Annotated in this window: 78 protein-coding genes and 2 tRNA genes (2 of these 80 running past the window's edge); 47 read left to right on the top strand and 33 right to left on the bottom strand. The window is 37.3% G+C overall.

What is annotated here, in order from left to right; genetic code table 11:
- Window positions 1-1,176 carry the 3' portion of an NACHT domain-containing protein gene (locus AADJ06_RS17580; protein WP_341227797.1) on the top strand. Its footprint begins 2,958 nt before the window's first position, so the window shows 1,176 of its 4,134 coding nt (coding positions 2,959-4,134); its start codon lies off the left edge, out of view; the stop codon is at window positions 1,174-1,176.
- Window positions 1,177-1,198: 22 nt separating this feature from the next.
- Here AADJ06_RS17580 and AADJ06_RS17575 read toward each other — a convergent pair whose 3' ends face one another.
- From AADJ06_RS17575 to AADJ06_RS17540, 8 genes are all read right to left on the bottom strand, one after another.
- A complete protein-coding gene (locus tag AADJ06_RS17575; protein WP_341227796.1) occupies window positions 1,199-3,574 on the bottom strand; it encodes an ABC transporter permease in 2,376 nt (791 codons plus the stop codon).
- Between the two features lie 84 nt (window positions 3,575-3,658).
- Window positions 3,659-6,052 carry an ABC transporter permease gene (locus tag AADJ06_RS17570; RefSeq protein ID WP_341227795.1) on the bottom strand — a complete coding sequence of 798 codons (2,394 nt, stop codon included), beginning with the start codon at window positions 6,050-6,052 and terminating at the stop codon, window positions 3,659-3,661.
- Window positions 6,053-6,054: 2 nt separating this feature from the next.
- Window positions 6,055-8,472 (bottom strand): FtsX-like permease family protein, encoded by a 2,418-nt coding sequence (locus tag AADJ06_RS17565; RefSeq protein WP_341227794.1) that lies wholly within the window; start codon window positions 8,470-8,472, stop codon window positions 6,055-6,057.
- A gap of 2 nt (window positions 8,473-8,474) precedes the next feature.
- Window positions 8,475-10,910 (bottom strand): ABC transporter permease, encoded by a 2,436-nt coding sequence (locus AADJ06_RS17560; RefSeq protein WP_341227793.1) that lies wholly within the window; start codon window positions 10,908-10,910, stop codon window positions 8,475-8,477.
- Window positions 10,911-11,112: 202 nt separating this feature from the next.
- Window positions 11,113-13,491: an ABC transporter permease gene (locus AADJ06_RS17555; RefSeq protein WP_341227792.1), complete on the bottom strand. Its 2,379-nt coding sequence runs from the start codon at window positions 13,489-13,491 to the stop codon at window positions 11,113-11,115.
- A gap of 6 nt (window positions 13,492-13,497) precedes the next feature.
- On the bottom strand, window positions 13,498-15,855 hold the full coding sequence (locus tag AADJ06_RS17550; RefSeq protein ID WP_341227791.1) for an ABC transporter permease: 2,358 nt from the start codon (window positions 15,853-15,855) through the stop codon (window positions 13,498-13,500).
- 41 nt (window positions 15,856-15,896) lie between these two features.
- Window positions 15,897-16,604: a DUF2807 domain-containing protein gene (locus AADJ06_RS17545; protein ID WP_341227790.1), complete on the bottom strand. Its 708-nt coding sequence runs from the start codon at window positions 16,602-16,604 to the stop codon at window positions 15,897-15,899.
- A gap of 84 nt (window positions 16,605-16,688) precedes the next feature.
- Entirely contained in the window at window positions 16,689-19,067 is a 2,379-nt protein-coding gene (locus AADJ06_RS17540; RefSeq protein WP_341227789.1) for an ABC transporter permease, read from the bottom strand.
- Between the two features lie 309 nt (window positions 19,068-19,376).
- Here AADJ06_RS17540 and AADJ06_RS17535 point away from each other — a divergent pair, with 309 nt between their 5' ends.
- The 3 genes from AADJ06_RS17535 to AADJ06_RS17525 all read left to right on the top strand — a co-directional run bounded on the left by AADJ06_RS17535 (window position 19,377) and on the right by AADJ06_RS17525 (window position 21,834).
- Complete coding sequence (locus AADJ06_RS17535; RefSeq protein WP_341227788.1) at window positions 19,377-20,114, top strand: nuclear transport factor 2 family protein; 738 nt, start codon at window positions 19,377-19,379, stop codon at window positions 20,112-20,114.
- 265 nt (window positions 20,115-20,379) lie between these two features.
- The gene (locus tag AADJ06_RS17530) at window positions 20,380-20,985 is read left to right on the top strand and encodes a Crp/Fnr family transcriptional regulator (protein ID WP_341227787.1); all 606 of its coding nucleotides are present in this window, start codon (window positions 20,380-20,382) and stop codon (window positions 20,983-20,985) included.
- Between the two features lie 54 nt (window positions 20,986-21,039).
- Window positions 21,040-21,834 carry a DUF2306 domain-containing protein gene (locus AADJ06_RS17525; RefSeq protein WP_341227786.1) on the top strand — a complete coding sequence of 265 codons (795 nt, stop codon included), beginning with the start codon at window positions 21,040-21,042 and terminating at the stop codon, window positions 21,832-21,834.
- Window positions 21,835-21,845: 11 nt separating this feature from the next.
- Here the strand turns inward: AADJ06_RS17525 and AADJ06_RS17520 are convergent, their stop codons facing one another.
- The 6 genes from AADJ06_RS17520 to AADJ06_RS17495 all read right to left on the bottom strand — a co-directional run bounded on the left by AADJ06_RS17520 (window position 21,846) and on the right by AADJ06_RS17495 (window position 29,889).
- Entirely contained in the window at window positions 21,846-22,688 is an 843-nt protein-coding gene (locus AADJ06_RS17520; RefSeq protein WP_341227785.1) for a glycoside hydrolase family 16 protein, read from the bottom strand.
- A gap of 44 nt (window positions 22,689-22,732) precedes the next feature.
- On the bottom strand, window positions 22,733-25,135 hold the full coding sequence (locus AADJ06_RS17515; RefSeq protein WP_341227784.1) for an ABC transporter permease: 2,403 nt from the start codon (window positions 25,133-25,135) through the stop codon (window positions 22,733-22,735).
- A 155-nt stretch (window positions 25,136-25,290) separates the two neighbouring features.
- Entirely contained in the window at window positions 25,291-26,949 is a 1,659-nt protein-coding gene (locus AADJ06_RS17510; protein ID WP_341227783.1) for an ankyrin repeat domain-containing protein, read from the bottom strand.
- A gap of 3 nt (window positions 26,950-26,952) precedes the next feature.
- On the bottom strand, window positions 26,953-27,324 hold the full coding sequence (locus AADJ06_RS17505; RefSeq protein WP_341227782.1) for a BlaI/MecI/CopY family transcriptional regulator: 372 nt from the start codon (window positions 27,322-27,324) through the stop codon (window positions 26,953-26,955).
- A 259-nt stretch (window positions 27,325-27,583) separates the two neighbouring features.
- On the bottom strand, window positions 27,584-28,324 hold the full coding sequence (locus AADJ06_RS17500) for a response regulator transcription factor (protein ID WP_341227781.1): 741 nt from the start codon (window positions 28,322-28,324) through the stop codon (window positions 27,584-27,586).
- Window positions 28,321-29,889 (bottom strand): sensor histidine kinase, encoded by a 1,569-nt coding sequence (locus AADJ06_RS17495; RefSeq protein ID WP_341227780.1) that lies wholly within the window; start codon window positions 29,887-29,889, stop codon window positions 28,321-28,323. The genes AADJ06_RS17500 and AADJ06_RS17495 overlap by 4 nt, the downstream gene beginning before the upstream one ends.
- 339 nt (window positions 29,890-30,228) lie before the next feature.
- On the opposite strand from AADJ06_RS17495, the gene AADJ06_RS17490 reads away from it, so the two are divergent.
- From AADJ06_RS17490 to AADJ06_RS17480, 3 genes are read left to right on the top strand one after another with little or no spacing between them, the layout of a single operon-like run.
- Window positions 30,229-32,124: a 3-coathanger stack domain-containing protein gene (locus AADJ06_RS17490; RefSeq protein ID WP_341227779.1), complete on the top strand. Its 1,896-nt coding sequence runs from the start codon at window positions 30,229-30,231 to the stop codon at window positions 32,122-32,124.
- Window positions 32,125-32,157: 33 nt separating this feature from the next.
- Window positions 32,158-34,929 carry a hypothetical protein gene (locus AADJ06_RS17485; protein WP_341227778.1) on the top strand — a complete coding sequence of 924 codons (2,772 nt, stop codon included), beginning with the start codon at window positions 32,158-32,160 and terminating at the stop codon, window positions 34,927-34,929.
- A 2-nt stretch (window positions 34,930-34,931) separates the two neighbouring features.
- The gene (locus tag AADJ06_RS17480) at window positions 34,932-35,390 is read left to right on the top strand and encodes a hypothetical protein (protein WP_341227777.1); all 459 of its coding nucleotides are present in this window, start codon (window positions 34,932-34,934) and stop codon (window positions 35,388-35,390) included.
- 13 nt (window positions 35,391-35,403) lie between these two features.
- On the opposite strand, the gene AADJ06_RS17475 is transcribed toward AADJ06_RS17480, so the two are convergent.
- Window positions 35,404-38,721 (bottom strand): transglutaminase family protein, encoded by a 3,318-nt coding sequence (locus tag AADJ06_RS17475; protein WP_341227776.1) that lies wholly within the window; start codon window positions 38,719-38,721, stop codon window positions 35,404-35,406.
- Between the two features lie 391 nt (window positions 38,722-39,112).
- Here AADJ06_RS17475 and AADJ06_RS17470 point away from each other — a divergent pair, with 391 nt between their 5' ends.
- The 5 genes from AADJ06_RS17470 (at window position 39,113) to AADJ06_RS17450 (ending at window position 43,640) form a co-directional block, all read left to right on the top strand.
- Window positions 39,113-40,558, top strand: coding sequence for a circularly permuted type 2 ATP-grasp protein (locus AADJ06_RS17470; protein WP_341227775.1), 1,446 nt, complete (start codon window positions 39,113-39,115; stop codon window positions 40,556-40,558).
- A 9-nt stretch (window positions 40,559-40,567) separates the two neighbouring features.
- Complete coding sequence (locus tag AADJ06_RS17465; RefSeq protein WP_341227774.1) at window positions 40,568-41,500, top strand: alpha-E domain-containing protein; 933 nt, start codon at window positions 40,568-40,570, stop codon at window positions 41,498-41,500.
- A 129-nt stretch (window positions 41,501-41,629) separates the two neighbouring features.
- Entirely contained in the window at window positions 41,630-42,184 is a 555-nt protein-coding gene (locus AADJ06_RS17460) for a fasciclin domain-containing protein (RefSeq protein ID WP_341227773.1), read from the top strand.
- A 101-nt stretch (window positions 42,185-42,285) separates the two neighbouring features.
- Entirely contained in the window at window positions 42,286-42,828 is a 543-nt protein-coding gene (locus tag AADJ06_RS17455; protein ID WP_341227772.1) for a sigma-70 family RNA polymerase sigma factor, read from the top strand.
- Window positions 42,825-43,640 (top strand): anti-sigma factor, encoded by an 816-nt coding sequence (locus tag AADJ06_RS17450; protein ID WP_341227771.1) that lies wholly within the window; start codon window positions 42,825-42,827, stop codon window positions 43,638-43,640. The genes AADJ06_RS17455 and AADJ06_RS17450 overlap by 4 nt, the downstream gene beginning before the upstream one ends.
- Before the next feature lie 500 nt (window positions 43,641-44,140).
- On the opposite strand, the gene AADJ06_RS17445 is transcribed toward AADJ06_RS17450, so the two are convergent.
- Window positions 44,141-44,848, bottom strand: a complete 708-nt coding sequence (locus AADJ06_RS17445; protein ID WP_341227770.1) for an intradiol ring-cleavage dioxygenase — start codon at window positions 44,846-44,848, stop codon at window positions 44,141-44,143.
- Between the two features lie 296 nt (window positions 44,849-45,144).
- Here AADJ06_RS17445 and AADJ06_RS17440 point away from each other — a divergent pair, with 296 nt between their 5' ends.
- The 7 genes from AADJ06_RS17440 (at window position 45,145) to AADJ06_RS17410 (ending at window position 52,931) form a co-directional block, all read left to right on the top strand.
- On the top strand, window positions 45,145-45,870 hold the full coding sequence (locus tag AADJ06_RS17440) for a ferritin-like domain-containing protein (protein ID WP_341227769.1): 726 nt from the start codon (window positions 45,145-45,147) through the stop codon (window positions 45,868-45,870).
- A gap of 20 nt (window positions 45,871-45,890) precedes the next feature.
- Entirely contained in the window at window positions 45,891-46,727 is an 837-nt protein-coding gene (locus AADJ06_RS17435) for a ferritin-like domain-containing protein (RefSeq protein WP_341227768.1), read from the top strand.
- Between the two features lie 248 nt (window positions 46,728-46,975).
- Window positions 46,976-47,623, top strand: a complete 648-nt coding sequence (locus AADJ06_RS17430; RefSeq protein ID WP_341227767.1) for a DUF4331 family protein — start codon at window positions 46,976-46,978, stop codon at window positions 47,621-47,623.
- 30 nt (window positions 47,624-47,653) lie between these two features.
- Window positions 47,654-48,226 carry a DUF4331 family protein gene (locus AADJ06_RS17425; RefSeq protein WP_341227766.1) on the top strand — a complete coding sequence of 191 codons (573 nt, stop codon included), beginning with the start codon at window positions 47,654-47,656 and terminating at the stop codon, window positions 48,224-48,226.
- 69 nt (window positions 48,227-48,295) lie between these two features.
- The gene (locus tag AADJ06_RS17420; protein ID WP_341227765.1) at window positions 48,296-49,582 is read left to right on the top strand and encodes a hypothetical protein; all 1,287 of its coding nucleotides are present in this window, start codon (window positions 48,296-48,298) and stop codon (window positions 49,580-49,582) included.
- A 2-nt stretch (window positions 49,583-49,584) separates the two neighbouring features.
- Window positions 49,585-51,792: a TonB-dependent receptor plug domain-containing protein gene (locus AADJ06_RS17415; RefSeq protein ID WP_341227764.1), complete on the top strand. Its 2,208-nt coding sequence runs from the start codon at window positions 49,585-49,587 to the stop codon at window positions 51,790-51,792.
- A 155-nt stretch (window positions 51,793-51,947) separates the two neighbouring features.
- On the top strand, window positions 51,948-52,931 hold the full coding sequence (locus AADJ06_RS17410; RefSeq protein ID WP_341227763.1) for a DUF4382 domain-containing protein: 984 nt from the start codon (window positions 51,948-51,950) through the stop codon (window positions 52,929-52,931).
- Window positions 52,932-53,036: 105 nt separating this feature from the next.
- Here AADJ06_RS17410 and AADJ06_RS17405 read toward each other — a convergent pair whose 3' ends face one another.
- The 9 genes from AADJ06_RS17405 to AADJ06_RS17365 all read right to left on the bottom strand — a co-directional run bounded on the left by AADJ06_RS17405 (window position 53,037) and on the right by AADJ06_RS17365 (window position 63,088).
- Complete coding sequence (locus tag AADJ06_RS17405; protein ID WP_341227762.1) at window positions 53,037-53,207, bottom strand: hypothetical protein; 171 nt, start codon at window positions 53,205-53,207, stop codon at window positions 53,037-53,039.
- A gap of 90 nt (window positions 53,208-53,297) precedes the next feature.
- Window positions 53,298-54,287, bottom strand: a complete 990-nt coding sequence (locus AADJ06_RS17400; protein ID WP_341227761.1) for a hypothetical protein — start codon at window positions 54,285-54,287, stop codon at window positions 53,298-53,300.
- 1 nt (window position 54,288) lies between these two features.
- Entirely contained in the window at window positions 54,289-55,290 is a 1,002-nt protein-coding gene (locus tag AADJ06_RS17395; protein ID WP_341227760.1) for a hypothetical protein, read from the bottom strand.
- A gap of 364 nt (window positions 55,291-55,654) precedes the next feature.
- The gene (locus tag AADJ06_RS17390; protein ID WP_341227759.1) at window positions 55,655-56,392 is read right to left on the bottom strand and encodes a peptidase; all 738 of its coding nucleotides are present in this window, start codon (window positions 56,390-56,392) and stop codon (window positions 55,655-55,657) included.
- A 157-nt stretch (window positions 56,393-56,549) separates the two neighbouring features.
- Entirely contained in the window at window positions 56,550-57,866 is a 1,317-nt protein-coding gene (locus AADJ06_RS17385) for a hypothetical protein (RefSeq protein ID WP_341227758.1), read from the bottom strand.
- Window positions 57,867-57,869: 3 nt separating this feature from the next.
- Window positions 57,870-58,781, bottom strand: coding sequence for a MoxR family ATPase (locus tag AADJ06_RS17380; protein WP_341227757.1), 912 nt, complete (start codon window positions 58,779-58,781; stop codon window positions 57,870-57,872).
- 47 nt (window positions 58,782-58,828) lie between these two features.
- Complete coding sequence (locus tag AADJ06_RS17375; RefSeq protein WP_341227756.1) at window positions 58,829-59,257, bottom strand: SRPBCC domain-containing protein; 429 nt, start codon at window positions 59,255-59,257, stop codon at window positions 58,829-58,831.
- Between the two features lie 53 nt (window positions 59,258-59,310).
- On the bottom strand, window positions 59,311-60,252 hold the full coding sequence (locus AADJ06_RS17370) for a tartrate-resistant acid phosphatase type 5 family protein (protein ID WP_341227755.1): 942 nt from the start codon (window positions 60,250-60,252) through the stop codon (window positions 59,311-59,313).
- A gap of 82 nt (window positions 60,253-60,334) precedes the next feature.
- Window positions 60,335-63,088: a TonB-dependent receptor gene (locus tag AADJ06_RS17365; protein ID WP_341227754.1), complete on the bottom strand. Its 2,754-nt coding sequence runs from the start codon at window positions 63,086-63,088 to the stop codon at window positions 60,335-60,337.
- Window positions 63,089-63,287: 199 nt separating this feature from the next.
- On the opposite strand from AADJ06_RS17365, the gene AADJ06_RS17360 reads away from it, so the two are divergent.
- Window positions 63,288-63,986, top strand: a complete 699-nt coding sequence (locus AADJ06_RS17360; protein ID WP_341227753.1) for a glycosyltransferase — start codon at window positions 63,288-63,290, stop codon at window positions 63,984-63,986.
- A gap of 251 nt (window positions 63,987-64,237) precedes the next feature.
- The gene (locus tag AADJ06_RS17355; RefSeq protein ID WP_341227752.1) at window positions 64,238-64,696 is read left to right on the top strand and encodes a DinB family protein; all 459 of its coding nucleotides are present in this window, start codon (window positions 64,238-64,240) and stop codon (window positions 64,694-64,696) included.
- A 1-nt stretch (window position 64,697) separates the two neighbouring features.
- Here AADJ06_RS17355 and AADJ06_RS17350 read toward each other — a convergent pair whose 3' ends face one another.
- On the bottom strand, window positions 64,698-65,708 hold the full coding sequence (locus AADJ06_RS17350; protein WP_341227751.1) for a bestrophin family ion channel: 1,011 nt from the start codon (window positions 65,706-65,708) through the stop codon (window positions 64,698-64,700).
- A 131-nt stretch (window positions 65,709-65,839) separates the two neighbouring features.
- Between AADJ06_RS17350 and AADJ06_RS17345 the strand changes: the two genes are divergently transcribed.
- On the top strand, window positions 65,840-66,511 hold the full coding sequence (locus tag AADJ06_RS17345) for a hemolysin III family protein (RefSeq protein WP_341227750.1): 672 nt from the start codon (window positions 65,840-65,842) through the stop codon (window positions 66,509-66,511).
- Here AADJ06_RS17345 and AADJ06_RS17340 read toward each other — a convergent pair.
- On the bottom strand, window positions 66,508-67,833 hold the full coding sequence (locus AADJ06_RS17340; protein WP_341227749.1) for an ATP-binding protein: 1,326 nt from the start codon (window positions 67,831-67,833) through the stop codon (window positions 66,508-66,510). The genes AADJ06_RS17345 and AADJ06_RS17340 overlap by 4 nt on opposite strands.
- Window positions 67,834-67,836: 3 nt before the next feature.
- On the bottom strand, window positions 67,837-69,156 hold the full coding sequence (locus AADJ06_RS17335; protein WP_341227748.1) for a sigma-54 dependent transcriptional regulator: 1,320 nt from the start codon (window positions 69,154-69,156) through the stop codon (window positions 67,837-67,839).
- 298 nt (window positions 69,157-69,454) lie between these two features.
- Between AADJ06_RS17335 and AADJ06_RS17330 the strand changes: the two genes are divergently transcribed.
- The gene (locus AADJ06_RS17330; RefSeq protein WP_341227747.1) at window positions 69,455-70,705 is read left to right on the top strand and encodes an efflux RND transporter periplasmic adaptor subunit; all 1,251 of its coding nucleotides are present in this window, start codon (window positions 69,455-69,457) and stop codon (window positions 70,703-70,705) included.
- 49 nt (window positions 70,706-70,754) lie between these two features.
- Here AADJ06_RS17330 and AADJ06_RS17325 read toward each other — a convergent pair whose 3' ends face one another.
- Entirely contained in the window at window positions 70,755-71,120 is a 366-nt protein-coding gene (locus AADJ06_RS17325; protein ID WP_341227746.1) for a four helix bundle protein, read from the bottom strand.
- A gap of 76 nt (window positions 71,121-71,196) precedes the next feature.
- Here AADJ06_RS17325 and AADJ06_RS17320 point away from each other — a divergent pair, with 76 nt between their 5' ends.
- The 7 genes from AADJ06_RS17320 to AADJ06_RS17290 all read left to right on the top strand — a co-directional run bounded on the left by AADJ06_RS17320 (window position 71,197) and on the right by AADJ06_RS17290 (window position 84,759).
- The gene (locus AADJ06_RS17320) at window positions 71,197-71,874 is read left to right on the top strand and encodes an ABC transporter ATP-binding protein (RefSeq protein ID WP_341227745.1); all 678 of its coding nucleotides are present in this window, start codon (window positions 71,197-71,199) and stop codon (window positions 71,872-71,874) included.
- Between the two features lie 167 nt (window positions 71,875-72,041).
- A complete protein-coding gene (locus AADJ06_RS17315; protein WP_341227744.1) occupies window positions 72,042-74,426 on the top strand; it encodes an ABC transporter permease in 2,385 nt (794 codons plus the stop codon).
- A 3-nt stretch (window positions 74,427-74,429) separates the two neighbouring features.
- A complete protein-coding gene (locus AADJ06_RS17310) occupies window positions 74,430-76,829 on the top strand; it encodes an ABC transporter permease (RefSeq protein ID WP_341227743.1) in 2,400 nt (799 codons plus the stop codon).
- Window positions 76,830-76,832: 3 nt separating this feature from the next.
- Window positions 76,833-79,250: an ABC transporter permease gene (locus AADJ06_RS17305; protein WP_341227742.1), complete on the top strand. Its 2,418-nt coding sequence runs from the start codon at window positions 76,833-76,835 to the stop codon at window positions 79,248-79,250.
- Between the two features lie 17 nt (window positions 79,251-79,267).
- The gene (locus tag AADJ06_RS17300; protein WP_341227741.1) at window positions 79,268-81,631 is read left to right on the top strand and encodes an ABC transporter permease; all 2,364 of its coding nucleotides are present in this window, start codon (window positions 79,268-79,270) and stop codon (window positions 81,629-81,631) included.
- Between the two features lie 17 nt (window positions 81,632-81,648).
- Window positions 81,649-84,039, top strand: coding sequence for an ABC transporter permease (locus AADJ06_RS17295; protein WP_341227740.1), 2,391 nt, complete (start codon window positions 81,649-81,651; stop codon window positions 84,037-84,039).
- A 201-nt stretch (window positions 84,040-84,240) separates the two neighbouring features.
- Window positions 84,241-84,759 carry a hypothetical protein gene (locus AADJ06_RS17290; protein ID WP_341227739.1) on the top strand — a complete coding sequence of 173 codons (519 nt, stop codon included), beginning with the start codon at window positions 84,241-84,243 and terminating at the stop codon, window positions 84,757-84,759.
- A gap of 200 nt (window positions 84,760-84,959) precedes the next feature.
- Here the strand turns inward: AADJ06_RS17290 and AADJ06_RS17285 are convergent, their stop codons facing one another.
- Both AADJ06_RS17285 and AADJ06_RS17280 read right to left on the bottom strand, forming a co-directional pair.
- Window positions 84,960-86,516 (bottom strand): DUF1501 domain-containing protein, encoded by a 1,557-nt coding sequence (locus AADJ06_RS17285; protein WP_341227738.1) that lies wholly within the window; start codon window positions 86,514-86,516, stop codon window positions 84,960-84,962.
- Window positions 86,517-86,522: 6 nt separating this feature from the next.
- Window positions 86,523-88,118, bottom strand: coding sequence for a DUF1800 domain-containing protein (locus tag AADJ06_RS17280; RefSeq protein ID WP_341227737.1), 1,596 nt, complete (start codon window positions 88,116-88,118; stop codon window positions 86,523-86,525).
- A gap of 297 nt (window positions 88,119-88,415) precedes the next feature.
- Here AADJ06_RS17280 and AADJ06_RS17275 point away from each other — a divergent pair, with 297 nt between their 5' ends.
- From AADJ06_RS17275 to AADJ06_RS17260, 4 genes are all read left to right on the top strand, one after another.
- Entirely contained in the window at window positions 88,416-90,821 is a 2,406-nt protein-coding gene (locus AADJ06_RS17275; RefSeq protein WP_341227736.1) for an FtsX-like permease family protein, read from the top strand.
- A 12-nt stretch (window positions 90,822-90,833) separates the two neighbouring features.
- On the top strand, window positions 90,834-93,236 hold the full coding sequence (locus tag AADJ06_RS17270; RefSeq protein WP_341227735.1) for an FtsX-like permease family protein: 2,403 nt from the start codon (window positions 90,834-90,836) through the stop codon (window positions 93,234-93,236).
- Window positions 93,237-93,302: 66 nt separating this feature from the next.
- The gene (locus AADJ06_RS17265; RefSeq protein ID WP_341227734.1) at window positions 93,303-95,714 is read left to right on the top strand and encodes an ABC transporter permease; all 2,412 of its coding nucleotides are present in this window, start codon (window positions 93,303-93,305) and stop codon (window positions 95,712-95,714) included.
- A 159-nt stretch (window positions 95,715-95,873) separates the two neighbouring features.
- Window positions 95,874-98,276: an FtsX-like permease family protein gene (locus AADJ06_RS17260; RefSeq protein ID WP_341227733.1), complete on the top strand. Its 2,403-nt coding sequence runs from the start codon at window positions 95,874-95,876 to the stop codon at window positions 98,274-98,276.
- A 456-nt stretch (window positions 98,277-98,732) separates the two neighbouring features.
- On the opposite strand, the gene AADJ06_RS17255 is transcribed toward AADJ06_RS17260, so the two are convergent.
- Window positions 98,733-98,804, bottom strand: a tRNA-Arg gene (locus AADJ06_RS17255).
- Window positions 98,805-99,064: 260 nt separating this feature from the next.
- Between AADJ06_RS17255 and egtB the strand changes: the two genes are divergently transcribed.
- Together egtB and egtD are read left to right on the top strand one after the other, a co-directional pair.
- Window positions 99,065-100,213: an ergothioneine biosynthesis protein EgtB gene (gene egtB, locus AADJ06_RS17250; RefSeq protein WP_341227732.1), complete on the top strand. Its 1,149-nt coding sequence runs from the start codon at window positions 99,065-99,067 to the stop codon at window positions 100,211-100,213.
- A gap of 4 nt (window positions 100,214-100,217) precedes the next feature.
- A complete protein-coding gene (gene egtD / locus AADJ06_RS17245; protein WP_341227731.1) occupies window positions 100,218-101,159 on the top strand; it encodes an L-histidine N(alpha)-methyltransferase in 942 nt (313 codons plus the stop codon).
- A gap of 4 nt (window positions 101,160-101,163) precedes the next feature.
- Here egtD and hflX read toward each other — a convergent pair whose 3' ends face one another.
- Complete coding sequence (hflX, locus tag AADJ06_RS17240) at window positions 101,164-102,414, bottom strand: GTPase HflX (protein WP_341227730.1); 1,251 nt, start codon at window positions 102,412-102,414, stop codon at window positions 101,164-101,166.
- A gap of 477 nt (window positions 102,415-102,891) precedes the next feature.
- On the opposite strand from hflX, the gene smpB reads away from it, so the two are divergent.
- From smpB to AADJ06_RS17185, 11 genes are all read left to right on the top strand, one after another.
- Window positions 102,892-103,347 (top strand): SsrA-binding protein SmpB, encoded by a 456-nt coding sequence (smpB, locus tag AADJ06_RS17235; RefSeq protein ID WP_341227729.1) that lies wholly within the window; start codon window positions 102,892-102,894, stop codon window positions 103,345-103,347.
- A gap of 99 nt (window positions 103,348-103,446) precedes the next feature.
- On the top strand, window positions 103,447-103,956 hold the full coding sequence (locus AADJ06_RS17230; RefSeq protein ID WP_341227728.1) for an HNH endonuclease: 510 nt from the start codon (window positions 103,447-103,449) through the stop codon (window positions 103,954-103,956).
- A 141-nt stretch (window positions 103,957-104,097) separates the two neighbouring features.
- Window positions 104,098-105,915, top strand: coding sequence for a 30S ribosomal protein S1 (gene rpsA, locus AADJ06_RS17225; RefSeq protein ID WP_341227727.1), 1,818 nt, complete (start codon window positions 104,098-104,100; stop codon window positions 105,913-105,915).
- A 112-nt stretch (window positions 105,916-106,027) separates the two neighbouring features.
- Window positions 106,028-106,098, top strand: a tRNA-Cys gene (locus tag AADJ06_RS17220).
- A gap of 251 nt (window positions 106,099-106,349) precedes the next feature.
- On the top strand, window positions 106,350-107,555 hold the full coding sequence (locus AADJ06_RS17215; RefSeq protein WP_341227726.1) for a c-type cytochrome: 1,206 nt from the start codon (window positions 106,350-106,352) through the stop codon (window positions 107,553-107,555).
- 57 nt (window positions 107,556-107,612) lie between these two features.
- Entirely contained in the window at window positions 107,613-110,666 is a 3,054-nt protein-coding gene (locus tag AADJ06_RS17210; RefSeq protein ID WP_341227725.1) for a TAT-variant-translocated molybdopterin oxidoreductase, read from the top strand.
- A 55-nt stretch (window positions 110,667-110,721) separates the two neighbouring features.
- Window positions 110,722-112,086: an NrfD/PsrC family molybdoenzyme membrane anchor subunit gene (nrfD, locus tag AADJ06_RS17205; RefSeq protein ID WP_341227724.1), complete on the top strand. Its 1,365-nt coding sequence runs from the start codon at window positions 110,722-110,724 to the stop codon at window positions 112,084-112,086.
- 24 nt (window positions 112,087-112,110) lie between these two features.
- On the top strand, window positions 112,111-112,632 hold the full coding sequence (locus tag AADJ06_RS17200; protein WP_341227723.1) for a DUF3341 domain-containing protein: 522 nt from the start codon (window positions 112,111-112,113) through the stop codon (window positions 112,630-112,632).
- Window positions 112,633-112,649: 17 nt separating this feature from the next.
- Window positions 112,650-113,255 carry a cytochrome c gene (locus tag AADJ06_RS17195; protein WP_341227722.1) on the top strand — a complete coding sequence of 202 codons (606 nt, stop codon included), beginning with the start codon at window positions 112,650-112,652 and terminating at the stop codon, window positions 113,253-113,255.
- A 52-nt stretch (window positions 113,256-113,307) separates the two neighbouring features.
- Window positions 113,308-114,672, top strand: a complete 1,365-nt coding sequence (locus AADJ06_RS17190; protein WP_341227721.1) for a quinol:cytochrome C oxidoreductase — start codon at window positions 113,308-113,310, stop codon at window positions 114,670-114,672.
- A 55-nt stretch (window positions 114,673-114,727) separates the two neighbouring features.
- A protein-coding gene (locus AADJ06_RS17185; protein WP_341227720.1) for a cytochrome c oxidase subunit II crosses the window boundary here: on the top strand, window positions 114,728-115,343 show its 5' portion. Its footprint extends 494 nt past the window's final position; the window shows 616 of its 1,110 coding nt (coding positions 1-616); the start codon lies at window positions 114,728-114,730; the stop codon falls past the right edge of the window.

Genomic DNA, 115,343 nt, shown 5'->3' with positions numbered 1-115,343 from the left:
GTAGAAAATGAAGTTTTAACCCAAGAGGAAGTACATAATTGGTTTGCTTCTAAATCAGAAGGCTGGAATTGGTATGTTATTGGAGAATTGAGCGATATGGTTGATAATGAGATTCCATTAAAATGCTTCAATTATGTTCAAGAATGGTGTAATAAGGCGAAAAGTATGGTTGACTTTAGAACCGCGATTACTGAAAAGGAAAAGGGTCATTTTTCTGTCAGAAAGAGGGAATTATATTATTCCATATTTTTTAAAAAATTGAATATTAATGTTCCAAAAGTTAAACAATTGGAGATGCTTAGCTTTGACCTAGAATCAAACATCAAAAGTGTAAATGAGGAGCCAGAAGAAACGATTACTGAAAAAGTCATTCGTCTCCAAGGAAAGGAAGCTGTCTTGATTCAATTTTTAGATAATCTTAAATTTTTGGATCTTCCATATGATGTTTTACAGAACCATGTTTCGTGGTGTGAAGAATTGAAAATAACTGAGTCAACAGAATCGATTGCTCAATGCATTAAAAAGTATCGTTCAAGTGAAAATTTTGGCCTTGCCAACATGCTTAGCATCTATCTTAAGTTAGGGGGTGATGTTAGAGTTTTCACTTTTATTTTTAACGAATTTGACATGAATTTTGATTTGCATTGGGATATTCTTAAGGAAATGGTCGCACATCAGTTTTTTAAACGTAAAATAGTGAAACTTTTAAAGGGGCATATTGATGCAACGATGCCAAATGCTTTTCTATTAAAGTCGTCAATTTTTTTGGTCAGTTTGGGAGACATAGAGGGATTAAAGCGGTTTTCACTTTGGTTTAAAGGGCAACAAAGAATCCCAGATACCATTGAGTTTGTGGAAAATATTGATAGACTCGATTTTGACGAGGCATTTGTAATACTTGAAGACTTAATGCGACATATTATTAGCAAGAATTTTAGCGACTTTAGATTTACTAATCCTATCGGACAGATACTTCATTTGCTCGCAAAACCAGTATATATCAATGAAACAAGGTTTAATAAATGTGTCTATCAGCTAAATGAAATTAACAAGAGCATACAAATAGAAAATAATATTTACCGCTATAAATCTGAGGTTAACCATTTTATTGATGAGTATTATTTGCAGAAAGTTGATTTCGAAAACTATTCTGAAACGAAGGCTTATCTAGCCTAAATGAGTTAAGATTGAACAAATACTACTCCCCCTTCAAACTCTCCACAGGATTCACCATGGCCGCTTTAGCAGTTCTGAGGGTTACGGTTAGCATGGTCATGGCGAAAATGGCTAAGCCTACTCCTAGAAATACCCAAAGAGATAAGTCTGCTCTTAGTTCATATTTTGAAAGCCAATTATTCATGAAATAGTAGGCCACTGGAAAAGCTAGCAAACAGCTTAAGCCAATCAAAATCACGAAGTCTTTTGACATCAGCTGTATCACATTATTAACAGACGCTCCTAAAAGTTTTCTGATACCTATTTCTTTGCTTCGTTGCTCTGCCATGAAAGAGGATAGGCCAAAAATGCCTAAGAAACTAATAAAAACAGCCATGATTGAAAGGGCGGAGGATAGTTTAGCCACTTGCTCTTCCCTCATGAATTTTAAGCCCGTATCCTCACTGGCAAATTTGATATTTAAATCGCCATTCGGGCTAAATTCTCGTAATACAGTTTCTACTCTTTTTACAGATTCTGAAACACTTAATTCTGGGTTCATTCGCATAGAAACGAAAGGCATATTTCGTGGCCGAGATGTGAAAATAGTGGGCTTCACTTTTTCAAAAGGTGATTCCATAACTAGGTTCTTGCTCACTCCTATAACTTTAAAATTTGTCTCACGCCAGTTGATTATTTGACCCACTGGGTTTTCAAAACCTATTTGAGCCACAGCCGCTTCATTTAAAATCATGGCTTCTGTGTCCGTACTAAATTCTCTAGAGAAGTCTCTTCCTTCCAGAATATTCCATTGACTTACTTCCCCAAATTCAGGCGTTACATCTAGCGTAATAAACTCTAGTTTCAGTTCAGGGTTTTTGCCTTGCCATTGAAAGCCTTTATTAATATTCCACATGTCGGTAATGGGGCCAGAAGATTCACACATCTCTAAAACACCACCAGACTTGATGAGGTTTTCTCGCATGGCATCAAAATGTCCTCTTAGGTCATCTGAGCGTTTTTGAAAGTAAATAAGGTTGTTTTGGTCATAGCCCATGGGCCTATTTTTACCAAATTCTATCTGCTGATAAACCAATACAGTACCTATGATAAGTGTAATGGAAATACCAAATTGTAGTACTACCAGTCCTTTTCTAAAGTATGATTCTCGTTTTTTGCCTAACACTTTTCCTTTTAAAGTTTTTACAGGGTCAAAAGATGAAAGATATAGGGCTGGATAACTTCCAGAAAGAAGGCCTGTAAGTATGAAAAAGCTTAAAATTGTTCCCCAAAACAGTGGATTGGTCCATGGAATTACCAAAGCATTATTTGACAGGTTATTGAAGGTAGGCAGGAGTAAAACACTAATTAAAAGAGACGTTAAAAGTGCAATAAAAACGACTAAAAAGGTTTCTGTGAAAAACTGTAAAACCAACTGACTTTTAAAAGAACCTATGGCTTTTCGTAGCCCTATTTCTTTTGAGCGTTTGGCAGAGCGAGCGGTGCTCAAATTCATAAAGTTGATACTAGCCAGTAGCAATATCAAAACGCCAATTATGCCAAACATCCATACATTTTTTAAACCTGAACCTACGGGCACACCATCTTTATACTGAGGGTAAAGGTGCCATTTAGACATAGGATGAAGGAAAAGTTCTGGTTTTGATTCGTTAGGGTAAGCATCATTCAGCGTCGTTTTTATTTTTGCCGATACGGCATCAAAGTCTGCATTTTCAGCAATTTTTACATAGATAGGGAAGGCATTTGTCCACCAGTCGTCACGTGAGTTTTTAACCCATGCCGCCATGTTTTCTAACATCTCAAAAGAGCCATAATAGGAAATGTTTTTGTAGGTGGCATTTTTGGGAAGGTCTTTAAAAACACCGATGATTTCGGCATCTACATTTTCATCTATTTTCACCAATTGACCTACGGCAGATTGCTCACCAAATAAGGCTTCACTGGCAGACTTTGACATGTAAATGGCATTGGGAGCAAGTTTTCTTTGGGCGGAGCCTTCAATTAACTCTAAACCCATTACTTCAAAACCACCCTCTTCCATGAAAAGGCCTCTTCGGGTTATGGTTTTGTCGTTTACCCGCAAAGAGCGTTCGCCTCCGTAGGAAGAAACCACCACTTCATCAAAATCATCTGGGAAGAGTTCTCTGAGTTTAGCACCTAGTGGAACCGGGTTAGACGTCTCCGTAAATATTTGATTATTATAAAACCTGTTTTTCTGAAGTAAGGCTACTTTGTCATAAGAGGCGTTATACTTATCATAACTCAGTTCGTCCTGCAGCCAGAGACCTATCAGAATAGCCATGGCCATTCCGCTTCCTAAACCCAGTACATTAAGTACGGTGTATAGTTTATTTTTTGTAAGATTTCTCCAGGCGAGTTTAAGGTTGTTTTTTAGCATTAATTATTTGGGTTAAACGTTACGGGTTAAAAGGATAAGGGTTTTGTTAATTTCAAACCTCTACTCTTTGACCTCAAACATTTTTTATTCTCTTCTTAAAGTTTCCACTGGATTTATAAGGGCCGTTTTTACGGCCTGATAGGAGACGGTTAGCAGAGCAACTGAAATAGCGATAATGGCCGAAACTACAAATATCCAAGGTTTCATTTCTTCATGATAAGGGTAGTTTTGAAGAAATTCTTTTCCAGCCAAATATGCCAAGGGCAATGAAATGACAAGCGAGATAAGGGTAAGCTTTAAAAAGTCTTTTGTTAAGAGTTTAACAATACTCGCTACCGAAGCACCAATCGCCTTTCTGATTCCTACTTCTTTGCTTCTCTTTTCGGCAGATAAAAGTGCTAAGCCAAACAGGCCAATACAGGAGATGAAAATGGTTAATAGGGTACTTATGAAAGTGATTTGCTTCCATTTAGCTTCTTTTTCATAGGCTTTTATATTTTCTAAGTTTTTAAAACTATACGAGTAAGAATTCCTTGGGAATAGGCTTTTAAAAGTAGTCTCTATATGTACTAAACTTTCCGACGCTGACTTTGGTGCAATTTTAATATTTGCCATGCCAAAGCCTGTTGGTTTCATGGAGAAAAGCTGTGGCCTTATTTCTTGACTAAGGTTTGAAAAATGATAATCCTTAACCACACCCACCACGGAGTACTTTTCATTATCGTTATGCCAAAAGTCCACTATTTGGCCTATTGGCTCACTCCATCCAGCTTCTTTGGCGAAGGTTTCATTAATTAAAACGCTGGTGGAAGCATCAGATGGAAAGTCTTTTGAGAAATTCCTTCCTGCTACCAGCTTTAACTTTAACATAGGAATATAGGCTTCATCTACAGTTTCGTAACTGAAGTTCAGGGTCTTTTTTCCATTATTTACTTTGGCAGACTTAAACCAGCCGCCACTGTTTTTAGGAGCCACTGCCGTAATGCTGGCGTTTTGAAGTAATTCGTCCTTGAAAATGGCTGTTTTTTCTTCGTTTAAATTTTGCCCAAAATTGACCTGAACCAAATCTTTATCATCATAGCCAAGGTCTTTGTTTATCAAAAAATTGAACTGATTATAAACCGTTAAAGAAAGAACAATTAGAAAACCTGCCAAGCTAAACTGTACCACTACCAAAGACTTCTGAAGGTAGTTTTTGCCCGATAATTTGGTTCTGTTATATAGCGATGAAACAGGACTAAGACCACTCAAAACCAAGGCAGGGTAAAAACCAGCCAAAGTGGAGGTAAGGATGAACGTCAACACATAAATTGCAACCAGTTTGCTATCTAGAAGATAATTAAAAGCAAGAGCTTTGTTTGATAAATCATTGAAGGTTGGCAAGAAAATATTAACCAGAAGAATGGCCAAAACGAAAGCTAGGAAACCTATTAAATAAGATTCTCCTAGAAACTGATAAATCAATTGTTTTTTGTCGCCACCTACTACTTTTCTAAGTCCAATTTCTTTGGCTCTTTTGAGCGATTGAGAAATGGTGAGATTCACGAAATTGATACAGGCTATTACCAAAAGAAAAATAGCGATACCTGAAAGTAAATATGACAAAACGGGGTTACTATTGTCTTTAAGGCCATTTTGAGCTAAGTAATCTGTACTTAAATGCATCTCTCTTAATGGCTGGAGGAGGTATTCTGTCTTGCCTTCTTCCCCATACATTTCCTGCATTTCTTTGAACGCTAGAGCAGTTTCTTTTTCATAGTATGTACCCATGGAAGCTTCCACTTCAGCTTTATTTGAGTTTTCATCTAAAAGCACAAAGGTGTTTAAAAAGTAGTTAAACCATTGCTCACTTTGGTCTTTCGAATTAACGATGTAGGGCATCAGCATGTCAAACTTAATGCTGGAGTTTTGAGGTGATTTCTTCGTGATTCCCGTTACCGTGTAAACTTGAAAATCATCCCCATCTTTTATTTCTATGGTTTCATTGATAGCATTCTTTTTGCCAAAAAACTGAAGGGCTTTTTCTTCAGATAAAACTATAGATTTGGGCTCTTTTAAGGCAGTATTGGCATCACCATACACTAGCGGGAAACTAAAAACGGAGAAAAAGGAAGCGTCGGCACTGAGCATTTCGTAGCCATTTACCTCATTTTTTTGCTTTACATCTCTGTATTCGCCTTTAACTCTTACATAATCTTTAATACCTGGCACGTTCGCCTGAAACATAGGGCCTTGCGGATTTCCTGAGTTCGAATCTGTGCCACCTTTGCTGCCGTCAGGATTGTACCAATCGTTAACTACTCTATAAATTCTTGGCCCTTGCACATGAAAACGGTCATAGCTGAGTTCATCTTTCACATAAAGAGTAATGAGCATGACCACAGTTAGGCCTAATGATAGCCCCAAAATATTAATGGAGCTAAAGACCTTATTTCTAATTATGTTTCGCCAAGCTATTTTAAAGTAGTTTTTTATCATGGCTATTCAGATTTAAGTGATTTTACAGGATTCATTTGGGCGGCTTTTATGGCATGATAGGCTACCGTGAAAAATGCAATGAATATAGCTAGAATTCCGGATGCTGTTAATACTTTCCAGTCTACATCTACACGGTATGGAAATTTCTCAAGCCACGAATTCATTCCAAAATAAACCAGAGGCGAAGCTATCAAAATGGAGGCTAACACTAAGAGCAGAAAGTCCTTGCTCATTAGCCCTACTAAGGTATGTACTTCAGCTCCTAATACTTTTCTGACGCCTATTTCTTTTGTTCTGTTTTTGATAACCATAAGTGCTACCGCAAAAAGCCCAATACAAGAAAGAAGGATGGCTATACCAGCAGCGGTGACAAATATCTTGGCGAATTTCTGTTCTTTTTTATATTGATTATTGGTGTTTTCATCTAGAAAAGAGCCTTGGAACTCCGCTTGAGGGGCATAGGCCAAATATTTGTCCTCTAAAAGCTTCATTGTTTTGACAGGGTTTTGAGCATTGATTTTTACCAAAACATAATAGATACCGAAAGGCTTATTGAACATTAAAGTCAATGGTTCTACGGTTTTGTGAAGTGACTCAAAGTGGTAGTCTTTTACAATTCCGATGATGGTTTTTCCCTCGTCCAAATTGATTCTCGTACCTACCAAATCTTCCATCCCGCCTAGTTCTTTGGCCATGGCTTCATTTATAATACAGGCCTCTGTACTATCTGTGGAGAATTTCCTATCGAAACTTCTACCAGCAATAAGGTCTAAACCCATGGTTTCTACATAGTCAAAATCAACATTGAGCCCATTGGTTTGAATATTCCTGTCTTCTTGATTAAATCCAAAAACGGAAGACATGCTGCTATTATCTTTTCCTATTCCAAGGTTACCGTCAGAGCCTGAAATGCTTTGAATTTGACTTTCGTCTGCCAGTTCGTTTCTATAATAATTTAGAAGGTCATACCCTTCAATGCTGTTACCTACCGGAATGCTTATGACGTGTTCTTTGTCAAAGCCTAAAGGTTTGTTTTGAAGTAAATTTATTTGATTCCAAATCACAAAAGTAGCAGCTATAAGCCCGATGGAAATAGTAAACTGAACCACGATAAGGGAGTTTCTGATTCCTCCTTTTATCAAGCTCGTTTTTACTTTACCTTTTAAAACTGCTACAGTCTGAAATTTAGAAACCATTAAGGCTGGATAGCCTCCGGCCAATGCGGTAATTATGACAAAGGTAAACAGGATACTTAGTAAGACATTTACCTGAAATAGCTGGTTAAAGTTTAAGTGACCATCTAGCAAGGAATTGACCTCAGGAATTAGAACAATGGCAGCTGCTACGGCCAAAATAAAAGCTAGGCAATAGGTAATAAAAGCTTCACTCCAAAACTGCCAAATGACTTGCTGTCTGGTAGCACCCAATGCCTTTCGCATACCTACCTCTTTAGAGCGTTTGAAGGCTTTGGCAATAGAAAGATTAATAAAGTTGATGGAGGAAATAAGTAAAACGAGAAGGCCGATCGCTAATAAAATATAAGGATAATAAGGGTCTGTGGCTCTGTTTCCTACGGTTTGGTCAAAATGAACCTCCGTAAATGGTAAAAGTCTGGTACTAATAACTTCACCTCGTTCATCGCCATAGTAACCCTGCTCATTCGCAAACTTTATGGATTCTTGGTAGTATTTTTCCGTGAAGGGTTTTAGGTTTTTCTCAAAGTCGAGGTAGTTGACACCATCGGCTAGCTGAATGTATAAATCATGGTTTTTAGAGTTCCAGGTATCTTTGTTTTCTTGGTATTCAGGAAAGGCTTCTATGCGTACTAAATTCTCATTTTCTAAGGAGGAGTTTTCGGGAGAGTTTTGCGTAACACCATTCACTGTAAATGGTGTGGAACCTGCTCCAAAATTCACCATTACGGTTTCACCCATCGGGTCAGCTTCGCCAAAAATGCTTTTGGCTGTTTTTTGGGTCAAAACAATATTATTTAGCTGACTTAAAGCAGATTTTTTGGTGCCTTTGATAAGGTCAAAAGAAAACATTTCAAAGTAATCTTCATCCACAAAATTGACATCAAGTTCAAAAGACTTATCTCCGCTTTGGAGGTACATGCCGCCATCAAGAAGCCTTGTGGCATGTTTTATTTCCTCTTGGAATTCAGCTTTTAAGGCTGGTTGTTTTGGAAAGGGCATAGCCGTGCCAAATTCCGTTTTCTCTGGTCTGTTTACCTTGTAATAGACTTTATAAAGTTCGTTTTTGTTAGCTTGAAAATTATCAAAAGAAAACTCAAAGTTTGCCGACAAAAAAAGAACAATGGCCACTAAGAATGCAACGGATAAGCCAAGCAGGTTAATACCAAAAAACAGTTTGTCGTTTTTGATGTTTCTGAATGCTATTTTGAAGTAATTTTTTATCATAACTATTCAGATTTTAAAGATTTTACAGGGTTAACTACAGCTGCTTTAATGCTTTGGTAGCTTACGGTCAAAATAGAAATTAGAATCGCGGAAACTGCTGCCAAAATGTAAATCCAAACAGGGATGTCTATTCTGTATGAAAAATCTTCCAGCCATTTATTCATGATAAACCAGCCTAATGGTAATGCTATGATAATGGCTATGCCTACCAGTTTTAAGAAATCCATCGTCAAACGGTAGCTTATTTGACCCACGCTGGCTCCCATTACTTTTCTTACACCTATTTCTTTGGTGCGTTTTTCGGCATTAAAAGCTGCTAAACCAAATAATCCCAGACAAGCAATCAACAAAGACAAAATGGTGAAAGTGAAGAAAATACCTCCAAGCCTTTGCTCCGACTCATAAGTGTTATTGAAAGAGTCGTCCATGAAATAATGGTTGAATGGCTGCCCGGGAGCTACGGCTTGCCATTTTTCTTCTATTTCGGCTATCGTTTTCTTAAAGTCACCAGGCTTTAGTTTGACTACTAATTTATTTGCATATCCTGGAGATATATTCATGCTGAGAGGGCCAATATTATCTTTGAAGGATTCATAATGGAAGTTTTTCACTACGCCAATGATAGTAGAATATTCAGGTGTTTCTTTGCCTATTCCATCAGATAGCCTTTTCCCGATGGCGTCCTCAGGGCTAAGTCCTAAAATAGCTAGAGCCGATTCATTTATGACTATTCCGCTGCTGTCTGTACTAAAAGATTTATCAAAGAACCTTCCGGCTACCATTTCTAGGTCTAATGTTTTGGCGTAATCATGGTCTACTCGCCAGCTTTGCATTTGCACCGAATTATTTTCTTCGCCGTTGCCTTCTAGTTCATATCCATTATCGCTTCTGTTAGATGGGGTAGGGAGAAAACTACTCAAAGTGGCAGCATCTACTAAGCTTAGATTTGTCACCTGTTCTTTGAAAGATTCTCTTGAATTACCGGCAGCATAAACATCATCAATGATGAGCATTTGCTCTTTTTGAAAACCAACGTCTTTGTTTTGGATGAATTTTAGTTGCTGAAAAACCACCAAAGTGCTGATAATTAGAAAAACTGAAATGGCAAACTGAAATACCACAAGGGAATTTCTAATATTTCCGCCGCCGAGGCTTTGCTGTCCACCACCTTTTAAGACTTTTACGGGTAAAAATCTTGATAGAAAAAAAGCAGGGTAACTACCAGAAAATAAGGCAAGGATTATAGTGGAACTTATAATGACAGCCCAGAATATAGGATTCACAAAAGGAATGCTCATGTCTTTGCCAGCCAAATCATTAAAGTAAGGCAAGGCTATAATAGCTACAACTACAGCCAATGCTAATGAGAGAAAGGAAATAAGCCCAGACTCGGTAAGAAACTGTACTACTAAGCTTATTTTGTTTGAGCCCAATGTCTTTCTAACGCCTACCTCTTTAGCTCTTTTTAAAGACTGAGCCGTGGATAAATTCATGAAATTTACACAAGCTAGTGTCAAAAGAAACAAGGCAATGAATGAAAGAATATAGATATTCTGTTTGTCAGAATTGGTGCTCATTTCTGCCACTCTGTTTGAGGCTAAATGCAAATCTGTAAGGGCTACGGTGCTGTATCTAATGTAATTTCCTTCGGCTTCAAACTGCTCACGATTTAGATTAGGCATAAATGTGGCAGCCCAAGGAATCATATATTTTTCAAATATGATTTGAAGAGGTTTCTGTAAATCAGCGGCGTTTACAGAAGGAATTAGTTTGATGAACGTATTGAAATTATTACTGCCCCATTCCTGACTTTTTGACTCCTCATAACCTTCCATGGCCATGAAAACACTGTAATTTCTTATAAAGGAGTTTTTAGGAAGGTCGGCTATTACGCCAGTTACTTTAAAGGTTTCTTCGTTATTGATAAGAATACTTTTACCTAAGGCGGAGCTACTTCCAAAGTGTTTTTTTGCGGCGGTTTCGCTTATGACTACTGTGTTTGGTTCTAAAAGTGCTGTTGCTTTATTTCCCTCTAAAAGGTCAAGACCAAAGAAGTCTAAGAAGTTAGCATCTGCATAGGTGCTTTGGTCTTCTTTTTGGTTTTCTATGGTTTCAGGTCTTCTTACCAGCATGCTTCCCCAAGTCCTGAAACGAGTGGATTCTTCTATCTGAGAAAAGTCCTTTTTAAGGGTGGCCGCCATAGGTGGTACGGCTACAGCAAATTCTTGAGCTTGTCCGCCAAATTTTATGTCAACATTTAGTCGGTGAATTCTGTCTGCGTCGGCAAACATATTATCAAAACTTAGTTCATCATAAATGTATAAACCAATGAGTAGCCCACCGGCCATTCCTATGGCTAGACCAAAGGTGTTTAAGAAAGTAAAGAAGGGTTGTTTCTTTAAGGTTCTCCAGGCGATTTTAAGGTTATTTTTTATCATGATTTGTCAGAGCTTTAATTTATGCCGATTACAATCATATTAAATTCATACACCATGCCAGTACATCAATGTGCCTTATAATGAATGGCTTATGGTATTGGCTTAAATGAAAAATGTCCGAAAGCGAACATTTGAGTTTGCTTTCGGACAAGTTATGAAGTAAAGAGTTTATAATGCTTTTCGTCTTTGGAATAAATAGAATTTATTCACTCTTTAAACTCTCTACAGGGTTGACTAAGGCAGCTTTAATGGCCTGATAGCTTACAGTAATTACGGTTATCAAAATTATTCCGATAAACGAGTATATGAAAATCGAGTATGCAAGGTCAGCTTTGTAGGCATAGCCGTCCAGCCATTTATTGATACCATACCAGCTTAGTGGAAATGCTATTATTGCTGCTACTAGTGTTAATTTGATAAAATCACTGGAAAGCATCAAAACTACTTTGATTACCGAGGCTCCTAGTACTTTTCTGATGCCAATTTCTTTCGCTCTTTGTTTGGCGTTAAACATGGCAAGACCAAATAATCCTAAGCATGAAATAAGAATGGCTAATCCTGCGAAATAGCGTGAAAGTTTGGCTACTCGTTGTTCTGAGGCATAGAGCTTTTGATAATTATCATCCATAAAGGAGTAATTGAACGGGTAGCCTCTGTTAAACTCATTGTAAAGGTCTTCTAGGTTTGCTATTGCCACCGCTTCTTTTCCTTTAACAATTTTAAAGACAAACTGTGAGGTACGTTCGGGTGAAAATCGAAAGAGCATGGGTCGGATAGTCTCATGAATGGAGTTTGCAAAAAAGTCTTTTGTGACTCCTACAATGGTTTTCTCTTCCCCCCACATGTTAATTTTCTTTCCTATCGGGTTCTCTATTCCCATGGCTTTAATGGCGGTCTCATTAAATATGAGATTTTCGTTTTCCGCTCCAAATTCACGAGAGAAGCTTCGCCCTTCTACCATTTCTATGTTTAGCGTTTCTATTAAGTCATAGTCTACGGTTTTAATTGCGTAAACCAGATTTACTTCAGGGTCGCGTCCCTGCCAGTCGAGTCCTGAGGTATTGGAGTTGTCGCCAGACTGAGCAATGGCTCCTTGGATTGATGAGGCATTTAAAATTTCAGGAAACTCTTTAGCTCTGTTTAAAAACGCTTCAGACTTTTCCATTAAAGGCCCATCTCGCTCTATGTAAAGTACGTTTTCTCTGTCATAACCTAAGTTCATGTTTTGAATAAACTGTACCTGATTATACACCGCCAGTACGGCTACAATTAAAAAAAGCGATATGGAGAATTGAAAAATAACCAACCCTTTTCTAGCCAAAACCTCACTAAAAGAGGATTTTACTTTACCTTTTAAAATGCCAATGGTCGTGATTCCTGAAAGATAAAAAGCAGGATAGTAACCTGAGATTATACCTGTAATGACAGCTCCAAGGATAAGATAAACAAAGGTGAGGAGGTCTATGTCAAGAGCAATAGATTTATCGGTAATTTCATTGAATTGTGGTAACAGAATCAAAACCAAAAACACAGCCACCACCAGAGCAAAGAGAACTGTCATGACAGATTCTGACAAAAACTGAAGTATTAAACCACTTCTGGATGAACCCACAGCTTTTTTTATGCCAATTTCTTTTTCTCTTTTTGAGGCGGTAGCTGTACTTAAATTCATAAAGTTGATACAGGCTATAGCCAGAATGAACAGACCAATGACGGAGAAGAGTTTAACATAGTTTATTCTTCCACCAGATTGTACACCGTTTTCATAGGTGCCATATAAATAAGCCTCGGAATAAGGTCTTACAAAAGCAGTAAAGCGGGTATCGTTACTATAAGTATGAACAAAATTTTTGATTTTGGCATTGAAAGCGTCAATATCAGTCCCTTCTTTTAACGTTAAAAAGGTGTTTGTGCCTTCGTTGTTCCATTCCTTGAAGTTTGGTACCATGTCAAAGAGAGTTCCTTTGGTTAGCACAAAATCAAACTGCATAGTGCTATTTTCCGGTACATCTTTCATGACACCAGTAACTTTTGCCAAAACACCCATGCCAAAAAATGTGCAATCGATAGTTTCGCCTAAAACATCAGAAGAACCAAAAATCTTTTGAGCAAGGCTTTCAGAGATTACCACGGATTCTTTTTGATTAAAAACTTGCGAAGCATTACCTTGAATAAGTGGATATGTGAATATTTCAAAGAAAGGTTTATCGGCAAAAATGGCTCCTGCCTTCACAATCTTATTTTGAGGCGTTTTTAGATTGAAATCATAGCCCTCATTTACTAATGAAAAGAAAGTAGTTGCCTTTTCTACTTCTGGGAGGTCTTTTGCCATGGTTTCTGCTAGCAAGCCCTGTGTGTCTGGATTTACAGAAATATCGCCATTGGCTTCCTGAACTTCCATTACTTGATAAAGCTGCGTATTGTTTTCATGAAACTTATCTACACTGAGTTCATCCTTGACCCATAAACCAATTAGAATAAAACAGGCCAAACCCGTGGAAAGCCCAATGATATTTATCGCAAAAGACCCTTTGCTTTTGAGGATATTCCTCCAACCAATTTTGATGTAATTTTTAAGCATGTTTTTTTATTCGTTTCGTAAACTATCAACAGGGTTTCTTAGGGAGGTTTTAAGAACCTGAAAACTAATTGTAAACAATGTAAGAGCTAAAGCTCCAATGGCCGTCAAGAAGAATACCCAGCCGCTGATTTCAATTCTGTAGGTATATTTTTGAAGCCATTCGTTCATGAAGTACCATGATATGGGAGCGGCAATCAAGCATGCAACTAGTACTAAAGCAAAGAATTCTTTAGACATAAGGTGTAAGAGACTGCTGACTGAGGCACCCAAAACTTTACGGATTCCTATTTCTTTGGTGCGTTGCTCTGCAACGAAACTAGACAAACTAAAAAGTCCGATAGCCGAAATAAATATACCAATGAAAGTGAAGAATAGGGAGAGCTTACTTAGCATAGCTTCGGTTTTATATTCATGTTTGAAAGCATCTTCTAAGAGGGTGTATTCAAAGGGATATTCAGCATTGTTTTTATTAAAAACTGCTTTTAACTGGGCAATTTGACTGCTGAGGTCATTGCTCTCGCTAATTTTTATGTAGTAATGCTCCCCAAGGTTTTGCGAGTACATTAATACCATTGGTTGAATCTTTGACTGTAGATTATCATTATGGAAGTCGTCCAGAACACCAATGATTCTACCCTCTCCATTCCACATTTTTAGTTTCTGCCCAATGGCATTTTCTAGGGTATAGCTCATGGCTTTCATTGCCTTGGAATTAATAATATAATTAGAAGAATCTGTGCTGCTACTAAAGTTTCTCCCAGCTAACATTTCCATTTCCATGGTCGGAATAAATGCGTCGTCGCATCTTAATATTTTAAAAATTAAAGAAGAGCCATTAGGTTTTCCATTCCATTCTGGGTCTGTGGAGGTTATGGGAACAGTAAATACACTACTTCCAGCAAAAGCCATGTTTTTTACGAAGGGCAATTGCTTTATTTCATTTTGTAAACTCGCGTAATTATTAAGAATTCCATCGTTTTGGTCAACTACCAGAATGTTACTCTTATTAAAACCAAGGTTCTTCTTATTGATAAAGTCCATTTGCTTGTAAACCAATATACTACCAATCACCAGTAGAATTGCTGTGGCAAATTGACCTATGACTAAAAATTTACGTAGTCCGGCACCTTTAAAGTTATTTGAAATATCATCCTTAAAGGCCTTTATAGGTTTCATGTTTGAAAGTAAAAATGCAGGATATCCACCAGCTAAAACTCCTGTTAAAATGGTCAATAGCACTAAGGCTGCTAACATAAATGGATTGGTGGGCCAAAGTGAAATTGATTTCTCGGTAACTTCTTGAAATAGAGGCATGGATAGATAGAGTAGAAATAAGGCAGCTCCCATAGCTATGAATGAAGTTAATAATGCCTCCGTCATAAACTGAAATACTAAGTTTGACTTCGGTGCACCAATAGACTTTCGGACACCAACTTCCTTCATTCTAATAGTAGATTTTGCAATCGATATATTTATGAAATTTATACAAGCCATGGCTAGAATAAAGAAAGCGATAACTCCAAAAAGAATGATTTGCCATATCTTTCCGCCTGCATTTTTACCGTTTTCAAAATCACTATATAGTCTTAATTTAGAATATTGAAAAATGAATGGTGTGGTGGTGCAGTTGCTACAGTTCTTTTTGATAAGACCTGCTAGCTTTAAGTTTACCTGCTCAGGTGACATTTTAGGCTTTAAAAGTACTAGGGTAGTGATAGCCCCACTCTGCCAATTTTGAGTCCATGGATTTTCCTTTAGAAAAAGTTCTATTGGCAATATATAATCAAATCGTAAAGAGGAATTTTTGGGGGTATCTTCAAAAACACTACTTACCTGTAGCGTGTATTTTTGAGCTATTTGGAGTGTTTTACCTATTGGGTCGTCATTTTTAAATAGCTTTTTTGAAAGACTCTTTGATATTGAAATGGAATTCAACCCATGTAGCGGCTTTGCTTTACTTCCATCAGTAATACTGAAGTCCAAGATTTTAAAAAGGTAAGAATCAGCATAAAGTCCGTTTTCAACATAGCTGTTATTGCCATGCTTGATTAGCATGTCAGACCCAAAACTATGATGAGATACCTGTTCTACTTCAGGTATTTCGTTTTTTATTACATCTTTTAATTTAGACGGTGTAACTGGATAAGTTTCGATTTTTCCGTTTTCGTAGGTATTATTTGTAAGAACTTTAAAAATTCTATCAGAGTGCTGGTGGTATTTGTCAAAAGATATTTCATCCCAAATCCACAAACTGATTAGCATGGTAACGGTCATGCCGACAGCTAGGCCACTAATATTAATAATGGAATAGACTCTATTTCTAACTAAGGTTCTCCAAGCTATTTTGATGTGATTTTTGAGCATGATTTTTTGTAGAATTTGCTGTAAAAAGAGATTTAATCTACTTATCTGGCTCTACGAATACTCGTATCACCTAATGAAAGCCCTTTGCTTATTTTTGGGTTTCCTGAATAGGTAACATCGGCATCGCCCAGCGTTTTTATTTTTAAGAGCTCATTTACATGGATATCGAAACTAGCATCACCAAATATTACCAGTTTAGTGACATCATTATCTACATTCATCGTGTTCACATCGCAATCACCAAAAACGGTATAATCGTGATTGTTAATGTTTCCTGATTTTATTCGGAGGGTATGGTCACCGTATATGTTTGTTTCCATAAAATCTATATCCACCTCATTCATAGTGACTTCTGAGTCGCCATAGATATTTATTTCAAAGTCCCGAGCCACAAGTTTATTTTCAAAAAGAACATCTTGGTCTCCTTTTAAAACTACCTCTTCCAAATCTCTATAGGTTACCACTAGATAAGCTTTGGTGCCATTATGCTTATAATTCTTATCAAGGTTCCGGCCTTCAATGGAGAGCTTTAGGCTATTGTTTTCTACTTTTATCTGAATTTTATCCTCATCTATAAAGCTTCTTTTTATGTTGACAGATTCTTCTGAACCATGAACAAAGACAACCTCAATGTCAGGGTTGACCACTACCTTGTCAAAATGATTGACATGTACTTTTTGAGCGTTTGAGGCGGTAGCCGCAAATAGAACGACTAGACCTAAGGCGAATATTTTTAATATGTTTTTCATAAATGTTATTTGTTTAAGGCTTTTAAATTTCAATTTATTAGTTCAAGTAATTCCTCTTCCTGTCAATGACAGCGAAACTTAGAGCTACTCACTCTTTAAACTTTTTACAGGATTTACCACTGCGGCTTTTATACTTTGATAACTCACTGTGCTTATTGTTATAATTAAGGCTCCCAAACCAGTGACCGCGAATGTCCACCAGGCTATGCTGGTTTTATAATCAAAACCTTCAAGCCAAGAATTCATGAAATAGGCAGCTACTGGAGCCGCAATCAACATTGATATTATAACTAAGATAATGAAGTCTTTGGAGAGCATAGCCCAGAGGTTGGTCACAGTGGCTCCTAGTACTTTTCTCACACCAATTTCCTTGGAACGCTGCATGGCCATGAAACTGGCAAGACCAAACAAACCTAAAAAGCTTATAAGAATGGCGAGTGTAGCAAAAATATTGATGAGTTTGCTTAACCTTTCCAAACCGCTAAATTTGGTTGCGTAAGCTTCATCCACAAATTCATAGCTAAACGCGTTTTCTGGGTCAAATTTGGCAAAGACACTTTCAATTCCTGCAATAGATTCTGTGATACTTTTTGTGCCAGATAGTTTAAGGTTGACAAAGCGGTTTTGACGATTGTCAAGAAAGTAAAACATAGGCTGTGCTTGGTCATACGGAGAGCCAATTATCATGTTATCTACCACACCAATTACCTTGAAAGGGTCTACATCCCACCTGGTCATGGTGCCTACAGCTCCTTTTTCAAAAAGCTCTGCGGCAGCTTGATTTACGATGAAAGATTTACCTACATCGTCAAACTCATCTGAAAAGTCACGCCCATCTATCACATTCCAGTTTATAGTGGCACCATAATCTTTTGAAACACCAAAAAATGGAACTTCAAGGCTCTGAGATTTATCTCTGCCGTCCCAGTCTATCCCCGTGGTGGTACTTCCCATGCCAATAGGCGGGTCAGAAGATTGAGACATCTCCTCTACTAATCCTTTAGACTTTAGCTCGTTTTTAATAGCCTCAAAACTTTGATGAGCTTCATCGGAAATTCTTGAAAAAATAAGGTTGTTTTGGTTATAACCTAAAGGCCTTTCTTTAGCAAAGTTTATTTGCTGGAAAACTACCAAAGTACCAATTATCAAAGCGATACTTACCGTAAACTGTACTACTACAAGTGCTTTCCTTGGTAAACTTGCCATCTTTCCTGCTTTAAAAGTACCCTTAAGAACCTTGACAGGCTTAAAAGAAGATAAATATAGTGCAGGGTAGCTTCCAGAAAGTAAGCCAACAAAAAGTGTGAAACCAATCAGAATAGACCAGAAAATTGGATTTAACCAGTCAATTTGAATTTTCTTACCAGCAATTTCATTAAAACTTGGAAGCAGTAAGAAAACCAGAGCTATGGATATTATCAGTGCCAAAGTGGTGGTTAGAACAGACTCGCTCAAGTATTGAAAAATGAGCTGATTCTTCTTAGAACCTATGGCTTTTCTGATGCCCACTTCTTTCGCTTTTCGTTCTGACTGAGCGGTGCTCAAATTCATGAAGTTTATGCAGGCTAAAAACAAAACGAACAAACCTACAATACCAAATAACCAAACATATTCAATCCTTCCTCCAGCATTTATTCCATTTTCGAATTTTTCGTATAAATGCCACTTGCTCATTGGGAATAGAAATACTTCAGGTTTTTGAAGTGCGAGCCTTGCGTTTAAATTGCGTAGTCTGGTGTCTTTTATTTTGGCTGAAACGGTTTCTAAATCTGCGTTTTTTGCTAAAAGACCATAAGTAAATGCGAAGTTTGGTCGCCATGGGTCTTCCATGTTATTTAGCCATTCAGCTTCTCTAATTTCGAAGAGTTTCCAAGGCATTACATAAGCTACGCTTTTGAAAGTGGAGTTTTCAGGAAAGTCTTTGTATACGGCCGTGACTTTGACGTTATACTTATCGTCAATACTTATGACCTTGTCGATTGGGCTAGCTTCGCCAAAAAATGATTTAGCCACACGCTCAGAAAGCATGATGGAGTAGGGCTCGATTAATGCGGATTTTGTTCCTTCTATAAAATCAAAAGTTAGGATGTCGGTTATTTCTTCTTCAAAGAACTTTCCTTCGTGAAAAGCTTTTTTATCTCCTAGTTTTAAGACTTCATAACTACCATTTGACTGAGAAAGGTGCTCAAAATCGGAACCGTATAATTTTCTTATTTCTGTGGCCATTGGGTATGGATTCCAGGCCTGCGTTTTTTTGTCTCCGTTGCGTTGCATGTGCTGCATCACCTGTACTATCCTATCTTTCTTTTGATGCGTGTTATCAAAGGAAAGCTCGTCATAAACCCACAAACCAATCAGGATAGCCACGGTCATTCCCATGGCAAGTCCGCCAATATTTATGGCAGAGAATCCTTTGTTTTTGAGGAGGTTTCTCCAAGCGATTTTGAGGTAGTTCTTTAGCATAGTCTGATTCGAATTTATGAGACTTGATTTCTTAGTCATTTGAATCCATAGACCATGCCATTACTTTTAGTGTGCTTATAGTTAGTCGTTTATGTTCTATAGCAGAATGTTAAAATGTCCGAAAGCGAACATTTAGCGTTACTTTCGGACATGGTTGAAACATGTTACTTGGTATTTTATGAGCTTCGCTTACCGCCGTATCTTATCTATTTAAACAAAGCTCAGAAAAAACAAGGTACTATGTATTGCAATGTAATATGTAAAGTAGTATGTTTGTGCGAAGATTATAAAAAGCTAATTCAAAAAATTATGAAAAAAGTACTTGTACTATTATTACTATCTATTACTTCCTTCGCTCAAAATACGCCAGATTTAAAAGGGTTAATCCTAGAAAAGGACAGCCTTTTTTGGAAGGGTTATAACACCTGTGATTACAGTTTGATGGAACAGTTTTTAGCTACTGATGTGGAGTTTTATCATGACAAGGGCGGCCTAATGTTGGGCTCAGAGCCCGTTATAGAAGCAACTCGCAAAAATATTTGTGGTGATGTCAATAATAAGATAACACGTCAAGCTATAATCGAAAGTATTGAAGTTTACCCACTGGAAAATAATGGGGAGCTATATGGGGCTGTAATGCGGGGAGAGCATTATTTTTATCAAAATGGTCGTCGAACTGGTTCAGCAAAATTTAATCATTTATGGCTTTTAGAAGAAAATGCCTGGCTCATGCACCGCATACTTAGTTTTGACCATCAGGCTTCATATGAAAATTCCGACCAAGAAAAAATTAGGCTAACGGAGAATGAATTAAGCCAATTTGTAGGAAGTTATAAGTCGCAAAACTTTGGGGTTGTAAATGTTGAGCAAAGCGGAGCGAACCTCCTAATAAAATCGGTTTCCATGGTTCTTGAAGTAAGTCCAAAAACGGAAAATATTTTTTTCGTAAAAGACCGTGATTTAGAGTTTCAATTTGTGAAAGGAGTCCGTATTGATGTTATTGAAAAAGGAGCCAAGGTAGATGAAGTAATTTTTATCAAACCCTAATTATTTTCTAAATGAATTTTAAACTGTTCGTATTTATATCGAATGATTCGGTGCATTAGGTTTACTGATAAAGCCTTATATAATCTACCTCATATTTTATGGTCTTGGCTATTAACCATTGTTGATACCATTGACAAAGATAAAACGGTCCCGGTTTGTCCGTATGGTAATGCATTGCTCATGAAATTGGATTTCGCTGTTTTCCATTTCTACCGTTTATCAAAAGTTTATTGAGACTCATAATTTTTAGACCTAATTTACTTTAATGAAGGTGAAAAAGGATAGTTATTTCAAAACGATGTTTGCTTATATTGATTCAATCAACACTTTGCCCGAAAGTGACAAACAGATTATAAGAGAGTCTTTTGAGCCCTGTTTCATGAAAAAAGATAGTTTTATTTCCAGTGCTGGTAAGGTGCCTTTATACCATAATTTTATAGTTAGCGGCTATGTTAGAAATTATCATATCAATGATAAAGGAGAGGAAGTCACTACTGATTTAAATGATAGTGCTAGGTATTTTACCTCTTATAATCATTTTATGAACCGAACTGTTAGCCATGAAAATATTTGTTGTATAACAGATTGTGAAATCTTGCGGATTGAAAGAAATATGGTGGACGTTACGGCGGAAATAGGCCATACCCAAAAAGATTTCACGATGAAAATTCTCCAAAAAATATTAGCGGAAGAAAAAGAAAGAATGACAGATATGGCTACGCTTACTGCCGATGAGCGTTACTTAAAACTCATGAAAGAGAAACCCAATATTGTTCAAAATGTACCTTTGAAATACATTGCTTCTTATCTCGGAATCAAAGCAGAAAGCCTTAGCCGAATTCGCCGCGACGTATTACTTAACAAATGTTAAGTAGTTTGTAGATACATGAAAATAGCTTTGTTCTAAATTAGAAAAGCTATTTAAATGAAACAATCAAAGAGTTTAACTTATTACAATATCTCCAGGCAGTTCTGGTTTTTAATTATTTTCATAGGCCAGGCCATTTTTACCTACTATATACTTTTTCTTTATGGGAAGAACGGAATAGAAGGAAACTTTGAAAAGTGGAATACCGCAACTCCCCACGGATATGTTTCAAATGATATCTTGGGAAATATATTTTTTGGAATTCATGTAGCATTGGCCGCCATTATTACCATAGGTGGGCCACTTCAATTGATTCCTGCGATTAGAAAAAATCTAAAGAAATTTCATAGAATCAATGGCCGAGTCTATCTTTTATCGGCTGTAATCATCAGTTTGTCTGGCCTCTATCTTACATGGGTTCGTGGTTCCGTTGGAGGGCTTGTCGGCTCTATAGCCATTAGTTGCAATGCCGTGGCAATCTTAGTTTCAGCCTTCTGTACTGTTAAATATGCTTTAGCAAAGAACTTTTTACTTCACCAAAAATGGGCAGTTCATTTATTTTTAGCTGTAAGCGGTGTGTTTTTCTTTAGAATCTGTCTGATGTTTTGGTTGGGAGTAAATCAAGCTCCTGTCGGTTTTAACCCTAAAACTTTTCAAGGCCCTACCTTGAATGTGCTTTATGTTTTGGTTTACATTTTACCTGTTTTCATTTCTGAGCTTTTTCATCGGGCACTGAAACTTAAAAAACCGAAATCACTGATAGGAATGAGCCTCTTTCTTGTCATTACCGGATTGGCGTTGGCTTTTGGAGTATTTGTGGCAACTAAGGGCATGTGGTTGCCGAGGCTTTAGTTAATACCAGCTCACTGGTAAACTCGCACATAATCTACCTCATATTTTATGGTCTTGGTTTCTTGTCTTGGTGCTCCGCCATTATTGCCACCAATGGCCAGGTTTAAAAGAAGATAGTGAGGTTGTTTGAAGGGGTTAAAACCATCTGGGTTTAAAGTTTCCGAGAGTTTAACTTCATTTATTAATTCATCGTCTAAGAAAATCTTGATGTGGTTTTCTGTCCAGTCCATTCTCCAAATGTGGAATTTGTTTATCCAGTCGGGGTCTTGTTCTAAAAAGTGTGTCAATGGGATTTTTCGTTCATCCCATTTAGCTCTATAGGCCTGATTTGTACCCCAAGCTATATTGCCTAAAATAGTGGCTTGATTATTTACTCGGTATAACTCCATGATGTCAATTTCGCCATTTGATGGCCATGGTTTTTTAATACCTAAAGTCCAGATGGCTGGCCAAGATCCCAGTGTGCTATCTAATTTGGCTCTAATGAGGAAGGTTCCGTATTGAAACTCACGTTTGCCTTTGCTATGTATACTGGAGGATGTAAAGTTGATTTCTGGTCTGCTTGTTTTCCAGTCATTACTGCTTTTTCGGTAAGTTGGATTTACTTTTTTGACCCTTTTTGCAGTAATATTTAATACGCCCTTATCCATTTTGGCATTGTCCTCTTGATACCATTGCAATTCATTATTCCTTTTAAAACCATTTTCATGACTCCAGTTTTCAGGATCTGGTTTTCCTTGCTTGTTGAATTCGTCATGCCAGACGAGTTTCTTGCCGTTATAAGAATCTGGAACATTCTCTTGAGCTACAGACACATAGGAAAGAAGTAAGAATAAAAACAATTTGATTTTCATGATTGAGGGTTTTTCACCTCCAATTTAGATACAATTTTAATGGATTACTCGCTTTTCAAAGATTTCACGGGGTTTGCCAAAGCACCTTTTATGGCTTGAAAACTTACGGTGCCTAGTGTCAATACCAAACAGCCCAAGGTGGCCACTGCTGCCATCCACCATTTGATTTGAATTTGATAAGCGAAATCCGTGAGCCATTGATTTAGTAAATACCAGGTTATTGGCGTAGCTATTAATAAGCCAACAAAAACAAGTTTGACGAAGTCGGCCGATAATAGGGTAACTATTTGAGAAATACTGGAGCCTAAAACTTTTCTAATACCGATTTCTTTTGTGCGACTTTTAGCCACATATGCACTCATGGCAAACAGCCCCATAAATGCTAAAAGGACTATGATGCCAGAAAAGAAATTTAGGAGTTTAAATCTTGATAAATCGGTAGCCAAGAATCTGTCAAACTTAGCATCTAAAACATTAAACTCTACTGGGCTTTCGGGAGCAAAAAGGTCATTTACCTCTTCAATCGCAGTTCGTGTTTTTTGCCAATCTGTAGCGTTGATTTTTAGCGTGTAATAGTCTATGCTGTGAATGGGGTTATTCCAATTGCTTATAATTAAAGGTTTTACAGTAGTCCTGAAATCTTCCATTTGAAAATCTTTTACCACTCCCGCTATACTGACTTTGAAGGTTTGGTCAAGTTCGTTTAAGCTTCCACCATAATTTACGGCAGGGATGTCAATGTTTTGACCTACCGGTTCTGAAAGTCCAAGTGCTTTAGCTGCGGCTTCATTGATTAGTACTTTTGAGCTATCAGCGGGAAGCCCTCTAAAGTTTTCACCTTTAAGAAGTTTTATTTGGAATGTCTTTAAAAAGTCTTCGTCGGCCCCTATGAAAAGAGCATCTTTGGCGGCTTCTCTGTTTTGACCAGCATTAGAAGCCTTTACTATAGGAATATTTTTCCACTCACCGGGCACTCGTGAACTTACACTTAAAGATTCTACTTCAGGAATTCTTAAAAACTCAGTTTTAAGGGCCTGAAATCGCTGTCTGTAGACCCGGCTGTTGACATCTATCATGGCTAGGCCTTCTTTTTGAAAGCCTATTTCACGGTTTTTTAGAAAATCTAGCTGTTTATTAAAAACGATAGAAGCCATCAAAAAAGAAATAACTGCCACAAACTGAAAGACCAGCATGACACGCCTAAAAGGTAGCTTGGAAGCGGAGAGTTGATTTCGATAAGAATCATTTTTTACAATGAGATAGAAAGGATAAGCCACCGCCAAAAAGCTAATAAAAAGACCAGTAATTAGCATGAAAACTAGACCCTTTAGGGGAATCTCTGTAAGGTTTAAGGTAGTATTGAAAAGGTTCTGAACGGAGCTTTTGCTAAGTAGTAAAATCAGAAAAGCAAGTAATATGGAAATGGAGGTGAGCAACATGGACTCAGCTAGGAATTGACGTAATAATTGAAGCTTCCCTGAGCCCATCATTTGTCTGAGGTTAATTTCTTTGGCTCTGTCCATAAAAGCAATATTTAATAAGCCGGCATAATTAAAACAAGCCACTATGAGGATTATTAGGCCTATCCAAAAGAAGAGTTTTACATAAAGACCATTGCCTTTAGCGTTGTTTATTTCGCCTTCCACTTCGTTTTGATATAAGTGAATGTCTTGCACAGCTTGTAGTTTAAAGCTGCTGTTAAATGTTTTGGCGGCTGGGTAATTATCTATGGTTAAGTTTTCAATTTTAGTATTCAATGCACTTAAATCTGTCTGGGGATTTAACTTGAAATAAGAGATGAAATTTCTGTTCTCAAAATCACCAGAAATAGCTTGTTCCCATTCGTCAAAAATGCCCTTTGCAACAGTCTCGGTGAAGAATATTTGGTTTATCAAATGCGAGTTTTCAGGGAAATCTTTATAAACGGCCACAATTGGGTGCTCTCCATAACCTGTTTTCAAAACCTTTCCGAGAGCGGGTTCTTTTCCAAAATACTTTTCCTTGATGCTTTGTGTGAGTACTATGCCATTGGACTCATTTGTAAGCGTTCCTTCTATAAATGGAAAGTTAAAAACGGCAGGAAAATTATGACAAAGAATGACAATTGGCTCATGAGAAACGGTTTCAGGGTCATTTCCTACATCTGTTCTGCCTATTGGTAATATTTGCGTTTGAGTTTCAATCTCATCAAAATCCCTTGCCGCTTTTCTAGCAATGGCAGGTGCTAACTGAGCAGATTCTCTGATATTTCCGTTTTCTTCTGTTGCTATTTCTAGTAAGCGATACACATTTTCATGATCTGTATCAAAAGAGCTTTCACGAAGCACATAGGCGTTCAATAAAAAGAAGCAGTAAAAGCCAAAAGTAAGGCCAATGACATTTATCAGAGCAAACTGTTTATGGTTCTTGAGGTATCTGTAGGCTGTTTTTAGGTTGTTTTGGAACATGGGTTTTTGTGTTAGATGTCTGGTTTTTTTGTCAATTTGCTCTAACTGATAATGTCTGCGAATATAGTGTTTGTTCGATTTTACAGTTTAGCCAAAGCAGTGGCTAGAAGCCCTGCTTTGGCTTTTGACTTATAATTGATCGTTCTTTTTGGATTCTACTCGTATTCTTTGAGTAGCTTAATCATCTTTTTGTTTCCAGAATTTCGTGCATGAAACATAGCATATTCATCACCCGGAACATTTTGATATGGATCGGCACCTGCTTCCAGTAGTAATTCTGCTATTTCGTATCGGTTATTTCTTACGGCATAAATCAGTGCAGTGCCGTCTCCTCGGCTTTCTTTGTCTACCTCAGCACCATATTCTAAGAGCAAATGAGCAAGTTCTAGATTTCCGCTTCTGGAAACAGCCATTAGTGGGCTTTCGTCTCTAGAGAAATGGTATTCTGTATCTCCTCCAGCTTCTAGAATCATTTTACCTATTTCATAATTGCCATTTCTAGCAGCGGCTACTAGGGGAGAGCGTGGCTCACCATCGCCTGTATACGTACAGTCGGGGTTTTGGCTTTTTAAGAAGTCTTTAACCTTAGCAGGGTTTTCATTTTTGACAGCTCTTAACAGATTTCTGCATCCTTCTGTAGAGAATAGAAAGTCCCGGATAGACTCAGAAGAGCTTTCGTTTTCAAAGGTGTCATCTTTGGATCCAAATACTTCATCTCCTCCAGACCATTCGCCATCCGTTTCGTTACCAAATACAGCTTCATCGCTTCCCCATTCTTCGTTCTTATTTGAATCGGGATTAGCCGTTTTTTGAATGTCATCGATTGAACTTTGAGACGGTTTTAAGCTCTCCGTGATATCACTCAGGGGCTTAATGCTTGTTTGAGCAAAAACGGATAATGGTTTGTTTATTAGTAATAGTGTGCCAAAAAGTAGTGGCAGCATAAAAGCATATTTCCAATAGCTCTGATTGTTCGATTTTTTTGTATTCATTTTCATAATTCTTTGTTTTAGTAATGACTGATTATAGTTGGTAGTAATGCTAAGTGGGCCGGTGTAAGTAGCAACCTTGAGGAGGTTCATCTGATAGGAATCTCGTTTTACAGCTTTTCTTTCCAATAGTAAATCATCTGTTTGATATTCTATGTTTTTCTCTACTTCCTTTCGCCAAAGCCAAACTAGTGGGTTAAACCAAAGGATAATTACAGCGAGTTCAGCAAAAAGCAAGTCAAAAGAATGACGCTTGCTAACATGTATTTTTTCATGTTTTAGAATCTGCTCATACGTTTCAAAATCATAACTTTCAGGGTTGATAAAAATATAATTAAGGAACGAATAAGGCTCTTGAACTTTAGCTGAATTGACTATGACGGCATGTTCATCCTTTATTTTATCATGGCTTTTCCAAACCTTCAAGAGAATGCTGATAAGCTGAGAAACAAAGTTTAGAAAGAAAATAGCTACCCCGAAATAATAAACCAGCACTAGCCAGTCTACCAGCGTTCTTTCGTTTGAGGCTGACTGAGCACTGCTTTCTATTTTAGAGAAATCCTCAACCTTTTGCGAAACTTCTACTCCTGAAATTGATGTAGAAATCGCTGGTTTTGAGTCAACTTTCTCTATGAATTCCGACACCAAACCTTGTTTATTTACCATTTTTGGCAAAACGATGTATGGTAGTGTGAAGGCTAAAGCCAAACTAGCAAGTAGGTAAACTCTATTAGTGGAAAAGAAGCTTTCTTTCTCCAGAAAAAGTGTATAAAACACCAGCAAAATAGCTAGGATAAAGGAGGCTTTTAAAAGTAATACTAGCATAGCTTAGGCGTCTTTGTTTTTATTGATAACTGAAACCAATTCTGCAATTTCTTCTTCCGAAAGGTTTTCGCCTTTGGCAAAATGTGCTACCATGCTAGAGAAAGAACCACCAAAGAATTTCTTCTTGATATTCATTTCTCCTAGGTGCTCTCTTCTGTAATCCTCAAAAGCAACGGCCGCAGAATATTGATGCGTGTTGCCTATTTTTTCAGAATTTAAAAAGCCTTTTTTAACAAGAATTTTAACAATGGTGGCCACAGAATTATAATGCGGCTTGGGCTCCGGAAGCTCCTCTATTATATCTCTGATAAAAACGTTTCCTTGTTGCCAAACTATCTCCATTATTTGGTCTTCTCTCTTAGCTAATTGTACCATAATTTGAATTATTGATGCACAATGTTACTAACTGATTAGTAGAACTCCTAATTAATTAGTATTTATCTACTAATTGGTTAGTAGCTTAAGGGTGGGTAGGTTTTTGGCTAAGATTTAATTTATGACTTTCAGGGTTTTACCTTTTATACTGAAAGAGACCTTTTACTTGGATGCAGGAAGGTTTGACTATGTTATGGAATAAATTTTGTCAACCAGATTACTGAACTGATTGACAAAATTAGCTAAATAAATCTGACGTCTATCTTGGAGTTTTTAAAACGGTTACTTTGTTCAGAAAATCACTCTTTTTTGATTTTGGGATAGATATTGATAGTTCAGGGTGTTCTTCCATGGAAACAGAAATGGCGTCAAATTTTTTTAGGAAATTCATATTAAGAATGTGAAATCTAGAAAGTCGATAGAAATTGGGTTGCTGTAAAAAACCTTCTATATAGCTCAAATTCATAGTGGCCTGAAAGGGCTTTTTAATGCCCTTCATATAAAAATTTATATAACTTCCACTGGCTTGGATACAAATGATCTCTGATTTTTTTATTCGAATATACTCATGTCTATCTGGCAAATAAATAGAATCTGAGTCCAGAGGGGCAATATCTTTTTGACTCATCTTTGCATTCAAATATGCCAATTCAATCTGGTAGTTAAGCTCTATTTCTTTAAATGGTTTTATAATATATGCGGCGGGCTTTACTTCTTTGGCCTGTCTAAAGGTGAATTGCTCACTGTGTGCTGTTAAAAATATTACAGGAACACCATTTATTGCTCTAAATTCTCTTGCTAGATCAATTCCATTTTTATCTGATTTTTTCAAATGAATATCACAGAGGACAAGGTCAAATAGCTCTTTATTAAACAAGCCAAGAGCCTCACTTGAGTTTTTTGCTAAGAAGGCTGCATGACCAGAAAAGTGCAGGATTTCTTGAAGATCTGTCGCTGTAATTAGTTCGTCTTCAACTATTAGGATTTTTAAAGAGTTCATATTGGGAATTTCATTTCAAAGTGTGTTCCACTATTATAGGAATATGTGTATCTGCCATCTAATTGCTCTGTTTGCATAGAAATAAGTTTTGTTCCAAATCCTTCTATCCTGTTTTCAGCGACCCCTCCTCCATTGTCCCATAGACTAACATGAATCATATCTTCTATTTTTTTTAGTTGAAACCCGAGCATGGGCTTTTTTGTGGAGACCCATGCGTATTTGCAAGCATTGGTCACCAGTTCGTTGACTATCAAACTCAAGTACAAGTTTTGTTCACTGTTAAGTGCGACAAACTCAATAGTAATAGTTTTTTCAACTTGACCCAATAAATTAAAACTAATGAAAATAGAATCTATCAATTCATGAAAAAAATCTGTTAACACTACGCCATTCTCAAATTCATTTTGATGAAGTTTTTGATGAATCAGTGCCATGGTTTCAATCCGTAGTTGGCTTTCATCCAATTGCTTTTTTGCTGTTACATCTATAATTCGCCTTCCTTGTAGTTTGAGTAAGCTTGATAAGATTTGTAAATTGTTTTTAACCCTATGGTTTTGTTCTTTTAGAAGAGATTTATTCTGATCGGCTAATCTCTTATTTTTCTGGTAAAGTTGATAGAAAATAAAGCTGATGATACAAACTGCAACAATGCTTAACATTGACAGAATAAGCCAAGTACGTTGTTCTTTTATGTCCGAAGCTTGTTTTTCTATTTGATTCGTTTTCTTTTCATCTTCATAAGCCAATGTTAGTTCCGCAATAGAACCATTTCTATCATCTTCTAACCTTGAAAGTTCTAGCCGTTTTAACTCTGTCAAATGGTAATGAGATAATTTCCATTGGGATAGTTTTCTATAGAGTTCCTCTGCTACGGTGTGGTAAGAAAGTGCAATTTCGCCAACGTCAAAGTTATTTTTATTCAAGACGGCCGCCGCCTCTTTTAGTTTTTGTTCTGAAAGAGCTAATTGATTATTTCTCATATAGCAGAAAGCTAATTCCATTTTTAGAGGCAGATACTTGCCAGGGTCTTTGTCATCAACGATATAATCAAAAGGTAATAGTACCTTAAGAGCATCTCTATATTGTTCCACTTTTATTAATTCCTGAACCTTAAATAGTGCTAGGGATAGAATTGGCTGGTCTTTATGTTTGATAAACTCATTGGGAATAATGTCTGGAAGAGTTGATTTGTTTTTTTCGTAGTAGTCGGGAAATCGAAGCTTGAGTACAAAATAGGAGTTGGGCATTCCTTCAATTCCTTTTTTGGAATTAGCCTCCTTATAAATCTTTTCAGCAGCCATAAAGTGATGCCAGGCCAACTCTGGATTATTCAAAAAGATATACGTATTGCCAATAAAGGTGAGGCACCTTCCATGATAATAAGATGGTGGATATTTTTCATGAATTCTTAGTGCCTTAAAAAAGTAGTTTAAACAGGTTTTATAATCTCTTTTTGCATTGTAATATTTACCATAGAGGTAGTAAGCCTCTGCTAGTAATAAGTTGTCTCCGGTGGCAACAGCCTCATTATAGACCGAATCATAATAAAGTTTTTTCTCCTCCATAAAAGTTATCTCTTGAGCCCAGCAAGGATTTATAGCTTGGGAGCAAAAGAAAACAATTAGTAAAGTGGAAATATGTCTTTTCAGAAATTTCAAAGCTTCTATTTATCTCACCAAAGATAGAAACTAGATTTTCGATTTTAATGGCTTTTTGTTTCCTAAAGCATTTTGGTGGTTTGGGAAAGCGAAAACTTTGTTTGACAGAAATAGTGAGTAAGACTATTTTAAAAAATCTAAATATGTATTCTCAGAATAGGACAAACAATTTTCTCTAGCCCAGTAATGAAGAAAATAAGTATAAATATTTGCCATTTTTTCATATTTTTTCTTTTTAGTTTTGAAATGCTTGCACAGTGGTCGGGTGAATTGCCAACTGTAATTTGTAATGCTTCTGGTTGGCAGGAAAATGCTACTATCATTAGTGATGGTGAGGGAGGCTACATTATGGCATGGATGGATCAGCGAGGTAGTTTAAACGATCCTGAATTTGCTGATATTTATGTTCAGAGACTTAGCCCTGAAGGAATTCCTCAGTGGGGAACAAATGGATTATTAATCTGTGGAGCTGCTCATGAACAGGACTTTCCACAATTGACACTCTGTAAGAATTCTTTAAATGAAAGTAGGATAGTAGTTGTCTGGAAAGATAATAGGGATGAATTTAATAATTATACTAAAACAAAAATTTATGCTCAATCATTAGACTTAAATGGTAATATATTATGGCAGCCAAATGGAGTAGAGGTGGCAGATTGTAATGGCTTTACGTCATTTGTTCCCAAAGCACTAAGTACAAACTCTAGTTATAATTTATTAATAGCTTACAGGAGAAGAGATAGTAATTTTCAAAATGAATCCCTAAGAGTTCAGTCTATTTCCATAGATACTGGGTCTAAGTTATTTGATCCAAACGGAGTTATAGTAACCCAAGGGTTTAATCAGGGAGCTCAGGCTGAGATGAGTTACTCTGAATCCAGTCCACTAGATATAAATATTGCATGGGTTAACTATGTTAGCCCTTTTGGATATAATATTTATGCCCAAAAAATTAATTCTAATGATGGTTCATTATTATGGAATGTCAGTAAGCCTATATGTACTACTTCAAAAGATCAAACTGGCATACAGCTTCAAGGAAACTACATAGTTTGGCAAGATTGGCGAAATGATACTGGCTATCCGGATAATGTAGATATTTATGCTCAGCGATTTGATGAAAATGGAAATCCACTTTGGGGAATTGATGGGATTAACCTTAATATGGAAGAAGGTACACAGCGGTATCCGAGAATAGCGGTTGATAACACAAATAATCTCTGGACTACTTGGTCAGATTTTACAATGAATAGTTCTGACACCGCTTACTTATCCGTTCAAAAAATTACTCCTATGGGCCTACTTCCTTTTGGGTTAAAAGGTAAAAGACTAAACTCTGGTGATACTAATAGTGCGGAAGGTACGCTAGTTGAACAAGATGACGGAACTGTATTGCTACTTTATCAAGTCTTTGGTTTTCATAGTTATAGGTACCGAGTTCATAAACTTAATGCCAACGGAGAAAAGATGTGGGGGCCATTGGGGCAGCCTGTTGGCGGTGTAAATCTACAAAGCATTGAAAATGTTCGTGAGATTGAGGGAATCCCATTACCAAATGGGCAAGGGGCCGTTTTTGCGGTAGCAGAGTATTCAGATATTTGGGCAATGCGGGCGAAAATATGTGAAACGCCACCGTCGGTATTAACAGTTACTTCGCCCATAAAGAGGTGTACGCCCTTGGTGGGAAATGCTTCTTATAACCTTACTATGGAATCCACAGGTTGCAGCACGGGGCAAACCAGATATTACGAACGCCCCGATGGTTACGATTATATAGCAGCTACTTCACAAACGAGCACTAACCCCAACCGAACTACTTTTTTTGGTGTTAAATCTAGCCAATATATCTACGCAGAGTGTATTGTTGATGGGTGTGCTAATGTATCCCCGCTTACACCTTTGTCTATAATTATTGCTACCGAGAGCGTGTCAGAAAATCAACTGTCTGACTACCCTCTGCAATTCACAGACCCTACTTATGAGATACTTTCAAAGACCCAAATTTCGGCTATAAATAAAATTGAACCCGTATCAATTGTAAACTTTGAGGCAACTAATTCTATTGAACTGCAGCCGGGCTTCATGGCAAATACTGGGTCTGTTTTTAATGGGGAGGTGAAGGCATGTGTGAATCTAAATTAACCCAAACCGAAGAGTTGAATTTAAATTTTATTGATGATGAGAAGATTTTTATCCTTAGTTATAGGGCTATGTTGGCTCTTAAATAGTCAGGCACAAGTAATTGAGTTTCTACCAATTGAAAGTCAAAGAGATGCTGGTGCAACGTTAAACAAATCAAAGGTAGTAGAGCCATTTGGTGTTAAGTTGAAAGACAAGATTCTTTACGTAGTTGAGGATAGGAATTATCGCTATTTATTATCAACTGACGGAACAGAGGACGGAGCAATACAGCTAACCGACTTTCAAGACCAAATAAAACTTGCCGAAATAGAATTTGAAGATAAGTACCAGACTATTGACATAGAAACTAACGGTGAGATTGCCTTTTTTTATAAACAATCTTCGTCTTCTGGAAAATACACTTATAATTTGTGGAGAACCGATGGTACAAAGGAAGGGACTTTTGCCCTGCCAATTCAACAAGAATTAGGATCAAGGACAAATGTTTATCTAGGTACAATGTATGGCGGGAAATTATTTGAAAGTGTACGAACAGGTGAAACTGAAACGCAAACGTTTATTATAAATGGAGAAAAAGATAATACACAATTACTTGACAAGAACGTTTCAATATTTACACAAATATTTCAGGATCACAGTAAGGATAACAAATTATTGTACTATCGGTTTGAATTCATAGACAATGAATTTAAAATAAACCCTGTACTTTACCTTTATGATATTGAAAAAGAATCAAAAACTACAATTCCTTTTGAGTTTGGTTCCTTTAATAATATTTTGAGCTATTTTGATGACTCTGTGGCTCTAATACATGTAATGGATTCTACCAAAATTGAATTATGGAAAATAGATTTAAATTCTCTTACATCTACTAAAATTTTCACTTCTGATGCAGTTGACGTAAACTCTGAAAACGGCAGAGATGAGTTTAGAAGGGCGTACAAACTTAAACAAGACTTGTATATTGAAGCCACAAATTATAAGGATGATTTTCTTACAAAAACAAGTCAAACTTTAGTTTTGCAAAATGGCTCTACCACTCTTGAAAAAGCTTATAATTTTACCTTCGTTCCAATGGTTTTTAAAGATAAGTTTTTCTTTTTTAAGCGGGATAGTGAGAATGACAGATTGACTAATCTCTTTATGAGTGATGGATTAGAAACAGATGCTATCAAGATCTCGAGTTATTTAAACTATGCAAGTTGGTGGGATGAGAATTTGGGCAATAGGCGAGTACCGCAACCTACCCCTCGAATTATTGATGATAAAATGTTTTTCTTTGTTAGGCAAGGTGGTTCATCTCAAGAAAGAAGAAATTACTACTCAGTTCATTACATTGATGGTAGCGACTTGAAGCCAAAAGTTTTTTTAGATAGCTTGAGTGGGTACTCTGACTTCTTTAAAATTTCTGACAAATACTATTTTACAGATTACGAATATTTTTATGAAATTAATTCTGATTTTACAGAAGTCAAAAAAGTAATAAACTTGCCAGACAACTATGATAGAAGATTTCAAAGAGAAGGCATAAATTATAATCTCGAACATGTAAACATTAGTGATGTTGAAGCTGTAAATGATAGACTTCTAGTGGTTAATAACAGAAACTTTGAAGCTGGAGCATTTAGCAATAGAGGAAAAGGAGTTCTTCTGAATAGTGGCGAAAAAAGACCGTATGGGCTATTCGTTGGAGATAATAGCCAAAATCTGTATTATTTTGACCCCAACAAGGAAACTGAGATATGTGATAATGTTATTGGGTCACTCAGCTCTCAGTCACCTGAGGTTTGCACAGGGCTTCCTATTTATTCCCTTTGGAGTCAATACCCAGAAGTAAATTTAGAATGGTATCGCAATGATACGCTTATTAACACAGGCTCTATAGACTCCTTAATTGTTGATAAGAGCGGTACGTTTTACAGTAAAGTATATTACAAAGAGTGCGAGTCTAAATCCAATGAGGTTACTTTTGAAGTCGATGCACCCAATATCAAACTCTCTTTGAAAGAATTTACGGCTAATAATGGAGATAAATATTATGATTTAATTAGTGCATCATCAGGAGGATATTTGTCTGATATAGGCGATTATAAAAGCCACTCTTTATTCAGAGATGAGGCAAATATTGAACTTTTTCAGGGAGTTTTTGGGCCAACGCCGCAAGGGAGGGAAATATCTCGAGTTATAAATAATCAGTTTGGTCTTTACAGATATGAAATAACGGATAATTTGGGGTGTGTTGGCTCAGACACAATCACAGTTGGTTCAAGTGGCAATAATGGAGGCCTTACCGCCACAGTGTCCTCTCCAGCCACCATCACCTACACCCCTCAAACCATCACTTTAACAGCATCTACAGGCACAGGCTACACCTACCAATGGCAAAAAGACGGCATGAACATTCTAGGTGCTACTTCTTCCACTTATGAAGCGAATGAGACGGGTAATTATTCTGTAATAATAACCTCAGGTGGTGAAACCGCCACATCAAACACCATAACCGTAACCATTCTAACCCCCGTCGGGATTGAGCCAGTTTTAGTGTCGGATAAGTTGGAAATGAATGTTTTCCCAAACCCTACTTCGGAAAGGCTTACGGCTGAAATAAAACTAAAAGAGCGGAAAGGTCTGGAATTGGTTCTAAGAACAGTGGACGGTCGCATTCTAGAAAGCTGGAAATCTGATGATGAAAACACATTTCATAATCATAGTTTTTATATCAATAAATCATTTTCGAGTCAAATATTGTACTTAGAAGCCAACACTGGAAATGAACAATTAACTAAAAAAGTAATGTTAAAATAGGCATGAAAAAGATATTCATATACTTCGTTTTTGCGGTACTACTTTCTTGTAAAAAAGATAATGTGGATGATGGTGGAGGGAACAATCAAACAACTCTATCTGATAAAATAGCCAAGACATGGGTGGCAAATTCAGTGAAAGAAGATGGAGCCAGTGTATACTCAAAAGGAGACAATAGCAATCTTAAACCTGGTTATTCAGCCTTTAAATTGGACTTGCAGAAAAATGGAACTCTTTCTTTAGAAGAAATAGAAGGCACCAAAATAAGTGGCAAATGGAGATTAGCCTCAAATGATTCCAAACTGGTGTTAGAAAACCTTCAACCCGTTCCTTCAGAATCTGGAGGCACACTGGAGTTTACTATCTCGTTGGCAAATGAAACCAATCTCAACATTTCCGCTACTAAATCCAATTTTAAAACTGGTGGTACTATGAATACTTATATTCTCATTCCAGGGTAAAAGGCAAAGCCTGTTATTTCCTCCTTTTCCTCAAGTCTAATGTTGTAGAAAGGTTTGAGGTGGTTTCCTCCATTGGAATGATAACTGTTCTTGTTTCTTTGTTTTCTTCAAAGAATCTTCCTACTGCCGTATACTCTTGAACTGTTTTTACGCTGCCTTGTGTATGTCCTTCGCTGTAGAATCTTGTATGTCTCCTTGATTCGGCTTCCATGCTATTCACAGGTAAAGTATCATAATTACGACCTCCCGGATGAGCCACATGGTATGTGAAACCTCCAATAGATTTATTATTCCAAGTGTCAACAATATCAAAAAGTAGCGGGGTGTCTACACCTATGGTTGGGTGAAGGGCTGATGGCGGAGCCCATGCTTTATAACGTACACCAGCCACAAATTGACCTTTCTGACCAGTAGCTCTCAGTGGTATTTTGGTTTCATTACATGCCAATATGTATCGGTCCGAATGCCAGCCGTTAACTTTCACTTGGACACGCTCTACAGACGAATCTACATACCTTGCGGTACCTTGAGAAGTAACTTCTTCGCCCAAAACATTCCATGGCTCAATAGCCCACCTAAGTTCTAGAGAGATGTCACCAAACTGTGCTCTACCTAAAACAGGGAATCTAAACTCAATGAAGGCATCAAACCAAGAAGGTTCTATTTTATAGCCAGACTCTTGAATCTCTGATAAGATATGATTGAGGTCTTGCCTTACGTAATGCTCCAGCATAAACTGGTCATGTAGTTCTGTACCCCACCTTACTAATTTTTTCTCGTAAGGACTTTTCCAGAAGCGTGCTATTAGTGTTCTGATAAGTAAGTTTTGAGCAAGGCTCATATGAGCATGAGGCGGCATATCAAAACCGCGAAACTCTAAAATCCCCTGTCTGCCTGCCGTTCCATAAGGAGAGTAGAGTTTGTCTATACAAAGCTCTGCCCTATGGGTATTACCCGTAACATCGATAAGCAAATTCCTAAAAAGTCTATCCGAAATCCACAATGGAGGATTCTCTTCTTTTGGTACTTGACTAAAAGCTATTTCTAGTTCATAAAGTACATCATCTCTGCCTTCATCTACCCTTGGAGCTTGAGAGGTTGGCCCTATAAAAGGTCCACTAAAAAGATAGGAAAGAGATGGGTGGTGCTGCCAGTAGGTAATGATGCTTTGTAGCAATTTTGGTTTTCTAAGCAACGGGCTGTCCATTGGTGTAACTCCGCCAATGGTTATATGGTTTCCTCCGCCCGTTCCAGTATGCCTACCATCAATCATAAACTTCTCTGTGCCAAGTCTCGATAGTTTTGCCTGCTCATAAAGTTTAAGTGTGGTGTTCACTAACTCTTTCCAAGAGGCAGATGGATGTGTGTTTACCTCTATCACACCAGGGTCTGGCGTAACCATCAGCTTGTGAAGTTTTCCTTCGCTTGATGGTTCGTAACCCTCTAAAATGACAGGCGTGTTCATCTCATTTGCTACCAAATGGATGGCCGCTACCATTTCTAAATAATGCTCTAAGAGATCTTGCGGAGGTAAGAATATTTGAATTCTCCCATCTTTTACCTCCAAACACATAGCTGTTTTAAAACAGATATCTTCTCTTGTAGCTAAGGCTTTACTTTTTCCAGCTTTTAATTTGGCTTCATAATCTTGAAGGTTTGGAAGCGGTGCAAAGGGGTCTCTTGGGTAAGTCTCTTCTTCCATGTTTTTCTCAGGAAGGGAGTTTAAAGGCAATCGGTATCCTATAGCAGAATTACCTGGCACTAAGAAAAGATTTTTCTTTCTGAAAGGCCATTTGCAGCTTTCCCAGTGTTTATCTTTTCGGTTAAACCTTATAGGTAAAACATATCCAGAAGGCTCATTTAAGCCTTTGTTTAAGTTTTCTGTAAGCGTTCTTCTTTCTACACTATCTTTTAAATTAAGCTTTAATGGGTCTTTGTCTAAAGGTAATTTATCTTCTTCCCAAGCAAAATAGAAGGCATCTTCATAAGCTGGGAGGATGGCCTTTTGGTCAATGTTTAATAGTTCTGCGAGTTTTTCAAAAAACAGTTTTCCGTCTTCCTTAGTATTAGTACCTTTTTTTGCTGGTGAAGCTATTAATGCAGAGTTTTCCCAAATAGGGAAGCCATCTTTTCTCCAAAAACAGCCATATTGCCACCTTGGCAAAGATTCGCCCGGGTAAAGTTTTCCTTGACCAAAATGAAGCATCCCCTTAGGAGCAAAACTATCTCTAATTCTTAGTGTAAGTTCTTGAGCTAATTTTCTTTTGTGAGAGCCGTCAGCAGAAATATTCCATTCGGCACCTTCCATGTCATCAATAGAGACAAATGTTGGTTCACCACCCATGGTGAGTCTAACATCCATGGCTTCTAAATCCTCATCGACATTGTCGCCAAGGGCTAAAATATCTTGCCATTGCTGCTCAGAATAAGGCTTGGTCACTCTAGGCTCCTCGTGTATTCTTATGACTTCATTTTTGAAAGTAAAGGTTGTTTCGCAGGCATCTAGTAAGCCTGTGATTGGAGCAGCACTTCCAGGAGACGGTGTACATGATAGAGGAATATGACCTTCTCCTGCAAAAAGACCTGAAGTGGCGTCTAAGCCTACCCAGCCAGCACCAGGAATAAAAACTTCTGCCCAAGCGTGCAAATCTGTAAAGTCTGCTTCAGGACCGGAAGGGCCGTCTAATGATTTTTCGTCAGCAGTAAGCTGAACCAAGTAACCAGAAACAAACCTTGCGGCAAGTCCTAAATGGCGGAAAATCTGAACCAAAACCCATGCACTATCACGACAAGAGCCTAAAGCTTTGCCTAAGGTGTCTTCACAGGTTTGAACACCTGCTTCTAGTCTGATGGTATAATTTACTTGATTATATAGAGCTTGATTTATCGCTACTAGAAAGTCGACTATCTGCATGGGTTCTTTTGGAGCCTTGGTGTCAAGAAAGTCTTTAAGCAGTGGCCCATCTTCTATAATTTCAAAGTAAGGACTAAGCTCTTTTTGAAGTTGGTCTTCATATTTGAATGGAAACTTTTCTGCATATTCATCCACAAAAAAGTCAAATGGATTGATGACAATTAAATCAGCAATCACTTCTACATCCACATATAAGTTCTTGATTTTTTCAGGAAATACTACTCGAGCCTGGAAATTTCCAAAAGGATCTTGTTGCCAATTGATGAAATGATTTTCTGGCGAAATCTTTAAAGAGTAGGAGTGAATTGGCGTTCTGGAATGAACGGCAGGCTTTAACCTTATGACCTGAGGAGACACATTGATAAACTTATCATAATCATAATGCATCTGATGACGAATGGCTACTCTTATGGACATATATTGTACTTTATTGATTTATGAATATGAGTATTTGTTTCTTATAATTACTGTAATTAGCTTAAAATATACTTTCAAAGCAATTTAGTGCTTAAACTGTGATGAAGGTCATATTTGTCAAAAGCTTATTTGTGGTAAATTTCCAAGAATTTATTTCGTATCAAAAATGGTTCTTTTTGAGTTAAACTTCGTTTATTCAGGTGATACATTTTTTTTAACTGTATTACTTTCTGATTTATTTGCATTTTCACTCGTTTTATACCTAAGTTGTCGAAATAATCATTTGCTTTTTTGTTAAATAGCAAATACTGGAATTGATTTATGTACGCAATTGACAAATAAATTTCCGAAGGAGAACAATTTTACGGAATATTTTCGAATATTATAGATTATGATAAATTCTTATATCCCAGAAGGTGAAGTATATGATGAAATGTTTGAGTCGGACGGAACGGTTAGAAAACATTATGAATTATTATCAAATCATTTTGATAATTATGACATCACCACTTTTGCTAAATTAGCGAAAGAAGCGAAAGAAGTTTTTTTTAATAAAGGAATCACCTTTGCAGTCTACTCTGAAAACATGCAGGCTACGGAAAGGATATTTCCGTTTGACCTAGTACCAAGATTAATTACCACCTCAAAGTGGGAGCGATTGGAAGCAGGTATTTTGCAGCGAAACAAAGCGATAAACCTTTTTCTTAAGGACATTTATAACGAGCAGCGAATTTTCAAAGAGAATATAGTTCCTAGAGAATTGATAGAAAGCTCTGTCAATTTTCTTAAAGAAATGAAAGGCTTTGTACCTCCTGGTGGTATATATAACCATATTAATGGAAGTGATATTATAAGACATAATGATGGAGAATATTATGTTTTAGAAGATAATGTTAGATGTCCTTCTGGAGTGAGTTATGTTTATGCAAATAGGACCACTCTAAAGGAAACTTTCCCTCAGTTATTCTCTTCAAATAAAACAAGACAGGTAAATGATTATCCTTCTCACTTATTAGAGATGCTGCAGTCGGTGGCTCCTGAAAACCTAGATAGCGAACCTAGGTGTGTAGTTTTGACTCCCGGCGTTTTTAATTCAGCATATTACGAACATGCATGGCTGGCTCAATCTATGGGAATAGAACTGGTAGAAGGTAGAGATTTATACATTGAAAATGACAAGGTTTTTACACGTACGATAAATGGTCCTGCACAGGTTCATGTAATTTATAGAAGGGTTGATGATGCTTTTATAGACCCTGAAGTTTTTAATAAGGACTCTGTTCTTGGTGTAAAAGGTTTAATGCGGGCCTATAGAGCAGGTAATGTTAATATTGTGAACGCACCAGGTACTGGTGTGGCAGACGATAAGGCGGTTTATATTTACATGCCAGAAATTATAAAGTTCTATTTGGGAGAAGAGGCTAAGCTCAAGAATGTGCCTACATATAGGTGTGAGCTAGAAGACGATTACAAATATGTAATAGAAAACATTTCTAAACTAGTTGTCAAACCAGTGGATGAATCAGGTGGATATGGCATATCTATAGGGAATACATTAAATGAGCAGGAGATTGAAGAAGTCAAAAAAGCAATTTCTGCAAATAGAAGAAAGTATATTGCTCAGCCCATCATGAGCCTTTCCATGGCTCCTACATTTATTGAAGAAACGAAGACTATTGAACCGAGATATTTGGATTTGAGAACGTTCTGCCTTTTAGGAAAAAATAGTTCTTATGTTTTACCTGGTGGTCTAACAAGGGTCGCATTAAAAAAAGGAAACCTTATTGTAAACTCTTCTCAAGGTGGTGGTTCGAAAGACACTTGGGTGATTAAATAAAAGATTTATATGCTTTCAAGAATAGCTAACAATTTATATTGGGCAGGAAGAAATTTAGAACGGATGGAGCATATCGCTCGTTTTGTCCCCGTTAATTATTTTACTAGTCTGGATGGGCCTGCGGAGGTTAGTTTACAGTTTGTGCTTCGCAATATTAACTCTATGGCGGGTACGCTGTCAACAGATGATGAACTAGACCAGCAAAAGGTATTAAAAAATGTTGCCTTTGATAGGTCAAACCCTTCTTCTATTATTTCATGTGCCAATTTACTTAGAGAAAATTTTAGAGGAACACAGGATTTCATAAGTACTGAGCTATGGGAGGCTGTGAATAGCTTATACCATTATGTAGGAAGTTTTGATGAAGACGAGTATTTGAAATCTAGCATGAGTGAGTTCATGCTGAAAGTGCAAGACCAAGTAGTGCTGTGCAAGGCAAGAATAGACAGTACACTAATTCATGACCAAGGTTGGTCAGTGCTTAAAATAGGTTTGCTTTTAGAAAGAAGCTTTCAAATAACCCGAATTACGCAGCTTAAACTATACGATGAAGAAGCTCTAGAAGGTATAGACCCACTTCTTATTGACAATGAGTTTGGTAATCTTTTGAAAAGTTTAGAAGCTTTTGACATGAATAGGAAATTTTACAAAAAGCCTGTGAAGAAAAGAAGAGCATTAGAGTTTCTGATCTTTAATCAAAAGTTTCCGAGGTCACTGGCATTTTGTCTTTATGAATTTAAAGAAAGAATAAGCGATTTATCTCTAGATAAAAAAGGGAAAGATAATTCTATAAAACTTATAGCTAGAAATTTAAGAAACGAACTTTTTTATTATCAAATGGATGATATCGAAGGTAAAGAGATGGAATACCTTCAGGAGGTTCAGAAAAAGGTAATAGAAATGAATCAAATATTGGTAACGAATTACTTTGCTTATAGTTAGCGAATTATAGTTTTCTGTTGATTTTAAAAGAAAGAGCTCCATGCCAGGAGTTCTTTTTTTTATGGGCTTTTAATCCAAAAGAATCTCAGTGGCGTACATGCTGCATACAAAAAATGAAAAACACGAATTATGAAAAAGCAAATTAAAACGTTAGCACTTATTTTAGCAGGAATGGCTGCAAGTACAATGGTAAACGCTCAGACTGTGATGGTTGGAGGTGAAGCTATGTATGCTCAGAAGAACATAGTTGAAAATGCAGTAAACTCTAAAGACCACACCACTTTGGTGGCTGCGGTAAAAGCAGCAGGCCTAGTAGACGCTTTAATGGGAGACGGCCCTTTAACAGTTTTTGCTCCTGTAAACTCAGCATTTGATGCATTGCCAAAAGGAACAGTGGCTACGCTTCTTAAGCCAGAAAATAAGGATATGTTAAGTTCTATTTTAACTTATCATGTAGTAGCTGGGAAAATTGATGCCAACGAGCTAATGAAAATGATTAAGAAAGGTAAAGGAATGGCAACTATGAAAACTTTATCTGGAGCTACTCTTACTTTTAAAATGAATGGCGAGCATAACGTGATGGTCATTGATGAAAAAGGTGGAGCGGCAAACATTAGTGTGTATGACGTTTATCAAAGCAATGGCGTGATTCATTCTATTGACAAGGTTTTATTACCAAGCTAAATTTGAAAGGTAAACTCCCGGTGATACGATAAGCCGGGAGTTTCAAAAGACAATTAATTACTTTAGTTTTATATATTACAATTTTCTAAACTGAATACATTTTGGCTACAAAAACAAACAGATATTCAGAAGACGAATTAGTAGGTGCGTTGAAAAAAAATCAACGGCATGCATTTGAGTACTTGTATGATAATTATTCTTCTGCCCTATTTGGGGTCATTTCAAGAATAATTCCGGACGAGGAAAAAGCTGCAGACTTATTACAGGAAGTTTTTCTGAAAATATGGAAAAAAATTGGTGACTATGAGCCTAGCAAAGCAAAGCTCTACACCTGGATGATGAACATTGCTCGCAACGCGTCCATTGATCTTTACAGAAAAGAAAAGAACAAGTATCATGTTGATATTAATGATCAAATTGGATTGATTGACGAGAACAAACAAGATCAAATCTCCGTAAACACTATTGATTTACGAGGGATTGTAGATAAACTAAAACCAGAGAGAAAGGTTTTGTTAGACTTGGTTTACTTGCAGGGTTATACGCAGCAGGAAGCCGCCGAGAAACTAGACATTCCGTTGGGAACAGCGAAGTCTAGAATTAGGACAGCATTACAGGATCTTAAACTCTATTATGCAGCATGAACATTAAAGAATTTATAGAATCATCAGGGATGCTGGAGGATTATGTTTTAGGACACCTTCCAGATAAGGAGGCAGCAGGTATAGAATGCCTGGCTCAAACCTATCCCGAAATAAAACAGGAAATTGAAGTGTTAAATCTATCACTAGGGAAATATGCGGCAGTCTACGAGAAGGAGCCACCGGCTTTTCTCAAGGATCAGATTTTCTCTCAGATGACTTTCGCAGAAGATGAGGAAGTACAAGAAGAGGAAAGCCTGCCTGAAGCTTACGAAGAGATAACAGCAGAGACTGAAATAGAAGAAGTGAGAATTATTCCTCTTTGGAGTAAGATGGCTTTGGCCGCATCGGTTCTTTTAGCAGCAGTAACAGCATGGATGGTTTCTGAAAATAAGCAACTGAAAACAGAATCAACAGAGCTGAGCGAAAGAGTAGAAAACTTAGAAGGCTCTTTTAACTCTAGCAGCGAGCTGTTAGCAGAGTTTCAGAATCCAGTTAACAAGATTGTTAAACTAGGAGGAACGGAAGCCCAGCCAGAAGCAGCAGTAACTGTTATGTGGAATCAGAAAGATAACTCTGTGGAGCTCATGGTAAATAACCTGCCAAAGGCGGCAGATGGTAAACAGTACCAGCTTTGGATAATTGGCGAAAACGGACCAGAAGATATGGGTATGCTTGATAATGACTTTGAAGGGAAACTTCTGTCAATGAAAGCAGTGAACGGAACCCCTTCTGCATTTGCCATTACTTTAGAAAAAGCTGGCGGCGTACCAAGCCCCACTTTAGAGCAGCTCTACGTAATAGGAAACGTATAAAGATTGTAGCCGGATATCGTTCATCCACACCATAATAGCCCCTTTGGGGCTTTTGGTGTGGATGGGCGTTTAGTTTGATTAATTACATAGAAAATGCAGTCTCATAGGCATTTTCGAAACTTATTATTTTTCAAATCTTTGATCAAATTTGTCTATTTGTATTTGAGACGACAGGCTATTAAATGGATACTTGGCTTTGGCAAGGGTTGATTCTTTAAGATGGTGCTGAAGGCTAAGTTCCTTAAGCTGAAAGTTAAAATAAAACAGCATCTTTGAGGTATGGCTTTGTCAACCGAAGGTCTTGGTCAAAAGCCTCGAAGTGGTTTTCTTCTATTATTTTTCCATTCTCAACTTTCAAATCACCTACATAAGGAAGAGCAAACGCTTTACTAAAATTGGCTTTAATTGTTATCTACAGAGAATCCCTGGAGAAAGAATATTTTCAGAAATGGTTTTTCTGTTAACCCTGGATTTACCAAATTTCTTCCTTCAAAATTGAATTAAGCAGAAACTACGATGGTGTGATTGAGTTCATAGCCGTTTTCAATAGAACCAGATACACCCGCTAGTTCGTTTGCATAGCCATCTCTGAAAATACCATCTTTAGTATTGGATGTGTCTTGGGTTCCATTAGTGTAAATGGAACTGGCATTTGTGAATACATTATCACAAACCTCCTTAGGGAAGGCTATTTGAGTCACTAAAAGTGATTTTCCTGAACTATCAAATATTTGAACATGAATATGGGTGGCCCTACCCGGATACCAACCAGGAAAAATAGTTTTGAATGCTACTAGTCCATCGGCATTTGATATTTGTCGGCCCCTTAAAAAGTTTTCGGAAGCGTAACTACTTGCTCCATATTGTGAGTAGTTTCCTCCGGCATCACAGTGCCATATATCTACTATAGCTCCCACTAAGGGAGTACAGTTATCATTTATGTTTTTTATAGTAATGTAGCTATTCATAAGCACACCTTCTCTATTTGAAGTAATGTCTTCCATGACGTAAGAGGCAGGGCTTTTTGTTGGAAAAGGTCCAGCGGTCTCAGTGTTTGTTACCTCGCAGTTTTCTGAGGAAGAGCCATTAGTACTTCCTTCCGTTTCTGAAATAATTTCAGGGTTAAGGCTTTTTGACGACTGACAGCCAAGTAAAGTGGAGGTAATAATACCAGTACCAGCTTTTCGTAAAAATTCTATTCTTTTCATTCTCTTAGTTTTCTTTCTTAACGTAAAATTCAGGAGAAAAGAGGCTCGCAGAAAGATTTCTTCATCTTATATTTTTATTTTTTTTGGGAATCATACAAATCTACTGACTTGTAAGCCTCAGGGCTGTTTCTTTATGCTTTATAGCTTGAAAAGCCCATTTGACACGTATTGTTTTATTGAGAAATTGTTCCCAGAATACCAGTTTTGCTCTTTTCTTTTATCAATTACTGATCTTTTTATTTTTGCTAGGCGTAGATAGCTTGAATACAATTTTTTGAATTTAACAACATAAGATTATGAAAAGTAAAGCTGTAAAGGTAGAACGCGAAAGGGGGGCAAACAGAAGACAGTTCCTCAAGATCAGTGGTCTCACAATGATGAGTGCAGGAGTATTGGTGGCTTGTGATAAGGATGATGATATGATGACTCCTACACCAGGTCCAGATCCAATATTTGACCTTGGTGAAGGAGATTTAGGAGTGCTAAACTATGCGTATGCATTGGAGCAACTAGAGGCCGACTTTTATTCTAAGGTTGTAAATTCATTTTATTCTGGAATTTCGGATGTTGAAAAACAAGTATTGACAGATTTATATAATCATGAGGTTAACCACAGAGAGTTTTTTAAGGCAGCTTTAGGAGTTGCTACTGGAGGAGACACTAGTTTGGTAACACCAACTTTAGAGTTTGACTATGGAGGATTAGATTTCAATAATCGTGATGCGGTTTTGGGCACAGCTAAAGTTCTGGAAGATACAGGAGTGGCGGCTTATAACGGAGCAGGATACCTAATTACTAATCCTGATTATTTATTGATTGCAGGTAAAATTGTTTCTATTGAGGCAAGACACGCCTCAGCTATTCGGTCTTTAATTAACCCTAATTCGGCGGATTTTGCTGGTGATGATATCGTTACGGAAGCTGATGGCTTAGATGCGGCTATGGCTCCATCGGCTATTTTGGCTGCTGTCGGAGCTACTGGCTTTGTTAAAACAGTATTCACCGCAAATAAATTACCTTAATAATTAAACAGAATAACATTATGAAACTTATAAATTTTTTAAACGAATTCACTACTGACAAAATTCAGGAAGATGTAGTAAGCTCAAGAAGAGACATGTTTTCTTCATTTTCAAAAATAGGGAAGAACTTGGCAATGTCGGCACTTCCTTTAGGTTTAGGACTTTCAACAGTAGCTACTAAGGCTCATGCCAGAAAACCAGGTGATGCTGTTTCTGCGTTGCAACTAGCTCTTACTTTAGAGTACCTGGAAGACGAGTTTTACGATTTAGCACTTCAATCGGGTGTAATTCCAGCTGGAACTAGAGAAGAGAAAGTTTACATGCAAATATCTAAGCATGAGCAGGCACACGTTGACTTTTTAGTTGCTGGTTTAACAGCAGCAGGAGTAACGCCAGTTAGCAAACCTACTTTCGACTTTACAGTAGGTGGAGCTTTTGACCCATTTAATGATAATGGTATTGGTCAAGATACTGCCTATGCACAGTTATTAGCACTTGCTCAAGCCTTTGAAGATACTGGTGTAAGAGCCTACAAAGGGCAAGCGGGAGAATTAATGGGAACGCCGTATCTTACCCCTGCTCTTCAGATTCACTCAGTAGAAGCAAGACATGCTTCTGAGATTAGAAGAATTAGAGGATTGAAAGGTTGGATTACTGGAAGCGAAAGAGGAGAAGGCATGCCGGCCCCAACGCAAGCTGTTTATGATGGCGAAGAGAATTTTACTCAAGCTGGAGTAGATTTGACAACGTTGGGAACAGGATCTCCATTTACCATTGAAGCTTCTTCTGAAGCCTATGATGAGGCAATCACAGGAGATACTGCAGTTGCCATTGCTAGTCTTTTTATTGTTTCTTAAATAATTAGGGAGTAAAAAATATGTAACGCCTCAGGAAGAACTTTCTGAGGCGTTTTTTTGTATACTAAAAGATCGAACCATCTCAGTTGAGTCTACTTTTGGCTTATCCAGAAACTGCTATTGAGGTAAATGATAGAGTTTTAAATGCCATATAATGAGTTATTTATCTTTTATTTTCATGACATCGATCTAAATCTGTTCCTCAACTCGTAGCTAACCCGAATTCAAAATTAAAACAAAAAAATATTATGAAAAGGTTACAAAAAATTTGGGGAGTAGCAGCTCTTTTTGCTGTAGGAATCGGCATCGTTGCTGCTGACCACATTGACGCACCGGGCGTTCAAGGTACAACTGCCGACATTACTGACTATTATGCATTCCAAGGTGAGAATACAGACAACATGGTGTTTGTTGCCAATGTTCAGGGGCTTCTAAGTCCGGCGGCCACAGGAGCAGCTGCTTTTGATGAAAATGTTATGATAGAGTTTAACATTGATAACACGGGTGACAATGTTGAGGACTTAGTTATTCAGGCTATCCCGAGAGATGGCAAAATGTATTTCTTTGGTCCAGTAGCACCATCAGCTCCGGGAGTGAGTAGCATGGTTATGGAGTCTGCTCCTATGGCATCAGTAGACATTACGGCTTACGGAAGTCAGGCGGTAGTAGCCACTGAAAATGAAATGACTGTTTTTGCAGGTCCTAGAGATGACCCATTCTTTTTTGATTTTGGTAAGTACACAGAAATTATTGGCGGAACAGCTACAGCTTTTGATGCTGTAGGAACTGACACTTTTGCAGGTTCAAATGTACTTTCTGTGGTGGTAGAACTTCCTAAATCTGTTTTAGGCGGCTCAGGTACATTAGCTACGTGGGTAGAAGCGAAAAGAAAATAATTAATCAATTACAATAACATTTAGATCAAGATGAAAAAGATATTAAGAAATATAATGGGAATAGCTCTAGTAGGAGCTTTAGCTTTAACTAGCTGCGACAATGATGATGATATGATGAGCCCAGTAATGCCAACGCCTACAGGCCCAGACTTTAGTGGAACTTACATGACTGCCGACCAAATGGGGCGTCCTGCAATAAATACAGTTTTTGTTTCATCAAGCATGAAAGATGAATTTAACGTAACGCCACCTTCTGAGCAAGGAGCAAAATACGCTTCGGCTTTTGCGGCAGGTCTTATGGGCTTGAGCCCAGCTTATGCTAATGCAGGAGATAAAAATGCTTTAGGATTAGATGCAGCTACTTTTGGTTCTGTCTTAGCTACAGATGTATTGACGGTTTCTACTACGGCACCTACTACATTCTTTGACGGTACTAACGTTTTAACAGGAAGAAACCTTTCTGATGACGTAATTACAGTTGAGCTATTATTGATTTTTGGTGGAGAAGATTTTTCTGAAAATCCAACATTGTCAGATGACAACGTAAGCTCAAATGATAAGGACTTTAGTACTTCTTTTCCATATCTAGCCAGTCCTTGGTAAGATAAAAAACAAAATATTTGGGGTGGGTTTTACCTACCCCTATTTTAAAACAATAAACATTTAACGATTATGAAAAGGCTACAACTACTAATAATCTTAATGGGTATTCTTGCATTTTCTTGCGACGCTCCCATCAAAGATACTGTTACAAATCCATCAGACTACAATCAATACCTTACTTCAAACCTAGAGAACGAAAAGCTAGTTTTTGCAAAGAGTGAATTAGATTTTTGGTCAAATAAGTTTCAAAAGGCACCTAACCAGAGCACTTACTTAAGTAAAATAGCTGCCGCCAATACCGAATTATTTGCCTTAACAGGCCAAATAGACTATTTGAACACCGCCGCTAAACAATTGGCTAAAGTGAATGAAATGAGGTTTTCAACAAGTGCTTCGGTACTTCGTACACTGGCTAAAACTAAAATAACACAACACCAATTTCAAGAAGCAGACAAATACTTAACTCTTGCGGACTCTTTAGGTGAAAATAAAGGTGCTACTCAGAAAATGATTTTTGATGTAGCTATGGAGCTTGGCGAGTATGAAAAAGCAGGTTCAATCCTGAAAAAACTAAGCGAAAAAGAAGACTTTGATTACCTTATAAGATTAGCGAAATGGCGTGATTATAATGGTGATACAGAAGGTGCTATAGAGCAACTTAAGCTTGCCACCATTAAGGCAGAAGAGTTAGATAGCGACGACCTTAGACTTTGGATATATTCTAACATTGCAGACTTTTATGGTCACGTGGGTAGTATTGAAAAATCTTATGCTCATTATCTTAAAGCTTTGGAAATTGACCCAAATTACGTCTATGCCCTTAAAGGAATTGCATGGATAACATTTTCATACGAGAAAAACACTGAGGAGGCCGAAAGGATTATCGCCGCTATTGAAAGAAAGCATGAGGCTCCCGATTATAATTTATTAAAAGCGGAAATAGCGAAATACCAAGGAAACACAGCGAAAGAAACAGAACTTAAAGAAAAGTTCATATCGCTGGTTTCTTCTACTAAATATGGTGATATGTACAATGCATATTTGGTGACAATGTTAGAAAACAATCCAGAAAAGGCTTTAGAATTAGCAAAAAAGGAAGTCGCCAATAGACCCACGCCGCAGTCTTATCAATTACTTTCTTCTGCTTATTATCAAAACGGCAACAAATCCGAAGCTTTGTTAATAGCTAATAATAAGGTGAAAGGGAAAACGTATGAACCAAAGAGTTTAATTCACCTGGCTCAGTTATATAAAGCAGCCGGAAATGAAGAAAATGTTACGGATTTGAAAAATGAATTGAAAGGGAGTTACTTTGAGGTAGGGCCTAACATGGAAACAATTATAAAAAGCCTTTAATCATGAAGAAACTTCTAATTATATCATTATTTTTTCTAGTATCTCCTCTTTTTGCACAGCAGTTTAGCGGAAGAGTGGTAGACACGAATAAGTCAGGAATTCCTGAAGTATCTATAAGAATAGTAGGTACTAACAAATACGCAAAGACCGATTTTAACGGAAACTTTAAAATTGACAATGTCAATACTGGAGATATACTCAGCTTTAATATGCTTGGTTTTGGTTCTCAGTTAATAGTTTTTAATGAAGAAACTAAAAGTGAAATAGTATTAACAGAAGCTTTCATATCTCTTGATGGGGTGGAGGTGAGGCCAGAAATGGATGCCATGCAGGTTTTTGCAGATGTTAATATTGAGGTTAATCCTGTAAACTCCTCTCAAGATTTATTAAGAATGGTGCCAGGGCTTTTTACTGGACAGCATGCAGGTGGAGGTAAGGCAGAACAAATTTTCTTAAGAGGTTTTGACATAGACCACGGTACAGACCTTAATATTTCTGTAGACGGTATGCCAGTCAATATGGTTTCTCATGCTCATGGTCAAGGCTATTCAGATTTGCACTTTGTGATTCCTGAAACGATAGAAGGAATTGAGTTTTCAAAAGGTAGTTATAATGCAGACCAAGGTAACTTTGCCACAGCAGGAAGTGTATCTTTTAAGACAAAAGAAAGAATTGATAAGAGCTCAGTAAGTGTAGAGTACGGAAGCTTTAATCATAAAAGAGCCTTAGGTTTATTTAATTTAGTGGCAGACCGTTCTGCAAAAAATCAAGCATATATAGCATCTGAATATATTTATAGTGACGGGCCGTTTGTCTCACCTCAAAACTTTAACAGGTTTAATATAATGGGAAAATGGAACAATCAAATTTCAAGTACAGAAAAACTAGTAGTAGCTGGTTCGTACTTTGGAAGTAAATGGGACGCTTCTGGTCAAATACCAGAAAGAGCAGTAGCTTCAGGTTTGATTAGTCGTTTTGGTGCTATTGATGATACAGAAGGTGGAAACACTTCTAGAACTAACGCATCGGTATCTTACTTTAAGTCTTTTGGGAATAACACTACATTAGAGTCAAGGGCATTTTACACCAATTATGACTTTCTGTTATTTTCTAACTTCACCTTCTTTGCTGAAAATCCTATAAATGGAGACCAAATAAAACAAGCAGAAAATAGAAACTTATTAGGTTTTGAAACCTCGTTTACAAAAGAATTTAACGGGTTTACCCTTAACACAAACGGCGGTATAAGGTCTGACTTTATTAGAGATAATGAGCTAAGCAGAACAGAAAACAAGACCACGGTGCTTAGCAGAGTCTATTATGGAAATATAGATGAGACCAATACTTATTTAAACTTAAATACGGTTTTCAAATTTAGAAACTTTAGTATGATTCCTGGCTTACGTGTTGATCATTTTTATTTCAATTATAATGATAAGCTTTCTGACGACGGAATAGGCAATACTGAACAGAGTGTTTTAGTTAGTCCGAAATTAAGTTTCATTTTGCAGCCCAGCCCTGAAGCACAGTTTTTCCTGAAAACAGGAACAGGTTATCACTCCAATGATAGTAGGGCGGTAATTTTCAAAAACAATAATCAAGTACTGCCTCGATCTTATGGAGCGGATTTAGGAACGGTCTTAAAAATTAACAGGCGTATACTATTAAATGCCACTTTATGGGCACTTAATTTAGACCAAGAGTTTGTTTATGTAGGAGATGAAGGTATAGTGGAGCCAAGCGGAAAAACGAATAGGCTAGGAGCAGACTTAGGACTTAGGGCTCAAATAACAGACAGATTGTTTTTTGATTCTGATATTACCTATTCATACGCCAGAAGTAAAGATGAGCCAGCAGGTGAAAATTATATTCCATTAGCTCCAGCTCTAACATTTACTGGAGGTTTGGCCATTACAAACTGGAATGGTTTCTCTGGTGGAATCAAAACAAGAGTTTTAGGTAAAAGACCTGCCAATGAAGATTATTCTATAACGGCAGAAGGCTACTTTATTACTGATGCAAATGTTAATTACGAATTTGGCAAGTGGAGATTGGGTCTTAATATTCAAAACCTTTTTAATTCGTCTTGGAATGAAACCCAATTTGCTACTACTTCTAAACTTTTTAATGAGGTAAGCCCTGTGGAAGAAATTCATTTTACGCCAGGTGCCCCCTTCTCATTAAGAACGAGCATTGCTTTAAGATTTTAAAACCCCGATTTGTACAAGAAGGCTTCCCCGTTTTGGGGAAGCTTTTTCCATTTTTTCCATTTTTTACTAGTTATACCATAGGGAATGGTTGTTTAAATGACAGCCTTACAAGGAGTGTTTCCTATTTATAAATTATAACGAAAAGTAAAATAAGAATGAGAAAGCAAAGTAGAATTTTAGCTTTAGGAGTGTTGGCTTTATCGATGTTCGCATTTTCTTGCGATGATAATGATTCTACACCAAAAGGTGACATTAATGATCCAGATCAAGCTCAAGGAAGCTTAAGTTTTGGTATTACAGATGCCCCTATTGATCAAGCAGATGTTTCGGCGGCTTTCATAACCGTGACAGAAATCAAAGTAGACGGACAAACGTTTGGTGGTTTTCAAGGGCCTAAAACTTTCAATCTTCTTGAACTTCAAAATGGCACCTCACTTGACTTAGGCCAAGGTAACGTGGCTGCTGGTTCATATTCAAGTCTAGAGTTAGTTATTGATGCAGAAAGTGACGCCACGGGTTCTGGTCCGGGATGTTATATTCTTAAAACAGATGGGACTAAAGAGAAACTAGAATTGGCTTCTGGAAGTGCTACATCTATTACCATGGCTCCTAGCGACTTTAAAGTTGAGGAAAACGCAAATACAGAAATCATTATGGATTTTGACTTGAGAAAGTCTGTTAAATCTTCTGGTGGTGATTATTCTTTTGTGACAAACAATGAATTAAACGCTGCAGTGAGAGCAGAAAATAAAGCTATGACTGGTGCCATAAAAGGTAAAATTGATAATGCTGCAGCAGCTAGCGGAAAAGTAGTGGTTTATGTTTACGAAAAAGGAACATTTGACGCAAGTACTGAAACTTCAGGTCAAGGAAGTAGTGAGGTAATGTATGCCAATGCAGTAAGTAGTGCTAAAGTAAATGCAGATGGTACGTTCAACCTGTCTTTCCTATCTGAAGGAAACTACGAGATTCAGTGTGATATGCCGGAGGAAGGCGATTCAGGATTAGGATTGAGCACTCTTTTAGAGCTAGAGAGTAGTGTAGACTTAAGTAATGTAGGTGTTAATGCAGGAGCAGAAACTAACCTAAACTTATCGCTAAAGCTTGATGGTATCCTTGGTGGTTCAATAAATTTGTAAGGAAGTATAAACCCTTCGGGGCTGAAAGCGGCTGTCATTTCTGGCAGTCGCTTTTATTTTTACTGTGATCTGAACAGAAAAAGGCTCTGATGTCCTTTTAAAACCTCAACCTTTGTCAAACAAAGGTGATTTATCAAGGATTTTATCAATCAAGTTATCTGGAATCTGGTTGACAGAGTTTTTGAGTCTTTCCGCCCAAAAGTCAGTAATTTCTTCTAGGTATTTTTCATCTAACCTATGTTCTTCTAGCTCAAATGTTTCTCTATTAAATATCAAAATAGTTGTTTTCTAATTTGAATCAGATAATACTTTTTTGAACATGTCTCGGAGCTTTTATTACTTGAATCCGCCTGACCCAAACTGATATCACTTAACTTTTAAAACGCTTCCTGCCCTTATATCCAATACTGCTCCATTTGCGTTATCAATAGAATTGGCAAATCCAGTCTCGCTAGGATTTAGAACTACCTTATGTGGGTTATTTATATATACGTCTTCTGCCAAAGATGGTACACGGCCACACGCCCAAGTTGTTGTACTTGTCCAATTGCCCGTAGATGCGGAATAAAGCTTTACTCCACTAGCACAAGAAACATTTAGTAATGTGGATTTAGTAGCCGACCATTTACCATCCTCATTCTTCGCTCTTAGGTGAATGTAATGATCACCCGTTGGGATGTTTATTAAAGACAGTGGAAAGTTCAGATTTACTTCAAAAGAAGGGTTTGGGCTAAAAGGAATGTTTATACCATTCCCATACCCAGGGTCTGTGTCGAGATAATATTCCAAAGCCATAATTTTAGAAGCTGCATTATTTATCGTACTAGACCAAACTATAAACGGCACTGCATTAGCGATAGACCATGCCCCCCTCTTTGTCCTTGTTCTGACATGAAGGAAATGAAAGCCCGGGGAAATGCCAGAAGGAATGGCTATGATTATGGCTACGTTACCACTTGAGTTTGGACTTATTGTTTGAATAGTATTGCTACCAAAGCCTAAATCTGTATCCCAAAAGTATTCAATTCGGTTAATGCCATCGCTATTAGATGTGCCTGATGTGGCATTGAAGACTAAAAGATGAATTGGCTTGACAAGCGACCATCGGTTTCTCAAAACCCCGCCTCCGCTATTCGAACCTCGAATGTTAAGCGTATGAACTCCTGGAGTTAAGGAAATAGGAATAACGATGTTTTTGTTGAAATTAACATTTGAACCAGCCGGCACACCTGTTAATACCGTACCATTACCAAAACCTGGGTCGCTATCAAAAAAGTACTCCATAGCCGCAAAACTTTGACAATGAACGGAATAACTAACCAGTATAAGAAATGAAATTGTAAGAAGCTTTTTCATTTCAATTTTGGTTTACCGCCTGAATATTAACTGTAATTGTTTGACCAGCTGCGGCACCAGATGGGGTACTTACTTCTAGTATATTTGGGCCTTCAGGTATGCCATTTAAGACATAAGGGTCAGGGCCTCCGAAGGCTCCGCAATCAACACCGTCTAAACCAGCACCAATTGCAGCAGAACTTGATTTCAATTGAAAACGAGCGTCTAGAAGGGCTCCTGAAAAACTTGGGTATCCACTAAATTCATTACTAAAACTTGTCAGACTAATATTGGTTGGTTGGGATGTAATGTAGTGGGTATCTCTAAAAATATTATGTACGAAGGTGGAGTTAGTAGGGTAGTTCCCATCAGGTTTAGATGGGTAATAGCAACTAGAGTAAATAATATTGTTAAAAAAAGGCATTTCATAACTATCATCAAACTCTTGATTACAGTTTCCTTCATTAAGTATCGTATTATTTATTGCAACTCCAGTACAAGAAGAACACACCTCAATATCATCAATTATAATATTGTTTTTTATTATTGTATTAGTTGGGTCGAGCGAAAAATCAATCCTGCTTTCAATATAGTTTTGTAAAATTTGGCAATTAGAGATTTTTATATTCTGATACGACGCACTGCTTAATCGACCGATATAAATAGAACCATGTACCAAATTTCTCTTAACTGTGATATTGTCCGCACCAACATAAATACTATTGGAAATGGTCATGCCTGTAATTGTTGAATTATCTGACCCCTCTATAAACCTTACCTGACTCACTTCTGTATTTAGCGTGCCAAGTTTATAGCCTTTACCAATAATGAAAACTTGTTTGTCAACAACAATAGAATTACCAGATGTATGCTCCACTAGAAAAATAGAACCGGAAGTGGCATTATTAATTTCAGTCTGTAAATCCATGCCAACAGTAACACGGATTATACCTTGGCCATTTGCCTGATTAAGAATTAAATTGACAATAAAAAGGGCCATGAGGCTTGATGAAACTTTTTTCATATATCTAAGTTGGTTTATGTATGTATTCAAACCTACTTAGTTATTCTTTAGGCTACAAGCATTAAACAACGAGTGACTTACTAAGACCAAGCAATAGCCCGAAAGGGACAAGGAGTGTTTTTAGTTAAATATTAGGGCGATTTAGCTAGGGTAATTAACTCAAAAAAATAAAAAATGGCCCGGGATACAAAGAAAGCGTGTTGGACAGTAATAGTATGACATTTAAAAATTATCTAGCTATCGTAACACTGCATTAAGTAGTTCTTCAAATTGAAAAGAGAAGCCAGAACAGTAGATATCCCGATGGTAGAAACCTCATATGTACTAGCGACTACCTTGGATTTAGAAAAAGGGGAAAATAACATCAACCTTTGTCAAACAAAGGTGATTTATCAAGAATTTTATCAATTAAGTTATCTGGAATCTGGTTGACAGAGTTTTTGAGTCTTTCCGCCCAAAAGTCAGTAATTTCTTCTAGGTATTTTTCATCTAACCTATGTTCTTCTAGCTCAAATGTTTCTCTATTAAATATCAAAACATCAATAGGGAAACCAACATCGCTAGCACAAACTCTGGTAGAATCAAAAGATAAGAAACCTGTTTTTAAAGCAAACTCAAGGCTAGAGTCATAATTGATAGTTCGCTGAAGCACAGGTTTGCCATAGCCGGAGTTTCCAATAATCATAAATGGTGTTCCTTCACCCACTTCTATCCAGTTTCCTTCTGGATAAAGTAGGTATAGTTTTGGCTCTGTATCACCGGGCATCTGACCACCTACAATCGTGAAAATATTGAAATTGATACCACTTTTAGCTAAAATATCTCTATCCTCGGCAGCTACTCGCTTTATCTGCTTTCCTAGAGCATTTACAGCCTGATACATTTTATCAAAGCCTTCGGTTTCGTCAAGCAACTCCTCAAAATAGCAAAGCACCTTATCTCTTACAGACCTCAAACCTGAAGTCATTATAAAAATAGGATGTTTCCCATATTTATGAACAAAAACTTTTTTGGCTGTGGTGGTTTCTGAGCCTGAGGTAATTCTGGTATCTGCTAAAGCTACCAATCCTTTTCTCAATTTTATTCCTAAACAATAAGTCACTTTATTCTGCTTTAATTTATGATCGGCACAAAGTTATTCCACTTCCACTACTTTGCTAATATTAGGAATGTTTTTTTACGGTCTATTGAAGATATTAATAGGAGAAGTGTCGTTCTAGGTAATAGTAAAACATGCTGTTATACTATTTCAAGAGTTTTTAAGTTCTTTTAATATTCATATCTCTCACAGCTTCTTCTATTCCTTTTGGAGTCATAGGGTACATATCAATAAACTCTTTCAGGAACTGCAAAGACATGGTACTAGCCCAATATTTAACTGGCTCAGGATTTAGCCAAACTATTTTCTGAAACTTCTTCTTTAGTGCTTCGTATGAATTTATACTTTGTTGGTTTATTTCATAAGTCCCCATGGTGGCATCGCCAATAATGAAAATCCTGTAACTGGCGTCTTTTGCCAGTAGTGTTTTAATCTTTACGGCCTGTGTTCTGTTAGAATCTGAGTAAACCTCTCCGTAAATAGTATTATGGAAATAATAGGTTTCTAAATCATGAGCAAAACGGGTTTTCATTTTCTTAAAAAGCTCCTGCACTACTTTCACGTAAGAAAGCATGGAATAACCTCCATTGTCAATCAATAATATCACTTGAAGTTTTTCCTCGTTTACTTTCTTAATCTCTGGAATAAACAAGCCTCCTCGCTTTATACCGAGTTTTATGGTGTTTTCAATATCAATTTCATCATGGGCAGACTCCTCCACTATACCTTTTAAGGATGCTAATGCAGCATCAATATTATTATCATTTACAAGTTTATTGACATCTATAGGGTAATAGTTTTTATCATTTAATACTGCCCTTGCCATTTTCCCGCCGCCTGTTCCACCTACTCTTACACCGGCTTTAGCAGCACCTCCATGTCCATAAGGAGAAATCCCACCAGTACCTATCCAATGTTTGCCTCCTGAATGATTTGTTCGCTGATTTTGCTTTATGGTTTCCATTCTTTGCAGAATTTCCTGCAAGGTCAAATCGGAATAATCAGCCATTTTATCCAAATTTCTTTCACGAGCTTCACTCTCTGTAGAGTCATCTTGTTGATATGGATTATCCTTATCCCAAAGTTCTCTCCCATCTAGCACCTCTTTGATATCATAAGTGGTAAGGTGAACTTCATCTAAAAACTTATTGACCAATGCGTCTTCGTCATGCTCGTCTTTAGAAAACTCTTTTTTATCAAAATCTTCTTTCCATTTTTTAAAGGCTTTTGACCTAATAATGGCATCATTCAGTCTTTCTCCTTCTTTTATGTCTATTTCTAAAAAATACTCATAGAAAGCTTTGGTAAATGGCCCTATCAATGATTTTTCTTTGACAATGATAGCCTTTAAGACATTGAAAATATCTCCCAGTGTTTTCACCAAACCCTTCTCCATGGCTTTTTGGAGCAAAAGCAAAGTTCTAACATCTGCAGGGATGCCATGACTTCTGAAATGAGCTGGGAGGGATTCAAACATAACCTAATTATAATAGCCCTGACGCTTTGGGTCTGACTCGCCAGATAGAGAACGTTCAATTCTTTCCATATCTGCCTGGGTTTTTATCAAAACACCTAAGCCTTCCAAACTCTTTATTTTCTCTATAGAATCTTCGCTTGCAAAAGTTTGAATGTATTTCAGCCAATTTAATAGCTCTCTGGTAGTAGGAGCTCTTTCTAAGCCCAAATTTCTTAATTGGTAAAATGCGTCTAAGGCTACTTCCACCACTCTATCATGAATTTTAGGATAATGTTTTAGTACTATTTCACGCATCAATACTTCATCAGGAAAACTGATGTAATGATAAATACATCTTCCTTTAAAAGCAGTAGGTAGCTCCTGCTCTCTATTAGAAGTGATGACTATGGCAGGCATTTCTTCCTCTGATATTTCAATGACTTCACCTGATTCAGGCATCACAAATTTCCTGTGACTTAGTGCATAAAGCAAATCGTTTGGAAACTCCCGTGGAGCTTTGTCTATTTCGTCAATTAACAAGACCGAATGTGGACTAGCATAGGCTTTTGCCGCAGGTCCTTTAACTACATAATCCGCTAAGTTTTCGGAATTTCTATTACCTGTTGATAGTTTTGTGGTAAGCCCTTTTTCTTCTCTTTGGGCGTTTAAGATTTCTAACTGCGAATCTCTCAAATACTTTACATGGTCAAAACGAGCCACAAAAGACTCCACATTGCTTTTTGAGCCAGTAGGGTAGGTGAAAATTGGAAGTTTTTGCGATTTGGCATATTGAATGGGTAGTTCCGTTTTTCCTGTTCCGGGTTCGCCTTCTATCAATAAAGGCATACCTAAAACCCTTGCCATATGAAATGCTTGTGCTAAGCCCTGGTCACAAATATATTTATCGGAGCCTTTCCAAAATTCTGTTAATGCCATTCTAGTCTGTTGATTTGATGATGCAATTTAGCATAATATCATAAAACCTACTCTCTGTCTTCAAACGGTACAACAGTGCCTCTTTCAAGATAATTTCTGAGGTCTTTTAATAAGCTTGCCCAACAAAAAGAAGAGTATTTCAAATGCCTATTTAAGGCCGGCCAGTCTTTATGCCAAAACTCCACATAGGTATATCCTTCTGAAGTTTTTTCTAAATCAAAACCGAAAGTAGTAGGCGACCAGTCGGCATCTGCCTCAGTCATTTTAATGTAGAAAGCTTTTGCATTTTCAGCTTTAACTACCTTTCCATACCAATTGTATTCATCAGTAAAGTTAAAATTGTAAAGCTCCTCAAACGCTGGTTTGCCAGAGCATTTAAGGGGCCACCAATTCTCCAAATCAGAAGGTGTCGATATAGCTCTATAAACCTTTTCTGGAGATACTTTGATGATAAAATTATGGTAAATGGCATTCATTAGCATTTAATTTAGAGTAATTAAAAGTAACAAACGCCATAAAATATCAAAAACTACTTGACAATATTTGTCTCGTAAAGCAGTTTTCCTTTGTAGTCTATAAAACTCAAATGAGCAGCACCTTTCTTCAGACTAAGATATCCAAAACCTTGACGAGATTCTGCAAAAACCGTAGTTTCTAAATAGCCCGTTGGCCTCACCTCAGAACCCGCTCCAGAAACTATATGATGTGTTTTACCAGAGGGCTTAATGTACTGCAAATCATGCTCATGACCAGCTAGATAAAAGTCAACTTCATATTCTTTTAAAATTGGAAGTAAATGATTTCTAACATCATTAGGGTCTTCTATTCTTTTACCACCTGTATAAAGTGGATGATGACCCGTTACTATTTTCCAGTCGGCATTGGATTCTTCTAATGTCTTTTTTAACCAAATTATTTGCTTTGTAGTATCTTGAGTTGCCACTTTACTGGCATATTTTTCTTCGCCATAGTACTCATCATTTAGCGGATTAGTATCTACAAAAACAAAGAGTGCTTTGCTTCCATCTTCTAATTCTTGCTCGAAGGAATAATAGGCAGCTGGCATGTTCCACCGTTTGCTTATTTTGGTATAATCAATTTCTGCCTGCATGTTTCCACGGTAGTCATGATTACCCAAAACCACGAACCAGTTGATATTCAAAGAATGGTCAGAATATACATTTTCGAATGAAGTAATCCATTGAGGATCTGAAATGCTGGCTATCCCATTTGGGTAAAAGTTATCTCCTGTGGATATAATAAATTCAGGTTCAAATTTCTTGGCAGCAGCACCCATGGCATTGGCTAGTTCTTTTTGCTTATACTCGCCGCCTCTTCCCCAGTCGCCAAAAATAAAGACTCCCGTGGCGTCTTCATCATAGGCAATTGCTTTATCTAATTTTACTTTTTTTTGGGCAAAGACAGTACTAACTGTAAATGCCAAAACCAATAATAATCCTATTTTTTTCATTGTTTCAAAATTACGATTTAAAGGAAAAAGATGCCCATGATATTGGGCACCTTTAATAATTCTAAACCATTTATAAACTGTATTAATTCTTTTTGTTCAAATCGAACTTTAGGCCAAGATTATATCTTGCGTTATAAAATTCTTTTTGCATTGTTCTAGAAGAAATACCTTGGTAGTATCTTAAAGCTTGATTTGTAAGGTTGTTACCTTCTAAATAAACTCTGATAGCAGGGGTAATGGCGTAAGCGGCATTAACATCAAGAAACGTTTGCTTATCATAGTACCTGTCTTCAAAAGCATTACCGCCTAGCTCATCTATATAGTCACTGGCATAGTTTAATGAGATTCTGGCCACAAATTTTTTCTTCTCGTAAGAAAGTGAAGCATTAAACATATTATTTGCTGTTCCTGGAAGGCCTAAACCTTCGTCGTCTCTCTCCTCAATTCCCGTTGTAGAAGAATGCGTGTAGGTATAGTTAAGGTAAATACCAAAGCCTTTCCATAACTGACGCTGAAGGGCTAGTTCCACTCCTACTACTTCCGCTGTACCACCGTTTTTAGGTAGAGTATACTCTAAATCATTTCCAAAAACTGGGTCTGAGTAGTTTTGAATAGTTTGTGAATAAATGAAATTGGAAATATTCTTATAAAACATACCCGCAGATACTATACCTATGTTTTTAAAGTAATTTTCTGCCATTATATCAAAGTTAGACGCCGTACTTGCTTTCAAGTCTGGATTACCTCTTTCTAACTCTGAGTCCTGAGGGCTGAAATTAGCAAACGGCACCAAGTCATAATAGCTAGGTCTAGCAATGGTGTTGGTCCAAGCAAACCTTAAGATTGCATTATCTTTAATATCGTATTTAAAATGAACGCCTGGAAGAAGGTTCCCATAGGAATTTGTCCTGCTGTCTTGAGAAACTGTTTCTTCGTCAATGTTGTAAATATTACCAGTATAGTCAATCTTGGTATACTCATACCTCAAGCCTAAAATGGCTGAAAGTCTTTTATTTATCTGCTGGTCTACCATTACATATCCACCTGTAATGCTCTCATTCGCAGAATATATTCCAGAGATATATTCCTCTGGCACATCCTTTTTCTCAAAGAGACTGGTATTATTCAAATCTAGATTCCCAAGAAACTCAGGCGTGGCAAACTGGCCAACTTGGTACTGTGAACCCGCTAAAAAGTTGGGGTCTGAGTAGTCTGAATTTGACACACTGGCTATATCGCTTATGGTTTCATTCACTTCTTCGTACTCAAAGTAGTTTTGATCTCTTTGCTTTTCTTTAGTTCTTAACCTTCCTCCAAACTTAAAAACACCATTATTAGAATATGGCAATTGGAAATCTAATTTGGCATTTATGTCTTTATCAGAAGTATACTCATATTGCTCTGATATGGCATCAAGACCAATAGCAAGGTTATCAGCTCTGTTTGCTAAATAAACATAAGGAGACTGTGTATCGCTTATGTCAAGATTGACAACTTGGTTTTTGTCTCTAAAGCTTATATAACGCTCATTTGGTCTTTCTTCAGAAGCCTGTGCCATGGTCACATTCCATGTAGCTTGAAGTTTATTAAACTTATGGTTTCCATTTAAGGTGTAGTTCCATACTTTTTGAATCTCTAATCTTTTAGCCTTTATTCTATCGCTATCTAAGCCACCCTTTGTTTGATATTCTACTCGTCCGGCGGTGATATTATATAGCCCTGTTCCTGTAGAAGTGAAGTTACCATCATCAAAGGCATCTTCTAGCTGGCTTACTCTCATTCTAAAACGGTTTTCCCAGTCATCTCTCCAGTTATACATGGCCGAAAAACCAATGGAATGATTTGGACTTAAATCGTAATCAAGATTAGCAGAAACGCTTCGTCTAACTCGCTGAACTTTATATTCTCTTATGTCAAGTTCATCAATTACCGCTCCTTCATCTGTTTCAACCCAAACCCCCTCTACATTATCAGAGCCAAAATTATGGTTGTTATAAGACCCTGAAAGCACAAAGCCCAACTTCTCATTTAAAATTCTATTTCCGATTACAAATGCACCATTATAAATTGGTTTTTTTGACAACATGTTAATACCCGAACCGAGAGTACCAGAAACTCTTAAGTCATTCGGAGCTTTTCTTGTCACTAGGTTTACGGAACCTCCAATAGCATCGGCATCCATATTAGGAAGCACCGCTTTGTTAACCTGTATTGTTTGAATCATGTCAGACGGAATTAAATCCATTTGCACTTTTCTATTATCGCCTTCGGCAGAAGGAATTCGCTCACCATTTAGCGTAACGGCATTTAACTGAGGAGCCATTCCTCTTATAACTATATCTCTAGCTTCACCTTGGTCGTTTTGCATAGTGATACCAGGGATTCTTTTCAATGCATCTCCAATATTAGCATCCGGAAATTTACCAACTTGGTCAGAAGAGACCACATTAGTAATATTGGCATTAGTTTTTTGCTGATTGAGGGCTTTAGCCTGCCCCTTCAGTCTATCTCCTAAAATAATGACTTCTTTTTGTAGTGTAATTCCAGAAGCTAATTCAAAAACAAAGCTATTGGCTCCTTGTGCTACAGCTACAGGACGCTCTAAGTTATTATATCCTATATATGTAATTAGTAGTTTTTTTGAGCCTGTAGATAGGCCTGAAAAATAAAAGCTTCCGTTACCATCTGTAATGGAAGCTTTATCATCTAACTTCACTGTAGCTCCGGGAAGTACTAGGCCGTTTTCATCATACACTTTTCCAGAAAGGCTAGACTCTTGAGCACTTATGCCTATAGAAATAAATAGGAAAATTATTAAGGTAAAAATTCTTTGCATACTTAGGTGTTTTGGTAAATTTCCGCAAAGGTATTTTGCTTATGTTACGCCAATGTTAAGTAATGATTTAGAAATTGTTTTTATTTAATACCTCAAGTAATCAGTTACTTGTAGTTTAAAAACAAGTATTCAAAGAAACGGTGTTCATCTCAATTAGAAGAGAGTTCGTATATTATAATGTTAATATTAAAAAGTGTAAATGATTAGTATAATTATACCCACATATAACGAAGCTGAACAAATAAAACCTTGTTTGGAACAAATTAGTACTAACATTCCTGAAGGCACTTCTTATGAAATTATTCTTGCTGATTCTCCATCATCTACTGACAATTTAGAAAAGCTAACAAAACAACTAGGCTATAAATACCTTGAATCAAACAAGCCTGGCCGAAATCATCAGATGAATAGAGCTGCACGGGAGTCAAAAGGTGACATTCTATATTTTGTACATGCCGATGTATTGGTTCATAAAGATTTTATAGCTGATATTAACAAAGCAATTAGAAGTGGAGCAGACTTAGGAGCGTACCGGAGCCAGTATGACCATTACCCTAATCCGCTTTTATATGTTAATGCTTTCTTTACACGTTTTCCTATGATATGGTGTAGAGGAGGCGACCAAACACTCTTCATTAAAAGAGAGGTTTTTGCTGCTCTAGGTGGTTTTAGTGAAAACCATTGTATCATGGAGGATTACGATATTTTAGAACGATGTAAGGGTAAATTTAAATTTAAGATTATTCCTAAAAGTGTTCTTATATCGTCTAGGAAGTATGTTTTGAACGGATATTGGACTATTCAAAAGGCAAACTATTTGGTTATGAAAAAATGGATGAAAAAGGATGCTTGCCCTAAAGAACTCCATGCAACCTATCGAAGGCTTTTAAAGTTTTAAGACCGAATATTTACGTTTTACATTTAGTTATTTCCATGGAGTTTTAAGTGAGCATTAATGGTGTGTTAATCTTTTGTTACGCTTGTTAACAACTTCTTAACTTCTTACTTCTTTTCATAAAGTAGGCACCCCGTTATATTTACTTCAATTTAATGTATGCCGAACCTTTCCATTTATAGATGTATACATGTCCTAATCCACCTCACCTTGATTCTGTAACCCGAATATTAAAACACCTTGTGGCTTAAACAATGAAAGCATTCTTTAAGGAAATTTTTGAGTATAATCACTACTTTAACCAAAAACTGATAGTCGAGTTAACAAAGCATAAAGACCAACTTCCTGAAAGAACTTACGCTCTTTTTTGTCATAATCTTAATGCCCATCAGATATGGAATGCAAGGCTAATGTTTACCACACCATTTGGTGTTAATCAAGTTTACTCTAGTGAAAAAGCATGTCAAATAGACACTATAAACTTGGAAAACTCTTTGAAGATTATCAAAGACCTAGATATGGATACTAAAATCACCTATACCAATCCTAAAGGTGAGACTTTTGTTAATACGGTTCAAGATATTCTCTTTCATACCATCAATCATCATACGCACCACAAAGGGCAAATAATTTCTGATTTCAGACAAGCAGGGATTGAGCCAATTATGGTAGATTATATTTTCCTTAAAAGGGGTGGTTTTTCTAAGTCTTAATTTAAAGTAATATATCCATTGGTCCATGAGGCTTTATAGGTTGGGGTAGGTCTGTTTCGTCTAACATTTGACGAATGTCAATTTCAATCCCCACCACCATACTACTAATAGGAACATCATTATAAGTTCCTTCAAAAGGGTTTTCACTATAGTCGCCTATCATTTCCATAGTCCAGAAAACCCAAGAACCTAAAACTGAAAAAACTACCGAAAACCATACCCATAGGCCTGAGCCTAATGCAGCAAAAACGTCTAACATTCCGAATGGTAAAAGTAGAACAAACAAAAGCACGAAATAATAATTAACCGTGGCATATTGACGAGGAAAAGGGAAGTTTTTAATACGTTCAGACTTACCTTGAAGAGCGTACAATTCGGTGATTAAAGCTTGCATTTCTAAATGTCTGAAGTGTTCCAGTTTATCAGCTTTTCTTAGTGCCGTCAAAGTTTTAGACTGAAGACTTAATAAATGTGATGACCTATTTCCTTTTGACATTACATAATCATATTCTTCAGTGCTTATATACTTTTTCAGTATTTCAAATTTGCTTTCAGAATACACAGTGCCAAGAGCTTTTCTTAAGGCTCGTTCGGCTTTCCCATTATGCTCCCACTTTTTAAGTTTACGCATTTCAAAACTCAGTGCATATAACCATGCAATGTGCCTGTAGATTAAATTTTTACTAAGTTCTGGCTCTTCAACTGTAGGTTTTGAATCATCAAAAACAAAATCACGAGCCATTACGGTAAAAGAACGGGATGCATTTACTATTCCGCCCCATATTTTTCTGGCTTCCCAGAGTCTTTCGTATGAAGAATTGTTTTTAAAACCTAAATAGAAGGCTACCGCAATACCTATCAATGAAATAGGTTGCCACGGAATGTGCAGCCATTCCCATCCAAAAAAATGATAGAGAGCCACTGGGATAGAATCAAATAAAAGAAAAATAAGCAGGGGTTCTTTTTCCCATCTGATTAATTGAAGTAAACTATATCTTCTTCCTGCTTGCATGGCTGTCTATAAATGGTTTAAACAAATTTAGCTTTTTTCTGGCACTTTTGTTATCTGATAATCGTCCGACTAAAATAGATTTCTACCAGAAGGAAAGACTAATTTTACCCTCCAAAACTAGTAGCTAATAAATGTTCATTTTCTCGTTTATACCAAAAACAGTCCCAAAGGAGCTAGATGGCTTAGTGAAAAGCATTCCTGAAGAAGTGGCTAATTTCGTTTCACATGCTATAGGGTTAATAATATTTTTATTTGCTGTACCTCTGCTAGTTTTAAAAGCAAGCTCTTCTGGAGATTTTTGGGCTGTAATAGGTAATTTAATATTTGGGATATCGCTTCTGATGGTTTATACCTCTTCCACTTTATATCACGGTGTTTTTAAATTAGAATTGCGTAAAAAGTTAAGGGTGATTGACCATATCTGCATCTACTTTCTAATTGCAGGAAGTTTCTCTCCTTTTATACTGGTGTATCTTCAAACCGAAACCGGGTGGCTGGTTTTTGGTGTACTTTGGCTAATGGTTTTAGTAGGCTCCGTTTTTAAATACTTCTTTACCCATCAGTTTAATTTCGTAGCTACGCTAGCTTATGTCGGCATGGGTTGCATGGCATTTTTTATACTTGACCCACTGACTAAAGCCATTTCTGAGGTAAGCACTAGTTGCTTGATTTTTGGCGGCCTTTCATATGCTATTGGCGTAGTGTTTTACTTATGGAAAACACTAAAGTATAACCACTTCATTTGGCACATTTTTGTGTTAATGGGAAGTTTAGCTCATTTTTTAGCAGCTTGGTACCTTTAAAATTCTAAGCTAAAAATTGTTCCTACTCCTAATTCAGACTTTACGGTTAAGTCGCCTCGGTGCATCTGTAAAATCTGTTTTGAGAGACTCAGTCCAATGCCTTGCCCTGTTTTTTTAGTGGTATAGAAAGGGATAAATATTTTGGTTAAAGCCTCTGGCACAATGCCGGTTCCGTTGTCTTTTACTTCTATAAACCTATACTTGCTTCCTTGATAAGCTCTTACAGAGATATCTCCCGATTCTTTTTCACCTATAGCTTCAAAAGCATTTTTAACAAGGTTAATTATCACCATCTCTATTTGGTCAATATCGCAGATTACATTAAAATCAGTTTCAATTTCAAAACTAACATTAGCACTTTTGTCTTTGGCTTCGGCCTTTACTAGAGCCTCTATTCTTCCTAAAATATTTGAAACTGGCATTTCCTTAAACACTGGTTTCGGTAATGTGGTGAAATCTCTATAGGCATTCACAAAATTCATAACACCTTTCCCTCTTGATTCAATAGTTTTTAGAGCTTCGCTCAAATCTTCAATAGCCTCTTGGTTTTCTATTTCACCTTTTAAATCTTCCTGAACAATGTCTCTCATGGTTCCCACCAAAGAAACAATAGGAGCAATGGAGTTCATGATTTCATGCCTCAAAACCTTTGTTAGGTTTTGCCAAGCATCTAGCTCCTGAGCTTGTAATTCAGAGCGAATATTCTGAAGGGAAATTATTTTTACCGCTCGCCCTCTTAAGTTTACTTTGGTAGCATTAACAGACAATTGAAGTCCGTTTTTAGCACGATACATAAATCTGTTTCCCGAGTTTAGCTTTCGCATTTCGTTATATAAAGTGGCGTGCTCTGTGTTTAAAAGCTCATCAAGGTTTCGCAATCTGTAAACATCTAAAAGCCTAATGGCAGCATTGTTAAGAATCTCAATTTGGCCATGAGCGTCATAACAGATTATGCCTACATCAATGTGCTGAACCATGGTGTTTAAGAAATGGATATTAGCTTCCTTTTCTGCTCTAGCAGCTTTAAAGGCCTCAATAACCTGATTCATTTCAATGTTTAAATCTCTAAAACTCTTCCCTAATTTATTATCGGAACTAAACTTAATGGTGAAGTCAGAGTATTGAACTGATTCAAAAAAGCGAATCAACTTTACGTTAACAGAGGAAACATAGTAATACAGCGAATATCCAGAAATGACAGCAGCTATCAGAAAAACTATTGACATAGCAACATTTCCCGATTGGTACATAAACGGAATAGGGCATAGGAAAAATGCTAGAAACAGTATCCTTAAGAATATTTGAAGCGGAAACTTTTTCATTGATCAAATACCATATTTTTCTATTCTTCTATATAGTGCCGCTCTAGAAAGTCCTAGCTCCTTTGATGCTTCTGTAATGTTTCCATTAAATTTTTTTAAGGCTTTTACTATCATTTGTTGCTCCATGTTTTCCAGGTCGTAACTCTTAGTAGTATTAGTTGCTGCTTTAAATTGATGCTGCTCACCAAAAACATCTTCCACACCTAAAGTGCTGCTTTGACACATAATTACGGCACGCTCTATGGAATGCTGCAATTCCCTGACATTTCCAGGCCAGTTATACCTGTTCATTTCTTTCACCAGTGCAGCACTTAATCCACTAATTTTTCTATTGTACTTGCTTTTATAAATCTCTAAAAAATGCTTAGCCAAAAGTTCTATATCACCGGCACGCTCCCTTAATGGGGGCATTTCAATAGTAATGGTGTTAATTCTGTAAAGTAAATCTTGCCTAAAGCTACCTTTTGTAACCTCTTCCTGAATGTTGCTATTGGTAGCACACACTAGCCTGATGTCTACATTCTGAGGTTTGTTATTTCCAAGCTTAACTATCGTTCTTGTTTGAAAAACATTCAAAAGCTTGCTCTGAACTGGTAGCGACAGGTTTCCTATTTCATCTAAAAAAAGTGTGCCTTTATTGGCCTCTTCAAATTTCCCAATTCTATTGTCTTTGGCATCTGTAAAAGCCCCTTTAACATGACCAAAAAGTTCGCTTTCTACTAAGGTTTCTGGCATAGCTGCTAAATCAACCCTTACAAAACTCTCTTTCTTACGAGTTGACATTTTGTGCAAAGCACTTGCGGCCAAATCCTTTCCAGTACCATTTTCACCAAGAATTAACACGTTCGCATCCGTATCCGCTACACGGTCAATGGTGTTGAAAACCTTTTTCATTACGTCAGATTCTCCTACTATACCGTCTTCGGAAGATGCTTTTTTAGGTGCGGGAGCTTCCCCAAGTGCTGATTTGATAGTGGAAAGAAGCTTGTCATTTTCCCATGGTTTTATCACAAAATCTTTAGCTCCCAGTTTAATAGATTTTACCGCCATTTCTACATCGCCATAGGCTGTAAAGAGTACTACCTTCACTTCTGGCTTTAAATCTAGTATCCTATCAAGCCAGAGAAAGCCCTCCCTGCCTGTATTTACATCTTGTGTGAAATTCATGTCTAACAAGATGAGGTCAAACTCATAGTTATTTAACAGGAATGGGATTTTCTCTGGATTTTTCTCTATTGTAACTTCATCAAAGTGTCTTTTCAAAAAGAGCTTTGCTGCACTTAAAATGTCGACATCGTCATCGATAACTAATATTTTTGACATGGTAATCTTTTTAAAAGTTTGGTGTCACCCTTTATTTAATAACCTTATGGTTTTAAAATTAACATATATAATTCAATCAATGTTTGGGTGCATGAACATTGAAATAATGTACACAATAAAAGACCTTGTCAAGTAGTGTTCGGAAACGGACGTTAATGTACGCTGCCGAACAAATAAAAAACGGACACTTTAGTCTAAAAGACTAATAGACAACAAGTTAAACTCTTTGGCATCTTGTTAGAATATCAATTGGCACAAGCCTTTTGATAAACCACAAAAAATAAGGCTTGCAGAAAACATGGATAGAAAAATTGAAAAGAAATATTGGACAGTAAAACGAATCGGCTTCATTGCTCTAGGGGTAATTGCGGTTTGCTTAATAGCATATAACTTCCTTTATGCCGACCACCGTTCTAAATTGAATGTGGAGACTGATAAAATTTCCATCTCAGAAGTATCTGAAGGAATTTTTGATGAATTTATTATTGTGCAGGGTGTAGTGCAGCCTCTAAAAACAATTCAGCTGGATGCTATAGTAGGCGGTTATGTAACCAACAAACTGGTAGAAGGAGGTAACATGGTTAATCAAGGTCAAATAATATTGAGACTTGAGAATCAACAGTTAAAACTAAACTTTCTTCAGTCTGAAACAGAGGCCAGTAGACTTGTCAATGAATTACAGAACACCCGTCAAAGACTGAAAGTAGAACGCTTTAATCTTCAAAAGACCCTGAGCGACCTTGATTTTCAGATTTCGCAAGCAAAAGATGCTTTTGACAGAAATCAACAGCTAAAAAATGATAACGTGGTTTCTGATATGGAGTACATGCGTACCAAAAGAGACTATGATAGACTAATGAAGCAAAGAGAAATTGAGATTGAATCTCAAAAGTACCAACAAGAAAACGCTGAAATACAGATTAAGCAGCTAGAAGGAACGCTAGAAAGAACGGAAAGAAACGTGGAACTGTGGCGTCAAACCTTACAAAACTTAGTAGTAAAAGCTCCAGTTGCGGGTTTACTATCGTCCATAGATGTGGAGATTGGTTCAAATATCAACCAAGGACAAAACATTGGTCAGATTGACGACATGAACGGCTTTAAAATGCGAGTAGAAATAGATGAGCATTACATCTCAAGAATTTTTTCTGGGCTGCAAGCAAACTTTGACTTCAACGGCAGCACACATAGAATGGAAATTATTAAAGTATATCCTGAGGTATTGAATGGCCGTTTCGCGGTAGATATGGTATTTGCGGAAACTGCTCCTGATGGAATCAGAAGAGGGCAATCGTCACCGATTAGATTAGAACTGGGGAAATCTGAGAAGGCTACGCTACTTCCGGTAGGTGGTTTCTTCTCAGACACCGGTGGAAACTGGGTATATGTGGTAGAAGAAGGCGGAAGCAAAGCCACCAAGAGAAACATCACATTAGGCAGAAAAAACCCAAGACATTATGAAGTTTTAGACGGTCTAAACCCAGGTGAAAAAGTAGTAACAAGTTCTTACGGGAACTTTGGGGATAAGGAGGTTTTGGAGCTTAAATGAAATGGTCATTTGTTAAAAGTTATAAGTCAAAGGTTAAGGGTTATTTGAACTACCTCCCTAGTTTCCTATTGATACTGTTCATTAAAGATTGAATTTGTTTAGATAAAGTGATGAGACGATTAATTAGTAAAGGTGTTTCTGGGTTTGTAGTAAGCCCTACAGACTTAGCAAGAATAAGCTGGGTTCTAACTTCCCCCGCTGAACCTTTGGCGTATCGAAGAAAATTGAAAAACTCTTTATCATTATTTCGTTCAAAGCCTTCTGAGATATTAGAAGGTACAGAAACAGATGCTTTAAGAATCTGGTCTCGAAAAGCAAAATCTTTACAATTAGAAAATTCCTTATACAATACAACCGCAATTGCCATAGACTCTTGCCAAATAACAAGGTCTTCAAATGATGAAATTTTAGACATAAAAATAAATTTACATGGTGAAGGGATAAAGGTATAACCCTTTAACTATTAACCCATAACCATTAACTAGAATAACATGATAAAAACAACCAACTTACAAAAGATGTTTACCACCGACGAGGTGGAGACAACGGCCTTGAATGGTCTGGATTTTGAGATAAAGGATGGCGAATTTGTAGCCATCATGGGGCCTTCTGGATGTGGGAAATCAACACTCCTAAATATCCTAGGACTGCTTGATAATCCTACCGAAGGTAGCTACGACTTTTATGGCACCGAAGTAGGTGGCATGAGTGAGCGTCAGCGTGCCCAACTGAGAAAAGGAAACATCGGTTTTGTGTTTCAAAGCTTTAACTTGATTGACGAGTTAACCGTTTTTGAAAACGTAGAACTACCACTTCTTTATCTGAAAATACCTTCTGCGGAGCGTAAAGAAAAAGTAGAAGCTGCTCTAGAACGGATGAACATGATGCACAGAAGAAATCACTTTCCTCAGCAGCTATCTGGAGGGCAACAGCAGCGTGTGGCCATAGCCCGTGCCGTAGTAGCTAAACCAAAGCTAATTCTTGCCGATGAGCCTACTGGTAATTTGGACTCAGCCAATGGCGAAGACGTGATGAAACTGCTTCAAGAGCTTAACCAAGAAGGCACCACCATTGCTATGGTAACTCACTCGCCTTATGATGCCGGTTTTGCTCACAGAACTGTCAATTTATTTGATGGCAAAATTGTGACAGAGAACTTTCACGTATAGTATTAAATATACTCAGACTATTACATATAAAAGGGTTTCGGAGGCTTCCTCCGAATTCCCTTCTCTCCACAAGGCCCTCGTTGCAAACTGAGCCTGCACACCATAAGCCCATTATCAAAGCTTAATCCATACGTACAAAAAGCTATTCATTAAAAATAAGGAAAATTATGATTAAGAATTATTTTAAAATCGCTTGGCGAACCCTGCAAAAAAACAAGGTTTACGGCTTTATTAATGTCACCGGCCTTATGCTAAGTCTAACGGCCGCCATTCTTATTTTTACTTTTATCAAATTTCATCTGAGTTTTGATAACTTTCATGAAGACAGCGACAAAATTCACAGAATAGTCACCAAACAAAAAAGAGAAAGCATTAGCTATCAGGCCTCCGTACCTCCTGGGCTTAGTGAAGTAGTTAGAACAGACTATGATTTTGAAGATGCCATAGCCAGAACTGTAAACTTCTCAGATGTACAGGTCACCTATAATGACAATAAAAAAGTCTTGGAAGAAAATGGAGTTCTGTATACAGAATCTGACTTTTTTGAGATATTCGATTTCCCTTTTATTGAAGGTTCACTTACAAAAGAATTTTTAGAACCAAACAAGGCTTTTCTTACCAAAAGAATGGCCGAAAAGTATTTTGGCAATGCAAGTTCTGCTATTGGTCAAAGCCTGACTTTAGACAATACAGACTTGGTAACTATCATTGGTGTATTGGAAGATTTGCCACAAAACAGCTTTGAAGAAGTAGAAATATTTGTTTCCTACCCCACCCTTATTAAAGATAATATTTGGCTAGTATCTGCAGAAACTTGGGGCGGAATCACCTCCGATTTGCAGTGTTATATTAAACTAAAAGATGGCGTAAACCCTGAGCAGGTAGAAAAAGCCATGGCTCCTTTTCCTGCCAAATACAGACCAAACAGTAGTAATACTCACACCTACTATTTACAGCCCTTGTCCGACATTCATTTTAACCCAAATTATCATGGTGCCATGCCTGTCAAAACACTTTGGACACTTGCCATTATAGGGGTTTTCTTGTTAATATCGGCTTGTCTTAATTTTATAAACCTAGCCACTGCTCAAGTCTTAAACAGACTTAAAGAAGTAGGTGTACGTAAGTCTTTAGGCGGGAAAAAGGCACAGTTGTTTTGGCAGTTTTTAACAGAGACAAGTCTAATCGCCTTAGTTTCTGTAGTATTGGCTGTTGGACTGGCCATTCTTTGCCTGCCATACTTAAACCACCTTTTCGAAACAGAAATAGGCGTTTCAGAAATGCTTTCGACAAAAATGTTTCTGTTTGCTTTGACTATGTTCATTATCTCTGCATTTGCCTCTGGAGCGTACCCTGGTCTTTTACTAGCTCGTTTTAGCCCAGTTATGGCTCTTAAAGGAAAACTCTCTAGTCTAAACTTTGGAGGAGTTAACCTCCGCAAAACACTGATAGTAACACAATTTGTGATTTCGCAGGTGCTTATCATAGGTATGCTGGTTATTATCAAACAAATGAACTTCAGTCAAAACACAGACTTGGGTTTTGATAAAGAGGCCCAGCTAATGATTCCAGTAGCCGCAGGCTCTGATGCCGCAGACAAAAGAGCTTTTAAAGAACGGCTTCAAAGGCTTACGAATGTTGATAATGCCAGCATCTGCTTTACTGCTCCTGCCTCAAATATGAGTTGGGGAACCAGTGTACAAATGAATCAGAAAGATGAACAAGAAGCTTTTAGAGTAAGTGTAAGAGCTGGTGATGAAAGCTATTTAGAGACTTTTGGTCTAGAACTAGTAGCTGGCAGAAACATCAGAAAATCTGACACCCTTAACGAGCTAATGGTCAATGAAACCTTCATCAAAAAAATGAATTATGCCTCAGCTGAGGAGGCTTTAAATCAATACGCCTCTCTTGCAGATAGCGATAACATTCCTATTGTAGGCGTTTTCAAAGATTTCCATGTAGGTTCTACCTATGACGAAATATCGGCGGTAGCCATTGGTTCTGTTTCAGACGTTTTAAGGCAATATGCAGTAAAAATCAATAGCCAAAACATTTCTGGAAGCATGAAAGAAATAGAAGGTCTTTGGAATGAAGCTCAGCCTGAAACAGTATTTAGCTATGAGTTTGTAGATGAAACCATCAAAGAGTTTTATGTAAGTGAACAAAGGTTATTGACACTTTTAGAAATATTTACAGGCATTTCTATTTTCATATCAAGCCTTGGCTTGTTTGGTTTGGTGTCGTTTATGGTGGAGCGTAAAACCAAGGAAATTGGCGTAAGAAAGGTTTTGGGCAGTTCTATTTCTTCTATTCTATGGCTGTTCAGCAAAGAATTCTCTTGGTTAATAGGCATCGCCTTTTTGCTTTCAGTACCTCTGGCTTGGTGGCTAACTAATCAATGGCTAAGCGATTTCGTTTTCCAAGCCGAATTTGGGATAGGTCTCTTCCTTTCAGCCTTATTATTCTCCATACTTATCTCTGGAGTATCCGTGTCTTATAAAGTAATTAAAGCAGCCGTGGCCAACCCTGTAGACTCACTTAAATCTGAATAAATCATGATACGTAATTACCTCAAAATCGCCTGGAGAAACATCCTAAAAAGTAAAGGTTTTTCTATTATCAACATTCTTGGTTTGGCCATTGGTATGGCGGCCAGTATTATCATTTTTCTATTCGTTTTTTATGAGAAGAATTTTGATGCTCAGCATACCAAAAACCTTTATAGGTTAGATGAGGTACAGAGTTTCCCAGGCATGGTGGCTCCGCAAAAAGTGGCTTTATCAATGTACCCAATGGGCCCCACCTTAAAAGAGGAATTTCCAGAAGTTAAGGATTTTAGTAGAGTGAGGCAATTCAACGATATGCCCGTAAATAACGGGGCTAAAAAAGTAGAAATAGCTAAAGGTCTCTATGGCGATGCCAACTTTTTTGAACTCTTTGGTTTTAAACTATTACAAGGTGATAAAAGCCAAGTTTTAAGTGAGCCTAACACCATAGTACTGTCAGAAAAGAGTGCTAAAATACTTTTTGGAGATGAAGAAGCCCTCGGTCAAAACATCATCAGATATGAAAGCGATACCACTACCTTCAAAGTAACAGGTATTGTAGAAGATGTACCTGCCACTTCGCATTTGCAGTTTGATGCCCTTATCTCATTCGCCACCATAGTGGATGCAGATGACATGGATAACTGGGGGAGTAATTGGCTTGTCACTTATTTAGAACTTGAAAACAACATTAAAGTTTCAGAATTAGAAAGTAAATTTCCGGAATTCTTAGTAAGACACTTAAATGGTGATGCTCACGAATGGTATGAGCTCTTTTTGCAGCCAATGGCCGATGTACATTCTAAGTCAGCCGACATCACACATGACTATATCAACTACCAGAAATTTGACAGAACCTATACCTATATATTTTTCATAATTGCCATTATTATACTGGTGATTGCCTGTATCAATTTCATGAACCTTTCTACTGCAAAATCTTTAGGAAGAGCAAAAGAAGTTGGTTTAAGAAAATCAATAGGAGCATTTAAGACGCAGCTCGCTTTTCAGTTTATTGGTGAGTCCATTTTATTGACCTTAATCTCCCTGTTTTTTGCGGTGTTTATGGTTATGTTGGCATTGCCCTATATGTCTGAATTAAGCGGAAGAAGTCTACAATTTCCAATTTTTAGTAATCCTCTCTTATTACCAATTCTCTTAGTTTGCTCCGTTATTATAGGTGTCTTTTCAGGGCTATATCCAGCTTTCTTCTTATCTAGGTTTAACCCTGTTCAGGTATTAAAAGGAACTTTAAATATTGGTAAGAGTAACCTTAGAAACGCTTTAGTAATTACCCAATTCACCTGCACGGTATTCTTGATTATAGCCACAGGTTTTGCGATGAAGCAATTAAACTTTATGCAAGAAAAAGACCCCGGTTTTTCCAAAGACCAGGTCATTGTTATTCCTTTAAATTATGAATCTGGACCATTGTATTCTACCATAAAACAGCGGTTTACCTCCAATACTTACGTCGAATCCGTAACGGCCTCTCATCAAAGAATAGGGAATAATTTCCATCAAAGTGGCGTAGAATTTCAAGGTGAAGGTCCAATGATAAATACCGCTACATCTAGAGTGATAGTAGACCCTGATTATTTAAGACTGTACAAAATCAAACTACTGGCAGGTAGAAACTTCAAAGAAGGTGCCGCCGATAATGCCAAGACGTATATAGTTAATGAATCATTAGCCAAAGAACTCTTAAAAGAGCAATCGGTAAAAACCTACGAATCTCTCATAGGAAGAGGCTTTAAAATAGGAGGTTTAGACTCCTTAGGACAAATTATTGGCGTAGCTCAAGATTTCAACTTTAATTCTTTGCACCATAAAATAGAGACATTAACCATTTTCAATACCTCAAACTGGGGTTATAGTGAAATGTCTGTGAGGATTAATGGAGCAGACGCGAAACAGGCTATTGCGGGCTTGGAGTCAATTTGGAAAGAACTGATGCCAAACCAAAACATGAACTATACCTTTCTAGATGAACATTTCGACAATCTTTATAGGGCGGATAGTCAGGTTAGTAAAGTAGTAGGGGTGCTGGCTGGGCTCGCCATTTTTGTTTCTTGTCTTGGCTTATTTGGCTTATCCTCTTACTCTGCAGAACGTCGTATAAAAGAAATCGGTATTCGTAAGGTTTTGGGCTCATCGGTTCAGGGTATAGTAGGTTTATTATCCAAGGATTTTATAAAACTGGTTTTGATTTCTATCATCATTGCCTCGCCTTTAGCTTGGTATGCCATTGATATATGGTTACAAGATTTTGCCTACAGTATTAAAGTAGAATGGCAAATATTTGCTTTAGCGGCCTTTGTGGCTATTGGCGTAGCCCTCTTAACCATCAGTTTTCAAGCAGTAAAAGCTGCAGTTTCAAATCCCGTTAAATCCTTAAAAGCTGAATAAATTATGTTTAAAAATTATATTAAAATAGCGTTAAGAACCTTCCGAAAAGATGGGTCTTTCACCATAATTAATCTTCTTGGTTTAGCTTCTGGTTTGGCCATCACTTTACTTATCATTCAATATGTTAGGTACGAACTCTCTTATGAGAATACCCATGAAAATGCAGACCAAATAGTAAGGCTTACCACTGACTATATGGATGGAGAAACTGTAACTGCTCAAGATTGTGAGACCAACCCTCCTCTCGGGAATTTGTTAAAACAAGAATTAACACAAGTAGAAGACTTCACCCGAGCTTATCCTATCGGTGAGCCGCATTTAAACGTGAAAGTAGGAGAAGCTCCTTTTATACTTGAGAAGGTTTTTGCGGTTGACACCTCCTTTTTTAGCATGTTTACCACGCCTCTAATTAGAGGGACAAAACTGGATTTATTCAAACAGGCCGATGAAGCCGTAATTTCTAAAACTACTGCCCAAAGACTTTTCAATAGCCTTGATGTAATAGGAAAAGTGATAGAAATGCCAAACGGAGAAGAGAGCAAGTTTTTTGAAGTGGTAGGTGTTACAGAAGATAGCCCAAGTAATACCCACCTGAAATTTGATATGCTTTTTTCTTATGAAAGTATGTATGCAGGCAATGGAATTAATGGAGAAAAACCAGACAACTGGGATGGTAATAATACACTAACTTATATTCAATTGGCTCCCAATGTAGATTACGCCGATTTTACCGCGAATCTATTGAGCTTAAATGAAAGATACGCCGAGCCTCTAGGTAATGATAGAGTTATAGGGCAGAAAATAAGTGATATACATTTATACTCTAAAAAAACCTTTGAAACGGAGGCCAATGGAGACGCTACCACCGTTTTCTTTTTACTGGGTGTTGCTTTCTTAGTAATAATCAGTGCCTTTGTTAATTATGTAAACTTAGCCACTTCCAAATCTCTGGACAGAGCAAAGGAAGTGGGACTTAGAAAGGTGGTGGGAAGTACAAAAAATCAGCTAAAGACTCAGTTTTTAACAGAGTCGCTCTTGCTGAATATTTTCGCAGGCCTTATTGCAGTTGCATTAATATCCTTACTAAAACCCTCCTTTATTGATACCGCTGGCTTACCTGAAAGCTTTAACGTTTTCTCCGACCCCTTCTTTTGGGGCTGTTTGGGTGTAGCTATAATGGCGGGAGTATTATTGGCTGGGGCTTACCCTGCTTTTGCCTTATCTTCCTTTAAACCAGTTTCGGTTTTAAAAGGCAAATTTTCAAGCTCTGCCAAAGGCAATTTTATGCGGAAATCTCTAGTAGTTTTTCAATTTGCCATGACCATTGTGCTTTTAGTACAAGCTTTTACCGTTCAACAGCAAATAAGCTATCTACAAGACATTGACCTAGGTGTAGACATTGATAAGCTTTTGGTAGTAAATAGCCCTGGTGAAAGAAAGAACCAAGCCGCTTTTGAGCCATTTAAAAATCAATTAACCGCTATGGCAAATGTAGAGTCTGTTTCTACCTCAGAAGCCGTTCCTGGTCTATCAACAAGTCAATTCAGTACTACCACAGGCATTAATCTTTCAGAGGTAATTGAAGAGCATAATTATAACTTCTATATAAACTCTATTGATTCCGAATACATCCCCGTTATGGGAATGGAGCTTTTGGCAGGTACCAACTATTCTTCAAACTCTAGAAGTGAAAATAATGAAGTTATAGTAAACGAAGAGGCCATTCGCCTCTGGGGCTTAGCTGATGCCAAAGATGCTGTGGGCAAAGAGCTAGATTTTTGGGGCAGAAAGTGGCTCATACTGGGTGTAATAAAAGATTACCACCAAGAAACAGCAAAGTCAGCACCAATTCCAATTATTCATCGCTATTATGATGAGTCTTGGAATAGTAATGCTAGCATCAAATTCTCCGGAGGAAACCCAAAAGAACAAATTGCTGAAATAGAAACGGCTTATAAAGCTAATTTTCCAGGCGAACCTTTTACTTATTTTTTCCAAGATGCAGCATACGACCAACAGTTTAAAGCTGAGGAAAAATTTCAGAAGGTTTTCAATGTACTCACCATATTTGCTATTCTCATAGCCTGCTTAGGTTTGTTTGGTTTAGCATCTTTTACCATCGCGAAGCGAACCAAAGAAATAGGCATTAGAAAAGTGATAGGTGCCAGCACCTCAAACCTACTTTTGACATTATCCGCAGATTTCATGAAAACTGTTTTAATATCTATGGTCATAGGAATTCCGATTACCTATTTTATTATAAAAAAATGGCTAGATAGTTTTGCTAATAGAATAGAAATTTCTTGGTGGCTTTTCGCTATCCCGGCACTCACGGTTTTCCTGTTGGTTTTAATTTCAATTAGTGCCAAAACACTAAAAACGGCCTTAGCCAACCCGGTGGAGAGTTTGAAGAATGAATAGACTAAAATGAAATTATTATGCTAAAGAATTACATCAAAATAGCCTGGAGAAATATTAGAAAACACCGCTTGTTTTCCTTTATCAATATTGTAGGGCTGGGCATAGCTATACCTTTTGCATTATTGGCTCTTATTCAGCTGCAGGGTTCTTTTGAGTTTGATAATTTTCATGAAGACACAGACCGTATTGTTCGTGTAATTACCGAACAAACTTCCAAAGAAGGTGTAAAAACGGCTTATGCCTCTTCACCTGTAAATCTTGAGCCTAGATTATCTGAAGACCTTCCAGGAATTGAAAAATCTACCAAAGTAATACGAACCTTTTCTTGGGTGCTGAGCAATAAGCTCAAAACCAAAGATGTCAACGCCATTTACACGGAACCGACATTTTTTGAAATCTTTAATTTCCCCTTAGAAAAAGGCGTTTACGGGGCAGAACCAAACACCATGGTACTTAGCCATGAAGCAGCAGAATGGTATTTTAACGATTCCAACCCAATAGGAAAATCTTTAGAACACCCTGACTTAGGCTCGCTTAAAATTACCGGTGTATTAAAAAAGCATAAACCCAGAACTCAGTTTAAAGCAGATGTGATGATTTCTATGAGCACCTACCAAACTGGAGATAAGTCTGAGGTAGAGAAGTGGGCGGAGCTTCCAAGTCACACTTTCTTAAAACTAACACCAGGCTATGATGTCAAAAATATAGATGCCGCTTTACTAAAGCTGTCTGAAAATGTTTCAAGTACTTTTTTAGCAAATACAGACAATAGTTTACTTTTCACAGCTCAGCCTTTTGAAAAGATTTCGCCTGCACGTACACGTTTGGAATTTAACCCTTATGTGGAAGATATGCAGGATATATATTTCAATTTTAGCATCCCATTATTAATTCTCTTATTGGCTTCTTTTAATTATGTCAATTTAACATTGGCTAGGTCATTAAGTAGGTCAAAGGAAGTAGGGGTTCGTAAAGTAATGGGTGCTTTGAAAAGTCAGCTGGTAGGCCAATTTTTAAGTGAAGCCGTCATCATATCTTTTCTTTCCTTATCCATGGGTCTGTTGCTACTTTGGTATGCAAAAAATAACATACATGCCAGTTGGATAACATGGGAGGTTGACCACATTGGAGCTATCATTTTGTCCTTTGTTTGCTTCACCTTCCTTCTAGGTATAATAGCAGGCCTTATGCCCGCCATCATTCTTTCTCGTTTCCAGCCAGTAAAAGTATTGAAAGGAAATATTTCACCTTCTTCTTTTGGCAAAGTAGGCTTTAGAAGAGCTTTGATTGTGGTTCAGTTTGCGGTAACGCTTGGCTTCATTTTCATGATGAGTCACCTGTATAATCAGTTTGACTACATGGCTACCGAAAACGATAATTTCAACCGAAAAGGCATTTATAATCTAAGCTTACAAGGACAAAAAGATGTAGCTGTAATTCCCAATATTGGGAACCTTAAGGAGGTAGAAAAAATAGGTAGAGTATCTCAATTATTTGGGAATATGCCTGCCAAAGTAGGTATAGCTTCTAAACCTAAGGAAGAAAGAATTAATAGCTTTTATTACGCTGCCGACAGAGCCTTTATTGAAAACATGCAGCTGAAATTTATAGCGGGCGAAAACATTCCATTCTCAGAAAGTGATTCGAGTAATTCCCTCGTGGTTATTAATGAAAAAGCGGTGGATAGGTTACACTTAGGTTCGTCAGACGAAGCCATAGGGAAGCAAGTGTTTTTTGAAACGGAAAAGCCGCTAACTGTGGTGGGAGTTATTGAGAATTTTTGTCATTTCAATTATCAATTTGAAATCGAACCTATTGTTTTTCAGTATAATCCTTCAAGGTTTCAAATAGCTACCATTCAAACTAGTTCTCAGATAAATCAAAGCTCCTTTGAATCTGATGTTCATCAAGTTTGGAATAAGGAATACCCCTACTTAGAGGCCGAAGGCTCATGGCTAGCCACAGATTTATATGAGCGATACTATCCTGCCGAAGACATGAAAATATTTGGTATAACCGGTGTAATTATATTTGTAATAGCTCTGATGGGCTTACTGGGGATGCTTGTTTATTCTTCAGAAAAACGTGTGAAAGAAATTGGCATCAGAAAAGTAATGGGAGCTGAAGTAGCTCAAATTATCAAAATGATGGCTTGGTCCTTTTTCAAACTTCTTCTTATTGCTACTGTGGTGGCTATCCCCTTTGGTGTAGCCTCCGGAATGTTTCTTAATATTCAGCTTTTTAAATATCATAATGGTGTCAATTATAGCTTAATGGCTCTTTTCACCCTAGTAGTGGTGGCTGTGGCAGGTGGTGCCGTTGCTTTCTTTTCTTTCAGAGCGGCCGCCGTGAACCCTGTAGAAAGTCTTAAAAATGAGTAAACTAAAATGAAATAATTATGTTAAAGAACTACATCAAAATAGCCCTCCGAGGCTTACGGAAAAACGGACTTTTTTCGCTACTTAACCTTTTTGGTTTATCCTTTGGCGTAGTTATATTTCTTTATCTATTCCTCTTTACTAAACAAGAGCTCTCTTTTGATAAATATCATTCAAATGCTGCCAATATTTATAGAATTGGGCAAACAGTTAATTTTGAAGGAAAAGAAGACTGGGGTTCAGTTCCAAACATAGTAGGGCCAAAAATGACGGAAGCGATTCCAGAAATCAAGTCTTACACTCGGTCTCTTCATCATTCCTTTGGTAAAATTGCTTTTGTAAATAGTGAGCGAAACAAATTCTCCGAAAAAAAACTCTATTGGACTGATCCAGGACTCTTCGAAATTTTTGATGTTCCCTTTGTCTATGGAAACCCGAAAACAGCTTTAGATGCTCCAAACAAAGTAATATTAAGCAAGACCATAGCTGAAAAATATTTTGGCAAGGAAAACCCCATGGGTAAATCGCTAAAAGTTGATAACAATTACGATTTGACCGTAGGCGGTGTTTATGAGGATTTCCCAAACAACTCAACGCTAGAAGCCGAGCTTATTGGCTCATTTTCTACCATAAAATGGGCTAGTAATAAACTGCACTGGAGCAATGCAAGTTTTGAGACCTACTTTTTACTAGAACCATTAGTTGACATAAAAAAAGTAGAAGCCAAAATCAATGCCGTTCTAGACGAAAACATCTCAAAAGAAAACCAATGGTTCACTTTTTGGCTACAGCCACTTAGCGATATTCATTTGTATTCGACACAAATTGCTTACACAAGCAGCACAAGAACTGGCGATAAGAAACAGGTCAACATATTGATTGCTTTGGCTTTGGGTATTTTGATAATTGCCTGCATTAATTATATGAACTTGGCCACGGCCCAATCGCAAAAGCGTAAAAAGGAAGTAGGCGTTAGTAAAGCCATGGGTGCAAGCCAAACTAGTCTGATAAAACGATTTTATACAGAGGCACTTATTATGGTTGCTCTTGCCGTATTTTTTGGCTTGATTTTACTTGTAGTCGGCCTACCATTTTTAAATAGTATTGCAGGCCAAAGTATTTCTTTGAGTGCTTTAATAGATGCAGAACTTATAATGGGAATTATTCTTACCACCATACTCCTTGCAATTATCGCAGGCTCATATCCTGCACTTTTACTCTCTTCGTTTTCTACCCTTTCACTTTTTGGAAGAAGAGAAGAATCGAGCATTTCTACCTCCTCCGTCAGGAAAGGTCTTGTCATTGTCCAGTTTTCGGCTTCCATTATTTTAATGATCGGTACATTCGTGTTTTACAGCCAGCTAAAATTTATTCAAGACAGGCAGCTAGGTTATGATACGGAGCATGTGGTGGCAGTGACCACGCAAGGAGCAGAAAACCAAAATCAAATAAATGATCTCATGGCTTCTTATAAGTCGCTGGGCTTTGTTGGCTCGGTTTCACGCTCACAAACATACCCTGGAGCTAGTGGAAGTGGCCGCACCATAGTGCGTTATGAAGAGCCAGACAAAATAATGGGAATTCAAACCAATTTTACTGATCCAGAAATATTAGAAACGCTTGACATTAAGCTCTTGTCGGGTCAAATTTTCGCAAATAAAACCTCCACCCAAGATACAACAGTTCAGGTGGTGGTAAACAAAACAACAATTGACTTCCTTGGCTATTCGCCAGAAGAGGCTATTGGTCAAACAGCTTACAACCTTTTCAATTGGAACAAAGCCACTATTGTGGGGGTCATGGAAGATTTTCATTTCCAAGATTTTCATAAACCTATAGGTGCTTATGCTTTTCACAATAACCCCTCAGAGAGTAAAAACAACTTGCTGGTACGTTTTAATGGTGGAAACCTAAGCGATAACCTAGCGGCACTAGAAGCCGGTTTTCAAAAGTCAATTCCTTCTTCAGCCTTTGAATACCAATTTTTAGATGATGTGGTAGCAAAGCTTTATACGGCTGAAAAACAACTAGGAAGAATCGTACTTTTTTTTTCCATTACGGCCATTTTTATAGCCTGTTTAGGGCTTTTCGGGCTTTCAGCTTTTACAGCTGAGCAGCGAACAAAAGAACTTGGCGTTAGAAAAGTATTAGGTGCCAACATTAGAAACTTAGTTGGTCTGCTTTCGGCAGAATTCATGAAACTCGTAATAATCTCGCTGCTGATATCAGCTCCAATAGCATGGTACGTGCTTAATGGCTGGTTAGAAAGTTACGCCTTCCACATCAACATTCCTTGGTGGATTTTTGGAATGTCTGGAGTCCTAACAATTTTGATAGCATTCTTAACGGTGAGTTTTCAATCTATCAAAGCAGCTTTAATTAATCCAGTGGAAAGTTTGAAGAGTGAGTAGCTAGCTTAATCCTAAAAGACCAAATGTCAATGAAATTATCTCACTCTATATAAATATTCTATTACTTGAGATCTAACATATTCTTTTTTTAAGAATCAAATTTTCAGATAGGCGTTTACAGTCACTAAATAAAGAAGTCTTTATTATCTTTGAACTTACCTTCATATATCCAGCTAAGATTCTTTAAAATAGAACCTATTTATGAAAACACTCCTTTCTATAACAGTCTTTATATTATCTACTAGTAACCTTCTAGCTCAGGTAAAAAAAGAGAATATAAGCTCAAAAAAAGAAGCCATTTCAAGACAGGATAATTCTTTAAAAAAACTAGCAAAGCAAGCCACAATAATGTCCAATGCATTTGTGCAAAAGGACTATGATACTTTTCTCAATTTTTTGCATCCCAAAATATTACAAAGCCTTGGCGAACGTAGAACCATAATCCAAAACCTCAATGAAGGGTTTGAATCAGGGGATAAGGTATTGGAAATTTTTAACGAACAGCCAAGTGAACTAATAATAGGGAATAAAACTTACCAGTGTACTTTCACACAGCGATTAAAAATGTTAATAAATCAAAAGGGAATTTCTATAAATTCTACACTTATTGCAATTTCTTACAATAAAGGAAAGGATTGGAAATTTGTAAATACCTCGGGTAGCAATATCGAAGATCTTAGAGATTTAATACCCGAATTAAGCATGTTGTTGGTTTTTTAGTGCACTTTTTCTTTAGAATGGATGCCGCTACAGCCCACATTGACTCGCTTTCCCTTTATCATCTTGGAGAATCTTCCACTAGTAAGGTTTTGTGAGGAACTGTTGACTTCCAGTTTTTACAACATTATTTTCTTAACTTTTAAAGTTAAGTTGTTCTGAAATAATGAATGGTGTATTTCTATAGGCCTCAAAAAGAACCCTCAAACCCTTATAAGCTTAATTATCTTCTGCTCTGCGTTATTTTGCCATCTTACAAAATAACTACCCGATGCAAACCTAGCCGCATTGTAAATTTCCGTATGCCAGCCCGGTTTTTTTTGAGCATATAATGGTGTAGCAATTACCTGACCTCGAGCATTAAAAATTTGAATGAGATTGATGCCTCCATCAGAGAGAAATTCCAATTTGACAAAATCTATAACAGGGTTAGGATAAGCTTTGAAAGGTATTTCTATTTCTTCTGGAATTGCATTGGCAGTAATAAAGCCACAGGGTGCACCCTGAACCAAAGGCAGCGATTGAAAAGTCTGCAACATAACTTCAGAAATTTGCGGAGTTTCCACACAAAACCAACGCTCTAGAATAGATGCGTAAACCGAGCGGAAGTCAAACTGCATAGGAACACTTTCGTTATTTCCGGCTACAGTAGGCAAAATGGGGTTCTCTCCAAAAACCTTAGAATTCACAAATTCCCCAAAAAGAAACATTGGTGCTGCGGCTCCATGATCGGTACCTCGGCTGCCATTTGCTTTAATCCGCCTTCCAAATTCTGAATACGTCATGGTTAAAACACGGTCCTGAGCACCTAGCTGCTCCAAATCTCTTGTGAAAGACAAAATCGCATTAGAAAGCTCTGCAAGCAGGTTGGCATGCTCACCCGTACTTGTGTCACTCGTTTCCGCCTGATTATCATGGGTATCAAAACCACCAATTCTCACAAAATAAAATTTCGTTCTTAAGCCCCCAGCTATGAGTCTTGCTACCACTTTTAGCTGCTGTGAAAGAGATTCCTGATTATAAGTCACTTGTGTACCAACTGCCGTAGCTGCTTTCTTTATGGAATTTGCATATTGGTTTGTTTGTGTGGCCACTTGTCTCAGGTAAGCGAGTTCTTTTTCTGCCAATGTAGTAGGCGTTTCTCCCTGTTCTTCTGTGAGTAACTCATAGAAAAAATCTGGACCTGAAATGGCCATTCCCATAGGATAAACTGGCCCCTGCAAACTTGTATTTAAAACAGAGCCTATTTGAATAGAGAGAGGGTCTGGATGCTGTTCATTTGGGTAATTGTTTGGGAAGTCTGGATTATCACTAGCCAAATATCTACCTGCCCAACCGCTTAAAACCTGCTTATCAGAATCAGACGCTGTATTCCAAATATCCGTAGAACGAAAGTGCGAAAAGTCAGGGTCAGGGTATCCTACGTCTTGTATAATGTTAGCTTTCCCCTCCTCAAAGAGTTCTGTAAGCGGTGATAACGAAGGATGAAGCCCGATTTTATCGGACTGAGGAATACTTAGTAGCCTATTTTCTTTAAGAGCTATGGCTCCTCGATTAGAAGAATAGTTAGCATATTGGTCAATAGGTACCACGGTATTTAGTCCATCGTTTCCTCCTGCCATCTGAATCACCACCAACACTTTATCATCTCCCAAGGCGGTTTCGTTTATTCCACCAAAAGCATTTATAGGCAAGCCATTAAGGAAATACGGAGCAACTCCACCAGCCATTATATGTTTTATGAATTTTCTTCTTTCCATGGCTTCTTAAATTAATTGGTATTCTGGCAGTGACATGATATATAATAATAGTGCTCGTAAACGCTCTTCAATTGGAAGTCTGAAGTTCCCATTATGTGCAATACTTTCAGAATTCTGCCAAAGCTGCGTCCAATAAAAATCATTGGATTGACCAGATAAGAGGATGTCTGTTTTAATTTTATTTTTAAGCTCGGTTTTTAAGGGTAATGACAATAAGTCATTGGCCATGTCATCAATTAGTTTATTAGGGTCGCTGGGCTCGGAAAACTGCGAAGCATATTTTATTACATCAGTCACTACCCTATAGCCATCTCGCCGCACTTCATTATAAAGCAAAATTAGTATAGACTGATTCCGTTTTTGATAGGTATCTGAGTTTATCCAGATCTCATGATAAAGGGGTGTTTGGTGATAAGCCGGCCAGCCGGAAACGGATGGAGGGTCGCCAATGTATTGTTGAGTAGTTTCTGCAAAACGCATATAAACTCCTGACACACTATAGTTTTGATAAACGTTTTCTTCCAAAGAAGGTAAAGGAGGCTCTAAATGCCGAAGTGTTTTCACCATAAAGTCTAAAGGGCTGCTAATCATAGCTCCATAGAAAGCGGTATCAAAGAAATGTTCACTACTAAAAAATGCCTTTAACAATGGCTTAATTTCATAATTATTATCACGAAATATTTTTGCCATCGGCTCTATAAATTGCGTCTCTACTTCTAGCCCTATTTCATAGTAAATAAAAAAGCGGTAAAACTTCCTTATCATAAATCGGCTGACCTCTTCCTTACTAAAAATCATGTCCAATAGGTCATCTACTTCATATTGACCATCTCGACCTGAACGACCAGAAATAACAGTGTTTCCATAAAAGTCAGAGAATTGCTTATCCTCCGTATCATGAAGATTATCATTAAAAAAATAGTTCTGCGTAACGCCTAGTATAGTATGGCCGGTTAAAACGCGGGCAGCAGCCCTTACATCATCTTGCGTATAATCTGACCCTTCTCCTATACCGATAGTAAAAAGCTCTTGAAGTTCACGAGCATAATTTTCATCCGGTGAATCTTTGGTGTTCTCACGACCATTGAGATACCTTAACATGGCCTTATCAAGCGTAATAGCTTTTACGAAATCCTTGAAATTCCCAAAAGCCTGTTCTCTAATAGTGTTTTGGTATTCATAGGCAAAACTAGCTCTGTCGTAAACTTCAATTTGGGTAGCAAAGTGATTATGCCAAAAAAGCACTAATTTCTCGTGTATGGTACGCTCTTGAAACCACATTTGTTGCACCCACCAATAACGAAGAGATTGACGCCTCCAAAAATTAATGGTACCATCACCATAAGGAGCTTGAACCCATGTTTCTCCCTTTTTAACACCTGTGGTATCTTCTACTTTTTGTTCATAATAATTAACAGGAGGAGATGGGATAGGAGAAGCTTCTATGATTTCATCTATGCACTGCGTTAAATTTTTATTTTCAAAGGCTTTTAAGTCTTTTACTGTGCAGCCAAAAAGTGTTCTGTTTAAAAGGTGTTTTCTTTGAGCGTTTGTGAATTCGCCAGCATACTTTTGAGCACCGAAAGATTTAATGTTTCTCATACACCACTATTATTTGACTGTTCAGATATATCAATCTAGGCTTTAAAATAATGATTATATAGCATATTAATTTAATTCATTCAGAAATGACTTAAGCCCAAAGTTCTATTTTTCCTGAAAATAAGATTTACTTCCTTCCAAGTCGACCGTCCATTCCGATACATCACTGTCCGTTAATGGACAAATAAAAACGCAATACATTTTGTAACAATTTGATTTTAAGGCAAATAAATTTACTGGCACAGTTTAAGTTATTTAAATAGCAGTCGGTCTTACTGTGAAAGAATATTTAAAACTATGATAAAGAATTACATCAAAATAGCCTGGAGAAACCTAAAGCACGACCTTAGCTTCTCTGCATTAAATATATTGAGTTTAACCATCGGTTTAACTTTTAGTTTGCTGCTGTTTTACTACGTCAAAGACGAGCTAAGTTTTGATACATATCATGAAAAAGCAGATAGGATTTATCGAATAAATTCAGAATTGGTGGAGCCCGACAAATCAGACCTCGTCGCTATTTCTCCAATGATAATGGCTCCTGCTCTGAAAACGGATTATGATGAGGTAGAACACTCCGTCAGACTTCTAGCGGGAAATCAAAAAACGCTATTGAAAAACAATGGTCAAGAGGCGTATATAGAAAAAGTCTTTTTTGCCGACAGTAATAGTTTCTCCGTTTTTACTTACCCGTTTATAGTGGGCGACCCAAAAACTGCTTTGATTGAACCAAACAGTATTGTTCTTAGCAAATCCACCGCTTTAAAATATTTCAGCAGACCTGAAGACGCCCTAGGCAAAGCCTTAGAAGGAGAAGGAACCGATGTGTATAAAGTAACAGGCGTGATGGAAGATGTTCCTGAAAACTCTCACGTATTGTTTAATTCTCTCATTTCTATTTCTTCACTTGAATTTCTCAGAAGTGGAAACGGACAGTGGGGTAATTTTGGAGCAATGACCTATGTTCTTCTAAAACCAGATGCGAATGTCAATTCTTTTGAAGATAAGCTAGCAAACATCTATCCTACTTATCAAAAATCAATTTTTGAGCAGTTTGGAGTAACTATGAATTACAGTGTAATGCCCATAGCCGACATTCACCTAAAAAGTAAGCTTAAATACGAGCCTGAACCACTTGGAAATATTAACTACATCTATACTTTTTCTACCGTTGCTATTTTACTGTTATTGATTGCCTGTATTAATTACATGAATCTTACCACGGCACGCTCAGCCAGAAGAGCAAAGGAAATAGGAATTCGTAAAGTTTCAGGGTCTGTTCAGGGGCAGTTAGTCGCTCAGTTTCTAACAGAATCCATGATGCTTTCCTTTATCTCTTTTGCCTTAAGCTTGGCATTGATAGCTATTCTTCTTCCCTCTTTCAATGAGATTTCAGGTAAATCATTTACCTTTTCTTATATTCTACAGCCTTTGACGTTGCTTTATACATTAGGCATAGTGCTGTTTGCAGGTTTTATTGGAGGAAGTTACCCAGCGTTTTTCTTATCTAAATTCAATCCTTTGGCAGTTTTGAAAGGGAAATTATCCAAAGCGTCTTCCAATGCAGGCTTACGTAAAAGTTTGGTAGTGGTTCAGTTTACTGTTTCTATCGTTATGTTGATTTCTACTTGGATAATTTACAATCAGCTTAATTACTTACAAAACCGTGATTTGGGCTATGATAAAGAGAATATTTTAGTGCTTTCACTGCCATCTGTAGATAGCCGAACCGCCAGCACCTTAGACTATATCAAAAGTGAAGCTATTCAAAGTCCTAAAATCAAGGCTGTGTCTACTTCTTTTTACACCCCGGGCACCACTAATCAAAACTATAATTTATTTGAAGTAGAAACTGACGAAGGTTTTAGTTCTCAAGGAATTGATAATTTTGGTGTTGATGAAAATTACTTAGACAACTTTGGAATGGAATTAGCCGAAGGCCGAAACTTTAGACTAACAGACAGACCCGACTCCTGTATTAATGTTTTGGTAAATCAGGCTTTTGTCAAAAAGATGAATTGGGGCACTAATGCTTTAGGTAAAAGAATCAAAAACCAAGGTAATGATGCTGAACCTTATCTCTATGTGATAGGTGTGATAAAAGATTTTCACATGCGTTCCATTTACAATCCTATAGAGCCACTCATGATGACCTATACACATGATAATGGCTCCATGCAATTTAAAATAGAAGGAGATGACTTTGCAAATTCAGTAGCATATATTGAAAATATTTACAAAAAATCTTTCCCAAAAGAGCCAATGGAATACTCCTTTGCCTCAGAAGATTTTAAAACTCAATTTGAAGCTGACCAAAAGCGTGGGCAGCTGTTTTCTACTTTCTCAGGACTAACTATTATTCTCGCATTTTTAGGGCTTTTAGGCTTGATAGCCTACACCACACAGCAGCGTAAAAAAGAAATAGCGGTAAGAAAAGTAATGGGAGCAGAGAGCCATCAAATAGTCTTTTTACTAGCCAAAAACTTCATGATTCTAGTTGGTGTCTCTTGCCTAATAGCCTTCCCGCTTTCATACTATTTCCTAGACCAGTGGTTAGATTCTTTCACTTTCAGAACTTCTATAAACCCTATGGTCTTCGCTTACTCAGCCTTGATAATCTTAGGACTCACCATGCTGGCTGTAGCTTATCACTCTATAAAAGCCGCATTAGGAAATCAAGTGAATGCTATGCGGATAGAATAAAAATTTAGAATTATGATAAAGAATTACATCAAAATCGCCTGGAGGAATATTTGGAGAAACAAACTTCACTCATCCATCAATGTATTTGGCTTGGCCATCGCTTTTGCTATTAGCTCTATTCTTTTCGTGACGGCGTATTTTCAGCTAAGCTTTGATTCGTTTCACAAAGAAAGCGGTAGCCTTTTCAAGGTTTCAAAGTTTTCGATGACAGAAGATGGCGGCCAGTTTTCTAGTCAGTTTCCTCTTCCTTTTCTTGACGCTGTTAAAGCCGATATTCCTCAAGTGCAGAAAGCAGCACGAGTTATTTATGGACGTGACGAGCCATTATCTACTGAAAACAAAAAGATAAATAGGATTGTCACACGAGTTGACGCTGATTTCCTTCAGATATTCAATTTTAAAATCATTGATGGTGATGCTCAGAATGCTCTTCCTGGTATTGAAAACATTGCTTTAACACGAGGCACAGCCATCGCCTTATTTGGTACTGAAAATGCTATTGGCAAAGAGCTTAATCTTGGTGAAAGTAATGGCCTTATTGTTTCCGCCATTTTGGAAGATTGCCCTAAAAACTCAAGCATACAGTTTCAAGCCTTAGCTCGTATTGAAACCTTTCCTTCTTACCAAGAAAATCAAAACAACTGGTCTTCTGGAGTTGGTAATGTTTTCGTAAAAATTGCCGAAAGCTCAAACCCAGCAGCACTTGATGGCTCATTTGATGCTTTTGTAAGCAAATATTATGCAGATGAGCTTGCCGAGTTAAACTTGGGAAAAAGCGATATTCCGGAAGGTATCAAACCTATTAATTTGAAGCTCACCAACATCGAAAGCATACATTTTAGTGGTGAAAGAAGTACTCCCCTTTTCTTAATTTACACCTTGATTATCTTAGGAGTTTTCATTTTACTAATAGCCTGTATTAATTTCATTAGTCTAAATCTGGCAAATTCATTTACCAGAGCAAGAGAGATTGGTGTACGTAAATCATTAGGAGCATTTAAGGGCCAAGTCTTTTTCCAGTTTTGGTCAGAAGCCTTAGTGATATACTTCATCGGTTTTGTTCTAGGCATATTTTTAACCTACCAACTCTTGCCTATTTTCAATGCCAGAACAGATGCCAATGTAGGCGTAAACACACTCATTCAACCACAATTCTTAGGTAGAATGAGTTTGATTTTCTTGGTCGTAACACTGATAGCTGGTGGCTATCCCGCACTAAGAATTTCTGGGTCAAACATTATCGATGTTTTAAAAGGAAAGCTCTCCAATGGTAAACCTAGTAGAGTAAGAAATACACTTTTAGTCTCGCAGTTTGCTATCTCTACCTTCTTGATTTGCCTGAGCTTTATTGGAAGTAAACAGCTCCATTTTCTTCAAACCAAACCTATCGGTTTTGACAAAGAACAGGTATTAAGTATTCCAGTAAGTCCTGACCAAGACGGTCAATTGGTTTTAAAAAGACTAAAAAATGCTCTAGTTTCTAACCCAGAAGTGCTCAGTATCTCTGGTACGGGCATAAACTTAGGAAGAGGCTTAGACCTCATAACCATGCGAAGTACCTCAAGTTGGGACTATTTGGATAAAAACATCAATATGGATTGGATTTTGACGGAAACGGATTTCCTCAGAACCATGAATATTCCCTTGGTAGCAGGTAGAGATTTTAACGAAAACAGCATTTCCGACAGGGAAACGGGTCTTATAGTAAGTGAAAGTTTTGTCAAAGCCATGGGAGAAACAGAAGCTGTTGGTAAATTTATTGGTGAAAATTCGGAAGGTAAACCTTATCAAATTTTAGGTGTCGTAAGCGATTTTCATTTTTTCTCGCCATCAGAAGAGGTTTTACCAATTGCCATGCACTTATCCGATGTTGAATCTGTTCAATACCTCTTTTTGAAACTAAAATCTGAAAACCTTATCGCAAGTGTTCAGAAGATTGAAAACACATGGAATGAGGCCACAAATAAAGCTGAATTCAAGGCCTCCTTTGTAAACGAAAACTTAGAGGCTTGGTATGAGGGTGAACGTCTTATGACCGACCTTTTTAGCTCGGCTTCTAGCATTGCCATTTTTCTTTCTTGCTTAGGCCTTTTTGCCCTTTCATTATTAACGATTCAGCTAAGAACCAAAGAGGTTGGCATCAGAAAAGTAATGGGAGCATCTGTGAGCGATATTGTTAAGATTATCTCTTTTTACTTTATTAAACTCGTGTTAATTGGTCTAATAGTGGCTTTACCTCTGGCATGGTTTGCATCAAATGCATGGCTAGAAAACTATGAATACCGAATTAGCCAAAACCCTTTCATTTTTTTGGCGGTGGCCTTATTAGTTACGTTAATTGCTCTGGCAACGGTTAGTTTCCATACTATAAAAGCCGCTTTGATGAATCCGGTAAATTCATTAAAATCGGAATAGTCTCAGAGTAAAGGAAAAATATAAATTCGCTCAATCCCCGAGGCCCTGAGCACAATGCTTTAAAAAATGCTTAAAAACTACATCAAAATAGCCTGGAGAAACCTTTGGAAGAATAAAATTTACAATGGACTTAACATCGTTGGACTTTCTATCGGTTTGTGTAGTGTACTGTTTGCTCTTACTTTTTGGAGTTATGAGCGTAGTTTTGATAATTTTCATAACAAAGGTATTTATAGGGTTACCACCAGTAGCATAGAAAACGAAGGTGAACCGCACAAAACTTCGGCAGGAACAGGGCAGGTTCAAGGGCCTGCATTTATGAAAGAAGTACCTGAGTTAGATTCTTATGTGCGTGTTTGGGGTGGAGACATCATGAATGAAGTGCGGTCTGGTGAAAATATTTTAAACCTTAATACGCTCTTTGTAGATGATAACTTCACCACATTTTTCAATTTTCCTCTTTTAGAAGGTGACAAAGAAACAGCTTTAAAAAAAATCAACTCTGTTGTGATTTCTGAAGATGCCGCCATGCGTCTTTTTGGAAAAAAAGAAGGTTTAATTGGCGAATTGGTCTACCTTGATGCCGAACCTTCCGCTAGACGCTTAGGTGGAAAACCACTTGTAGTAACAGCAGTGGCAAAAAATGCTCCTCAAAATTCTTCCATTAATTTTGACATTTTACTCTCATTCCGTTTTGCCCAATTATCATTTACCGACGCCAACTGGCTCAACGCATACCTCGGTACCTTTGTCAAATTTGACCCCAAAACTAATACGGAAGCTATTGTTCCAAAACTTAATGCAGTTTATGAAAAGTATGCTCAAGCACAGCTGGCGGAAAGTGATTTTGACCCAGAAATTTTCTATGGCCTTCAGCCAATTAGGGACATGCACTTAAATTCTTATTTGAGTGAAAACAGCTGGAGTATGCATGAGGGTGGCACCACAAATGAGAGCGTATCGTCTTATTCTAATCAATTTTTGGGCATAGCCCTATTTATTTTTTTATTGGCTCTATTTAACTTTATTAATATCAGTATCTCCGCCACTTTACCACGAATGAGAGAGATTGGTCTCCGGAAAATGGCAGGAAGCAGTATTACGGGCATTTATGTTCAGTTTTTATGTGAAACGGCTCTTTTGACCCTGTTTGCCATTGGCTTTGCACTTCTTTTACTCATGGGACTTATGCCACAGTTTACCACGCTTACGGGCGTACATGTGCAATTTTCCACTTGGCTGACCTTAGAAAACATCATTTTACTAATAGCCATTTTAGGTATTACTTCGTTTTTAGCTAGTTTTTATCCCGCCACATATTTTGCTAAAATAACGTCGAAACAATCATTATTTGGAAAGAACAAATCGCCAAAATTATTGGCTTTTGGGCGTGTGCTACTTGTTTTCCAATTTGGCATTGCTTTTATTCTGGCATTTTTCTCTATTACCTACTATGCTCAAATGAAGTTTATGAACACTAAAGATTTAGGGTTCAATGCTGACAATATCATTAAAGCAGAAATTAAAGGAGATAGAAAAAGTGAACCTATCAAACAATTTCTAGAAAACGAATTAGCCACCATCCCACAGTTTAAGGCGGTTACTTTTGGAGGTACTTTTGGTTATGAGGGTGACCCTACAATAATAGCAGGTAAAAAAGTGAATGCTATCTATCGTTCAATTGACCAAGGTTTCCTTTCTGTCATGGGATTAAGTCTAAAAAGCGGTAAGAATATTCCCAATGGGCAGAGTCATGAAATTTTAGTCAATGAAACTTTTGTTAAAGAAGCACAGCTAGAGCAGCCAATTGGAAGTAGGTTAAAATTATCAAATTCTATAGACGAAAATCAGAAGTATTACACCATTGTAGGAGTTATAAAAGACTATCATTTTGAGTCTTTAAGAATGAAAATTAAACCACAAGTTTTGGCGTATATTCCAAGGCATTCGAGCGAGATTCTCATTAAAGCTGCCTCCCTAGGTGGTTTTTTACCAAAATTCGAGGCGATTTATAAGAAAGCCATGCCTCTAGCGGCTTTTGAATATGATTTTTTAAGTGAGAAGAATAAGCAAGAATACATAAGGGAGGCTCGTTCGCAGAAAATTCTTGGAGTCGCTACTATTCTAGCAATTGTCATTTGCTGTATGGGTATTTTTGGTCTTTCTCATCTAAATGCCTCCTATCGTATCAAGGAAATTGGCATAAGAAAAGTATTGGGAGCAAAGGTTTCTGAAATCACCATTTTACTTTCCTCGGGCTTTCTGAAACTAATAATTTTGGCTATCATAATAGCCAGTCCCATAGCCTATTATTTAGTTAATTCTTGGATGCAAGATTTTGCGTATAGTGTAGGTTTTATGTGGTGGGTCTTACCATTAGTTACCTTTGGAGCATTAAGTATCACCATGCTCACGGTTGGTTTTCAAGCTATTAAAGCAGCACTTGTGAGCCCAGTGAAGAGCTTGAGGTCAGAGTGAAGAAATTTATTCTTTTTTCAGGCGAACGTTTTGTCCGACATGTCCATTATCGGACAATAAAAGTTTACTTGAAAGGGTTTAACTAGTTGGTATATAGTATTTTGTCTCTTATGGCACAGTTTAGGATTAGTTTATGGAAATTAATGAAATGTAGCTGATATGCTAAAAAATTACATCAAAATAGCCTGGAGAAACCTTATTAAACACCCTTCCTATTCCTTTATCAATATTTTTGGATTGGCTTTGGGTATGGCGGTTGCTATTCTCATTGGGCTTTGGGTTCATGGCGAGTTAAACTTCAATAGCAATTTTAAAAACGCAGATAGAATAGGCCAGTTCTGGCAACATCAAACTTTCAATGGACAAGTTAGTACAGGCACAGCTATCCCTCGCCCGCTAGAATTTGAGCTTAGAAATAACTACAACGACTATTTCAAGCATTTGGCGATGAGTTCTTGGACAAATTCTAGGTACTTGAGAGTTGGGGAAAAGACGATTAAAGCAACTGGAAATTACATGCAACCCGCAGCTACAGAAATGTTGGATGTCTCAATCATTGAAGGGCAACAAGATGGACTTCAAGAGCTCAAGTCAATCATGATATCGAAGTCAACTTCAGAGGCATTGTTTGGCAATGAGAACGCTATAGGGAAAATAGTAAATGTAAATGGCTTCACTGATGTTGCTGTCACAGCTGTTTATGAAGATTTTCCGTTCAACTCCAGTTTTCTTGAAACAAAGTTTATTATTCCATGGGACCAGTTTGTTGCTGAAAGAGAATGGGTTCAAAATTCCATTGATAGCTGGGGAAATAACTCTTTTCAATTATTTGGACAAGTTGCTAAAGGTCAAACCGTGCTTAGTGTTTCAGAGAAAATAGCTAAGGCAAAGTATGATGCAGCTGGTGAAAATTTTCACGAATACAACCCAACCCTACAACTCCTACCTATGAAAGATTGGTACTTAAGAAACCTCTTCGAGAATGGTGTTCAGGCTGGAGGCAGAATTGAACTTGTATGGTTGTTCGGTGTCATAGGAGCATTTGTGCTGTTTTTGGCTTGTATTAATTTTATGAATCTTAGTACCGCAAGGTCGGAAAATAGAGCTAAAGAGGTAGGGATTCGTAAATCAATTGGTTCTTTTCGTTCGCAGTTGATCAATCAATTTTTAAGTGAATCTGTACTCGTTGTATTCCTCTCTTTCATTATTGCCATTTTGTTAGTTTTATTATTCTTACCAGGTTTTAATAATTTAGCAGATAAGCAAATCGTTTTTCCTTGGTTTAACCTTACATTTTGGGCAATCAGTTTTGGCTTTATTCTATTTACTGCATTGCTTTCTGGAAGTTATCCAGCTTTATACCTATCATCATTTAGCCCTGTTAAGGTACTTAAGGGTACTTTCAAGTCAGGAAGGTTTTCTGCTTTGCCGAGGAAAGTATTGGTTGTAATGCAGTTCACAGTATCCATTGCTTTAATTATCGGAACCTCTGTGGTGTTGAAACAAATAAATTTCACGAAAGATAGGCCAGTTGGCTACGCAACAGAAGGCTTAATTCAAATATCCGCCATGTCCAACGAGTTTACAGGAAAGGCTGATTTTATGCGAACTCAATTTTTGAAGAGTGGTGCTGTAGAAGAAATGGCAACGTCAAGTAGCCCCTCAACTGATATATACTCCAACAGGTCTGGATATAGATGGGACGGCAAAGAGGAAGGCTTTCAAGAAGACTTTGCTTGGACAGCAATTTCTCCGGAATACATGAATACTTTGGGGGCAAAAATAATTGCAGGTAGAGATCTCAATCGAGAAATGTCAAGCGATTCAAATTCGGTCTTGGTCAACAAAACTTTTCTGAGCTACATAGGAAAAACAGATGTAGTAGGAATGCAATTGAGAGATGATGATGATGAAGACCCAAGTCCCCCGTTGACTATTGTTGGAGTGGTGGACGATATTTTGGTTCAATCTCCTTATGAGCCTGTAAAGCAAGCAATTTACGTATGCGGTTCAGATGATGACGCCAGTTTTTATAACCTAAGGTTGAATCCTGATAAATCAGCATCCGACAATTTGGCAACCATTGAAGGTGTATTCAAAAAGCACTTCCCTAATATCCCTTTCGAATATCAATTTGTAGATGAGGAATATGGGAAAAAGTTTGCCATTGAAGAACGAATAGGTTCTTTGGCTACCGTTTTTACCGTTTTAGCAATATTGATAAGTTGTCTCGGCCTGTTTGGTTTGGCATCATATGTAGCAGAACAACGCACCAAAGAAATAGGAGTAAGAAAAGTGTTAGGAGCATCAGTGAGTAACCTATGGGCAATGCTTTCAAAGGACTTCGTTCTTTTAGTTTTCATTTCAATTTTAATCGCAGCTCCCTTGGCTTGGTTTGGAATGGATACCTTTTTGGCAAGATATACCTACAGAACAAATATGGCTTGGTGGCTATTTATCGGTGCTGGCTTGGGAGCAGTACTTATTACTTTATTCACGGTAAGTTTTCAGGCTATAAAAGCGGCATTGAAAAATCCTGTACAGAGCTTAAGAAGTGAATAATTTTACGAATTGCGATTAACAAACAATTAAAAGAATCTTGTTTTGATATGGTAGTAATCTATTTTAGCTCCATAACGTCATGTCAATAAAGAAAGCCAAAGAGCCAAAGCGGAATAGTATTTAGGGTGTTCGTTCCAAAATCCTTTTTGATGTATTCAATCATTATAGTGGTTTTAGCAGTACCGCTAGCTTACTTAATACCATCATCTGCAAAGGCTAATCTATTTACCCTTTTAAAGGTATCTAAATCGCTTTGGCTGTTTATTATTATAATATCGTAGTGATTTGTCTACAATTCTTCCAAGATATTGTATGTTTTTCACGACAAAAATTCCATTAAATTGAATTTCGTTTTAAGTTTATTGAAAGAATACCTCAGTAGAGAGGAACTAATAGACCTTTAAAGTATCAACCTATATTAAGGGTAATGTAGTTTTTTAAGAACTTCGCTGATAGTGACCCCGCTAGGAATCGAACCTAGATCTAAAGTTTAGGAAACTTCTATTCTATCCATTGAACTACGGGGCCTATGACAACGGTAAAAGTAGAAATTTCCTTAGAGTAATGTTAGTCTATCCGCCTTAAATTCCTTGTGAATTGGCGTTTTGTAGCGGTTTTTATTTTAGGAATAGTATAGCCTTTTCTAAAGGTGAACTATCAAGGGAAATATTAATATGTGATTTAAACTAATTCTTATTTGTGCCAAAGAATTTAGTAAATTGAAACTAGAAGAAACCGTTATGTCTAGAATACCGTTTCTTTGAAAAACTCAATTAATTTCCCTTTTCATGAGCCCTGTTTTAGAAAAGTTTTTAAAAGTTAGAAACCTCACAGAGCAGCTTTGTGCTAACCTAGAAATAGAAGATTACGTCTCACAAAGTGTAGCGTTTACGAGTCCTCCAAAATGGCATTTGGCTCATACTACTTGGTTTTTTGAAGAAATGATTCTTCAGAAATACCTGAAAGACTATTCAGTCTTTGATAAGAGTTATAGGTTTCTGTTTAACAGTTATTACAATTCCATAGGCGAGCGTCTAAATAGGGGAGAGCGAGGGCTAATCACAAGGCCAAGTGTGGATATGGTTTATAAATATAGAGTCGCTGTAAATCAGCAGATGGAGCTATTACTTCAGGGGAGTATTCCAAAGGAAGTATTGGAGCTGGTTATACTTGGGATTAACCACGAGCAGCAGCATCAAGAGCTACTATTGACAGATTTGAAATACACTTTCTCAAGAAACCCAACCTATCCTGAGTGGCAAAAGGAGCCTTTGATTAGCTCTAAGAACCAATCTCATTCTTGGCTAAAGGTTTCTGAAGGCGTTTATGAGATCGGTTTTGACGGAAACGGTTTCTCTTTTGATAATGAATTAGGTAGGCACAAGGTATACCTCAATGATTTTGAAATTGCCGATAGCTTAGTGACCAACGGAGATTTTATTGAGTTTATAAACGACGGAGCTTATCAAAAATCAGAGTTTTGGCTTGACGAGGCTTGGTCATGGGTAAAGGCTAATAATATTGAAAAACCACTTTACTGGTATAAGGCAGAGGGCAAATGGTTAAATTACACATTGGCAGGTTTAAAAGAAGTTAACCCTGATGAGATTTTAGCCCACATTTCATTTTACGAAGCGGCTGCCTATGCCTTATGGAAAGGCTGCAGATTACCCACAGAGTTTGAATGGGAAATTGCTTGTGATAAGTTTCAGTGGGGCACACGTTGGGAGTGGACCAACTCTGCATACTTGCCATATCCAAAATATGAAATAGCTGACGGGGCAGTAGGAGAATACAATGGTAAATTTATGATAAACCAAATGGTTTTGAAAGGAGCCTCCGTTGCTACATCTGAAGGGCATAGCAGAAAAACGTATCGTAATTTCTTTCATCCTCAAATGCAATGGCAGTTTTCAGGAATTAGATTAGCTAAATAACACAATGAGTCAATTTGAAAAAGATGTGAAAAATGGGCTTTCACAATCACCTAAGTACCTCTCTTCAAAATATTTTTATAATAAAAGAGGCGATGAACTGTTCGTTCAAATTATGAATATGCCGGAGTATTATTTAACTCGGGCAGAATTTGAAATCTTTAAAGAACAGACTAATACCATAATAGAAGCACTTGGTGTAACACCCGCTTCGTATTTTGAACTGGTGGAACTAGGGGCGGGAGACGGTACCAAAACCAAGGAGTTATTAAAGGTATTGGTCAATCAAGGCTTCAGCTTTGACTATGTTCCTGTTGATATTTCTTCAAATGCTTTGACAAAGCTGCAGCATTCTCTTCATGAAGAAATGGCAGAGTTGTCTGTCAAAACCAGGCAAGGAGATTATTTCCAAGTTCTGGAATCGCTAAAGTCAACAAATACACCTAAGATCGTACTTTTTTTAGGTTCAAATATTGGGAATTTGAAAGATGAGGAAGCTCATCAGTTTATGAACGAACTCGCTGAGGTTTTAAATGCTGGGGATAAGTTATTTCTAGGAGTTGACCTTATTAAGGCCGAGGAGGTAGTATTGCCAGCCTACAATGACAAAGCAGGAATTACAAAGGCTTTTAATTTGAATCTTTTATCTAGAATAAATGAAGAGTTAGGTGCTAATTTTGACATAGGAAGCTTTAAACATCAGCCAGAATATTCAGAGGATGTTGGCGTGGCTAAAAGTTTTTTGGTAAGTACCAAAGCTCAAACTGTCAATATTAATGGCTCTGGTACTTTTAATTTTGAAGAAGGCGAGAGAATTCACACAGAAATATCTAGGAAGTATAATGATGAAATCATCGCTAAAATAACAAGGCATACGAAATTCCAAGTTCAAGAAAAGCTGCAAGACAGTAATGGCTATTTTGCAGACTATATTCTGGTGAGAGACTAGCGTTTTAGTCTTCTGTATCTTGATGTCCTTGCCAGTCGTATAATGGATTCTGTTTGGGGTCCCAGTTTGGGTATATAGCGAAATGCTTGCTGGTAAGTAGGTCAAGAAGGTTCTTTCTTAACTCTTTCAAGTTCTCCTTCTTACTTGCAGACACAAAAACGACATTTTCCATGTTCTTTGCCAAATAACTAGACTTAAGTCTTTCCAGGTTTTTTTCTAAATCTTCTTCGGTAGCTAAATGAGCGTCGAGCCCTTCTTCAGATTCAGCTTGATATAAATCTAATTTATTAAAAATAAGAATAGTTGGTTTGTCGGCAGCTCCAATGTCAGCTAGCGTTCCATTTACCACATCTATATGCTCTTCAAAAGACTTGTGAGAAATATCAACCACATGAAGAAGTATATCAGCCTCTCTAATTTCATCCAATGTTGACTTAAAAGAAGCTACGAGAGTAGTAGGCAGTTTTCTAATAAACCCTACTGTATCCGTCAAAAGAAAGGGGATATTCCCTAGCACAATTTTTCTAACGGTGGAGTCTATAGTAGCAAAAAGCTTATTTTCTGCAAAAACATCAGTTTTAGCTAAAACTCGCATTAATGTAGACTTTCCAACATTGGTATAGCCTACTAGAGCTACTCTAACGAGCCTGTTTCTTTCTTTTCTTTGAGTTAAAGCTTGTTTGTCAATTTTCTCAAGCTTCTTTTTTAAGAAAGATATTCTGTCTTTAACTATCCTTTTATCTGTTTCAAGTTCTTTTTCACCAGGGCCACGCATACCCACGCCACCTTTTTGCTTACTAAGGTGAGTCCACATTCTAGTTAGTCTTGGGTATAGGTACTGATACTGAGCTAGCTCTACCTGTCTTTTTGCTTGGTCAGATTTAGCCCTTTGAGAAAATATGTTTAGTATAAGAAGACTTCGGTCTAATACTTTGGTTTCGCTAAAGCTTGCCTCAAGATTTCTTACTTGAGAGGGCGTTAGGTCGTCATCAAAAATAATAGAGTCTACAGGGTTTTCTATTAACCACGTCTGTATTTCCTCTAATTTTCCTTTACCCACAAAAGTCTTATTGTCAGGCTTTGGAAGTTTTTGTACAAATGTTTTCTTACAAATAACACCAGCGGTTCTAGCTAAAAAGGCCAATTCGTCTAAGTATTCTTTAGTCTTTTCCGCGTTTTGGTCTTTATTTATTACACCTACAATGATGCATTTTTCTTTTTTCTTAGAGGTAGAGAATAATGGACTGTTTAGCAAATTTGTTCTTTTATTTGATGATGTCTAAGTTGACGTGCCAAATTTAAATATAAGAAATAAATAAACATAGATGTATTTTGTAAACCTCTGGTTTTAAGGTGGAAATAATATTTATTTTTTTTCAAGAGTCTAGCCAAGCTACAAAATAATCTTGTGAGGTTATATTGGCACAGTATTCGTAAGTAAACTATTCAAATCTGGCAATTTGCTGTATGTACGAGGTTTATAGTATTTCAGATAAATAAAATTGAAATTTTAAAAGTGTTGGAAAATAGACGAGGAGTATATACATTTGTTGCCTAGACGTCACACACTAAAAAATATTTGAGTTGTTAAGCTCATGAAAGTTTAATCCGCTTTGTTTCACGTTCGCGTGATGCACATGGATTATTAGGAAAGCACGTAAGTCGGAATCCCTGTCACTAAAATTGAGGCAGGGATTTTATTTTTATAGCTTTGCAAAATTTCCCCAACACTATGGCAAATAATATTAGTAACAAAGTAGAGATTAAGAATAGGAAGGCATCATTTGAGTATCAATTCATTGACACCTATACCGCAGGTATTGTTTTAAGAGGTACTGAGATGAAATCCATACGTATGGGCAAAGCAAACATTTCAGATGCCCATTGCTATATTACAGAAGGGGAGCTTTTTATTAAGAATCTTCATATCTCGCCTTATGAGTTTGGAACTCACTATAATCATGAGCCTCTGAGGGAGCGTAAACTATTATTGCAGCGAAAAGAGCTGAAGAAAATAGAGAATAAACTAAAAGATGTAGGTCTTACTATTATTCCCACTAGGCTTTTTATTAGCGATAAAGGATTGGCGAAGCTTAACATTGCTTTAGCCAAAGGAAAGAAGCTGTATGATAAAAGAGAGAGTATCAAATCTAGAGATACTGAAAGACAGGAGAGTAGAAAGTTTTAAGCTTAATGTTACTTTTCGGTAAAGAGTTGGTGCCGTGGCTTTTATTTTTGGCGAAAATCATTAACTTCGCTGCATCATTTTCAATTACTTACAAGCTAAATGAGCCGGAAAGTACTAGTTCTCAATGCTGATTACAGTGCCATCACGGTTTGCACCGTTCCAAAAGCTTTTCTGTTGGTTTATCTTAATAAAGCAGAACTTCTTAAAGATGATGATAAGGCTCAACTAAGAACTGTATCTGTATCTTATCCTCTTCCGTCAGTTATCAAATTAAATAATTACGTCAAGGTTCCTTATAAAGGTGTGGTGCTTAATAGGCAAAACGTTTTTAAAAGAGATGGAAACGAATGCGTTTACTGTGGAAAAAGAAAAGATTTAACCTTAGACCATGTAATTCCAAAGTCACGCGGTGGTAAAACTAATTGGGCAAATCTTGTGGCTGCCTGTAGGTCTTGCAACGGTCGTAAAGGCAATAATACGCCTGAAGAAGCGGGGATGCCCCTGAATAAGAAGCCATTTAAGCCAACTTTTGTTATGTTTTTAAGGAACTTCTCTGGCAAGGTTGGGGAGAATTGGGCCCCTTACTTAGGGAAAAGCAAACTTGCTTAAGTTTATTCTTCATTACCTATTTGATTATCGAACTCAAATTCTTACTTTTGCAGTCCTTTTTAAAAGGACGTTCATTTTTAATTAATTTCAACAGCATGAGGCCTGTGTTGTTGATGTAGCAAAAGGCTGAGAATAAGATATATGGATAATCAAGAATTTCCAGAATTTGATTGGGACAGAGTCTCAAAGAAAGGTATTGGTAGTGGTTACTCTGCTGAAGAAACTGCAGAACTTTCAAAAGTATATGAGGAAACTCTAACTACTATTGAAGAGAAAGATGTGGTTACAGCTACAGTGGTAGGTGTTACTGCTCGTGAGGTTTTATTAAATATTGGATTTAAGTCTGACGGTATTGTTTCTAGATCTGAGTTTAGAGATTTGCCAGATTTGAAAGCAGGTGATACTGTTGAGGTATTTATAGAGAAGCAAGAAGATGCTTTAGGTCAGTTAGTGATCTCTCGTAAGAAAGCGAGAATACTTACAGCTTGGAGTAACATCGAGAAAGCTTTCGAGAATGATGAAATCATGGACGCTTTGGTGAAAAGACGTACCAAAGGTGGTCTTATTGTTGATATTCATGGTATTGAGGCATTCTTACCAGGTTCGCAAATTGATGTGAAGCCTATTAGAGACTTTGACGTATTTGTAAATAAGCAAATGGAAGTTAAAGTTGTTAAGATTAATCATACTAATGATAATGTGGTTGTTTCTCATAAAGTACTTATTGAGAAAGACCTTGAAAAACAACGTCAGCAAATCTTAACTAACCTTGAGAAAGGTCAGGTTCTAGAAGGTGTTGTTAAAAATATTACAAACTTCGGTGTATTTATTGACCTTGGCGGTGTTGATGGCTTATTGCATATCACAGACATCTCTTGGGGACGTGTTAATCACCCGAATGAAGTACTTAACCTTGATGAGAAAATCAACGTTGTTGTTCTTGACTTTGATGAAGACAAGAAACGTATTTCTCTAGGTATGAAACAACTTCAAAGTCATCCATGGGATGCACTTGAAACAAGTCTTGAAGTTGGTTCTGCTGTTAAAGGTAAAATCGTTAATCTTGCAGATTACGGAGCATTCCTTGAAATACACCCAGGTGTAGAAGGTTTGATACACGTTTCTGAAATGTCTTGGTCTCAACACTTACGTAATCCTTCTGATTTCCTTAAAATTGGAGATGAGATTGATGCAGTAATCTTGACAATGGACAAAGAGGAAAGAAAAATGTCATTGGGTATTAAGCAACTAGCTGAAGACCCTTGGACTAAGCAAGACTTATTAAGCAAATATGCTGTAGGCACTACGCATAAAGGAACAGTTCGTAACCTAACTAACTTCGGTTTATTCTTAGAATTAGAAGAAGGTATTGACGGTTTAGTTCACGTTTCTGATCTTTCTTGGACTAAGAAAATTAAGCACCCATCTGACTTTGTCAAGATTGGAGACGAGCTTGAAGTGATTGTTCTTGAATTAGATGGTGACAACAGAAGATTAGCTCTTTCTCATAAGCACTTAGAAGAGAACCCTTGGGATGCTTTCGAAGGTACTTTTGATGTTGGAACTAAGCATGAGTGTACTATCATTTCTACTTCTGATAAATTAGCTGCTCTAGAGCTTCCTTACGGAATCGAAGGTGCTGCTGGATTAAAGAACCTTGCTAAAGAGGATGGTTCTATGGCGGAAATAGGAGAGAAACTTACTTTTGTAGTTACAGAGTTTAATAAGGACGAAAAGAAAATTATTCTTTCTCACTCTAAGACTTGGGATGGTTCTGCTGACGAAGTAGTAGCTAAACCAAAGAAAAAGGCTAGTCAATCTAAGGCTTCTTCTGCACAGTCTTCAGAGAAGTCAACTTTGGGTGATTTATCTGCCTTAGCAGCTTTAAAAGAAGAAATGGAAGCTCCTAAGAAGGCTAAAGCAGCTCCAAAAAAGAAGAAAGAAGACTCAGCAGAGTAATCTTTAATATATAGAGAATAAGGCTGGAAATTTTCCAGCCTTATTTTTCAAAAATAATTGGCAATTTGGCACGCCAATTGTACTTTTGTAGCCTTTAGAAATAACAAAATATGGTCTCGTGGCCGAGTGGCTAGGCAGTGGTCTGCAAAACCATGTACAGCGGTTCGAATCCGCTCGAGACCTCTTATCTCAGTTAGGTAGCAAGTTGTTTGCTTTTAACTTCTTACTAAAATACCATTCCTAAAGTTCTGATTAGCAGGATTATTGGAATGGTATTTTTTATTTAATGCCTTGTTTGTCAATTAATTAGCACTTTGTTTATAATGGTTCTAAATTGACTAAAGCCATAGAAAAAAACAAAATTCTTTTTTGATGGAACTCTTTACGTGGCTAGATTTGCACTCTCAAAACAAAAACACCGTCAATAATAGAATATGTTCAAAACGCATATAAGACCGCTTCTTCTATTATTTATTTCTTTATCTACCATTACCCTTTCGTTTGGGCAAGAGGGCGATGCTGCCTTGGGTGAGAAAATATTTAAGAATAACTGTGCTGCTTGTCACTCTTATGGTGCAGATGTAGTAGTAGGTCCTGGCCTTAAGGGCATCGATGAAAGAAAAGATTATGATTGGATAAAATCATGGATTAATAATCCGGCTGCTGTGATAGCAAGCGGAGATCAATACGCAGTTGATTTGTATGAAGAGTACAATAAGACTCAAATGACAGCCTTTCCTGGTTTTGGAGATGCTGAAATCCAGGGCTTGTTAGCGTATATAACACAAGCTAATGCTGCTGCTCCCGTTGCGGCCGCTGTTGTAGGTGCAGGGACGGCCACAGGTGCTGATGATTCTCAACAAGGAGGTTTCTTCAATGTTATATTGGTAGCTCTTCTTGTACTAATGGGTCTTGTTCTGGTAGCTTTAATAGCTATTTTGAATTTATTATCAAAGTTATCTAAAGGAGAGGGGGCCGAAATTGATACCAGAGGAGTTGGTGAACAAGTAGGAGACTCTTTAAAGGTTATTTTCCAAAACTCAACAGTTAGAAGTGCTATTGTTGTTTTATTCCTTCTTTTTGGAGCGAAAGCAACTTTTGATGGTCTTTATGGTATAGGTGTTCATCAAGGATATGCACCAACACAGCCAATTCCGTTCTCTCACAAGCTTCATGCTGGAGATATGGAAATAGATTGTTCTTATTGTCATACTGGTGTTTACAAAGGAAAGCAAGCGGGAATTCCTTCGGCAAGTATTTGTATGAATTGCCATAATAGTATTAAGCAAGGTTCTCCTGAAATTCAAAAAATATATACTGCTCTTGAGACGGATACGCCGATAGAGTGGGTAAGAGTCCATAATTTACCTGATTTAGCTTATTTTAATCACTCGCAGCATACGAACGTAGCTGGTTTGGATTGTGAAAATTGCCATGGTGAAATCAATACAATGGAAGTTGTGGAGCAAAGACATACTTTGACTATGGGTTGGTGTATTGATTGTCACAGACAAACAGATGTTAACTCAAAAGGAAATGAGTATTATGACAAGCTTGTAGAGGCTCATGATGCAACCTCAGTGGGAGGTATGAAAGTGGAAGATATTGGTGGTCTGGAATGTGCCAGATGTCATTATTAAAATATTAATCTAATAAGATTACTTTAGATAAACCTGTAAGGGGAAATACAAAGACTAATGGAAAATACTACTAAAAGGTATTGGAAAGGGATAGAAGAGTATCGTAACGATATTGAAGTGGTTAAAAACGCAGATAGCGAGTTTAACTTAGAAGATATTGAAGGCGGAACGCATAGAAGAGATTTCTTGAAAATGCTTGGCTTTGGTGTTGCGGCAGTTTCTTTGGCTGCTTGTGATGCTCCGGTTAGAAAGACTATTCCTTATTTAAAAAAGCCGGAATCTGTAGAGCCGGGAATTCCTAACTACTTTGCTTCTACTTATGCTCAAGGTGGAGATTATGCAAGTATTCTTGTAAAGACAGTTGAGGGTAGACCTATAAAAATTGAAGGTAATAAACTTTCGAAGGTTACTCGTGGAGGAATGAGTGCTAGAGTTCATGCGTCTGTTTTATCTTTATATGATAATGACAAACTTCGTGGACCTCAAAAAGGTGAAGCTGAAATTTCTTGGGAAGATTTAGATAAAGAAGTTATGGGAGGTTTGTCTTCGGCTTCTAATGTTAGAATCCTTTCTTCATCTATAGTATCTCCAACAGCTAAAAAGGTTGTTGCGGATTTCTCAGCAAAATATCCTTCTACTAAGCACGTGTCATACGATGTTTCATCGGTTTCTGGCATGATTGAAGCAAATGCTACTTCTTTTGGGAAAGCCATTGTACCATCTTATGACTTTTCAAAAGCAAAAGTTATCGTAGGTGTTAATTGTGATTTCTTAGGTAATTGGCTTTCTTCTATCCAGCATTCTGCTCAGTGGGCGGAAGGACGTAAGCTTGTAAGTGGAAAAGATGGTAAGCAAACCATGTCTCGTCATTATCAGTTTGAAACTGGAATGACTATTACGGGTTCGGCTGCTGATTATAGAGATATGATTAAGCCATCTGAAGAGGGTGCTTTTCTTGTGGCTCTTTATAATAAATTGACAGGAAACGCAATAGGGAACTCGTCTATAAGTTCTAAGATTTTAGATAAATGCGTGGCTGATTTGAAAGGTGCTAGTGGAGCGTCTTTAGTGGTTTCTGGTTCTAATGATGCCGCTATTCAAACGGTAGTTAATGGAATTAATAGTTTCTTAGGGAATTATGGAAACACGATTAGCCTTGCAAAATCGAATAACACACGTCAAGGTATTGATGCTGATGTAGCCGCTCTAGCTTCTGAATTGAAGTCTGGTAGTGTTGATGCACTTATAATTTTAGACGCGAATCCAGTTTTTAATTTGCCAAATGGTTCTGAGTGGGCTGATTTGATAGGGAAAGTAAAAACTTCGGTTTCATTCGCTAGTAGAGTTGATGAAACGGCTGCTGTTTGTAAATACGTAGCACCTGCTCCGCATTTCTTGGAGTCTTGGGGAGATGCTTCTCCTTATACAGGTTCATACTCTTTACAGCAACCGACCATTTCTTTGATATTTAATACACGTCAGGCTGAATCAAGTTTATTGACTTGGGCAGGTTTAGATGGAGATTATCATAAATACTTAAAAGCCAATTGGAAGAATAATATTCTTAGTGGTAAGTCTTGGGTTTCTGCACTTCATGATGGTGTATTAGAGACTAGTGAAACTTTAAGTACAGAAAATATTACTTTCTCTGCTAATCTTGGTGCTGCGGCAGCAAGTATAGCTTCTAAGAAAGCTTCAGGTTTAGAAGTTAGTGTTTTTGAAGCGATTGGAATGGGAGATGGTTCTCAAGCTAATAATCCTTGGTTGTTAGAATTACCAGATCCAATTACAAAAGTTACTTGGGAAAATACTTTAAATATCTCTCAAAAAACGGCCAACGAGCAAGGTCTTGAAAAAGGCGATTGGGCTAAGTTGACTGTAGGAAATTATAGCATTGAGTTACCTGTGTTGATTCAGCCGGGTCAAGCTCATCAAACGGTCTCAGTAGCAAAAGGTTTTGGTAGGACTGCTGCTGGTAAATGTGGAAATGTAGGAGCAAATCCAATTCCATTTACTAATGGTGTTAACTGGACATCAAACGCAGCAATTGAAAAAACTAAATCAGGTTATACGCTAGCTCAAACTCAGACTCACGAAACCGTAATGGGTCGTAAAGCTGTTGTTCAAGAATCTGTGCTAAGTGAATATGTGAAGAACAATAAGGCTGGAAGATTTGAGCCAATGATTGAAACTTCAGAGGGACCTGTTAAGCCGTATTCTATTAGCCTTTGGGATGGTCACGAAAAAAAGAATCATAGTTGGGGAATGGTGATAGACCTTAATACCTGTACTGGATGTTCTTCTTGTTTGATTTCTTGTCAGGCTGAGAATAATGTTTCTGTAGTAGGTAAGAAGGAAGTTGCTAGAGCACGTGAAATGCACTGGATTCGTATCGACCGCTATTACAGCACTGATGCGGATACCACTTATAAAATAAATCCATCACACATTAGAAAGATGGAAGATGCCTCTGAAAACCCAGAAGTTGTTTTCCAACCAATGATGTGTCAGCATTGTAATAATGCACCTTGTGAGACAGTATGTCCTGTATTGGCCACTACGCACAGTTCAGAAGGTTTAAACCAGATGACTTATAACAGATGTGTTGGTACTAGATATTGTGCTAATAACTGCCCTTATAAAGTTCGTAGGTTTAACTGGTGGAAGTATTATGAAAATGAGCAGTTTGATTTCCACATGAATAATGAACTAGGTAGAATGGTTCTTAACCCTGAAGTAACTGTAAGGTCAAGAGGGGTTATTGAGAAATGTTCTATGTGTGTTCAAAGAATTCAATCTGGTAAATTGGTAGCTAAGAAAGAAAAGAGAAGACCAGTTGACGGAGAAATTGAAACAGCATGTTCTCAATCATGTCCTACTGGTGCAATCACTTTCGGTGACATGATGGACCCAAATTCAAAGATTTCAAAAGCTTTGGAAACGGAGAAAGAAGGAAGAGCCTTCCATGTATTAGAAGAAATTAATGTTCAGCCTCAGGTTAGTTATTTGACTAAAATAAGGAATAAGGACTTAGGAGATGCAAAAGCTTCATTACACCATGAGGAATCCCATAAAACGGAAGCTCATGCTGAAGAAGAGCAGCACGGATAATAAAGAATTTTTTAAACGAAAATAATAGGAACTCTTTTTATTAAGGGTAGCAATTATGCAAGTAGTTTCGCCAATTAGAGAACATTTAGTAACAGGAGGGAAGACCCTTCATGATATTACTGAAGACATAAGCAGACATGTAGAAGGAAACCCTACTAAGGAGTGGAAGATGGTTTTTGGTATATCCTTAGCTGTCTTGGCTTACGGTGGATATTGGGCTTACCAAACATGGTTTCATGGTCTTGGTAATTGGGGCTTGAATAAGACCGTAGGTTGGGCATGGGATATCACTAACTTCGTATGGTGGGTTGGTATCGGTCACGCTGGTACGCTTATTTCTGCAATTCTTTTATTATTCCGTCAAAAATGGAGAACGTCCATTAATAGGGCCGCAGAAGCAATGACCATTTTTGCTGTACTTTGTGCAGGTACGTTCATCTTCTTTCACATGGGTAGACCATGGTTAGCATATTGGGCTTTACCGTTGCCAAATACATTTGGTTCTTTATGGATTAACTTTAACTCTCCGCTAGTTTGGGACGTTTTTGCCATCTCTACTTACCTATCAGTTTCTTTATTGTTCTGGTATATTGGTCTTATTCCAGACTTAGCTACTATCAGAGATAGAGCTACAGGTTTAAGAAAAACCATTTACGGAGCTTTGGCAATGGGATGGACTGGTGGTGCAAGAGCATGGGCGAGATATGAGGATGTTTCCTTAATTCTTGCTGGTTTATCTACGCCACTTGTACTTTCTGTACACACCATTGTTTCTATGGACTTTGCTACTTCTGTAATTCCTGGATGGCACACCACTATATTTCCTCCTTACTTTGTGGCTGGTGCAATTTTCTCTGGTTTTGCGATGGTACAAAACCTTATGCTTATTGTAAGAGTAGTTTATAAGTTGGAGGACTACATTACTATAGAGCATATCTCTTTAATGAATAAGATTATTACCGTTACAGGGTCTATTGTAGGGGTAGCTTATATAACAGAGTTTTTTATAGCAGCTTATTCCGGTGTTCAGTATGAAAGTTACGCATTCGTTAACAGAGCAACTGGTCCATTATGGTGGTCTTATCTTGCTATGATGACTTGTAATGTTCTTTCTCCACAGATTTTCTGGTTTAAGAAGATGAGAGAGAGTATTGTAGTATCTTTCGTAATTGCGGTTGTGGTAAATATAGGTATGTGGTTTGAGCGTTTTGTTATTATCGTAACATCGCTTCACAGAGATTACTTACCTTCTAGTTGGACGTATTTCACACCAAGAATGGGTGATATAGGTGATTACTTATTTACATTTGGTTTCTTCTTTGTATGCTTCTTATTGTTTGCCAAATTCTTGCCAGTTATTAATATGGCAGAGGTGAAAAGTGTATTGAAATCATCATCAGAAAAGAAATCTAATAAATAGTTAAGCATAATTTTTAAGTCAATAATGGCAAATAAAAAATATATATTGGGTGTTTACGAAGATGATGAAGACGTATTGCATGCGGTTTCTGATGTTCGTGGAAAGGGAATTAAGATTCATGAAGTGTACTCTCCATTTGCCATTCATGGTTTGGATACCGCTTTAGGTTATTCAAGAGCAAGAATGGGTGTTCCTGCATTTATGTTTGGTATCACTGGTACTTCATTGGCATTCTTACTTACTTTTTGGACCATGGGTTGGGATTGGCCAATGATTATTGGAGGAAAGAATTTTGTCCCTTTTCCTACTAATATTCCTATCGTTTTTGAGTTAACAGTTTTGCTCGCAGCTTATGGTATGTCCTTTGTGTTCTTTGGAATGGAAAGCTTATACCCTGGTTCAAAACCTGTTATTTTTGACGAGCGTATTACGGATGATAAGTTTGTAATGGCAATTGACTTAGAAAAAAGTGGTGCTTCCGAAGAAGATGTTATGGAGGCTTTGAAAGCGTCAGGTGCTGCAGAAGTAAATGTAAAAGAGATATAATAGAAGAAATGAATATTTTGAAAAATAAACTTTCGATTTCCTTATTAGGCTGTGTGCTTTTAGGTGTGGCGATGATCTCTTGTAATGATACTGAGAAAACAGGTTGGGAGTACGCTCCTAATATGTATAATTCTCCAGCTTATGAGGCTCAAACACAATACAGGTCAAATGATATTAATCCTCATGGAATGAATATGAGAGAGCCTGTAGAAGGTACGGTGGCTAGAACTAACTATCAAACATCTTTCTTGCAAGATGATGGAACTGTTTTAAATGATCTTATGATGTATAACATGACTAAGGATAGTTTAAATTGGGCTGCTGCTAATTTGGTAAACCCAATTCCATGGTCTGAAAATGCGGAAGATGAGGGTAAAGTTCTTTATCAAAGAAATTGTATGCATTGCCATGGTTCAAAAGGAGCTGGTGATGGCAATGTTGCTGAAAAATATAAGGGTGTTCCTAACTATGCTTCAGACGCTTTAAGTAGTGTGAGTGGTGGACATATTTATCACGTCATTACTTTCGGAAAGGGTAGAATGTGGCCACATGCATCGCAGGTTACGCCAGAAGAAAGATGGAAAATTGTACATTATGTACAACGTTTACAGTTAGGAATTTAATTTAAGAATTTAACAAGTTTTTCCGTAAAAGGAATAATAATAAGAATTAGACATGGCTCATAAGCACGAAACTCCTTCAGTAGAAGAATCTTATGATTTCTCCCCAGAGCTAAAACAAAAGCTGTTAATCGGCGGTGTTATTGGCGTAGCTCTAGTGGCTATCGGAGTATTTTTGATAAATATGGGATGGTGGGGTCCTGACGGGTTTGCCGGAGGGGCTCATGATGCACATGCTGCTGCTGATGCTCATGGTGCTGCCGAATCAGCTCACGGTGCAGCCACAGAACATGCTGCTGAAGGACATCACGAGGCAACTCTTTTAAATAGGATTGTAGGGAATCTTTGGATGAACTCAATTTATTTTTTAGGGCTTTCAGTAATTGGAGTGTTTTTTATCTCATATAACTACGTAGCCAAGGCAGGATGGTATACATCTTTTAAAAGAATTCCTGAAGCACTTCCCGCATTCATGATAATTCCATCAGTGATAATTTTAATCTTAATGGCTATTCCAGGTTCTAGACATATTATTATGCACTGGACTCATGAAGGGATAATGGATCCTTTAAGCCATAATTTTGATGCTATTATAGCTGGAAAATCATGGTGGTTGAATATGCCATTTTACATGTTTAGATTGGTGGCTTATTTCGTGATATGGTGGTATTTATGGAAACAGATAAGAAAATACTCTTTATTAGAAGATGTTTCTGGAAGTATAGAAGATTATAATAAGAGTAGACTTTATGCAAAATTCTTTTTGATTTTCTTTGCTGTGACTAGTTCAACGGCAGCATGGGATTTATCTATGGCGGTAGATGCTCACTGGTTTTCTACTATGTTTGGCTGGTATCATTTAGCTAGCTGGCACGTAGCAGGTCTTTCCGCCATTATGTTGGTAATTATAACTTTGAAAGGCAAAGGATACTTAAAGGGTGTAAATGATTCAGCTATACAAGATTTAGGAAAGTTGATGTTCGGCTTTTCAATTTTCTGGACATATGTATGGTTTAGTCAATTCTTCTTGATTTTCTATGCTCACCTGCCTGAAGAAACTATCTATTTTAAAGAGCGTTTAAATGGCTATGAAGGAAGGTATCTTGCTCCATTTTTTATAAGCTTGATTTTGAACTTTGTCTTTCCATTATTGATTTTGATGGCAAGAGGTTCAAAGAGAAATTATACCTTCTTAAAACTTGCTTGTTGGGCAATTTTAATTGGTCATTGGTTTGATTTCTATCAAATGCTTATGCCAGCAATTGCTAAAAATCAGGGTGGCATTGGTTTGATAGAATTAGGTGTTACAACCGTTTTCGCTTGTAGTTTTATTTATGTGATTTATTCGCAACTGAGTAAGGCAAATATGTATGCGAAGAATCATCCATTCTTAGAGGAAAGTTTACATCACGATATTTAATCATTAAAAAGATTAATTGAATTTATTTCTGAAAGGAGATTGAATAGTTAATTATATGACAATTATAATAGGAATTTTAGCTCTTGTGTTCGTTGCCTTAACGGTAATCGTGATTGGAAAAACACAAGACTTGTTGAAAGGAGTACAAGGTAAAAGTGACGAAACTGAAGACCATCAGTTGGATAGTTCTAATGATTGGAATGCCATAGGCTTGTTCATTTTTTGGATAGTTACCGTAGTTGGTTTGGTTTGGTCTTTTTTAGATGCAAGAAAGGATTTCTTACCGGAAGCATCTTCTATTCATGGACGTGAAACTGATTTCTGGTTTTGGGTTTCCATGAGTGTTATAATGGTAGCATTCTTTATTGTAAACTCCTTATTGTTTTACTTCCCAATTAAGTATAAATTTAAGGAAGGTCATAAGGCTACATTTTATCCTCATAATAACAAGTTAGAAGTTATATGGACTGTTATTCCCGCTATTGTAATGGCAGGTTTAGTTTTCTCAGGACTTAGAGTTTGGAATAAAATAATGGATGATGCTCCTGAAGATGCGGAAGTTATTGAAATTATGGGTCGCCAATTTGCATGGGAGGTAAGATATCCGGGTGTTGATGACAACAAGTTAGGAGATTATGATTATCGTTTAATTGATGATGCGAAGTCAAACT

Source organism: uncultured Arcticibacterium sp. (assembly GCF_964021845.1).
In the GTDB taxonomy this organism is placed as follows: Bacteria; Bacteroidota; Bacteroidia; order Cytophagales; family Spirosomataceae; genus Arcticibacterium.
This window is presented reverse-complemented; position numbering and strand designations above follow the sequence as displayed.

Excerpts from the sequence above, each read along its gene's own strand:
- AADJ06_RS17325 (WP_341227746.1), bottom strand. The coding sequence starts at position 71,120 with ATGTCTAAAATTTCATCATTTGAAGACCTTGTTATTTGGCAAGAGTCT.
- AADJ06_RS17460 (WP_341227773.1), top strand. The coding sequence starts at position 41,630 with ATGAAAAAGCAAATTAAAACGTTAGCACTTATTTTAGCAGGAATGGCT.
- AADJ06_RS17520 (WP_341227785.1), bottom strand. The coding sequence starts at position 22,688 with ATGAAAATCAAATTGTTTTTATTCTTACTTCTTTCCTATGTGTCTGTA.
- AADJ06_RS17435 (WP_341227768.1), top strand. The coding sequence starts at position 45,891 with ATGAAACTTATAAATTTTTTAAACGAATTCACTACTGACAAAATTCAG.
- AADJ06_RS17400 (WP_341227761.1), bottom strand. The coding sequence starts at position 54,287 with ATGAAAAAGCTTCTTACAATTTCATTTCTTATACTGGTTAGTTATTCC.
- AADJ06_RS17500 (WP_341227781.1), bottom strand. The coding sequence starts at position 28,324 with ATGAACTCTTTAAAAATCCTAATAGTTGAAGACGAACTAATTACAGCG.
- AADJ06_RS17320 (WP_341227745.1), top strand. The coding sequence starts at position 71,197 with ATGATAAAAACAACCAACTTACAAAAGATGTTTACCACCGACGAGGTG.
- egtD (WP_341227731.1), top strand. The coding sequence starts at position 100,218 with ATGAGTCAATTTGAAAAAGATGTGAAAAATGGGCTTTCACAATCACCT.
- AADJ06_RS17395 (WP_341227760.1), bottom strand. The coding sequence starts at position 55,290 with ATGAAAAAAGTTTCATCAAGCCTCATGGCCCTTTTTATTGTCAATTTA.
- AADJ06_RS17420 (WP_341227765.1), top strand. The coding sequence starts at position 48,296 with ATGAAAAGGCTACAACTACTAATAATCTTAATGGGTATTCTTGCATTT.
- AADJ06_RS17495 (WP_341227780.1), bottom strand. The coding sequence starts at position 29,889 with ATGGAGGAGAAAAAACTTTATTATGATTCGGTCTATAATGAGGCTGTT.
- AADJ06_RS17490 (WP_341227779.1), top strand. The coding sequence starts at position 30,229 with ATGCTTGCACAGTGGTCGGGTGAATTGCCAACTGTAATTTGTAATGCT.
- AADJ06_RS17380 (WP_341227757.1), bottom strand. The coding sequence starts at position 58,781 with ATGGCATTAACAGAATTTTGGAAAGGCTCCGATAAATATATTTGTGAC.
- AADJ06_RS17350 (WP_341227751.1), bottom strand. The coding sequence starts at position 65,708 with ATGCAAGCAGGAAGAAGATATAGTTTACTTCAATTAATCAGATGGGAA.
- AADJ06_RS17545 (WP_341227790.1), bottom strand. The coding sequence starts at position 16,604 with ATGAAAAACATATTAAAAATATTCGCCTTAGGTCTAGTCGTTCTATTT.
- AADJ06_RS17540 (WP_341227789.1), bottom strand. The coding sequence starts at position 19,067 with ATGCTAAAGAACTACCTCAAAATCGCTTGGAGAAACCTCCTCAAAAAC.
- AADJ06_RS17385 (WP_341227758.1), bottom strand. The coding sequence starts at position 57,866 with ATGTTTGAATCCCTCCCAGCTCATTTCAGAAGTCATGGCATCCCTGCA.
- AADJ06_RS17410 (WP_341227763.1), top strand. The coding sequence starts at position 51,948 with ATGAGAAAGCAAAGTAGAATTTTAGCTTTAGGAGTGTTGGCTTTATCG.
- AADJ06_RS17285 (WP_341227738.1), bottom strand. The coding sequence starts at position 86,516 with ATGGAAAGAAGAAAATTCATAAAACATATAATGGCTGGTGGAGTTGCT.
- AADJ06_RS17230 (WP_341227728.1), top strand. The coding sequence starts at position 103,447 with ATGAGCCGGAAAGTACTAGTTCTCAATGCTGATTACAGTGCCATCACG.
- AADJ06_RS17425 (WP_341227766.1), top strand. The coding sequence starts at position 47,654 with ATGAAAAAGATATTAAGAAATATAATGGGAATAGCTCTAGTAGGAGCT.
- AADJ06_RS17275 (WP_341227736.1), top strand. The coding sequence starts at position 88,416 with ATGATAAAGAATTACATCAAAATAGCCTGGAGAAACCTAAAGCACGAC.
- AADJ06_RS17575 (WP_341227796.1), bottom strand. The coding sequence starts at position 3,574 with ATGCTAAAAAACAACCTTAAACTCGCCTGGAGAAATCTTACAAAAAAT.
- AADJ06_RS17445 (WP_341227770.1), bottom strand. The coding sequence starts at position 44,848 with ATGAAAAGAATAGAATTTTTACGAAAAGCTGGTACTGGTATTATTACC.
- AADJ06_RS17550 (WP_341227791.1), bottom strand. The coding sequence starts at position 15,855 with ATGCTCAAAAATCACATCAAAATAGCTTGGAGAACCTTAGTTAGAAAT.
- AADJ06_RS17290 (WP_341227739.1), top strand. The coding sequence starts at position 84,241 with ATGAAAACACTCCTTTCTATAACAGTCTTTATATTATCTACTAGTAAC.
- AADJ06_RS17365 (WP_341227754.1), bottom strand. The coding sequence starts at position 63,088 with ATGCAAAGAATTTTTACCTTAATAATTTTCCTATTTATTTCTATAGGC.
- AADJ06_RS17295 (WP_341227740.1), top strand. The coding sequence starts at position 81,649 with ATGTTAAAGAACTACATCAAAATAGCCCTCCGAGGCTTACGGAAAAAC.
- AADJ06_RS17355 (WP_341227752.1), top strand. The coding sequence starts at position 64,238 with ATGAAAGCATTCTTTAAGGAAATTTTTGAGTATAATCACTACTTTAAC.
- AADJ06_RS17555 (WP_341227792.1), bottom strand. The coding sequence starts at position 13,491 with ATGCTTAAAAATTACATCAAAATTGGTTGGAGGAATATCCTCAAAAGC.
- AADJ06_RS17340 (WP_341227749.1), bottom strand. The coding sequence starts at position 67,833 with ATGAAAAAGTTTCCGCTTCAAATATTCTTAAGGATACTGTTTCTAGCA.
- AADJ06_RS17330 (WP_341227747.1), top strand. The coding sequence starts at position 69,455 with ATGGATAGAAAAATTGAAAAGAAATATTGGACAGTAAAACGAATCGGC.
- AADJ06_RS17510 (WP_341227783.1), bottom strand. The coding sequence starts at position 26,949 with ATGCTAGTATTACTTTTAAAAGCCTCCTTTATCCTAGCTATTTTGCTG.
- AADJ06_RS17375 (WP_341227756.1), bottom strand. The coding sequence starts at position 59,257 with ATGAATGCCATTTACCATAATTTTATCATCAAAGTATCTCCAGAAAAG.
- AADJ06_RS17265 (WP_341227734.1), top strand. The coding sequence starts at position 93,303 with ATGCTTAAAAACTACATCAAAATAGCCTGGAGAAACCTTTGGAAGAAT.
- AADJ06_RS17530 (WP_341227787.1), top strand. The coding sequence starts at position 20,380 with ATGAAGGTGAAAAAGGATAGTTATTTCAAAACGATGTTTGCTTATATT.
- AADJ06_RS17315 (WP_341227744.1), top strand. The coding sequence starts at position 72,042 with ATGATTAAGAATTATTTTAAAATCGCTTGGCGAACCCTGCAAAAAAAC.
- AADJ06_RS17465 (WP_341227774.1), top strand. The coding sequence starts at position 40,568 with ATGCTTTCAAGAATAGCTAACAATTTATATTGGGCAGGAAGAAATTTA.
- AADJ06_RS17450 (WP_341227771.1), top strand. The coding sequence starts at position 42,825 with ATGAACATTAAAGAATTTATAGAATCATCAGGGATGCTGGAGGATTAT.
- AADJ06_RS17565 (WP_341227794.1), bottom strand. The coding sequence starts at position 8,472 with ATGATAAAAAATTACTTCAAAATAGCATTCAGAAACATCAAAAACGAC.
- AADJ06_RS17305 (WP_341227742.1), top strand. The coding sequence starts at position 76,833 with ATGTTTAAAAATTATATTAAAATAGCGTTAAGAACCTTCCGAAAAGAT.
- AADJ06_RS17335 (WP_341227748.1), bottom strand. The coding sequence starts at position 69,156 with ATGTCAAAAATATTAGTTATCGATGACGATGTCGACATTTTAAGTGCA.
- AADJ06_RS17260 (WP_341227733.1), top strand. The coding sequence starts at position 95,874 with ATGCTAAAAAATTACATCAAAATAGCCTGGAGAAACCTTATTAAACAC.
- AADJ06_RS17480 (WP_341227777.1), top strand. The coding sequence starts at position 34,932 with ATGAAAAAGATATTCATATACTTCGTTTTTGCGGTACTACTTTCTTGT.
- AADJ06_RS17430 (WP_341227767.1), top strand. The coding sequence starts at position 46,976 with ATGAAAAGGTTACAAAAAATTTGGGGAGTAGCAGCTCTTTTTGCTGTA.
- AADJ06_RS17475 (WP_341227776.1), bottom strand. The coding sequence starts at position 38,721 with ATGTCCATAAGAGTAGCCATTCGTCATCAGATGCATTATGATTATGAT.
- AADJ06_RS17415 (WP_341227764.1), top strand. The coding sequence starts at position 49,585 with ATGAAGAAACTTCTAATTATATCATTATTTTTTCTAGTATCTCCTCTT.
- AADJ06_RS17535 (WP_341227788.1), top strand. The coding sequence starts at position 19,377 with ATGAAAAAAGTACTTGTACTATTATTACTATCTATTACTTCCTTCGCT.
- nrfD (WP_341227724.1), top strand. The coding sequence starts at position 110,722 with ATGCAAGTAGTTTCGCCAATTAGAGAACATTTAGTAACAGGAGGGAAG.
- AADJ06_RS17345 (WP_341227750.1), top strand. The coding sequence starts at position 65,840 with ATGTTCATTTTCTCGTTTATACCAAAAACAGTCCCAAAGGAGCTAGAT.
- AADJ06_RS17485 (WP_341227778.1), top strand. The coding sequence starts at position 32,158 with ATGATGAGAAGATTTTTATCCTTAGTTATAGGGCTATGTTGGCTCTTA.
- AADJ06_RS17570 (WP_341227795.1), bottom strand. The coding sequence starts at position 6,052 with ATGATAAAAAACTACTTTAAAATAGCTTGGCGAAACATAATTAGAAAT.
- AADJ06_RS17300 (WP_341227741.1), top strand. The coding sequence starts at position 79,268 with ATGCTAAAGAATTACATCAAAATAGCCTGGAGAAATATTAGAAAACAC.
- AADJ06_RS17280 (WP_341227737.1), bottom strand. The coding sequence starts at position 88,118 with ATGAGAAACATTAAATCTTTCGGTGCTCAAAAGTATGCTGGCGAATTC.
- AADJ06_RS17525 (WP_341227786.1), top strand. The coding sequence starts at position 21,040 with ATGAAACAATCAAAGAGTTTAACTTATTACAATATCTCCAGGCAGTTC.
- AADJ06_RS17210 (WP_341227725.1), top strand. The coding sequence starts at position 107,613 with ATGGAAAATACTACTAAAAGGTATTGGAAAGGGATAGAAGAGTATCGT.
- AADJ06_RS17505 (WP_341227782.1), bottom strand. The coding sequence starts at position 27,324 with ATGGTACAATTAGCTAAGAGAGAAGACCAAATAATGGAGATAGTTTGG.
- AADJ06_RS17190 (WP_341227721.1), top strand. The coding sequence starts at position 113,308 with ATGGCTCATAAGCACGAAACTCCTTCAGTAGAAGAATCTTATGATTTC.
- AADJ06_RS17515 (WP_341227784.1), bottom strand. The coding sequence starts at position 25,135 with ATGTTCCAAAACAACCTAAAAACAGCCTACAGATACCTCAAGAACCAT.
- AADJ06_RS17270 (WP_341227735.1), top strand. The coding sequence starts at position 90,834 with ATGATAAAGAATTACATCAAAATCGCCTGGAGGAATATTTGGAGAAAC.
- rpsA (WP_341227727.1), top strand. The coding sequence starts at position 104,098 with ATGGATAATCAAGAATTTCCAGAATTTGATTGGGACAGAGTCTCAAAG.
- egtB (WP_341227732.1), top strand. The coding sequence starts at position 99,065 with ATGAGCCCTGTTTTAGAAAAGTTTTTAAAAGTTAGAAACCTCACAGAG.
- AADJ06_RS17440 (WP_341227769.1), top strand. The coding sequence starts at position 45,145 with ATGAAAAGTAAAGCTGTAAAGGTAGAACGCGAAAGGGGGGCAAACAGA.
- AADJ06_RS17215 (WP_341227726.1), top strand. The coding sequence starts at position 106,350 with ATGTTCAAAACGCATATAAGACCGCTTCTTCTATTATTTATTTCTTTA.
- AADJ06_RS17310 (WP_341227743.1), top strand. The coding sequence starts at position 74,430 with ATGATACGTAATTACCTCAAAATCGCCTGGAGAAACATCCTAAAAAGT.
- AADJ06_RS17200 (WP_341227723.1), top strand. The coding sequence starts at position 112,111 with ATGGCAAATAAAAAATATATATTGGGTGTTTACGAAGATGATGAAGAC.
- smpB (WP_341227729.1), top strand. The coding sequence starts at position 102,892 with ATGGCAAATAATATTAGTAACAAAGTAGAGATTAAGAATAGGAAGGCA.
- AADJ06_RS17370 (WP_341227755.1), bottom strand. The coding sequence starts at position 60,252 with ATGAAAAAAATAGGATTATTATTGGTTTTGGCATTTACAGTTAGTACT.
- AADJ06_RS17360 (WP_341227753.1), top strand. The coding sequence starts at position 63,288 with ATGATTAGTATAATTATACCCACATATAACGAAGCTGAACAAATAAAA.
- AADJ06_RS17560 (WP_341227793.1), bottom strand. The coding sequence starts at position 10,910 with ATGATAAAAAATAACCTTAAAATCGCCTGGAGAACCTTAAAGAAACAA.
- AADJ06_RS17470 (WP_341227775.1), top strand. The coding sequence starts at position 39,113 with ATGATAAATTCTTATATCCCAGAAGGTGAAGTATATGATGAAATGTTT.